Raw genomic sequence first — 115,343 nt, 5'->3', positions numbered from 1 at the left:
GCTGTGCCTATCGATTTCCTGAATCTGTATCGGGGCCAGACGGCGATATAGTCCGTCTATATCAGATTCCTGGGATGGGCGCCCATGAACCACTTGCCAGGCAGTTTGAATGGAATTTTGTTGTAGCATCTGGCGAATATGTTCTTTCTTCTCAGTACCCATTGGAATACGGGTTTGCTCTTCACTGACCGTAACTCCAGCCTCAGCAAAAATTTGCATAAACGCTTGTAAAGGGGCGCGGGAGCCAAAATCTACTAAGGTTCCGGCCCAGTCGAGGATAGCAGCTTTAAGTTGCAGTGGTTCCATGGATTATCTCCTTTTTGGTAATTGATAAGGGAGTTGAGCGGTAAAATATCTATCGACTAAGTACCTTTGAGCAGATCTTTAGCCAGTGATCCAAAGGAGCTACGGCTAAACCAGGCACTTTTCCTGAATCATCCCACTCGCGCAGACGTAGAGCATCCTCGGCGAATGGGGTATTAAGAAAATTATCTTTTTCTTTATCTGTCATTCTTTTTCCTTGTTTTTTTAGGGTTTTGTGGCTTGCTGCGGATAGCCGTGTCTCATAAATGTTATCTGTACTCATTAAAAATCTTTTAGCTTGAACATGTAGGGCGATAGGCTTTGTGACTGTATTGGGAAAACCCCACCTTTCGAGTAAATCTGCACCTATTAGGTCATGTGCACTGTAGCCTTCAGTATCCGTCCCGGGTATTTTTTCCTTTATAGCGTGGAGATGGCCGATATCATGAAGAAACGCTGCAACAGTCATTTCACCGGAGATACCAGAGTGTTCCGCCAGGGTGGCACACTGGGTAGCATGCTGTAGCTGCGTGCATTTTTCTCCAAGTGTTAAATTCCCGTACTGCAAAAATAACTGTTTAATTTTATCGACAACATTAGCTCTCATCGATTAAGCACTCATCTAGAGGGATCTTGTCCAAAATACCTTTCACCACCCGTTCCATTAATGCTGGTCCGGTTGTCATACCTTTTCCTCCAATACCGGTTATTAAATGAATATTTTCTGTTGCGGATTTTAGGAGTACGCCTTGGCTACTTTCCTGGCTGTAATAGCCATTCCAAATCCTGGCAACATTTAAATAGGGTAGATTAAGGATACGCTTGGCTTCGGCTAACATCAGTGAGTTGATTTCCTGACATATTTCATAGTCCAAACTGCCTGAGTCCTGGGCAGTGAAGTACTCATGAGAATCGCCAATGATGATGCTGCCATCGGCAGATTGTCGAAACAGAAGGTGGATACCAAATTTTCCATAGCTTGGATCAATATGAGGCTTCGGTAGATTTTTATAATTAGGGCAACTTTTAAATGCTTCATAGCGGCGTATTGTCAGACCTGTAAGCAGGTTCCCTGGTATTTTGACTCCCTTGATTTTTTGGGTGCGCAACATCTGCAATTTACTAAGCTGTAGTTGTTCTGTTTGTAATAAGTGCGGAAATAAATGACTAAGTTGGTGGCCACAACAAATCATTACCTGTTCTGAAATAAAAGACTCACCTGTTGAGCAGCGAAGCTGGACCCCATTTTTGACTTCCTCTACGGCTATTACCGGAGTTGCCTTCTTAAAATGTAAATTTTTCGTGTCTTCAAGTAGTTTCCAAAAATACTTCATTAGCAGGGAGCTTTCGGCACTCATTTCCTGTGGATAGTAGAGGCCACCATGGCAGTAACTCTGCTTTAGTAAATTAATTTTCTTGTGACACTGCGTCGAGGTAAGAAGCTTGGAAACGTAGTTAGTCTCACGATTAATCTCATGCATTTCCTCTAGTAGATTGGCCTCTTCTAAAGAAGAAGCCACGTAGAGAGAGCCATTCTGCCAGAGTGCGTCCGGCATTATTGTCGCCAACTCGCCATAAAGTTCCAGCGATCGTCGCCCCAGATTTCGCCATAGTTTTAGATTCATACCAGATGGTACTACTTGGCCAAAATTGCGTACCGTGGCTCCGTGAGGCTTAGTGCTGGCTTCAATTAACAGTACTTTTTTTCCGGATTTGAGTGCATGGTAAGCAGCAAAACTGCCTAATATCCCGGCACCGACAATGGCAATATCAAATTTCATAACTGCTCTATAGCCTTTTTTACACTGGAGAAGTAATAAGCCTCAACCGTGAAGAAGAATTACGGTGCAAGCGGCGAAAGAAAAGAAGTGAGAGCAGCATTAACAAAATACATGCAAAACCAGTAGCATAGGAAAGTTGCTGAGTAAACTGTAACCAGTTTAGGTTTGGTTGCGCGAAAGTCTTATAGAGCATGACACTAATGCTGCCGATATAACCCGCACTATCTGCCAGATAAATCACAAATCCTGCGTTACCTAGGCTCTTGGTGCAGGCGACCAGACGTTCAAATAATAAACAGTTAAATGGAACATAGCCTATATAGAGCCCGATATTGATCCCAATCATCCAGGCAGCCCCGGATACAATATCTAACTCAAATGCGAGAGTTGAAGTTATGCAGATTGCTCCCCCAGCCGTGACTAATAGCTGGTTTAGCTGCAATGCGCGATAGTTGTTACGTACAAAAATAAGTAGCGCCAGGGATGCTAAAACTATCAATGCCACGGGTAGAGTGCTGGTAAGGAAGATCTGGGGTGCTTGACCATGACCCAAAGCTTGCCAAAGCTCTGCAGCGAAATTATCAGAGAAGTCACGAAATGCCGTTAGGAATACATAAGCGATGATTAAAGCCAACAATCCCAGATTCGTTTCGTTGACGAAAGTCCAACGCATTTCATTCGTCATTGGTACTCTTTGTTTTCGTGCACGGATGTCTGCTTGGTTGGGTTGGGGAATTCTACTGAGTGTAAATGTCGATAGAATCAGTGCAGGTAGAAATAATAAGCCCACGGTTGCAGGCATCCAGATTTCCGGCACTTTCCATTCCAGCATTAGATATGCGGCTACTGCTTTTACGGCTCCTGAAGAGACGATTAAGCTAACACATAAAATGGTGCCTAGTGCTTCAGTAAGACGACGCCCCTCTAAATAGCTGAATACTAGTCCCCACACCATTCCAAGTGGGAGACCATTAAAAAAAAGCATGACAACATTATAAGGAGTGGGGATCAATGCGAATGCTATCAAGGCCAGATGACTGAAAAGAATTAGAATTACCAGCATTCTTCCCCGCTGCAATGGCCGTAACTCTGAGACAACCTTAATCCCGATAATTTTTGAAAACGCATAACCCAGTACTTGGGAAATTATAAGTGCGGTTTTAAAGTCTAGAGTGAATTCCCAGCCGGAAATGTTGGCGTAAGATGCTGCTGCAAAGGGCTTGCGGAAAGCATACATACAAAAATAAGTGAAGAATGCAGCAACTCCGGAAAAGAGTAGCAAGAAAAGCTCACTGTTGAAATCTTCACTGGAATCAGATTCCTGTTTTTTACCGGTTTTTTCCATTTTATCGATAGCTGCCATTTGGTCTAGACCAGATTTTAGGTGCTTATGATTGCGTTTTTGTGACAGTCTTTTTTTAAGTTCAATAACCATTCCAGATGGTAAAAATTTTTCATTTATATATTCGCAGGGAATATTCACACACCTGTTATACAAACGTCATAGCGGCAATTTAGGATTCTGGTCTAGTCCAGATTTATGTTGATGATCGAGCAAGTTAATTTGTGTCGATAAAAATTTGCCAATCATTTTTTGATTGATACAGGGGAAGTAAAATGATTTATGTCAAATTATTGCCTGCAACGATTGCTCTGCTGGTGGGACAAGTAAATTACGCTCATGCACAAGAAAGTAGTAAGCAGAGTGTCCAGGATGATAGCGAAATAGAAGAGATTGTTGTGCTTGGACGAATGTTTGAGACAGAGTTACGTTCCCTGGAGTTACAGAGGGAATCCAACCGGATTGTTAATGTGGTATCGGCAGATGGTATAGGAAAGTTACCGGATCGTAACGCCGCAGAGGCAGTTCAAAGAGTCGCAGGCGTATCTATCGAGCGTGACCAGGGGGAAGGACGGTTTGTGGCTGTGCGTGGCCTCCCGTCCCAATGGAGTTCTTCTAGCCTTAATGGTCATCGTTTGCCATCTGCAGAAGAGGAAACTACCAGCAGGGCTACGGCGTTTGATTTCTTTCCATCGGAGCTGATTGAACGTATTGAGGTCTCTAAGTCTGTTACCGCGGATCAGGAAGGTGACTCTATTGGCGGCAATGTTAATTTTGTGACTCGTACAGCCCCTGAAGAACGCACTTTGGATATATCCCTATCTGGTGGCTATGCGGATAAAGCCGACGGTGATATTAAATCCATGAGCATTCTTTATGGGGATAGAAGTGAAGGTGGTAAATGGGGATTTTTGGCCAATGTAACTGGTTGGAGCAGGGATTGGGCAACAGATAACTACGAGCCCCGCCGTAAAGGGGAGGGAATATATCGATTGGAACTGCGGGATTATACCGGAACCAGAGATACCCTGGGGTTAAACCTTGCTACTGAATACCGATTGGAAGAAGGAGGTAAGATTTTTGCTCGTGGTTTGTATGGGACATTAGAAGATGAGGAGACACATTACAAGTACAGGTTGCGGTTCGATAAAGATAGAATGGAACTTCAGCATATCCACAATACTTTGATAACACGTATGCAAGGTGTTGAAGTTGGTGGAGAGCACTTTTTTGGTGATGATAAGCAGCTGAATTGGAATTTAGCCAGCTATGATAATGAATTCCGCTATGGGAATACACCCAATAAAGATGATCGCTCTTATTTTGTAATGCGTTTTGATCAAACGGAAGTAGGTTATGTTGGTCTGGATGATGATGGGCTGGCTTACAACCAAATCGATGGTGGTACTGACCCAGCAGAAAATATACCCACTCACCTCCCGGATGGTTTTGTAATGGACCCAAGCCAGTCCAGCCTATCTTGGGTTGAACTATATAAAGTGTATGTCAACGAAAAGGATAAAGTGGTAGCCACTTTTGACTTTTCTTCCCAGTTTTCCAGTGAGCTGGAGTTAAAGTTCGGTATGAAATATCGGGACAAGGAACGGGTGTCTGAATTCTCCGATGCATTTTACAGTTGGGATGAGGAAAACTATGGGCCTGCCCCAGCTCTCTCTGACTTTACCTTGTCTGATCAGCCTGGCAGAAATGATTTCCTATCAGAGTTGGATATCAACTATGACTCCCAATTCTCTCAGGTTGCTTCAATGTCTCAATTGGAGAATTTTTGGAACCAAAACCGGGATAAATTCATTTTGATTCCCGAAGAATCAGCTCTAGTTGAAAATGGAGGGGCTCTTGGGCGAAATTTTGAGCTAACAGAGAGGCACCTATCGGCTTATGGTATGGGTAATTATGAGCTTTCAGATAGAGCCATTCTTGTAATGGGTTTACGACTCACTCAGACCCAAACGAAGGTGGAAAGCCAGGTATTTGTTAACGATGAAGCTAATAACGGCTATTTGGTGCCGTTTAATGGTGATAAAGAGTATTTATCCATTCTACCATCGGCACATCTAAAATATGCGCTCACAGAGGATAGCAATATCAGGCTCGCGCTGACCAGAACCTTTGCCAGGCCGGACTTTGGTGACCTGAATCCGGGAGGGTACTATGCCGAGCACGATAATGAGTTTATAGGAGGTAATCCAGATCTTGATCCTACTTACTCTTGGAATCTGGATTTGATGTATGAGTACTACTTTGATGACTCGGGGATTTTATCTGCTGGTTTATTTTATAAAGATATTACAGATCCAATTTTTAAAGATGTAAAAGAAGGTGAATACAATGGGGTGTCAGGAGTCGATATTTATAGTCCGGAAAATGGTGAAGATGCGTGGCTGAGGGGATTGGAATTTAATCTGGTGCGAAAAATGGATTTCCTTCCCGGATTTCTTTCAAATATTGGGTTATCGACAAATTTAACTATGATGGATTCAGAAATGCGTATTCCGGGCCGTGATGGTGTAGTGCCGATTTCCCGTCAAGCTGATTTATTACATAATCTCTCTATCTATTATGATGATGGTACCTTCTCCATTCGCCTAGCTCAAAACCATAAGGGGGAGTATATTGAAGAGCATGGTAGCAATAAAAATGAAGACCAGTACTACGGTGCTTACACAAGCCTGGATATGAGTGCAAATTATACGATTGGGGACAATTTAGTTATTTTTGCTGAGGCCTTAAACCTTACGAATGAACCTTTAACTTATTATATTGGTAATAAAGATAGGCCAAAGCAAGTTGAGTATTATGGGGTTCGTGGTCAACTGGGCTTTCGTTATAGTTTTTTTTAGCTGATCTTTTATCTTGCACAGGAGAAACATCTCGGTTGTCGTCGAGTTGCTTCTCCCAAAAGCAGTTAAACACCAATTGTAAGCGGGTCGCCGCGTCTGAGTAATGTTTCAATGTCAACACCCTTTGGTAGACTGCCAGTGCTATGAGCTCCTCTAGTTTCCAGTCTTGATTGAATAAATGCATCACTAATCGATTCGTTGCCTGACTGTAAAAGTAGATGAACCTGCATTGCAATCGCCATTTGATCAATAATACTGCGTGCTCTGTATTCAAATTGATCCAAATCAGCAAGCTCTTTTTTTAGTGAATCTATAGCTTTATCGAAGCGGATATCCATACCAATGCTTGTTGCCATCTCATCCAGCCAGTGATTTACGACATTGGGTGTTTTTGTGATGGCACGCAGCACATCAAGAGCCTGGATATTACCGGAACCCTCCCATATGGCATTAATTGGAGCATCGCGGTAGAGTCGTGCAGTGATAAAACTTTCAATAACACCATTTCCACCGAGGCATTCCATCGCCTCATAGGCATGATGCGGGCTGCGCTTACAAATCCAATACTTACCCACAGCTGCTCCCAGTCTTAGAAGCATTTGTTCGTGTTCTTGATCTTCATGATCCATAGCTCGGGCCATGCGCATGGTCAAGGCCACTGACCCTTCAACTTCTAATTGCAGGTCTGCCAGGACATTTTGCATTAGGGCTTGATCAATTAGCTTTTTTCCAAAGGCTTCTCTATGGGATGCATGGTATATCGCTTGCAATACGGCTTGGCGTTGGCCCCCAGAGGAACCGACCATACAATCAAAACGAGTTATCGCGACCATCTTGATAATTGCATTGACTCCCCGACCTTCTTCACCCAAGAGCCATCCTAAGGCACCTCGCATCTCCACTTCGGAAGAGGCATTGGATACATTACCAGATTTCACTTTGAGCCTTTGGATTTCTAATGGGTTTTTACTTCCATCCGGACGCCATCGGGGAACCAAAAAACAAGAAAGACCGCCCGGTGCCTGAGCCAGAATTAGAAAACCGTCACACATAGGAGCAGACATAAACCATTTATGCCCAAGTAGCTCATAAGTTCCATCATCCATGGGGATTGCACCGGTTGTGTTGGCACGTACATCTGACCCACCTTGTTTCTCTGTCATACCCATACCGATAGTTAGAGAGTGTTTTTCATAGTAGGGGCGATTACTGCCATCGTAGCCCCGGCTAAGAATTTTAGGGATCCACTCCTTGGCGATTGATGGGTTTAATTTTATCGAAGGAAGAGAGGCAAAAGTCATCGTGATTGGGCACCCATGACCCGCCTCAAGTTGACAATGCAGATAGTTCTTTGCCGCTCGAGCAACATTGGCACCGCTACAAGGATGACTCCAGGGGGAGCTGTGTAGTCCTTCTGATAAGGCAAGCTGCATAAGTTGATGGTAAGAAGGATGATAACGAACTAAGTCTATACGGTTTCCGATTCGGTCATGACTTTCAAATATGGGTTTAAACTCATTGGCAGCATAACCCCGTTCAATCATTTCTGGTCTTCCACAAACCTCGCCATAGCGTTGTAGATCATTTTCGGCCCAATGTCCGCCATTAAGGTGTACCGAATCGAGTAGAGCCTGATCGCCGGCATACAGATTGTGCCCTGAGAGAGGGGAAGTCTGATTCTTTACCGTATGAGTGGTTGCATGGGCAGAGGGGTGAAGGTGATCGCTCATGATCAGGGCCTCAATGGTTAACATAGTTATATGTTCTTTGATTCATCTACTTGTACCAAAACACCAAACAGGTACCAAGAGACATGGTGATAGCGTACCAATACAAAATCATAAAGTAGTCCCACCCTGATTACTATTTGCGCACTCATTAAATCTATTACGCACTATAAAAATATTTAATAAGTATAATTTATAGGGTTTCTTTGGATAGGTTATCCAAAATAATATTACTTTCATGAAACAGAGTGTATTTATTATTTTAGTATGATTGATTAGCTAAATTTTAATTTTTGTTGCTACTTGGCTTTTTGTGCCGTTTATAGGTTTTTAACTTTTATAGGTATGCTTTTTTTCATGCTAATATTTAAAATAAATCCATTAATTTTGTGGGTTAGTGCAAATTTATTACTATTTTTTAAACGCTTTATTTTTTTTAAGTTTAGACAAAAGGATGTTTCTAGTTGGTTACTTAATAATCATCTTTAATACCTTTGTATGAAAAAATGACATTTGTAATAATCGCTGGCACACTTAAGATTGAATTTTTGTTATCTGTATCACTTACTGTTGCAGTGTGTTGGTTGATCGAATAGATTTAGCTCTCAATATCGAGAATGTGGATAGAAAATAATAAAAAAGTAAGAAGTCATTAGATAAAATCTTAAAGAGATTGCATATTGGGGGAACCCAGATGAATTTGCATAAGGAATATGCACGCCTCAAAGTTGTTTCGCAGGATCATGTTTGTAAGGGTCCCGCTGTTACCTTCTTAACCTCATCAGTCAACTTGCAGAGTTCAATTTTTGCAGGGCATATTGAAGAGGAGTTTAAAACCAGATGCTCCATTGTTCAGCGAGTCCCATCTTTTTCACTTGATGGAGTTAAGGCTGATTATCTCTTGCTCGACTGTGTTGGGCTCTTTAAAGCGGATCTTGATCAGTTATTACGTGATATTCATGCTTCTACTAACTCGCCTGGCATTATTCTCTTAAATGTTGACGACCCTAATGAGTTTGACTTTGTCTTACACTGGGAGAAGGTCCTAGGATTGATGCCGGCAAAATGTGAGCCCGGGGTTATTATGGAGCGATTAGGTAAGATATTCCTGGGGGAATATTGGTTCCCTAGAGATGTTCTGCATAACTTTTTAAGGCAGCATAGACGTCCTAAAAGATGGATGGATTCTAGCGCAAACCTTACACAAAGAGAAAGACAGATATTGGAGCTTATTTGTGAGTGTAGAACCAATGCAGATATTGCGGAGGTACTATGTGTCAGTGAGCATACCGTTAAAAGTCACCTATACAAGGTTTATAAAAAGATTGGTTGCAAAAACAGATTGGAGGCAAGTAGTTGGGCGAGTCAAAATCTGTGAAATTAAAAATTCTATTTTTTTCTATTTGGTTTATTTCTAGTACAGTTATTTCCCAGGAGTCAGAGTTTGCTCAGAGCGAAGAGTCAATCCTTACCGGTTTGGTGATTGATAACACAGTAAGCGGCATAGGGCATGAGTTCGCACGCTCTTTATCGTTGTATATTACATCCAACTTGACTGACTTTGATTATAACCTGACTGTGTATGAAAGGCCTTCTGCGCGGTGGGGTAGTGTTGTGTGGGTAAATTATGAAAATAAGCAGGTGTTCAAGACTGTTATTTACCCAGGTAGAAGACGTTTTGGGCAGATAGTTGAGCAAGCTGTTGCTCAAATCAATAATAATGTACGACAGCAAAGGCTGCAGCAGTTATTTTCACAAAACTTGGACTTGGCCGGGGAGGAATTATAGTGAGGTTCTATGTTTTATTGGTTTTATCTTTCTTTTCTGTCTCTGCCTATTCGACAGAGCTTATTTACACTCCAGTAAATCCATCCTTCGGAGGTAATCCATTAAATGGTAATTATTTGTTAAATAATGCCAGCGCTCAAAATAGTAAAAAAGATCCTAAAGCTGGTAAGTCACCATACTCTGATTCATCTTCACTTGACAGGTTTACGGATACACTAGAATCCAGATTGTTGTCTCAGTTGCTCACAGATGTTGGAGATGGAAATGATGGTACTCTCGTAACCGATGACTTTATCGTTAACATACTTGATGTAGATGGTACCCTAACTATAACTATTACAGATGCTGTCACAGGAGAGCTTTCTGAGATCGTAGTCGTTGGCCTAAATCCTGGTAACTGATTTAATTGGTCAATAGATTGTTTGTTCTTTAGGGTGGTGGTGATGGTGGTTAGAATAATAGTTATATTTTTGTTTTTTATTTTAAGTGGTTGTAGTTTCTTTCAAAATGCAGGAGAGGCGTTGTTTGGCCCAGGGCATCAAAAAGCCACTTTGACGGATCGAATGAGTACTTATGCAGATCTTTTGAATTTGCCCTTACCGAGGGGGAAGATCGTAGTAGCGGTTTATGGATTTAGTGATCAAACTGGCCAGTACAGGCCAGCACCGTCTAGCTCTTTTTCTACTGCAGTAACACAAGGCGCTGCCTCTATGCTCGTACAAGTACTCAACGAGTCAGGTTGGTTTGTTACTCTTGAGCGTGAAGGGCTACAAAACCTGCTTACTGAAAGAAAAATCATACGAGCAGCAATCAAAGAGCATGAAACTCCCCAACCCTTTGAGCTCCCCTCCCTGATGTCAGCAAATATAATGTTGGAGGGCGGTATAGTCGCTTATGATACCAATATCAAAACCGGCGGAGCCGGTGCGCGTTATTTTGGTATTGGACTTTCTGAGCAATATCGAGTAGACGAAGTGACCGTGAATTTGCGTGCGGTCGATGTTAGAACTGGAAGAGTTTTAAATAGCGTTTTAACCAGTAAGAAAATTCTATCAAGGCAGATTCAGGGAGACGTTTATACATTTGTTGAGTATAAACGTTTGTTAGAGATTGAGGCTGGAATGACGACCAATGATCCGGCTCAACTTTGTGTGCTTTCTGCGATTGAATCTGCAGTTATTCATCTTATTGCCAATGGTGTGACGAATAATATTTGGGCAATGCAGGATGTCAATGAATTCCCTGCATCGGTACTGAGTGAATATGCGGATGCAACTGTGAAAATTCTTTAGAATAATTTTTTTATTAAATATTCTGACTAATTTCTTTGTCTTGCAATGGTTGCTGGCTGCTCACATTCCTGTGTGGGCGGTTTTTCTTGTTGAATCTTTGTGTAAGTTTATGTAATTTAGTAAATCTACTTGTCGTTATCTTACATCTTCGTATTAAATCAACTTTCTAGAAAGGCTTTCATACAAAAGTCTTAAATATTTATTGTTTTCCTGCCCCAAAAAATATTCTTTTTTCTGATTTATTGTTTTCGCTTAAATTCCTATAGTGGTCCTCGATGAGCGGAATTGCTCTCGCTTTAATTAACCTTTAGGAGAATTTTGGTGGGCGTTATCAAAGTGAGCCTATGTGGTTTATTTTTACTCCTTACCTGTATTAACTCTGTCTGGGCTGGTGACTTAGATGATCATGATGAGCTGTTTTCTGGTCAGGGAAAGCTGGATCTCATGTTGCAACGGGATGAGTCTATTACTGGTCAGTTAGCTGAGGTCGTTCAGACAGGGGAATACAATTTTGCAGAAGTTTCTCAGTTTGGGCAGTTCAACCAAGTTTTTTTGGTTCAGGATGGCTATTCGAATGAAGCAGCAATTCAGCAGGCTGGGGAATATAACTATGCGGCAATTTCTCAGTCTGGAGCTTATAACCAAGCTACCGCTATACAAAATGGTTTAGATAATATTGCTCTAATAAATCAAGTGGGCAATGGAAACTCAGCCAACATCATCCAAAACGGAGATGGGCTCTTTGGATTTGTCGCGCAGTTCGGTGACAACCATGCGGTGCAGGTCGTTCAGCACGATTAAAGCACTGCTTTCTTTTTGTTTGTATTTGTTTACTTAGTCTGATGGAGAAACATAAATGAAAAAGCTTTCACTTGCTGCTGCGATTGCAATGCTTGTTGGTGCTGGTCACGCAATGGCCGATGCTAATTATGGTGATCAACTGCAGGTTGGAAATGACAACGCTGCTGATATCTATCAAATGGGCGAGTCCACCAATAATGCGGCTTATCAGTGGCAGGAAGGTAATGACAACCGTGCTTACGCAAGTCAATCCACCGCCGATGCGAACTATATCGACCAGACTCAGGTAGGTAACCGTAACTACTCTGAAACCACGCAATTCGATCAAAATAGCTCCCAAGCGTATTCTTATCAGCAGGGAGAGGGTAACTGGGGAGTTGTTCATCAGTGGGGCGGTAATGGCAATGCAGCTTATGCTACTCAAATGGGTAGTGAAAATACTATGCATCTAGATCAGTACCGCTCAGATGGTGGTGAGGCTAATTACAATACCCTTGATGCGGTTCAGGAGGGTAATGACAATATGGCTGCCCTGCAGCAGGACGGAGATAATAACCTGTTTGTCAGCACTCAGTCTGGTGATGGAAACAGCGTTTGGAGCAGCACCTGGATGAGCTCTGATGAAGGCTTCGTAGGAGGCCAAGTTGGTGAAGGTAACGTCGGTTTTGTTTATCAAGGCGGTGTTGAAAATACTTCTAACTTGGTGCAGTCAGGTGACTTCAACTATCTGAATATGTCCCAGGATGGGGCCAATAACTTCAATACTATTGCTCAGAATGGCACTGGTAACTCTAGTGTTACTGGTCAGTATGGTAATGCCAACACCATGACCGTTACGCAGAATGACCTCAACAATATTGGCGATATGTACCAATACGGCAATGATAATGCTGCAATTCTGCAACAAACGGGTGATCATAACGAAGCTGAATTCTCTCAGTTTGGGGATCTCAATACAGCTAATATTGATCAGCTGGGAAGTGCCAACTTCACTTATGGCCATAGCGAAGGTATGGCCAACACAGTTGATGTTGACCAGAGCGGTGAGCTGAACTTGGCTGAGATCCATCAGGACATGGGTGAGTTTAACCTGATGGTTGTATCTCAGGATGGCTTTGAGCACGGTGCTCACCTGGGACAGTCTGGTAGCGAGAACACTACCTATGTAACTCAGGCTGGCAATTTCAATATGGCCAGTGTGCACCAGGTCGGCAACAGCAATATGGCTACAGTTTCTCAAAACTAATACGCCTATAATGACTATTGTCTAAACCCTCCTCGTTTCGGGGAGGGTTTTTTATTAGCGGCGTTTAAAAGAATCCGATTGCTTGGGCTAACTTTCTAAACGCTTTTCTGTCCACTCAAATTAAGCGTGAGTTCCATAAGGCCATTCCATGGGGACTGGTGAGTGTTGCCACCTTTGATCGCCGAATCCACGGCTCTGGCTTTTAAAAGGAGAGCCTCCAGTATATTTGGCGTTAGACGGTTTAAGGCATTTTGTACAAGTGGTTGGCGTTTTTGGATGCGAACTAAACGTGCTAGTTGCTGGCCCTGATTGAGTTTCTCCATTAGTTCCAGTAATGAGCGCATCTCTCTTGTTAGGGCCCAGAGCACCACAGGTGGCTCAATACCTTCCGAGCGTAAGCCTTGTAGCGTTTTGATCGCTTTCTCGGCTTCTCCTGCCAAAGCTCTGTCAATTAAATCGAAAACACTGTATCGCGCAGAGCTGGTTACACTTTGCTCTAACAGTTCGACCGTTATTGTCCCGTCACTATTTAAAAGTTTGAGCTTTTCGATTTCTTGGCTTGCTGCGAGCAGATTACCCTCTACTCTTTCGGCGAGAATACGTATAGCTTCTTTCTCAGCAGATAACCCTGCGGCATTGATCCTTTGGTTGATCCAGTGTGGCATTTCCTGGGCGCTAACAGGCCAAATTTGTACGAGAGCACCATGCTGCTCAAGTGTTTTAACCCATTTGCTATTGAGTTGTGATTTGTCCAGCTTGGGCAAAACCAGCAGTAGTATCAAATCCTGACTGGCGAGAGCGGCAAATTCCTGTAAGGCTTTACTGCCTTTATCCCCTGGTTTTCCACTGGGGGCGCGTACCTCGATAAGCTTCCTCTCTGCAAAAAGAGACATATTTCCGGCTGAGGCAAGTAATAAACCCCAGTCGAAATTATGCTCTGCATGTAGAAGTTCCCGCTCAGCGAAACCATTCTGCCTCGCTGCCGCACGTATTTGGTCGCAAGATTCCTGAATCAGGAGTGGTTCATCGCCTGAGATAATATAAACCGGCGCAAGCCCTTTCCGTAGTTGCTGGGGAAGCTGTTGGGGATTAATACGCATGACAGAACTACCTAGTAGCTCTTATCTTGTAAGGGGGCATTGACATCGATACGGCGCAAACGGTTGATCATTCGGCTAATCAACTCGCGGCGCATTTCCGCGCGTAAGAGGCGTTCCTCTTCTCCCTTGCTGACTATTTCTGAGACGTTCCACTCCAATGATCTATAGACATCGGCCTGAGCTTTATTTAGCAGTACTTCGCCACTGTGTGTACGCACGCTATAAATCGCGCTGGTAATCAACTCGTACTCAGAAGCCCGCCCTTCAGAATCCACGGCGACAGTTAATTTTCGTTCTATTTCTTTATGAATGGTGAGTAGGTAGTCCGCTTCAATAGGGGATGGAGCAACAGGGACCCCGCCGTTTTCCAGAAGACGGCTAATTTCATCGGCAATATCACTACGAGGGTTCTCACTCGATATGTAAATAGTACTGCCTGGAGGAAAGTTTTTTGGCGCTCCCCGCAGGTGCCAACCGCAACTGGCGGTGGCCACAAGGGTAACTAGCAGGACGATACGACGTGCAAATGTTTTCATAAACTACCTGGCTTTAGTGCCAGCAAATAAAGGGTTTGCAGATATGGGCCGGGAGCATAATGCTCCCGGCTATTGGTTGGATATAACTGCGCAGTAATTTTTACTTCGCGACAATATTTACCAGTTTGCCTGGCACAACGATGACTTTGCGTACGGTGGCATCGCCAATAAATTTCTGGACGTTTTCGTCGGCTAGGGCGAGTTTTTCCAAGCCCTCTTTGTCCGCATCAGCAGGTGCATCCAGCTTTGCACGTACTTTGCCATTGACTTGAACGACCAAAGTAATTGAGGTACGCACCAGAGCCTTTTCATCTACTACTGGCCAGGGAGCATCAATTAAGGTGTTGTTATTGCCCAGGATTTGCCACAGTTGGTGGCAAATATGCGGAGTTACCGGAGCCAGTAGTAAGACAGCTGCCTGTAGAGCCTCTCTCTCCACTGCCAGCCCCTGCTCATTACTGCGATCCGCCAGTTTACCAACCTCATTGAGAAGCTCCATCACTGCGGCAATAGCCGTGTTGAAGGTTTGACGGCGCCCGTAGTCGTCGCCAACCTTCTGAATCGTCTCGTGGGTTTTTCGGCGTAATTGTTGTTGCTGGTCGCTCAAAGACTGTTGGTCAATCTGAGCGCTGCTAGTGCTTACAGCAACATGTGCTTGTACAGTTTTCCAGAGCTTTCGCAGGAAGCGGCTGGCTCCCTCCACGCCGGCATCGTGCCACTCCAAAGTTTGCTCGGGCGGAGCTGCAAACATTGTGAACAGGCGTACAGTATCGGCACCGTATTCTTTAACAGCAGCATGGGGATCGATGCCATTGTTTTTTGACTTGGACATCTTCACAACGCCATCGGCAATTACTTCTTCACCTGTTGCGCGCTCAACTGCCTTGATGGGTTTTCCTTTCTCATCCCGCTCGACATCAACATCGGCGGGGTTGATCCAGGTTTTATGGCCGTTTTCTTCCTTGTAGAAGGATTCAGCCAACACCATGCCCTGGCACAAAAGCTGCTTGAAGGGTTCATCGCTGTTGACCAAGCCCTCATCCCGCATCAATTTGTGGAAAAAGCGCGCGTAGAGAAGGTGCAGGATGGCGTGCTCAATACCACCTACATATTGGTCGACAGGTAGCCAGTAGTTGGCGCGATCGGGGTCGAGCATGCCCTCTTCGAAGTCTGGGCAGGTATAGCGAGCGTAGTACCAGCTGGACTCCATAAAAGTGTCAAAAGTGTCGGTCTCACGCTCGACCGGCGTACCATTGAGTTCGTCTTTGCGCCACTCGGGATCGGCTTTAATGGGGGACTGAACACCGTCCAGCTCCACATCTTCCGGCAGTAAAATAGGGAGTTTCTCGGCGGGCACCGGGATTTCTCCACCATCTGCGAGGTTGAACATGGGGATAGGGGCGCCCCAGTAGCGCTGGCGGGATACACCCCAATCGCGCAGGCGATAATTGGTGGTCACACGGCCTTTGTCTGCTGCTATTAAAACTTCGGAAATCGCGGTAAAGGCACCATCAAAATCCAGACCATCAAAATTGCCGGAGTTCACCAGTTTGCCTTTTTCGGTGAAGGCTTCTTTGTTGAGATCGATTTCCTGGCCATCGGCGGGCGCTATGACTTGAGTCAAAGGCAACTGATACTTGTGTGCGAACTCCCAGTCGCGTTGATCGTGGGCGGGTACTGCCATCACCGCGCCAGAGCCATAATCCATCAGTACATAGTTAGCTACCCAGACGGAGACTTCCTCCCCGCTGATGGGGTGAATAGCCTTGAGACCGGTGTCCATGCCTCTCTTGTCCATTGTGGCCATATCGGCTTCAGACAGAGACTGCTTTTTGCACTCAGAGATAAATGTTTTTAGCTCGGGGTTAGTCTCTGCTAACTCCAGAGCGATTGGGTGTTCAGCGGCGAGGGATACATAGGTGACGCCCATCAGGGTGTCTGGGCGGGTGGTGTAAACATCGAAGTGATCCATACCAGCCACAGTGGTGGGCAGGCTAAAGCTCAGCTCCACACCTCGGCTCTTGCCGATCCAGTTGCGCTGCATGGTGCGCACCTGCTCAGGCCACTCCGGCAGCTTATCCAGGTCCTTGAGCAGCTCTTCTGCGTAGTCAGTGATCTTGATAAACCACTGGGCCAGCTCACGCCTCTCCACGGTAGTGCCGCAGCGCCAACATGCACCATCTTCAACCTGCTCGTTGGCGAGCACGGTCTGGTCATTGGGGCACCAGTTCACCGCGGAATTTTTCTTGTAGACCAGGCCCTTTTCATAGAGGCGGGTGAAGAACCACTGCTCCCAGCGATAATAGGATGGCTGGCAGGTGGCTAGCTCGCGGGACCAGTCGAAGCCAAATCCGAGAGCTTTCAATTGCCCCTTCATATAATCAATATTGGCGTAGGTCCATTTTGCTGGCGCGGTTTTATTCTGGATCGCAGCATTTTCAGCCGGTAAGCCGAAGGCATCCCAGCCCATGGGGTGCAGGACATTCTTACCCTGCATACGCTGATAGCGGGAAATAACATCGGTAATGGTGTAATTGCGCACATGGCCCATGTGCAGCTTGCCGCTGGGGTAGGGGAACATGGATAGGCAGTAGAACTTTTCCCTGCCGGTATCTTCCTTTACCTCAAAGCTTTTCTCTGCCTCCCAGAATTCCTGGGCGGAAGCTTCGACTGCGGAGGGGTTGTACTGCTCTTCCATTGATTGGGGACCTATACTCTGTGATCAAATTTTGCGGGGAAACTTTTCAGTGTTTTAGTGGAAGCAGCTCTGGATCGACAAGCAAAAGGATTGATTGCGATCAAGGACGGCCCCCAGAGCATCTTTTAGGATGCGTAAACGCGAGATTATAGGAGGGATACCGTGACGAAGGAACCGAAGTTACCGCCGAAGGACGATCTGGCCGATGAGTTTCGTGAAGACCTGGAGGATTTGATTGAGGGAGAGCTGGCAGTTGAGGACCTGACCGCAAATAAGGTCGCTTTTCTTCGCGCCTGGTTAAAAGATGATCTGCATCGAGCCGGGGATTATATGCGCGGTCTGGGAGGGGAGCTGATTACTCTGGAAGAGCGCGGGGGTGACTGGTTGCTGAACGCGGCGGACCCTACGGAAACGGCTTGGCCCAATCTTATGCGCTGTATCCGTGAGGGCAAACCCTGGGCCCTTGCGGGTGAGATAGTGGGGGCCGACGAGGAACTTCAATGTCTGGGGTGTGGTTATCTCGCTCAGCCGCCGGAGAATAGTCAAATTACACCCTGTCACCGCTGTGGCTATGGTTGCTTCAGGCAAATAGAAGGCGGCCTTGAGTATTGATTGAGCTGTATAAAATAGCGGTCAATTTGTTGATGCCACCACTGGCGCCAATGCTGGGGCTGCTGGCGGCATTCTTGATACGCTTTTTTCCTGAAGGCTCTTTGCTGGAGAAATTGTCCCTGCCATTGGCGATTCTCTCATTTTGTCTGCTCTGGCTTAGTGCTACTCCGGCTTTTTCAAGCTGGATCGGTAAGCGCTTGGGCGTTGTAGCAGATTTACCTGGTACAGAGTCTGCTCCCAGGGCTGTGGTGATCCTCGGAGGCGGTGTTTATAGGGATAATCAGCAAGGCTATGAGTACCTATCTGCGTCCAGTTTGGAGAGGGTGATCTGGGTAGCAAAGCATGTCCCAAGGAATATGCCAATCCTGGTGTCCGGCGGCCGTATTTCACCGGATGAGCATGTCTCTGAGGCAGAGTTGATGGCGAAAATGTTGGATGAGATGTCCCGCCCGGTGAGTTGGCGCGAAGCTTGCAGTCGAACTACCGCAGAGAACGCGGTAAATAGCGCGGAGATATTGCGCAATTCAGGTGTGGGAACTATTGTGCTCGCCACTCACTGGTGGCACATGCCCAGGGCTGCGGCAGTTTTTACCCGCGCAGGCCTAAAGGTACAGCCTTTATCAGTGGGCAGTGCTTCTGAGTTAGAGTCAAGGGAAAAGGGTGGGGTCTTAAATTGGGTTCCCAGTGCTGAGGCGCTGCTGCGGACTCAGGCCTATTGGCGGGAACTATTGGCACAAGCCTGGTATCAATATCGACCACTGCCGCAGGCCAAAAAGTGCTGAGGAACTTTTGTGATGCGGTGCTCTCAGATACTTATCAGGCATGAGGGAATAGGCGTCGGCGAGGGATTGCATCTGTTTTTTGAAAGCTGGTTGTACTAGGTAAATGGACGACTGGCGCCACAGATCTCACCCGCTAATTACTACTTACATTGGAGTAGCGACTGTGGATAACAACCATAACAATAAACGAGATAACCTTATGATGAAGGGCATCCCGGTTTCCTTCACTCCCATCCAATTGCACAACCGACTCAACCGAGCTGTTTGGATCGGCTTCAAGCGTGTGGACCAGGATGGCCGAATTCTATTTTTCCTGTGTGGCGGTGCTGAGAGCGGGGCCCATTTGAATAAAAATTTCGAGACATTTGCGGGGCAAATTGTCCGTGAGTTCGGTTTAGATCCTGCAGAAGTGGAATTCATCGAGCTGCGGGTAAATGCAGAGGAGTCCCAATGGTATCGCTGGCACGCGCACTGGGTTGGCTCAGCCCCTATGGGTAGTCACGGGGATTTAGTCACCAGTGAATCCAGTCGGCGTTATTTAATGCAGGCCCTGGAGAGTAGCGTGGTCGCTGCTTAAGCAGCATAGCCTGATCCAGCCAATAAAAGTGCCCAGGAATCAGACACTTACCTTATTACTAGCATTGTCTTTAGCTAGCAGGTCGGCTAGTGCTTGTTCCAGGGTAGGAAACTGAAAACTGTAGCCGCTGTTTAAGGCGGCTCGGGGCTCCACTCTTTCGCTGGCAAGGAGTAGCTCTTCTGCCATCTCCCCGAACAGGGTTTTCAGCAGCCAGGCTGGAGAGCGGAAAAAGCAGGGGCGGTGTAGCTGTTTTGCCAATAAGCGGCTGAAGCTGTTATTGGTAACTGCTTCTGGAGCACTGGCGTTAAAAGGGGTGCATAGGCGTTGGTCTATAGCGTGAAGTATCAATCCGACTTCGTCGTCTTCGTGAATCCAGCTCATCCAGTGTTCGCCAGAACCCATTGGTCCACCAAGTCCCAGACGAAATGCCGGTAGCATTTTGGGAAGTGCTCCCCCTCGGTTGGAGAGCACAATAGCGGTGCGTATGACTCCGACGCACATTCCGGCCCTTTGTAGTGGCAGTGTGGCCGCTTCCCAGTCACGGCACAGTTGTGCGGAAAACCCTCCGCCAGCAGGGCTGTCCTCCTTGAGCAGTTCGCCGCCACGGTCTCCGTAGTATCCAATAGCAGATCCTGAGAGAAAGTAATTGGGGCGTTCTCTTTGGGCGAGTGTCCAGCGTACTAGCCGTTCGGTGGTATTTAGGCGTGAGTGGCGAATTTCGGCACGGCGTTTCTCGGTCCAGCGAGAGGAAATGGGTTCCCCTGCCAGATTGACAACAACATCTACCCGCTCTTGCACCTCTTCAGGAGCGCTGGCGGCATTGACAGACTCTCCGCAGAGTTGGTGTATCTTATCCGGATGGCGACTAAGTACTGTAAGTGTGTCGCCACGAGCGAGCCAGCGTTGGCAAAAGAGTCTACCGATCAAACCGGTGCCACCACTGATTAAGCAATGCATAGACTGCCCATCCCCGCCATAATTTCACAGGTAAATTGCATGCAGCATAGCAGTCATCTGCACATGCGGGGTGTCTCGGCGGCGCACTTTAGAGTGATCAGTGGCAGGTCATTACTATTCGGTCACTCCCCCGGTCATTGGCTTGGCAGCGCTGTTCTTTCGCTTGCGATTGAGAATTACAGCTAGCGCCAACATTGGTAGTGCCAGGGCAAATACTGAGAAAATTCCGGCAAGCATAAATGGTGTTGAGCCGCGCATCGCACGTATGTCACCGCTCATATTGGCTTGCTCAAATTGTGGCAGCTGCTCAATGATAAGTCCGCGGGGATCGACAATCGCGGTTACACCGGTATTGGTGCCGCGGACTAAATAGCGACCGGTTTCCAGTGCGCGCATTTGCGCCATTTGCATATGCTGCAACGGCCCTATGGATTCACCGAACCAGGCATCATTACTGATGGTCAGGAGTACCTGGGAGGTGAGAGCGCTATCCGCCACTAGGCGAGGGTAGACAATTTCATAGCAGATTAGTGGAGCCCAACGTGCTCCTGCAGCATTCAGTGGCCCCTGTTGGTCGGGTCCGGAGCGAATAAAGGAGGTGGGTAAATTGAAGAATTCAATAGTGCCTCGAATCAGCTCCTCCAGTGGGACATACTCACCAAAAGGTACCAGGTGACGCTTATGGTAAACACTGGGGCTGCGGCCAAAGACCGCTGCGGAGTTGTGGACTTTGCGAGAGTTATCCACAGGGCTGTGGGTGTCGTAGAGAATTCCGCTGATAAGATCAATGCCGGTTTTCTCTGCATTGCGTTGCAGAGCCTGCATTAGGTTTGGGGCCTGGCCGTAAAGCATGGGTAGCGCTGCTTCAGGCCAGATTATAACGTCGACATCACGCTCGCTCAGGGTGCGGGTACCCTCCTGATAGCGGCTAATAGTCTCGCCGCGAAACTCCGGCAGCCACTTTTTTTCCTGGGGAATATTAGCCTGTACCAGTCCAACGGTTATGATGCCTCCCTCTGCCTGAGTCCACTGAATATTGGCGAGGGCAGCACCGAGGGGCCAGGGTACGATTGCTGCGCCAATCAGTACAATATGGGCTGGTCGCTTGAGAGGGGACAAGCGGCCACTGGCAGCCAGTGCGATGACCACACCGGAGAGGGCCAGAAAAAGCCCGATCCCGTAGACACTCACCACCGGAGCCCAACCAGATAGCCAGGTCTCCAAGTGGGCATAGCCGGCGAACAGCCAGGGAAAGCCAGTGAACATCCAGCTGCGGAACCACTCACTGATAAACCAGAGTGCGGCAAAGGCGAGGGCGAAGCTAAATTTGTTGGCGGTAAAGCGACCGAGGAAATAGAACGGTGCTGCAAGCAGCGCCGCCATCAGCGCGACGAAGCTGGCGGTGAGTGCGAATCCCAGCGGCGGCGAAGAATTGCCAAAATTGGTAATTGAGACATAGACCCAAGAGCCACCAGTGGCGTAAAGGCCTAGCCCATAACAGAAGGCTAGCCAGAAGCTGGTGTGCCCACGTAGCGGCTTGCCGCGAGAGGCAAACAGGAATAGCCCGGCAAAAAGCGCCAGAGAGAGTAGGCCGCACAACCAATAGTTGAAAGGGGCCAGGGAGAGCGTCATTAGCCCGCCGGCAGCTGCACCAGCGGCAGGTAAAAGTAATCTTCGCATAGACTCGCTTAATCGGTAGCCGCCGTTGCGGCTGCATCCTACCCGAGAAAATCTTGGCTAGAGCCCCAGAGGGGGCTCAACTCAATCTTCATCGGGTGGTTTACGCATATGGGCCACGCGCAGCAGGTGGATTTGCCGGCTGTCCGCGTAGAGCACCCGGAAGAGGAAGTCTCCCAGGCGGGTGACTTCATCGCGACCGGGCAAATGGCCGAAAGACTGCATAATCAGACCACCAACTGTGTCGAATTCTTCATCGCTGAATTCGGATTTAAAAAATTCATTGAACTCTTCGATCGGCGTGAGGGCCTTGACTATGTAGTCATTTTCTCCCACCCGGCGGATAAAGCTATCTGCCTCTTCCTCATCGGTTTCGTCTTCGATCTCACCGACAATTTCTTCGAGGATGTCCTCAATGGTCACTACGCCGGAAACGCCGCCATATTCGTCGATAACGATGGCCATGTGGTAGCGGTTTTCACGGAACTCTCGCAGGAGAATGTTGAGGCGCTTACTTTCAGGGATGATATTGGCTGGGCGAATAATATCTTCGAGTTGAAATTCGCCGACGCCCTTGAGGAGCAGGGGGAGTAGGTCTTTGGCTAGCAGTATTCCGCGGATATCGTCGATACTCTCGCCGACGACAGGAAAGCGTGAATGGCCTGACTCGATAATCTTGGGGAGAAACGTTTCCGGCTTGTCCTGTAGCCCTACAACCACCATCTGCGAGCGAGGGATCATTATCTCCCGAACCTGCTGGTTGGATACGTCCAGGGCGCCCTCGATGATGGACAGGGCCTCGGCGTCAACCAGCTGATTTTCAGCGGCGTCTTTGATGATGTCTAATAGTTCATCGCGGGACTTGGGTTCGGCAGAAAATGCACCAAACAATCTTTCCAGCCAGTTCTTTTCACTCGACCTGGCTTTGCTGGAAGAGTGACTACTTGGGGGCTCGTCAGTGGTCATGGAAGTGGCCATGCTCCGAATATCTCTCGTCTATTTCAATCAGTAATCGTTAGTGGGTAGATTCATTTCAACCCTCGTTATCCCGCCTCATCGAGAGGGGTGTAGGGGTCCGCAAAGCCGAGATGGGTCATTAGGCCAGTCTCTAGCCTTTCCATGATTTCCGCATCGCTATCTTTGATATGGTCATAACCCAGAAGGTGCAGTGTGCCATGGACTAGCATATGTGCCCAGTGCGCCTCAGTCGTTTTGTTCTGTTGCTCCGCTTCCTTCTCCACAACGGGAGCACAAATTACCAAGTCTCCCAATAGTGGGAGGTCCAGCTCTGCGGGAAAGTCTGCTTGGAAGGACAGGACATTGGTCGGCTTATCTTTGCCGCGATATTGCGCGTTGAGCGCTTGGCTCTCCTCTTCGTCGACGATTCGAACTGCCAGTTCGGCCTCATCTTTTCGGCCGGACAGAGCGTTAATGACCCAGGTGCGGATCTTTTCATCGGAGGGTAGGTTTGTACAGCGGCTAGCCCGCTGCACATCAAGGGTTAAATCAATCATAACTCTGTGGAGGAACCTCAGGCGGCATTCTCGTCGGCTTTGTTGCTGACACTGGCATCCCGCTCAGCCTCGTGGATATCGTAGGCTTCGACAATGCGCTGTACGAGAGGGTGGCGGACAACATCCTTAGCGCCGAAATGGGTGAAGCTGATGCCGTTGACCTTGCCCAGGACTTCCACCGCGTGACGCAGCCCCGAGGCCTGTCCTCGTGGCAGGTCCACCTGGCTAGGGTCTCCGGTAATCACTGCAGTAGAGCCGAAACCGATCCGGGTCAGGAACATTTTCATCTGCTCGCGGGTGGTGTTTTGGCTTTCATCGAGAATGACAAAGGCGTTGTTGAGGGTGCGCCCACGCATATAGGCCAGGGGGGCTACCTCGATCACATTGCGCTCAATGAGTTTGCCCACTGTTTCAAAACCGAGCATTTCATAGAGTGCGTCGTACAGCGGTCGTAGGTAGGGGTCAACCTTCTGACTCAGGTCACCGGGGAGAAAGCCGAGCTTTTCGCCTGCTTCTACCGCCGGGCGCACTAGTAAGATGCGCTCCACTTGGTCTTTGAGCAGGGCCTCGACCGCACAGGCTACTGCGAGGTAGGTCTTGCCGGTACCCGCTGGGCCAATACCGAAATTGATATCGTTACTCTGAACCGCATGTACATACTTGCGCTGATTCAAACCTCGGGGACGCACAGAGCATTTCTTAGTACGAATCAATACCACCTGGTCTGCTTCAGTGGATTCGCTCTTCTCTCCCTTGTGGAGAAGCTCCTCTACACCGGCTTGTTGCAGGGCTAAGTGGATCTCATCGGGGGTCAGTTGATCCCGAGAGTCAGTCTCCTTGTACAGGAAGCTAAGTAATTCACAGGCAGCCTTGGCTTTTTTAGCTTCACCGTAAACGGCGAACTGATTGCCGCGGTTGCGGATCTCAATATCCAGTCGCTGTTCTATTTGGCGCAGATGTTGGTCGAACTGACCGCAGAGGTTGGCGAGACGGCGAGCATCGTTGGGCTCGAGGGTAATACTTTGAGCGAGGGTTTGCGTTTCCAAACTGGTTTCCGGCACCTTAATCTAGAGGGTTCATAGCTAGGGTATACCCATTTTCCCCAGATAGGAAAGCTTTGGGTGCTACCAATAGGTTCTAACTTTACCCGATTTTAATTACAGCTTGTAATTTCAGAGGTGTTATTAGGAAATTTGGGTGGCAAGGGGTGGTTTTAAAGCACGCCTTGCCAGGAGGGAAGGGCGGTTACAATGCCTCAGATCAGAATAAGTCCTCTTCCAGTTCCGAGGTGAGTAAAGTGCCGCGTAGGGAGTTTGGCAGGGCTTCCTCAATCAGCACATCTGCAAATTTGCCGATCAGGGCCAGGTCATCGGCGCGGAAATTAACCACCCGGTTGTTCTCAGTGCGTCCTTGCAGCTGGCCTGGATCCTTCTTGGAAACTCCGGTCACCAAAACCCGCTCAGTATTACCTACCATGTGCCGGGCAATTGCCTGGGCCTGCTGGTTGATACGGTTTTGCAAAAGCTGCAGGCGCTCTTTTTTGACGTCTTCCGGGGTGTCGTCGGGGAGATCCGCTGCCGGAGTACCTGGGCGCGGGGAATAAATAAAGCTGAAAGATATATCAAAGCCCACTTCCTGAATCAGGTTCATGGTAGCTTCGAAATCTCTGTCGGTTTCACCGGGGAAGCCCACGATAAAGTCCGAAGACAGGCAGATGTCCGGGCGTATTTTCTTCAGGCGGCGAATCTTGGACTTGTATTCCAGCGCGGTGTGTCCACGTTTCATGGCCATTAAAATGCGGTCGGAGCCACTTTGCACTGGCAGATGCAGGTGGCTGACCAGTTCAGGCACCTGTGCATAGACGTCGATCAAAGCATCGGAGAACTCTACCGGATGCGATGTGGTGTAGCGGATGCGGTCGATGCCATCAATTGCCGCTACATAGGTGATCAGCTCGGCGAAGTCCACTTCCTGTCCGTCGACCCCGGCGGCGCGGTAAGCATTGACGTTCTGGCCAAGTAGGTTCACTTCCCTGACACCCTGCTCTGCTAAGTGTGCAACTTCTTCCAGTACATCGGCGACTGGGCGGCTTACTTCCTCGCCGCGAGTGTAGGGCACTACACAGAATGTGCAGTACTTGGAGCAACCTTCCATAATGGAGACAAAAGCCGTGGCTCCGTCGGCTTCAGGTTGTGGCAATCGGTCGAACTTCTCGATCTCCGGGAAGCTGATATCTACAACGACCACGCCATTCTTCTGCTCTTTGGTTTCCATCATTTCTGGAAGGCGGTGCAGAGTTTGCGGGCCGAAGATCAGATCTACATAGGGCGCGCGCTTGGCGATAGCCTCGCCCTCCTGGCTGGCTACACAGCCTCCGACGCCGATAACCAACTCGGGATTCTTTTCCTTGAGGCGCCTCCAGCGACCCAGCTGGTGGAACAGTTTTTCCTGAGCCTTCTCGCGAATGGAACAGGTATTGACCAGGAGAACGTCCGCCTCTTCGGGATCGTCAGTGGGTACCATAGCGTGAGACTCGCCGAGTAGATCGCGCATCCTGGCGGAATCGTACTCATTCATTTGGCAGCCGTGGGTTTTGATGTATAGCTTTTTCGCCGGTGTATCGGACATATCGTGCCTGATTAAAAACTGGTCAATTAAACGGGTGGGGCATTATAGCGACAGGACCCGGCACTGCATAGATGGCTATATTAGCGGTTGAGAACCTGTGCTATTCTTGCGCGCTTTTTCGGGCTTTGCCCGCTTTCTGAACAACTTCGAGCTTCGGGGTATTCCCCATCCTGAGAGACTTATGGCCAACCCGATATATAAAGTGATTTTCCACAACCAGAGCCAGGTGTATGAACTCTATGCCCGGGCGATTTATCAGAGCGATATGTACGGCTTTATTGAAGTCGAGGAATTTGTTTTCGGGGAGAAGGCCCAGCTGGTAGTGGACCCCAGTGAAGAAAAGCTAAAAACCGAGTTTGCCTCGGTAACCCGTTCCTATATCCCGATGCACAGTATTGTGCGTATCGATGAGGTGGAAAAAGAGGGGACAGGCAAAATTGTCGAAGTTAAAGGCGATAAAGTTGCAAAGTTTCCCTTTGCGCCGCCCATTCGTCATCCCCAAGACACCGAATAACCCTCTCCTCTTTACCGAATCAGCTGGCCTTGGGCCAGGCTGATTCGGGCGCCTAAAGCCCTCGCAGTCTAGCGGGTTTCACTGCAATATAAGCTTCAATAAAGGTCCTCTGGACTGTCATCAAATCGCTGCAAAGTGACTGCGCAGGCGATCATTGGCCTTAATGGTATTTGATCGATATCCAATAAGCGTTCGCCTGTTCGCGGCTTGCAAACTATTGACCGATAAATTCCACTGCATGGCATAGGTTGGCGCTCGGCAGGCAGGTTATCAGTCTTTACGCGAGTTGATTACTGGTCAAAGGTTGGAGCCTTGCTATGGGCAATCGCTACCATGCGCTGTGGATATCTGATGTCCATTTGGGCAGTAGAGACAGTGAGCCTCATCGGTTGGCGGATTTCTTGGCACAGAATCGTGCCGATAAGGTGTACCTGGTAGGGGATATTTTCGATATGTATGCCCTCTCTAAAGGGAAGGGCACCTGGTGTCAGGCATCCTCCATGTTGTTAGGGATGCTTTCGGAGTTAAGCAGTCTTACTCCGGAGGTTATTTATATTCCCGGAAATCACGACGCCCCCATGCGCAGCTGGGCGGGTAAACGTTTGGGCAATATTCGTATCGAGCGCGATTGGATTCACACAGCTGCCAGCGGTAAACGCTACTGGGTAACCCACGGCGATCAATTTGAACATAATATCAAAATTAATCCGTTCAGTTACCACATTGGGGATCGCAGTTACTATCTTATGCTGCGATTTAACCGCTGGATTAATTATTGGCGCAGCCGTTTCAACAAGCCCTGGTGGTCTCTGGCCAGCCAAGTAAAGAACCGTGTGAGTGCAGCCAGGCAAATGATGACCGATTTCGAAAATGTTGCTGTGGGTGAGGCTCAGGCCAAGGGGATGGATGGGATTATCTGTGGGCATATTCATCGCCCGGCGCTGCGCAATAAGAACAGAGGTGGGCGTACGGTTACTTACGCAAACTGCGGTGATTGGGTTGACTCGATGAGTGCCGTGGTAGAACAACAAGATGGCAGCCTGGAACTGCTTCATTGGTACCGGGCCCCAAAAATAGCCAGCATAATGACAGAGGTGGTGGCCGCATGATTCAGCTTGAAACACTGTTACAAAAAAATGCCTGGTACAGCGCAGCGCCGCAAAAGCCCACACGAAAATTGGTCTCCGCTACCCTTAAAAAAATTTGTTGTGAGGAACAGATTGTAGAATTTGGGCGGCGTTACCCTCACTTGGGAGGGTTGGATTTTATTCGCCAATTATTTAGTGACCTCAACTTCCGCTATGAGTTAAATCCTTCGGAATTGGAGCGGGTGCCAGTGACTGGGCCCTTGATTATTGTGGCTAATCATCCCCTGGGCAGCCTGGATGGCCTGGCATTAATCGATATGGTTGCCAGAGTGCGCAAGGATGTGCGTGCAATTGCCAGTCATCTTTTATGGAATATTCACCCATTGCGTCCATATTTTTTGCCGGTAGATAACTTTAACGGACGTACCCGCCGTGCCGATGTGCAAGGGATTTATGATTATCTCGGCCTGGGTGGGGCGGTAATTATTTTTCCCGCCGGTGAGGTTTCACGCCTAAGCCCCCAGGGGGTGCGCGATGGGCGCTGGAACCCTGGGTTTGTCCGCTTTGCTGAGAAGGCCAATGCACCGATCTTACCTGTGCAAGTGCTCGGCAGAAATTCCTGGTGGTTCTACGGCCTGTCGATGCTGAATAAACCACTTTCAACCCTTTGGCTTATTCGAGAAATGTTTAAGCAGGCCAGCCGTGGTATTGATATCCGTATTGGCCGCCCCTTGGAAGCGGAGCACTTCCGCAGTTGGCCGCTAACTCCCCGTGCCCAGGCGGCTCTCTGGCGCAAACATGTTTATAAATTGCATCGTTCTCCCGCGCCTCTGGGGCCGGAACTTATTGCCGCTGCTGAGTCTCGGGGGGAGGTGAAAAAAATAATCGAGAGCTGTGAAGCTCTGACCTCCCAGGGGAACTTCTCCGTGCGACTCTATCGACAGCGGCCGGATTGCCCAGTTATGCGTGAGCTGGCGCGTACGCGTGAAGTGGCTTTCCGGGCAGTGGGTGAGGGAACAGGGCAGAGTCGGGATTGGGATGCATTTGATGCGCACTATGACCACTTGCTACTGTGGGACCATCATTGCCAGCAGATAGTGGGCGCCTACCGTATAGCGGGCACCGAGAGCTTGGCAGAGAATGAAATCTACAGCAGCACCCTGTTCAATTATCCCTCCCCACCGCGATATTGCCTGCCGGGTTCGGCAGAACTTGGTCGCAGTTTCTTACTGCCTGAATACTGGAGGGGCAAAGGGCTGGATTTGCTATGGAGTGCTATCGGCCAGTGGGTCTTGCGCAATAAAGTACGCTATTTATTTGGCCCTGTTTCTATGCCGGGAACATTTTCGGTGCGGGCAAAGTCGGCAATTGTAAGATATTTTTCCCATTATTTTGCTCCGCAAAACCCACTGGGCGATGCGCGTCTGCCTTTCCTGCAAGCCGGTGCACCTCTGCCAGATCTCTCTGGGGATTCAATTGCGGATATGCGCCAGTTAAAACTGGTGTTGCGTGAAGAGGGGGTGGTTTTACCGCCACTTTTCAAAAAGTATGCTGCATTAACCAAGCCGGGTGGCACTAGTTTTCACGCCTTCAATGTTGATCCAGACTTTTGTGATTCCGTTGATGGGCTTGTGGTGGTCGATTTAGATTTAGCCGATGAGAAGTTCGCACGACGCTATCTCTCAAGCGAAAACGCTGCTTGAATCAAAAGGGCAGTTTTTAATGCCGCCCTTTTGATTCTCTGCCAAACCATTTCAGAAGGTTATCCTGCCTTTCGCTGTTGCTCCAGCTTCTGGCGCACACTGGCTAGTTTCACGCACAGTACAAACACCGACATGGCGGTGTCGAGTTCTTCCAGGGGGGGGAAACTCGGTGCTATGCGGATATTGCTGTCCTCAGGATCTTTGCCATAGGGGAAGGTGGCACCTGCAGGGGTGAGTTTTACACCGGCCTCTGCTGCCAACTTGACTACGGCCTTGGCACAGCCTTTGCGGGTATTGAAGGAGACAAAATACCCTCCTTGAGGTTTTTCCCATTGGCCCAGATCCATTTCAGCCAGACCGTTGTGCAGGTGTTCCAGCACACAGTCAAATTTGGGCTTAAGGATATTGGCATGCTTGCGCATGTGTTCCTTCAGGGTGGTGAATTCGGTAAAGAAGCGTGAGTGGCGCAGCTGATTCACTTTATCTGGGCCAATAGTCATGGTCTGCATCTGTTGCTGCAAGGATTGCAGGTTGGCACTACTGGCACTGACAAATGCGACACCGGCTCCGGCATGGGAGACTTTAGAGGTGGAGGCAAATTGAAGCACTGAGTCCACAGTGTCATTTTCCAGAGTGGCAGCACGAATGCTGGCGAGACTGACATAGTGTCCAAGGTCGTGTACAGCATAGGCGTTATCCCAGAATATTCGAAAGCCTGGATTGGCGATTTGGCCGAGCTGAGCCAGGCGCTCTACGGTTTCATCACTGTAAGTGATACCACTGGGATTGGAGTACTTGGGCACGCACCAGATACCGATAATTTCATTGTCCTCACGAATATACTTTTCTACAAGGTCCATATTAGGTCCTTGATCATTCATGGGGATGCTGACCATACCGATCCCCAGTTGTGCACAAATACTGAAGTGCCGATCATATCCGGGCACAGGGCAGAGGAATTTGGGGGCTTTCAATTCTCGCCAGGGGGTATTGCCGGCAAAGCCGAACAGGTAGCCGGTTAGCACTGCGTGATACATCAGGGTTAGGGAGCTGTTGCCTGCGGCGATAACCTCTTCTGTGGGTACTTGAAGCATATCCGCACCAAGTTCACGGGCACTAGTGAGCCCGATTAAACCGCCGTAATTGCGGGTGTCAGTGCCTCCTGCGGCGCGGTAATCGTTACACAGGATTCCGTCCAGCTTGTCGGATAAATTCAACTGTTCTGTGGAGGGTTTGCCACGGGTGATATCCAGATTTAGCTCGTGTTGACGGATGCGCTCATAGTGGGAGCTCAGCTCTTTTTCCCACTCGGCTAACTGGTCAAAACTGGCGGATTCGATTTGCACGTGAAGTCCCCTGGCTGGTCATTAGAGTTGGCGAGCTTAGCAGTATGAGCTGGGCTTAGTCAGCCCCATGTTACGATTTTTGAAGGTTACTTTTTAGGGTGCATTGGCTTATAAGTGCGCTTTATCTTTTTTCTTCGGTATTTTTATTGGTTGGCGAGGGAGTGAAAATCCTGCGCGTATTCTCTTAGTGTTTTACTGAGATGTCGGCGTTGTTCAAGGCTGGTACTCGTTAATATTTTTTTGGCCAGTTCTTGCGCCTGCTGTTGGCGCTGTTCCTGATTCTGGCGATATTCTGGCGACCAGAGTTGTTCTGGGTTGAGCAGTAGGCTGCGGATTTTTTCCAGGTATCCCTCCGGTTTGTTACGCAATAATTCGAAGGTTTTGGATTGCCAGAGTCTTCGTTGCTCGATGCGCTGTAGAGGGTTGTACTCCATTTTGGATACCCAGGCGGTAATCATTTTTTTTTGCTCTTCGGTAAGGGCGCCGAGCCAGCGAATGCTTTCTCTCCGGATAATTTTGTCGCGCTTATGTTGTACTTTTTCCGGAGAACGTTGCCATTTTTCCAATCTCTTTTGCTCTTTTCTCCACATATTGCCTTGTAGTTCATTAATCTGTTGTTCACTCAACTGCGCTGCCAAAGGCAGCATCAGGTTGTAAGCATTTTCACTGGCGGCTGCTAAAAACTGATAGACCTGCTTATCGATAGGTTGCAAGTTGGGCTTTTCCAGTGCTCCCTCATCGACCCTTTTTGCTAGGTTATTCAAAAAGTCGGCGTAGCGAGGGAGTTGGGTCTGTCGGTGCCAGCGAAAAAAGCTGTTGAGTGCGCCCTGCAGCTCACCTTTTTGGGTGCGGTCCAGTTCTACATATTTTTGGGCTTTCCAGCGAATCCAGTAATCCACATTGTTGTAGGCAAATTGGATGCTGGAGCAACTGTTAATAAATAGTAATAGGATTAGGAGCGTTATAACTCGCCAGAAATGGTGTATTGGCGTGCCACCCGCTTTTGTCATCGATTTTTCCTGTAGGCATTGCCCGATTGATGTCGGGGAATTATTAGAAAGCATAGATGATTAGGGTATAAGCGTCTTGTGGCGTGAAATCTCCTGTTTCTCTCGTGTAGGCCTGCTTTGGGAAGCTTTATACGCTTATCGGGAATGAGTTGAAAATGGTTTGATAAAAGAAGTGACAATGACCTCCCCAGCTATTAAAACAGCCGCTCTTTATGTGCTACCTGCACATAAACTGATAGTTGGATTCCTCCAAAAAGTTTGCTGGGAGTCCGGTTTCGGGGGGAGGGGTAGCCTGAGTGAATGATGGAATGACTACGACGATTATGGAGGCCGAAGCCCGAGAGGCTCCGGCAAGAATTGCTGAACAGCTACAAACGAATGCGAAAGTGATGGAGCGCCTGGGGGAGCGTTTGCAAGCTCATGCTCCGCGCTTTGTCATGATTGTTGGGCGGGGTTCTTCTGACCATGCTGGTGTTTTTGCCAAGTATCTGATCGAAATAGAAACAGGGACGCCCACCTTTGCTGCGGCGCCTTCAGTTTCCAGTGTGTATGGACGCCGATTGAAATTGGAAGGGGCATTGGTGCTGGTGATCTCTCAGTCGGGGCGCAGTCCGGATATTCTGGCTCAGGCGAAGATGGCCAGGGAGTGCGGCGCCTATACGGTAGCTTTGGTGAATGATGAGCAGGCGCCAATCAAGGATATTGTCGATTTACTGATTCCCTTGAAGGCGGGGCCGGAAAAAGCGGTGGCAGCAACCAAAAGTTACCTGGCCACGCTTTCGGCAATTTTGCAGTTGGTGGCTTGCTGGAGTGGTGACAAGGCGTTGCGCCTGGCCTTGGAAAAACTACCTGAAACTTTAGAAGCTGCTGTTCGCGCAGAGATACAATTGAGACCTGAGGATCTGGCTTCGGTGCAGAATCTGGTGGTGCTCGGACGCGGTCCCGGTTATGCCATAACCCGCGAGCTGGCGCTGAAATTAAAAGAAGTGTGCAATATCCATGCGGAGTCTTTTTCCAGTGCAGAATTTTTGCATGGGCCGGTAACTCTTGTTGAGGACAAGCTGACCGTGGTAAATGTCCCTATTGAGGATGAGTCATTCAAGGCGCATAGTGAGCAAATTGATGACATAGTGCAAAGAGGGGCAAGCCTGATCAATCTGCATGTGCCGAGTAAAGGAGTACATCCCCGCATCGCCCCCCTTGCTTTGCTGCAGCGCTTTTATATCGATGTTGCCCATGTTGCAGTAAACCGCGGTATTAATCCTGATGAGCCGGCAGGCCTAAAAAAGGTCACTCAGACCGTATAATAATCTGCCAGAAATTTCGGTGTAAATAATATTCAGTGTTAAGGAGAGGTTGTGGCTTTCGCCCTGGTCGCAGAGAAGCTTTTTGATGGTGAACGGATCTTGGAGGACGTGTCACTGATTATCGACGATGATGGTCGCATTGCCTCCGTTGGAAAATCCCCGCAGTCCTCAGCGACATATTTACAGGGCCTATTGGCGCCGGGGTTGGTGGATGTGCAGGTGAATGGTGGTGGTGGTGTACTGTTTAACCAAGAGCCCAATGTTGCAGGACTACGTACAATGGGCGAGGCTCATGCCCGGTTCGGCACTACAGCTTTTCTCCCCACGCTGATTACCGACCGTCTCGATATTATGCAGGAAGCTGCGAATGCGGTTAGTGCTGCGCTGCATCAGCAAGTACCCGGTGTGATCGGTATCCACTTTGAAGGACCACATCTTAGCGTGCCGAAAAAGGGGACTCATGAGCAGTCATTTATTCGTCCTCTTAGCGATGAGGAGTGGGAAATTTATGCGCGAGAGGATCTGGGTATCAAGGTTGTTACCCTGGCGCCGGAAACAGTGCCCATGGAGGATATCAGTCGATTGTCTTCTATGGGGGTGCGGGTGTGTTTGGGGCATTCTAATGCCGATGGGAAAACCGTGCGTTCGGCATTGCAGGCTGGCGCAGTGGGTTTTACACATTTGTACAATGCCATGTCGCCGTTGCATTCTCGCGAGCCGGGTATGGTGGGATCCGCTCTTGTTAGCGACGAAGCCTGGTGCGGAATTATTGCTGATGGTCATCATGTCAGTGCCGAGGCTATTACTCTGGCGCTCAAGGTTAAGCCGCGTGGAAAGCTGCTTCTTGTGACTGATGCCATGTCCCTGGTGGGGAGTGATGCGCTGAGCTTTCCGTTATTTGATCGGGTGGTAACTAGAGAGGGGGATAAGCTCACTTCAAGTACCGGAGAGTTGGCCGGTTCGCATCTGGATATGATGGGGGCAGTGCGTAATATCAGCGACTGGTGTGGCTTGGATATCTGTGAATCCTTGCGAATGGCAAGCCTCTATCCTTGCCAGTTTCTGGGTTCGCAGGGCGGAAGTATTGCTCCTGGAACCAAAGCGAATTTTATTTTGCTCGACCGTAGTTTTAATGTGCAAAAAACCTGGATCGGTGGGCGTCAGGTTTATGGTGAGTAGTGTGCCTGCCTCTCAATCAAGTTTGAGGGTTGTAGGCTTTCTCAACTACCGGACCGCTGGATTCTCGCACGATTAGACTCGGCGTAAAACTGCGGTAATTGCTATCTGACTTTACGCCGTTTAGTTGTTCTTTTTCCTGTCCTCCACGGCGATGAATATGCTCCAATAACAGTTCTGCAGCGCGACGGGCAATATCTTCGTTCGGTTGGTGAGCGGTGGTGAGCTTCGGCCAGGTCTGGCGTGAAAAGGGGCTGTCTTCGAAGCCAGCGATAGAAAGTTGTTGGGGCACCTCAATGTTTAACATGCGCGCGGCAAAAAGTGCTCCTGCAGCCATTTCATCATTACCGGCAAAGATGGCCGTGGGAGGGGTGACTGAGTGTAATAAGGCGGTCGCCCCGGCTACGCCGGAGTCAAAGGAATATTCGCCCTCTATGACCTGCTCTTCAGTAAAAGGTAAGCCAGCTTTTTGCAGGGCCTTTTTGTAGCCCGCTAGTCGGCTGAGGGTGGATAAGTGTTCGGCGCCACCGCCAAGGTAGGCAATTTGTCTGTGCCCCAGCTGCAATAAATGTTGGGTAATTGTGAAAGCGGCGGTTTCGTCATCAATTGCAATGCAGTTTTCCTCTCCCTGGCCGCAACCTTCAGAGGAAATTATCCGTACAAACTCCACATCCAGTGACTTCAAAGTATCGATAACTTCCCGGGTCTCGGAGAAAGGGGGAGTGAGTACCAGTCCGGCAACCCGGCTTTGCTCTATTAGTTTGCGCAACTCTTCATGGATGGTTTCTCTTCGGCCACTGCCAGGATGGATAAGCAGTTCGTAGCCCCGTTCGCGGCAGGCTTCGAGGATGCCGTTTTGCATGTCGATCACATAGTAGGCATTGGGGTTGTCGTAAATAAGGGCAATGGAATAGGAATGGGTACCTGCCAGATTGCGTGCGGCCAGGTTGGGACGGTAGTTTAGGGCTTGTACCGCCTGCATGACCCGCTCGCGGGTGCTGGGGCGCACAGAGGGTTCATTGTTGATGACCCGGGAAACTGTCTTTATTGATACGCCTGCGCGTGCGGCAACGTCGTTAATGGTGACTTTCATCGGCACCGATTCCTCTAGCAAAACCTGCCCTGGGGAGGCCTTAGCCTCAAGCTCATCTCATCTTCTTTGTTCGGACCATCCGAAGTAAAAAGGATCACTCGGTACTGACAGTTTGGCAGCAGCTAGTAATCCCGGTTAATGGCGGTAGTGGGCATGAGCAAAATATACTGATCTGACATCTTTTTGTAATTTTCTTACATTATTACCTTTTGGTACTAAAAATATATTTCCCGTATATCTTGCTATTGTGGCGTTTAATTCTCTTTATTGGAGGATTTCGCATCGTTTCACTTGGCCTTCCCAGGCTAATGGCTTGGTTCTTATGTCGACTATAGGTTGGCTCTTGATCTTTTTTGTAGTTTTACTACATAATGCGCTTCATCAAGCTTGCAGGGCCTTATTTTGCTAGTGCCATTTGAGGTTTGTGAGCTTTCTACTCCATCTGGAGGGGGGAGGTTTTGATCTCACTGGCCCATTAGTATCCGATGGAGTTAGTGGGCTCCGGTAAAAATTAGGCCTGGTAAGAAAGTGCATTTCTTGAGGTTTGGTAGGGGTATTGATCAAGCCTATTAGTTTTTCCTGAAAAAAAAGTGCACTTTTTTTGCTGGGTGGGCGATGGAATTCTCCAGCTTGTTCATCGCCTGCCGGGTGATAGGGCTTCGTCCGCACTACAACCCAGTCAGGCGGCGGGATTTTACTTGCCGAAAGGCCTTTTCAGGGATGAAAACTCAATGGTGGCTGTGCCGCCACCGCAATAAGGCATCGATGTCAGCTCAAGCGTGCATCGAGCAGAATTAATACGGAAGAGTCATGGTTCACAGCAAGGTTCAGGCAGTTACCGAGCGAATTATCCAGCGCAGTGAGGAAACCCGCGCTCAGTATTTAGCTCAGGTGGAGAAGGCGCACATTGAAGGGCGTGCCACTGCGCACCTGTCCTGTGGCAATCTGGCCCATGCTATTGCAGCCTCTCCAGAAAAGGACAAACAGCTTATTGTTTCCGGGCGTGGCCCCAATCTGGGGATTGTTACCGCTTATAACGATATGCTCTCAGCGCACCAGCCCTATGGGCTTTATCCGCCACGCTTGAAAGAGGCGGCGGCGCGTCACGGTGCCACTGCGCAAGTAGCCGGTGGGGTACCGGCGATGTGCGATGGGGTGACGCAGGGGCGGCCAGGTATGGAGCTGAGTCTCTTTTCCCGCGATGTCATTGCCATGTCCACAGCCATCGCCCTTTCCCACGATGTCTTTGAAGGCGCTATGTTCCTCGGTATCTGCGACAAGATAGTGCCGGGACTGGTAATCGGTGCCCTCGCTTTTGGACATCTACCCTCAATTTTTGTACCGGCGGGCCCAATGCCCACTGGGCTTTCTAATGCGGAAAAAGTACGAGTTCGCCAGCTCTATGCTGAGGGCAAGGTTGGTCGTGCCGAATTGTTGGAGGCGGAGAGCGCTTCTTACCACAGTGCTGGCACCTGTACTTTTTACGGCACCGCTAACAGCAACCAGATGTTGGTGGAAATTATGGGCCTGCAGTTGCCAGGCAGTTCATTTGTCAATCCTGGCACTGGCCTGCGCGATGCACTTAATGAAGCGGCGGTGGCACAGTTAGCAAAAATTACTGAGCCCAGCCAGCACACACCCATCGCGAAAATCCTCACAGAAAAAACATTTGTTAACGGTATTGTGGGACTGCTCGCCACAGGTGGTTCCACCAACCATACGCTGCATTTAATAGCGATGGCGCGAGCTGCCGGTATCCAGATCACGTGGCAGGATATGGCCGACCTCTCTGAAGTGGTGCCTCTGTTGTGCCATGTCTACCCGAACGGTACAGCCGATATCAATCACTTTGCGGCAGCTGGCGGTATGCAACTCCTGATGAGTGAGTTGCTTGAGGCTGGCCTGTTACATGGTGATGTATGCACGGTGCTGGGTGATAGTGGTCTTGAGTCCTATTGCCAAGACCCCTTCCTCAACGAGTCTGGTGATGGTGTAGTTTGGCGGCCAACGGCGAAAGAGAGCGGCGACACTACAGTGATTCGCCCTGTTAGCGATCCTTTCTCCCATCACGGCGGCTTACAGCTACTGGAGGGCAACCTCGGTCGTAGTGTGATCAAAGTTTCCGCGATTAAACCAGAGCATCTCAAGGTGAAAGCGCCGGCGATTGTGCTGCATAACCAGGATGAATTGCTGGAGCGTTTCAAAGCTGGCGAGCTGGAACGGGATTTTGTTGCGGTAGTGCGTTTTCAGGGACCACAAGCAAACGGTATGCCTGAACTGCATAAGCTGACTCCAACCCTGGGTGTACTGCAAGATCGAGGCTTCAAAGTGGCCCTGGTCACCGATGGGCGGATGTCCGGTGCTTCCGGCAAGGTGCCGGCGGCTATTCATATGTCTCCTGAGGCCGTCGAAGGCGGCCCCATTGCCAAGGTGCGCGATGGTGACATAGTGGAGCTAGATGCCGAAGCTGGCGTGTTGCGGGTCTTGGTGGATGAAACGGAATTACATGCGCGCGAACTCGCTCAGTGCGATTTATCTAATAGCGCCCGCGGTATGGGCCGGGAACTCTTTGCCAATATGCGCGCTATCGCCAGTGGTGCCGAGAGTGGTGCCAGTATCCTTTATTAATATGTGTCGCTCAAAAGAAACGGCGCAGTAGAAAACGATTTCAGAGCAAAATTTATGTCTAACCCATTTGATATGGTGTTATTTGGTGGTGGTGGTGATCTTGCCCTGCGCAAGTTGATTCCAGCACTGTATCGCGCTTACCGAGAGGGCAGCTTAGCAGAGGGCTGCCGAATTCTTCCTGTTTGTCGCCACCAGCAAGACGCCGATCAATATCTAAATGTGGCACTTCAGGCCCTACAGCAGCATTTGCGCGATGGTGAATATTGCAATTCCATCTGGACTGGTTTTAGCCAGTTATTACGCCCTGTGGCCCTGGATATTTCTGTACCGGATCAACAGTGGACGCACTTATCGGACATCCTCGAATCAGATCCCGAGCGAGTACGAATTTTTTATTTGGCGATTCCCCCTGGTGTTTTTGGCCCCTGCTGTGAAAACCTTTCATCCAAAGGCTTAATTAGTAAAAATTCCCGGGTGGTGGTAGAAAAACCTCTCGGTTATAACGCGCAGACTTCCGACGAAATCAATAGCAAAATTGCGAGTTACTTTCCGGAAAATAGTATTTTCCGCATCGATCATTACCTGGGTAAGGAAACCGTTCAAAACTTGCTGGCCTTGCGTTTTAGTAATGTATTGTTCGAGCACCTTTGGGATGCAAAAACTATTGACCATATACAGATTAGTATTTCTGAAACTGTCGGCCTTGAAGGCCGCGCGGGTTTTTATGATGAAACCGGTGCGCTGCGGGATATGGTGCAAAATCATCTTTTACAACTTTTGTGCCTGATCGCTATGGATTCTCCGAATTCCATGACCGCGAAAAATGTTCGAGCGGAAAAAATCAAGGTATTGGAGGCGTTGCGCCCACTAAAGGGCGGTTTGGTAGATAAAAACGTTGTGCGTGGCCAGTATGTTGCTGGAGAAATTAATGGTCAAAAGGTGCCGGGGTATCTGGATGATCTGGAAGGTGGCGCTAGTGCCACGGAAACCTTTGTCGCTTTGCGTGCATATATCGATAGCTGGCGTTGGGCGGGAGTACCTTTTTACCTGCGTACAGGCAAGCGTATGGAAAAACGCTGTGCGGAAATTGTGGTGCAGTACAAAAAAGTTTCCCACCTAGTCTATGACGAGAGTGCCGGCAATGTTGTCCCCAATCGTTTGGTTATCCGCTTGCAGCCGGAAGAGAGCATCCGGCTGATTTTGATGGCCAAGAAAATGGATAGCCTGACCACTGAGCTACAGCCGGCGGAATTGAATTTAACGCTTTCAGACACTTATGACAGCTTCCGCAGTGATGCCTATAAGCGGTTGATGCTCGATGCCGCTGCCAATAACTCGGCCCTGTTTATTCACCGCGATGAAGTGGCGGCAGCCTGGGCCTGGGTGGACCCTATTATTGAACACTGGCGTGAAACCGAAAATCAGCCCAAGCCCTATCCTGCGGGTAGCTGGGGACCAGAAGAAGCTAACGAACTGCTAGCGCGTGATGGTCGCCAATGGTTTAACGCCTACTAATGATTTTGTGGATTACCTATTTTTAAGGTAATCCATGACGATGGATGGAAGTATTCATGGCAGAAGAGAAATTCTTTACCGATCGTGAACGCCTGGTACAGGCACTGGCCTACGACTGTGCCTGCGAACTGCAGCAAGGCATTAAAGAGTCTGGTCAAGCCACTTTTCTTGTCTCGGGAGGCAGTACTCCGGAACCGGTTTATCGCGAACTTTCCAAGCGTCCACTGCCCTGGGCGCAGATTACGGCGGCGCTGGTGGATGAACGCTGGGTAGCAAAATCCCACACTGGCAGCAACCAGGCATTTATTGAAAACAGCCTACTGCAAAATAATGCCGCCGAGGCCACTTTGCTGGGTATGAAAAACACTCATAGTAGTGCTGTAGAGGGTGAAGCTGATTGTGAGCGCGCCTATGACGAGCTGCCGCGCCCCTTTGATGTGTGCATTCTGGGAATGGGTAACGACGGCCACACCGCTTCTTTATTTCCCCATGCGCAAGGGCTTGCAGAAGCACTAAATCCAGATTCGGAGAAATTGTGTAGCGCCATTACCGCGCAACAGAGTGCCGTAACCGGTACCAATACCGAACGTATGACGCTGACCCTAAATGCCATTTTACAGGCAAAAAATATCAAGCTACTGATTACCGGTGAGGAAAAACTCAAGGTTTATCGTGAAGCCCTGCTCGGTAGTGATGAAATGGAAATGCCGGTGCGCAGTATTCTCAAGCAGGGACTGAAGCCGGTCACTGTGTATTGGGCGCCTTAACGAACGATTTGGAATTGATTGATGCAGAAAAATATCGCCGACATTTTGCAGTCTGCTGGCGTTGTCCCAGTGTTGGTTATCGAGCGGGCTGAAGATGCGTTGCCCCTGGCTGAGGCCTTGCTCAAAGGTGGCTTGAATGTTCTTGAGGTGACCCTGCGTACAGAAGCGGCCTTGGCTGCAGTAGAGCAAATTGCCAAACACCTACCCGAGGCTCATGTGGGTACCGGCACAGTGCTAAATGGCGATGACCTGCGCCGTTCTGTCGATGCAGGAGCGCGCTTTATGGTAAGCCCTGGTGCTACAGAAAAACTATTGGCATCAGCGGAAAAAAGTGATGTGCCTCTATTACCCGGTGCCGCCAGTGCCTCTGAAGTAATGAGCCTGTATGAGCGGGGTTACCGTTATCAGAAATTTTTCCCTGCCGAGGCCGCCGGTGGTGTGGCCATGCTGAAGTCCCTTGCCGGTCCATTAGCGGAAGTAAAATTTTGCCCAACGGGTGGTGTGAGCCCCAACAACGCGGCGGATTACCTGGCACTTAACAACGTGGTTTGTGTGGGAGGTTCCTGGATGGCCTCAAGTGCCTTGGTACAGGAGAAAAATTGGGCCGAGATTACCCGTCTTTCGCAACAGGCTGCAGCACTGGAATCTTAATCTGTTAATTGCCTGTGTCGTTCCCGAATTGTTCGGGTAGTACTTTAGTGACTGATGCAAGTGCGCTACACCATCAGGCAAATCGTCATAAAAGTTCGCTAGAGTGCATTCATAAATGGATGCAATAGGGGATAACCAGAAGCTAAAAAAAAGGTAAAGCCAGATGAAAATTAAAGTCGCCATCAATGGTTACGGCCGTATCGGTCGCAACGTCACCCGTGCCATCTACGAGTCCGGTTACCGCGATCGTATCCAGTTGGTTGCGATTAATGACTTGGCTCCGGTTGCCTCCAATGCGCATTTGACGCGTTTTGATACTATTCACGGCCGCTTTGCCACCGAAGTAAAAGTGGACGGCAATGCGTTGATTATCGGCTCTGATAGAGTTCAGGTCTATCAGGAGCGCGATCCGGCTAAACTGCCTTGGGGAAAGCTGGGGGTGGATCTGGTATTGGAATGTACCGGCCGCTTTACTGACAAGGCTTCTGCTTCTGCCCATATCGAAGCCGGTGCTGCAGCGGTGCTGATTTCCGCTCCTTCAAAAGATGCAGATCTCACCGTAGTTTACGGCGTGAATAATAGTAACCTGACCTCGGAGCATCGCGTAGTTTCCAATGCTTCCTGCACCACCAATTGCCTGGCACCGGTGGCACAGGCGCTGCACCGTACGCTGGGAATTGAGCGGGGCTTTATGACCACGGTGCATGCCTATACCAACGACCAAAACACTCAGGATGCGGTACATGCGGATATTTATCGGGCACGTGCTGCGGCCGACAATATGATTCCCACCAAGACTGGGGCGGCGGCGGCCGTGGGTCTGGTATTACCGGAATTAAAGGGGCGCTTGGATGGAATGGCGGTTCGGGTGCCGGTAAGTAACGTCTCTCTGGTGGACTGTCAGTTTATTGCGAGCCGCGATACTACGGTTGAAGAGGTAAACCGTATTATGCAGAGCGCCGCAGAAGCCAGTGGTGGTGTTTTGAGCTATTGCGACCAGCCTTTGGTTTCTGTGGATTTTAATCACACCACCGCTTCCAGCCACTTCGATGCCAATCACACGCGGGTGAATGGAAATCTGGTGAAGGTGATGGCCTGGTATGACAATGAATGGGGCTTCTCCCACCGTATGTTGGATACCAGCTTGGCCATGGCAGCAGCTTTACAGTTGGATCTGCCGGTGGCGGAATCTGCCTGAGTATATTCTTATGATAGGTTGCCCCTAAATTAGAAAACCCTTGTGGGAAAGCCTGTGAATTCGTCTTGTACTCTAGTGGGCCGGCTAAATTTACTTTTGCAGTGCTAGCCGGTCGTAGAGATTTTCTTTCAAACAAATATCTAACGGGACCATATGATTCGCCATACAAAAATCGTCGCCACTCTGGGACCCGGTACCGATAAGCCGCGTGTGATCGATGAAATGATTCGTGCCGGCGTGAATGTTGTGCGTTTAAATTTCTCCCATGGTAGTGTCGATGACCATCGCCGTCGGGTGCGGGAAGTGCGAGATGCTGCTGAGGCCCAGGGGAAAACTGTCGCAGTACTGGGCGACTTACAGGGCCCCAAAATTCGAATTGCCCGTTTTACAGCCGGCAGCGTGGCGCTTGAGAACAATGATGAGTTCACACTGGATCTCGACTGCCCTCCGGAAGGGGGCGATGAGCATCGTGTGGGGGTCGACTACCCCAGTCTGATCAGCGATTGCCATTCCGGTAATATTCTCCTACTCGACGATGGCAAGATTCGCCTGGAGGTGACGGGCACAACTGCCAGCAAACTGTATTGCCGTGTGCTACAGGGCGGTAAACTCTCCAATAACAAGGGCATTAACCTGCTTGGCGGTGGCTTGTCCGCGCCAGCTTTAACTGAAAAAGATTACCGCGATATTGAACTGGCTGCCGAGTTGGAAGTGGATTTCCTCGCAGTGAGTTTCCCCCGCTGTGCCGAGGACCTGGAGACCGCGCGCAAGGCCATGCAGGCTGCTGGTAGCCAGGCCGCTATTGTGGCCAAGATTGAGCGCGCCGAAGCCGTTGCCGACGATACACAGATGGATGCCCTGATACTTGCTTCTGATGCGATTATGGTGGCACGTGGCGACCTAGGAGTAGAGATTGGCGATCCCGCTCTGGTGGGTGTGCAAAAGAAACTGATCAACCGTGCCAATGCGCTTAATCGTGGCGTAATCACCGCGACGCAAATGATGGAGTCCATGATTACCAGCCCAACGCCTACCCGCGCGGAAGTGATGGACGTGGCTAATGCTGTGCTGGATGGTACCGATGCGGTGATGCTTTCTGCAGAGACCGCTGCAGGAGATTACCCGGTCTCTGCAGTGGAATCCATGAGTGAGGTGATTGTGGGGGCAGAGCAGTATCTCGGCAGTGTGCCTTACTCGCCAGAGGAACATGGTGCTTCGGATCGTATTGATACCGTGATCGCCCAGGCCGCTATTGATGTGGCTGCCCGAGTGGAGAATCTCTGCGCAGTGGCTGCGTTGACAGAGTCTGGCCGAACCCCGCGTATGATGTCCCGCGCCAATACCCGCCTGCCGATTTACGCTATGACAAGGCACCCCAATGTTGCACGTCAGCTGGTACTCTTGCGCGGAGTAGAGCCCATCAGTTACGACCCAACCACGGTGCCTCTGGGGCACCTTACCGAGTCAATTATCGAAGTGCTGGGCGCGCGCATAGACCTGCAAAAAGGCCAGCGGGTATTGATCACCCAAGGTGAGCGCCTCAATGTCGGTGGTCATACCAACTCGATGCGTATTAAAGAAATCGAATAAATCTTTATGGTGTAAGTCATTACTAACGATTTGGGAGTTGAAATTAGTAATGGCTTTCACCTGAAAAGAAAAATTGTCGATAAACTTTTCATTTCTCCATTCTCAGCTGCTCACTTTTTCACCCAGCTCTAAATTCTTTCCAATCTTTTCTTCTCTCCTGGTTTGTGATGTTGTTCACGTTGCGCCTGATCCTGGAGTGGTTCTATAGATCCAACTAGTAGCTACTAGTTAAAGCAGTGAAGAGGGATGGCAGCACAAATAACTTTTTTAATGAGTTATTGCCGGTTAAATTCGAATTTGATTTTTCTTTTAGATCTTTGCAGTAAATTATCTGTTGTTAGGATGATTGCCTTTATATTTATTACGCTTAATTCAAAATATTTTCAGTAATTTATTTGTCTGCAGCGCTACACTCGTTGTCGTACTCGTGTAATACCGTTTATCTATCCCCCTCGACCTATTTGCGGTAATCTGCCCAGATAGGTCGCAATTTCAGGTATCCCTTACCGGTAGCTTTGGCCTCATCCCATCCAGGTGCCGGTAAATTGGAGCTATTGGCAAGTAGTTTTCCATAAGCTTTCGGGATCATGAGGTTTACTATTTAAGATTTCACAAATTGCGAACATCCTAATCCAAAAGATTTTGGGCTGTGACAAGTACTAGTCGTGTTATTACTTGCAGAGTGAACAATTTTTATTGGAATAGAGGCCGGCCATGTGCGCCGGGTTGTAAATAGATGTGAAGATAAATCGGGATGATTTATTGGATCTGGCAAAGATAAAAGAAGCTGGCGTAGAGCGGGCTTACGGCGTTTGAAGGATTATCCATGCAGCTAAGTGTCGAGAATAGGCAAGGCATTCGTTATATGGTGAGAGTTGGCTGGGCGTACCAGATGGGTATTCCCCTGCAGGTGGATGCCACCCAGCTCTTATCTATGTTCGATAACGCCGCCATTCAGGAGATCTATGAATACTTTTTCGGCTTGAATGGGATTTCCTGCAATACGCTGAGTGTCAGTATCCAGTCCAGTCAGTCGGGTACGATATTTCTTGGCCCCTTAAGTGAAACTCCGGGACATTTAACCAGCCGGGAAAAAGAAATCTACCTGGCCCTGGTACAAAACCGCCTGATTATTGAGGAAGCCCCATTTGCCGCTACCGAGCTGGTCGACAAGCAGGCGCAACTGCTCAGCAAAATCCGTATAGGGTTTCAGCAGATTATTGCTCAAGAGCGGGCTGAGGCTGCGTTGATTCAGCAGCGCCATGAACAGCGCTCGGGTCTAAAGAAGGTAGGTGCTTATATTAATCGAGGCGCTACGGGCCTGGGCAACGCTGCCTGGGGGCTGGCCGTTTGGGCTAAAGACGTGCTTGAAGTGGCTGCACTAATCCATCCTGTACGTCAGTCCTTTGAGCAAAATAAAGCGGTTGTCAATTACCTGCTCCATGATAAAAGTCTTGTAGAGTCTCAACGGGAATATTTATCGGCTGTTCAGCGAGAAGCGGTAGATGTACTCGGCTTCGACCCCTCTAAAATCACCAAGCAGCAATTTGATCTGGCCCTTGAGGTGGCTGAACTGATTTATGACGATCCGGCGCTACGCGATATCATCATCCGTTTTGCCAAGGATTACGCCAGTGCCCAGCACAGTTTAGAAATCACCGAAATGGCCGGTGGTGGAGCTTTTGAGATTATTCTCACCATCGTGTTGGCTGCGGCTACAGGGGGTATTGGTGCGGTAGCGGCTATGGCGAAAAATACGCGCCTGCTAACAGCCTTCCGTGGCATCGGCGACCTGATGATGGATTTTGCCAAGCTGAAAAAGCAGCGCAATTTGCTCTCCAAAAAACGCGGTGGCAATGCCAAGGGCAATGGAGCCAGCTTCTCCGATTTAAGCTCTTCAGAGGCTTCAGTGCCGTCATCTTCCAGCGGCCCCTCGTCAAGCAGTTCCTCCTCAAGCAGCACTTCCTCTAGTGGTAGCTCTAGTACTAGCAATAGCTCTTCTAGCGGTTCCAGCAATGGCAATCAAAGTAGCCAGGGTGCTGGTTCCGGCTCCAACACAGAGGGCGGGAGTCAAGCAGGTGGCAACTCCGCCTCCAACGAACCTGATAGAGCCAACAGTGAAACAGGCACAAACCAGAATGGTGGTACTTCCCAGTGCAATGCGAATGCCTGTGAGGGCGGAGAGCCTATCAACCTAAAAACCGGTGAGGAGCGTCTCACTCTGGTGGATACGGTATTAGATGGGCCTCTGCCACTCACTGTAGCGCGTACTTACCGCAGCAGTAACCCCAAAGACTTTGGTATGGGGCACGGCTGGACCCATACCCTGGGGGAAAAGCTGATATGGCGCCCCGGTAAAGCGGTGCAATTCCACGATGCCGAGGGCCGAGTGATTAACCTGCCGGCACCAGGAGATAGCGGTCGCAGCCACAACGTGGTGGAGCAGTTATCGCTTACTCGCGTTAATGATGAACATTGGATAGTTACCCCCTATGGTGCCCCCAATGGAGTGCAGAGGCACTTTAAAGCTATCGGGGATAAGGGGACTCTTAAGCTTGCAGAAATTCGCGATGGTTACGGCAACTTCTACCTGTTCCACTATATCGATGAGCGTTTAATCTGCATCGAGAGCAGTCTCGGTGAAGCCCTGCATATCAGTCCTCCGGAAGGGCAGGCAAAAAGTTTACATATTGGTGAACTGAAAAAAGAAACCCGCGATGGTCGTATTAAAGTTCTCGCAAAATATGAGTACAACAATGAAGGCGACCTGATCAAGGCCACCGATGCTGATGGCCACAGCGAGCAGTATCAGTACCGCCAGCATGTTATTAAGCAACGTACCCTAAAAACCGGCTACCGCTTCCACTTCGAATGGGATGCCGAAGGTCCCTCGGCCCGCTGTGTACGCCAGTGGGGCGATCCTATCGATGGACAGGCCACTTACAATTACCAGTTTGATTGGGATGATGACGGCAAGGGTGTCACCGTAACTGATACCCGCGGCGGTAAAGAGCGTTATCGCTTCAATGAGCGCGCCCTGCCCATTTATCATCGCGACCCTGAAGGTGCCGAGACCCTTTACAGTTACAACGACCTGGGCCAGATCACTAAGGTACAGCTGCCAAGCGACGATGGCAGCCTGCGTGAAGAGATTTATCAATACGACGATCAGGGACGTCTGGTACAGAAAACCGATGCCGCCGGCAATAAGCACCGCATTGAATACAATAGCGAAGGCCTGCCCGCAAAAGTTATTGACCCTGCTGGGAATAAGTGGCAACGCGAGTACAACAAAAAAGGTCAGATCGCTGCCACCAAAGATCCTCTCGGCAACAGTACCCAGTATGGCTATAACCCCGTTGGTCTGATCGGCAGTGTTACCGACCCACTGGGAAATACCACTCGCTACTTGTGGAATCCTGAAGGTAAACTCGCCGCGGTCAAAGACCCCATGGGCCGCGCCCAGCACTACCACTACGACAGCGCTCGTCGCCTGGAAGAAGTACAACACGCCCCTGGCCAAGTCACTCGCTACGAATACGATGCCCAAGATCGCATCCATGCGGTAATCACCCCAGATGGTGCTCGCACCCAATACAGCTACAACCCCCAGGGGTTACTGGCCGAAGTTACCGACTCCGAAGGTCGCAGCACCTGCTACGCCTACGACGGCCTCAGTCAGGTTAAGACCCGCACCAACCCGGACGGCAGCCGCCTTGAATATCACTACGACGGGGAGCGCAACTTAGTTGGCCTCACTAACGAGAACGGAGAGCGCTACCAGCTTAAATACGATCTCAACGAACGCCTGATTGAAGAGGTCGGCTTTGATGGCCGCGTGACCCGCTATGCCTATAATCGCGCTGGCCATTTAATCAGCTCCAGAGCCGTAACCGACACTGATACTGGTAAGGGTATCGACACTATCTTCGAGCGCGACCCCTTCGGCCGCCTTTTAGAAGAAGTCACTCCAGACGGTATTACCAACTTCCGCTACAACCGCAGCGGTCAGTTAATCGAAGCGGAAAATGCCCACCGTAAATTGCGTTGGGAGTGCGACGCCAATGGGCGTGTTGTGGCCGACTGGCAGGGCAAAGACAAACTGAGTCACCAATACGATGCTGTCGGTAATCGTATTGCCACAACATTACCCGATGGTGAAGTTCTGAACTTCGCTTTCAATCCCGCTGGCCAATTCCAAAGCCTGCACCGCCGCCCTGTCGGTGGTGACGCCGCTCAACTGATCACCAGCATCAGCCACGATGAACAGGGCAGGGAAAGCCAGCGCCAGCACGGTAATGGGCTGGAAAGCCAGAGAGATTACGATCCTCAGGGTCGCTTGCAAAAACTGCGCCTGGGCAAGGCAAACGGTCCGGTATCAGATCCGACTCAGCAAAATTCCATCCTGGAGCGCAGCTACCAGTACAACAAAGCTGGCCAGATCGCGCAAATTGAGGACAGCCTGCGCGGCACCCGCAGCTACCACTACGACGCCCTCGATCGGCTGACCCAGGTAGACGGCCCCAACCCCGAATACTTTGTGCACGACCCCGCGCACAATATTCTGGCCGCCGCCAACTCGAAAGACGAAGCCAAGCAGCAAGCCAGTGCCACCCAGGTCAAAGGCAACCGTTTAGCCTTCCGTGGTGATACCCACTACCGCTACGATATCCACGGCAATCGTATTGCCGAGCTACGCGGTAAAGGACAAAAACTGCAAACCCGCTACCACTACAACAGTCGCCAGCAGCTGGTACGTGTAGAAAAGCTCAAGGTAGAAAAGGGCGCAGAGCAATTCCAGCAGGTTATTCACTACCAATACGACCCCTTGGGGCGTCGTATCGGTAAAGCGAGTGAAAGCGAGCAAACCGATTTTCTCTGGGATGGCGACGTACTCCTGCAGGAAAATAAAGTCGATACCCAGACCCAGCAGGATCTCAATACCCGTACCTACTACTTTGAACCGGGTACATTTAAACCTGTTGGATTAAAAGAAAACAAACACGAGAAAGAGCAGGTTTATCACTACCATCTGGATCACCTGGGAACTCCAGATACCCTCACTAATCAGGATGGTGAAGTGGTATGGAGTGTTGCCTACAAGAGCTATGGCAATATTGCTCTGGTCCATGAAAATCAGATAGAGCAGCCGATTCGTTTCCAGGGCCAGTACTTTGATGAAGAGACTGGCCTGCATTACAACCGGTTTAGATACTATGATCCTCAGGTTGGGGAGTTTACTCAGCAGGATCCGATAGGGCTCCATGGTGGAGTAAATAACTATCAATATGTCCTTAATCCAATTAGGTGGATTGATCCATATGGTTTAAAAAGTAAAGATTGTCCACCCGAGAAAGATCATCAACTAGTTATTGGTGCTTACTCAAGTTCTTTAACTGGACATGCAGTTGTGGCTGTAATTGATCCAAGTGGAAATGAAATTTTAGCTGGTTTATCTATGGAGAATTATACTGGGCCTAAAGATTTATTTAATGCTTTGAAGGGATCGCCAGGATATATTCATTCTGGTACTTTGGCTGAAATATCTGCAAGAAATCCAGATTTTGCGACATTATCTACTCCAATTACAAGAGAGCAGGCTGATAAGGCACTTGAGAAAATTTATGAATATGCGGATAAAACAGAGTCAGGAGAATTTAAATACAATCTACTTAATCGACAGTGTGCAATTTTTGCTTGTGAGGTTAGTGAGGCTGCAGGAGTGACTCCTCCTGATGCAGGTAAGATAGTTCGTAGGCCGAAAAAACTACACTCCTCAATTAAAAAGCTAGTTAGTTCAAGTGAGAAGAATGATGGATAAAGCTTATGGATCTGACTTTCATGTTGAAATTTATTCTGAAGGCTGTTTGTGGTTGAAAAAGCCTACAGATGTTAATGAGGTTGTGTGCACAATAAGTAGTAAAGAAATTCAGTTGTCAGGGGGGAAGGGAGTGCTTCCAATGAAAAATATAAGGAAAATCCTTGCCAAAGAACGACCGGGTGGGAAGGCTGAATTTCGAGTTTATATGAAGGAAAATAAAACCTGGAATGAAAATATGAAAAAAAAACATCCTGTTCGATGGCGGCTAGGTTTGATAACTAAAAGTAAACCTAAAGAAATTATGCTTGGGGTGGCTAAAGCTGTAAAAGATAAAGATATTTTAATTGATTTTTTTCGTGAGGCTGGTATTTGTGTCGAGTCAGTTTCATAATTTTTCTTATTATGATCAGTATTCGGGCAGTATTTAGAATAAATGGGGTCAGAGTAAACTATTGTCGTTTAATTAACCTTTAAGCAGTTTTCTGATCACTGGCTAAGAATACGATGCTCAGGATTGCATCCATGCGGTAATCACCCCAGATGGTACTCGCGCCCAATACAGTTACAACTCCCAGGGGTTACTGGTCGAAGTTACCGACTCCGAAGGTCGCAGTACCAGCTACGCCTACGACGGCCTCAGCCAGGTTAAGACGCGCACCAACCCAGACGGCAGCCGCTTGGAATACCACTATGACGGCGAGCGTAATTTAGTCGGCCTAACCAATGAAAACGGTGAGCGCTACCAGCTTAAATACGACCTCAATCAGCGCCTGATTGAAGAAGTCGGCTTCGACGGTCGCGTGACCCGCTATGCCTACAACCGCGCCGGCCATCTGATCAGCTCCAGAGCCATAACCGACACTGATACTGGTAAGGGTATCGAGACCATCTTCGAGCGCGACCCCTTCGGTCGTTTGTTAGAAGAATTGACCCCGGATGGAATTACCAACTTCCGCTACAACCGCAGTGGGCAATTAATTGAGGCGGAAAATACCCACCGCAAACTGCGCTGGGAGTGCGATGCCAATGGGCGTGTTGTTGCCGATTGGCAGGGCAAAGACAAACTGAGCCACCAATACGATGCCGTCGGTAATCGTATTGCCACAACATTACCCGATGGTGAAGTACTGGACTTCGCCTTCAACCCCGCCGGCCACTGGGCAGCGAAACCGATCATCTGATCACCAGCATCAGTCACGATGAACAGGGCAGGGAAAGCCAGCGTCAGCTCGGCAATGGGCTGGAAAGCCAGAGAGACTACGATCTTCAGGGCCGTCTGTAAAAAACTGCGACTGGGCAAGGCCAATAGTCCGGTATCAGATCCGACTCAGTCAGACTCCATCCTGAAGCGTAGCTAGCAATACAACAAAGCAGGCCAGATCGCCAAAAGAGAAGACAACCTGCATGAGAACCTGCAATTGTAACTACTGCACCCTAGAGTGCCCCTCACTGAGGGCCTTGGTTTCAAGCAAAACTATAATACCTACTGTGGCTTCGATTACACAGGTCAGGATAAATTCCTATCAGCCGTAATACCGCTGTAATGTAGAGGATAAAGTAAATTGCATTACTATTGGACTTAATGAGATCTGTCAGTATGGATATGATTTCAATGAATGCTGGAGCGCAAAAGTCAACTCTAGTGGATTCGATGCCTATCATATCCACAATTGCTCTGATCGCTTAATAAGTTAAACTCATTGATGGATGCAGATACTGCTGGCAGGAGTAATGATTCTTCCATCAAGGGCGATCTTTTTTATCAATCATCTAAATAAATTACTTTGATTGGCGCTTATATTTTTATATACATTAGTACCGTGCCAGTCATCTAATTTTGGTGGGTTTTAAAAATGTAATAAGTGCTTTGTGTTTTTCAAGTGTCTTAGAATTGCAGAATACTTTCTGATGGGTTTGCTGGTTAAAGCTAATTCATTTATACAGAAGTACATGCCATTACATACAATATATTTTTACTGATTTATAAAGTTTTAAATTGTTTAATTTTAGTATTAAAAAACTGCATAGAGTTTACCATGAGCAATAGAGCTAAAATGTCAAAGCCATCTTCCCGGCCAAAGATCCATAAGGAAGGGGTTTCAGAAAAGTTGATCGGGCGTTTTGATAAAGATTTACTAGGTTTCAGTAGGCATCATATTGTTGATATACAAGGAATGGGCGAGTTTTTCGATATTGGGCGCATGATAATCAAAAATCCAGCTTTTGATGGATCTAAAGTTGATTCTTTGCAGCGTTGTGTGGCCTCAGGAGGACCACTAAGCAATGCATCTAGATCTGCCCCAATTGGATTGTCAACCCAGCAGTCATTGAGAGATTGCTTTATGTGGTCGCCTATTAATTTATTTAGCGGTCCAAGTGCTAGGTTTAGAAGTGATGACCCTGAAAGTGGCTATGAACAGGTTAGGCCACTAAGTATGTCAAAAATTCGGTGGGAAGTTTTAACGGATATTCAGGCTTTTTTGGATCTATTTCCAAGAAGGCAAGGGCGAATTGATGGTGATATATTGAACTCTCAATTGGTAGTTCAATATATGGAGTTACTGGATAAGTTGGTAGGCTTAACAAAGACAGGTGAAGGTAGGATTCATATCTTTAATTATTCTGACTGGAAGCTGACAGGGACAAGGCGGGAAAATAGCTTTGGTTATCGATTAAAGAAGTCAGTTTACTAGTGCTTGGTTGATGTTAACCTTATCCTCAGTTGCGCTTGGTTGATGAGTACAATTTTCTGATACTATGAAGGTTTTACTGTGGTCTAAATTAGATAAAAAATATTTTTCCAAGTTTTTGGGTAGATTAGAGGTCTGAAGATTAAGTTCCCAAGTGAAAATGGTTGGTTGGAGTGTGGATGTTTATCGTTTATATAGCATTCACACAGGAATTAGGTGCCCATCTAGGAATATGGTCCCTATGGTCGGTTACATATGGTAATTGCTTCAGGTTTTTCCTGAATCTTATGCACCTGTACCCCTTAGAGGCACCAGCTAATGTTAAGGGTTCCAAAGACAAGGGCGCGATTTTATCTACGAAAATCTGTGTCAATTCAAGGGTCTAAAAAAATCCCTGATCGTATCGAGCAGCTTAAGCTGGTTTTCTGAGATTATTGGTCCCACTATGAATAATCTTGCCTAGCCTGTAAATACACATCTACTTAATCTAATATAAATCTAAACAAACCAAGCGTATATAAGATAGCTAGCTATTCCATACGTAGCTAATAGGCTAATGCTCATAAAAAGACCTCGCAAGCCAGTTTTTCCTGCCAGATAGGCGACTGAATGACCCAACCTGCCCACAGCAAAACCTATAATCCAGATAGCAGTGACTGTTAATGGCGGAGAAATTAATACAAAAGGAATCGCGAGCACAGTGAAGATGCAAGTGTTTTCAGTTAGGTTTCTGTGTGCATTATGATTTCGCTTAAGCTCACTAATTGCTAATCCAGATGTTACTTCCCTGTTATTGCCGCTTTCTTGCCATTCCTCTGGTGTGGAGTACATTTTGAATTTCACTCTAGTGATCTCCGTCGATGTCATTAACAGGCTGTGGTTTCCTGTCAATATCAGAGCCGAAATAATTATTATGTGTAAGTGTGATACAGAAGGCAGGCTGACTTTGGTCGATCCTATATCCGCAAGGGGTAAGTTAATAAAGGTTGAAATAATGAATAAGGCAAATGGATAGATGGTAACTAATTTTATTGCTTTTCTTTGCTTTTGATCGAGTTCCATTCTTTATTTTTCCTAGATTATTAATCTCTGTTGTTATCAGATTGATTGGCTTGTATCGAGTGCGTCAGGGGGCTTAGGTCATGTTTGAAATTTCTGTAAGGGAGGGAAGTTATAGTAGCTAACAACTATTTTTCAAAAAGAATTTTCGGATATTGACTCATCGTAAGGCAATGTTTTTAAGGTGTGGAAAGCATTTTTTAATATTTTTTCACCAGAAATGATTACCTGTGAAACTATTTTTCCTGTCTTTATTGTGTTTCTGGTGTGGAGTCTTCATTTGAAGTAGTCCTTGAATTTAATTCTTTTTATGCCATTTGGTTGAACTTGCCGCCTCATTAAAGAAACCAATGTCATTATTACTATTTTGAGAGTTGGTACTATTGACAGTAGTTGTCTTCAGCATGGAAGGTGAGCGGGCTGTCTGGGGTTATCAATTTAATAAAATAATTAAGGTTCAGGTTATGAGAAAAGCTAATCTTTCAACTTCAATAAAAACTGCATTATCTTTGTGTTTGCTAATATCACCTGCTATCAGTTTTGCTGAAAGTGATTCTTCACTTGAGCGTGCTAATGACAACGCTAAATTTAAACGTTGTGGCACTAATCACCCCTCTATTCAGGAGGCTGCTTTGAAAGAGCAGCATTTTACTGCGCTGCGCGGACAGTCTCGTAGTATAAGCAGTGGAACTCATACGCTACGTCCAGCGGGTTCTGTAACTATTGATGTATATTTCCATGTTATTACTGATAACGCCAATAATGGGTCGCTACCCAGCAATGTAATTAATGCGCAAATGGCAGTACTTAATGATGCTTATGCGAGTACACCATTTACCTTTAATCTGGTTTCAACTTCAGTAACGGCTAATAATTCTTGGTATAACGTTGGATATGGTTCCTCCGCAGAGCGCGCTATGAAAAGTTCATTGCGTGTTGGTGATGCGGGAGACCTGAATATCTATGTGGCTGATATCGGCGGTGGTCTACTTGGGTGGGCAACTTTCCCAAGCAGCTATTCTTCAGATCCGCTGGATGACGGGGTAGTTATTTTAACCGGTTCTGTGCCTGGTGGCGATGCAGCGCCTTACAACGAGGGCGATACTCTTACTCATGAGGTTGGTCACTGGTTAGGTTTGTATCATACCTTCCAGGGCGGCTGTGGTGGAAATGGTGATTATGTTTCCGATACTCCTGCCGAGAGGTCGCCGGCTTACGGGTGTCCAGTAGGTAGGGATTCCTGTACTAGGGGGCGGAACGCAGCCGGTCTTGATCCGATTACAAATTTTATGGATTACACTGACGATAGCTGTATGTACGAATTCACAGAGGGGCAGGCTACTCGCGCAGATGAGCAAAGCAGTACCTACCGCGGTCTATAATAATATTTTCGGGGGGATTATTCCCCCCGATACACTGATAATTATGAAAAGTATCCGATTTTTTATCCTATTTACTTTGATATCTATAAATACGGCTAATGTAACTGCCCAGAGGCTCGCTGTGCCAGACTATGTGGCTTGTAATAGGAACCAGCTGACTTCCTGGCAGGGAGAGGTGACAAAATTAGTGCGGACAGGAAACAGCATTAAAGTATGGATTTCCACTGATTACGACACCAAAGAATCATTAGAATTGACGATGCCTAGCTGGAAAGCACTTCTCGGTCAGTTCCGTTTACAAGGGAAAGAGTTTCTGGAGAGTGACTGGGGAAAGGTTACTGATCCACAAGCAGGACTTAGGCCTGGGATTCGAGCAGTAATTTGGTTGTGCGAGAATAAGGCCTATCCCACTGTGATCAATTGGCAGCCTCGGCCAGAGTAGGTGCCTGCATTCTTACTTTATGTGTAATCAAGATTTAACTAAATTTTTAGTGCCACCCTAATTAAGTCAAAGAAATCTTCTCTAATGGTTGGTGATTTTTAAATTAAAGGTTACAAGTCGTGGAAAAGTAACCCCTCAATAAGTTTCGGAAGCCTGCTCCTATATTGAGAGGCGTTTGTTGGGGGGAATATTTAAGAGGATTCTATTGCTGGAGCTCTCATCAATTAATTGATTTCTTTCTTCGTGCAGAATTTTCTGCATTTATATTTGCGCTAAGATCTACATCTACCTTGTAAATGTATTCTCGATTGGGTTGCTGGAGCTAACTGAGTAGTCCTCAAGTTCAACCCCTTGCTTGAATATAAAAATGAACATGTGGCTATTACTATCTGTATACTTCCTTCTGAGAAAAAAGAAGGATGTGAGCATCGCTTGGGCTAAAACACTGTGTTGAGGTCGTTAGATAGACTCCAGTTTTAGCAGGCTGCCCTTGGTGTTTCCTGCTGGGAGTTCCTTTTATAAATTTATCTGTAATTTTTTAAAAGACTCATTTTTTTGGTATTCCCTGATCTAGAAATCCAGAATCGACACCGAACCAAAAGCTTCCATCTTTATTGTTAAAATACATATATCGAATGTTGCCTCCGCTGGGTACAGTCGTTTGACTGACAAACTTTTGTGCTTCTGTATCAAAAGCAAAGATGATGTTAGGAATATCACCGGTGTCTGCTACCCATAGCCGGCCTTTGTTATCCATTGCGGTTCCGTAAGGGCGAGGGTTTTCAGTGGGGAGCTTCCACTCTTTGAATTCTTTTGTACTGGGCGTATATCTGCCAAGATAGCCCTCTGGATAGTCCACATACCAGATATTGTTAGATGTATCGATTTCCAGCCTGCGAGGCCGAGCGTTTGGTCGGGGAATTGAGATTTCGTTTACCACCATGGTTTTAGGGTCTACCCAAGCTAGTTTATTTGTACCAAATAAAGCAACCCAGGGGCGATCTTGGGAGTCTACCTTGATTCCATAAGGGCGTGCGTTGGCAGTTTGTGGTGTAGCTACTTTCACCTCTCCATTATTTACATCCAAAATGCCTATGCGATTGCTCTGTTGGGCTGTAAACCAAATATTGCCCTCACGGTTGAATACCAGTGTATGTGGATCATTTACACCTTTAGGCATTGGGTATTGAGTGATTTTACCGGTCTCTGCATCCATACGCCCAATATGAGCATTGCGGTTGCCCGCATACCAAACCATGCCCTGCTTATCTACTATCAAGTTGTGAGGGTGGGTTCCTTCAGGGACCTCGAATTTTTTAAACGTCTGATCAGACGGAGAAAATCGACCGACGTAGTTTCCGGCCTGTCCACAGAACCAAACTTGCTGCCTGTTATCCACATGGGGGTCTCTGGGCAGTCCCTGCCAGGGGACCTTCCATTCGTTTAATTTGAGTCCGTCTGGCAGTTTATTTTCTTGTGCCGCAGTATTTAATGACGTCGATAAGAAATATATGACGCAGATAGTGAGTTTTAGTGACAGCGCAGGAAGTTTTGGGGAGATGTTCATTTGCCAATTCCAGTGATTAAGCCGTCAAGGAGAATTTATACGTATATGCCGTAGTATGGGAAAATGGGTGATCTGAGTCCTGGTCAAAGCATAGGTGATAATTGATGCTTATTGAAAATGGTTTACAGGGTCAATGTTTCGCCGAAGAGTGATTGCAAACTGCTATGTAGCGATTAAGAATCTCATTGGGGCACTTGATCATATTTACGAGAGAGACACTGAAGTCTCAGAACTCTATTTGTGTAAGTTCTAACTGACCCAGTGGGGTTTAAATGAGAAGAGCCTTGTCTTTACTACAAGGCAGAATTAATAGCCGGTTTGGTGGTGATTGGCAGTCATCTTAAGCTCAATTTACACGCCAGCGTTGTATAGCGTATATTGCTGTCCTCAGTGTAGGAGTCCCGCTATGTTACAACGCCTCCGTCGACCGGAAATTCTGCTGTTGATCCTTGCAGCCTCAATGCCACTTTCTTTTTCTGTCTGGAATACCCTCCTTAATAACTTTGTGATAGCCAAAGCTTCATTTACTGGGGCTGATATTGGCTTGCTACAAAGTGTGCGGGAAATCCCAGGTTTCCTTGCCTTTACAGTGATCTTTGTTTTGCTGCTTATTCGTGAGCAGCGGTTGGCGCTTCTCTCACTTGTAGCAACCGGGATTGGTGTGATGCTGACCGGTTTTTTTCCATCTCTCACAGGTTTATTACTCACGACATTATTGATGTCGATCGGTTTTCACTTCTATGAAACCCTGCAAACCTCTCTGGCTTTGCAGTGGTTTCCAAAGAAGACTTCGGCAATCTGGATGGGTCGAATGGCTGCAGCTGGCTCTTTTGCCGCATTATTGGCCTATGGGCTAGTTTGGGGCTTGATGGATTTTGGCGGGTTGGACTATTCCTGGGTTTACCTGATTGGAGGAGGGAGCACAGTTATTATTGCCCTGGTGGCCTGGATACTTTTTCCTCAATTTCCCCAGCCCCATAGCCAGAGAAAGCAGTTGGTTGTACGCAAACGTTATTGGCTTTACTACGCTCTGACAATGATGAGCGGTGCACGTCGGCAGATCTTTATTGTTTTTGCTGGTTTTTTGATGGTTGAGAAGTTTGGTTATAGCGTAGGAGAAGTTGCTGCACTTTATACCGTAAACCACCTGTTGAATTTATATATTGCCCCGAAAATTGGCCAGTTTATTGTTCGCTTTGGTGAGCGCCGAATCCTCACTCTGGAATATATTGGTTTAGCACTAGTCTTTGCTGGTTATGCATTGGTGGAGAGCGCGATGATGGCAGCTGCGCTTTATATTATCGATCATCTGTTTTTCTCTATGGCCATTGCCATCAAGACCTATTTCCAAAAGATCGTGGATGAACGTGACATCGCAGCCTCTGCAGGTGTCAGCTTTACCATTAATCATATCGCGGCGGTTATTATCCCCGTTTTGTTTGGTTTGCTATGGCTCACCTCTCCAGCGATGGTTTTCTTTGCTGGATCTTTGATGGCTTTGGTTTCTTTGGGATTGGCTCAGCTGGTACCGGAACACCCCGGACCAGGCAATGAAGCGCGCTTAGGGCAGGGTGTTGCTGCCACATAGTGGCTCTATTATTTTTTAAGTTTGGATTCTTTGATCGTTATTATGGGTTGTATATGCATCAAATCCTCCTACTCATAGTGCTTGCACTTCCGCTATATGCTTTTGCGTCGCCGGAACAGATTCCTGTGGGTGAGTACCGTATTGAATATGAGATCAAAGGATCTGGTAAGGCTATCCTGTTTTTAGAAGCGGGGGGCTCGGCTGGCATGTCTGACTGGAATCCAATCTATGATAGGTTAGCAGAGCATGCACGAGTTATACGTTACTCGCGTGTTGGCAATGGTAATTCTACAGCCATCAAGAAACATTTTAGCTCTGAGGATTATGCTCAAGGGGCCAAGGCCTTATTGGAGGCTTTGGGGGTTAAAGAGAAAATTACTTATATTGCGCACTCCTATGGCGCTCATGTAGCCCGAACGTTTGCCGCACAGTACCCTGAAAGAATGGCAGCGTTGATGCTGATAGAGCCTTCTTCTGAGCATGATGTGGATATTATGCGATCTCTGAATTTGGAATTGGCCGAAGAGCAAATTGCTCAGGTAAAACTGGATGATATGAAGAACGGCATGTCGAATCAGTACCTGGATTTTTGGTCTAAACGCCCTTTACCTGACTATCCTCAAATCCCAGATATACCCGTCACAGTAATTGCTTCAATTAAAAAGTATGACAATCCTCCTCTTCTTTTCTTTACTGATGAGGCCCGGGATAGATGGGGGGAGTTACATTCAAATTGGGCCCATGCATTTCCACAGGGGCGGGTTGTTTTGACTGAGAAGAGCTATCACTATCCTCAAAATGATGAGCCAGAAATGGTGGTGAAAGAGATTTTGGCACTCACGTTAAAGGCTTATCCACAAGAATGAAAGTAAAGAAGCTACGCTTTAGGCTATCTACTTTTCACGATGAAATGTTCTTTTTTTAAGGTGAGCTGAGCTATCTACCTCATTTAAATCTGTAGCATGAGGCACCTTGGTTTTAGGACGTATATTATGTTAAAAAAAATAATTCTAGCATTTTCTATTGTGGCGGCCTCAGCGAGCACTACCTATGCAGATAGCATTGATGTAGTGCCCGATAACTTATCTGATGAAGAAAAGTTATACGGTCTTTCTTTGTTTTGGAAAGAGGTCAGTTACAATTTTGCTTTCTTCGATCAGGTTCCAGATCTTGACTTTGATGCGAAGTATCGCGAATTTATTCCTCGAGTTTTAGCTACAGAAAACAGCTATGAATACTATCGTGAGTTAAGTCGCTTTAACGCATTGCTTGAGGATGGTCACACCAATGTTTATTTCCCCAAAGATATGCCTGCTAAGTATGTCGGATGGCCGGCTATTCGCCTAAAGGAAGCTGATCAACAGCCGGTGATAATCGGGGTGGAGAGGAGCTTAGCACCTGAAATTCCTTTGGGGTCAACCATTGTTACTGTAGATGGCCAGGGTGTGCAGAAATACATGAAGGAACAGGTGATGCCTTATATCGCCAGCTCTACCAAACACGTTTTATGGGGTATAGCTGTGCGAGATCTGTTGGACGGCGTTCCGGGTTCCAAAGTTGAGCTCACTATAGAAACCCCTAAAGGTGAAATTAAGAAAGTACAGGTTGAGCGGGATGCGCGTGGGAGGAAGATTGATTACACCTCTATTGCACAACCTCAGTCGAATGGTGAGCCATTTGAGCTTAAGTGGCTTGATGATGATATAGCCTATGTAGCTTTAAATACTTTTGGGAAACAGGCGGTTGTTGAGCAGTTTAAATCTCATTATGAAGATATTGCCAAATCAAAAGGGTTGATAATAGATTTACGCTTTAATGGTGGCGGCAATACCAGTCACGCAGGAGAGATTATCTCTTATCTGGCTGACCGAGATTTACCAGGTTCTGTCTGGAAGACTCCCAAGCATATCGCAGCCTATAAAGCTTGGGGTGCTTTCGCTGACCAGTTTGAGGAGATGGAAAAATATCGCCCTTATGGGGAGGGGAATGCTTGGGAAGTCGGTGGGGACCCTTCAGAAAAGCTTAAGGCTAAATTGGATAATAATCACATAGTGCCTACTTATGTGCTAATTGGAAGAAATACGGCATCGGCAGCGGAAGACTTCTTGATTTATGCTGACCCACTTGAGCACTTTACCATTGTTGGTGAGCCAACAAATGGTAGCACTGGTCAGCCAATATTTTTCGATCTTCCTGGAGGTGGTTCTTTTAGGGTTTGTACCAAGCGGGATACCTATCCAGATGGGCGTGAATTTGTTGGCTATGGAGTTAAACCGGATATTTTAGTTGAGCGTACAGTGAATGATGTCCGTAGCGGTACGGATATTGTACTCACTAGAGCGGTCAGTGAGCTGAAAGCTAAGTTAAACCTGTAGGTAGAGCTGCAGTCCTGTCGGCAACTTGTGATATGGGAAATTAATAACAAGTTGTCGGCCTATGCTTATATAACTTGGTAGCACCTTATCATTAGCGTGCCTGGAAGTTATTCGTCAGTGGGGTTGCAATATTTATCTAATCGCGTCACTGGGTCCTTTCGTATCTCCGCAATGACTTTCTTTCAAACAAGTTGTTGCGGCCTGCTTGAAAGTCTTCCTTATAATCCACTAAATTTGGTTTTTGGCATTTACAGCAGGCTTTGTTTGCCTGTTGGCCCGCTTACCTGTTTAATGCTGACTTTGGTTTCCGGCGACTACAGGAAAGCGCTTGTCATCGTTTATAAGCCAATTAAGTGGTACGTTAGGGTATCTCTGAAAATTAAGTAACTATAAAAGTAGCTAGGAGTTGTACTTATGGCACAGATCAAAGCTTTGGATAAAAAGGCACACGCCAACCTGAAACTCACCCAGGACATCACTTTTGACCATGTGAGCAGCAATCATATTTTGCCGCTGGTGGTTCAGGAAATTGTTCAGGCGGCCCAGAGCTATCCGATCCTGTTCGTAAAAGACCAGAATGCTGAGCAGTTTAAAGTGGTTGCCCTTACAGGCCTGCGTCCCGGTGAAAACCTGTTCTCTGGCGCTGAGGGCTGGAATGGCAGCTACATTCCTCTGCAGGTTCGCACCTACCCATTCGTGCTGGTGAAGAACCCAGAGAACACTGATCAGGCGGTACTGTGTATCGATGAAGACTCCAGTATGTTGAGTGAGTCCGCAGGTGAGGCTCTGTTTGACGGTGAGGGCGAGCAGACTGACTACCTGAAAAACCGCGCTCAGGCGGTGGTAGAAACTGCCCAGCGCGTATCTGTTACCGAGTCGTTTATCGAATTCCTGGTATCCAAAGACCTGCTGACCCAGAAGAAGCTGACTCTGCGTATTACCGAAGAAGATAAGCCCTACGATCTGACTGGTTTTTACGTGATTGACGAAGAGAAGCTGAACAAGCTGTCCGATGAAGACTTCCTGGAACTGCGCAAGCGTGGCGCTCTGCCGGCGATCTACGCTTCCATGATGTCCTCCATGCAGGTTCAGAATCTGATTCGCAAGAAGCGCCTGAACTAATCCTGTATGGCCCGGCAATTGCAGTTGCCGGGCTGCCTGCGCGTATCAGTATTACGAGATGTAGTTATCAGCAGTCATTATCCCTCCTTGATCCCGCCTTGCACTCGTACCACTATTAGCCCCTCTGACGTTTAAGTTCGCGAATAATAAAATGAAATACCTAGCGCGGCTCTCTCTCCGCTACTGGTTTGCCTGGTTGGCGTTATTTTACGGAGCCTGGCTGTTTCTCGTTATGCAGGGCGATAACTTGGCCCTGGCACTGGAGCATTGGTCTATGGCGCTTGCAATGGCGCTCGGCAGCTATGCCGCCGGTTCCACGCCCATGGGCGGAGGCACGGTGGGCTTCCCCGTGTTGGTGCTCTTATTTGATATGCCTGCCAGTCTCGGCCGCGACTTCAGTTTTGCGGTGCAGTCGATCGGTATGGTTAGTGCCAGCCTGTTTATTCTTTGTCGGCAGCAGCCGTTAGCCTGGTCGATGCTGCGCGGCGCCTTACTCGGTTCTTTATTGGCCATCCCCGCGGGCATATTGCTGTTTGCGCCGATGATTTCTGAGCTGTGGGTGAAGCTCTCTTTCGCGGTGCTTTGGGGTAGCTTTGGGATATTTCATTTGTATCGGCTCGCCGAGATCACCGACTGTGAGCACAAGGGTGATCCGCAGTGCCCAACGGATTTTCGTGTAGGTCTTCTGCTTGGGGCTTTTGCAGGCTTCTGTGTGGTCTCGGTAACCGGGGTTGGTGTGGATATGCTGGTGTACGCGGCTTTGGTGCTGCTGAGCCGTGTGGACCTGAAGGTAGCGATTCCCACCTCGGTAGTGATTATGGCCTTCTGCTCTGTACTCGGTGTGCTGGTGAAGTCGCTGGCCGGCGACTGGCAGCCAGGGGTTTTTGGTAACTGGCTGGCAGCGGCGCCGGTGGTGGCCTTGGGGGCGCCCCTTGGTGTTTTTGTTGTGAGCTTGCTGGGGCGCAAACCTACCCTGCTAATTGTGGCTCTACTGTGTGTTGTACAGCTTGTGTGGACCTGTGCGTCGGAACGGCAAGCCCTAAGCGGCCTGGGAGGACCTCTAGTGCTATTGGCGTTATTGCTGTGCTTACTGGGATTCGAGTGGCTGCGGGTATTGGGGTTGCGCCGAGCGTTCAACCGTGGAACGGCCACAGTAATAGGATCTGGTTCAGAGGCTAAGGCAGTTGCCGTAGAGGAGAGTTTGATACCGGGGGTTAAATAAGGGTACTTGGCGAATGCTGGCGCGCGACTGCGTGCCGGCGGCAAAGACTAGATGTTTTGCGATAAAAAATATCAGCTGTAGCTGGTAACTGTAAAGTAGCCTGGCTTTGAGTGCTGCCCTGATTCGGGCCTGCGGGATAAATTCTGGAAGATGGCTGGGGCGGAAGGATTCGAACCTTCGCATGACGGGATCAAAACCCGCTGCCTTACCGCTTGGCTACGCCCCAGTTTCAAGGTTCACAAAGAATAGTCTCTGTGATTTGAAATGGTAGCAAGGGGGAGACTCGAACTCCCGACCTCAGCATTATGAGTGCTGCGCTCTAACCGGCTGAGCTACCTTGCCATTTCTTTTGTTGTCTCGGCTGTCCCGAGGGCGCGCATTATTAATCGATGGGCTGGGTGTGTCAACACTTTTTTGTATTCTTTTCAGTTAGTTAGCGATTTTTTTCATCTGGAGCCGCAGAGCCCTTGGCGCGATGCCCGGAACGGATAGCGGCGAGGGCGGAACCCAACACCACCGCAGCGGCACCACTCCAGCTGATCCAGTTAAGCGGCTCCACCGCGATGTAATCGGGCCAGATACTGCTCACCAGGGTGCTGAACAGCAGCGTGATTACTGGTACCAGTGACAGAGTGGCACTGACACTGGAGGCTTCCCAGTGCGCCAGGGCCTTGCTAAAGGCGCCATAGGCGATCAGTGTGTTGGCGGTAAGAAATGCAAGTAGCAGCCAGTCCAGCCAGCCCAGATGGGTGACATCCAGTGGATCTGCCATGGGTAGGAAGCACAGGGTGCCAGCAATATAAATCAATACCAGCAAGTCCTGGGGTGTGGCGCGGCTGAGGATTTTCTTCTGGAAAAAGCCATATACCGCCCAGGATACCGCGGCGATCAGGATCAATCCGAGCCCCAGCAGGTAATCACTATCGGCGCCGCTCCCCAGCTCAGCGAGACGCTGGTTGAAAAATAACAGTAGCCCCATCACCACTAGGGCCACACCGGCCCACTGTCTCGGAGAAAAGCGTTCATTAAGCCACAGAACACTGGAGATCAGCAGTAGTAGCGGGGCTAGCTGGATCACGATCTGTGCCGCACCAGGGGTGATGTGATTTAGACCGCTGGCATAGGTGAGGTAATTCAACAGCAGCCCGGCCACGGCGAGTAGGGTGAACAGCAGCAGGCTGCGGCTGAACAGTGCCTTTAATTTCAATTGCCGTGCACGCCCGTAGTAGAGTCCCGCCAACAACGCCGCGCCAGCAAAACGATACCAGGTGGCGGTCTCAGGGCTGATGTGTTCCAAAAGGCCTTTGAGGGCGATGGGCAGGGCTGCCCACATAAAGACGGTGGTCAATGCCAAAGGCAGGCCGACTTTCCAGTTTGATTGCGCCATGGATCTTACGCCGCAGAGACAGCCTCCCCGGGGTGGGGAGGCGAAGGATAGATAGCAGGGGGATTAGACGTTGAAGCGGAAGTGAATTACGTCACCATCAGCGACAACATAATCTTTACCCTCCAGGCGCCACTTGCCTGCGTCTTTGGCCCCAGCCTCGCCATTGTGATCGACAAAGTCACTGTAGCTAATCACTTCGGCGCGGATAAAGCCTTTCTCAAAGTCCGTATGGATCTTGCCGGCGGCATTGGGTGCGGTGGCTCCCAGCGGGATGGTCCAGGCGCGCACTTCCTTCACGCCGGCGGTAAAGTAGGTGTGCAGGCCAAGCAGTTGGTAACCGGCGCGGATTACCCGGTTCAAGCCCGGCTCTTCCATACCCAGTTCTTCCAGGAATTCTTGCTTCTCATCGTCGTCCAGTTCGGCAATTTCCGCTTCAAGCTTGTTGCAGATGGGTACCAGTACAGCGTTCTCTTCAGCGGCGATGGCGGCAACGGCGTCCAGGTGCGGATTATTTTCGAAGCCGTCTTCGTGCACGTTGGCAATGTACATGGTGGGCTTCACCGTGAGCAGGCTCAGTTCACGCAGGTCCGTCAGTTCATCTTCGGACAGGCCAAAGGAGCGTAGCGGCTTGGCTTCGTTCAGGTGTGGCAGGATTTTTTCCAGCAGCGCTTTCATCTTGATGGCGTGCTTGTCCTGCCCCTTGGCGGCGCGGGTAAAACGTTGCAGAGCTTTCTCTACGGTGTCCAGGTCGGCGAGGGCCAGCTCGGTGTTGATCACCTCGATGTCGGATACCGGGTGTACCTGGTTGGCAACGTGGATAACGTTGTCGTCTTCGAAACAACGCACGACATGGGCGATGGCGTCGGTTTCGCGGATGTTGGCGAGGAATTTGTTGCCCAGACCTTCGCCTTTAGAGGCACCTGCAACGAGCCCAGCGATATCGGTGAATTCCATGGTGGTTGGAATCACTTTCTGGGGCTTGACGATCTCCGCTAACTTGTCGAGGCGGGGATCCGGTACAGGCACTACGCCGGCATTGGGCTCAATGGTGCAGAAGGGGAAGTTCTCTGCGTCGATTCCCGCCTTGGTCAATGCATTGAAGAGGGTGGATTTGCCCACGTTAGGCAGGCCGACAATACCGCAAGTAAAACCCATGGTGATATTTTTCCGTTTGCCTGAGGCGCGTAGCGCGCGCTCTGCTAATTGCGTTTGAAGTCCGGTAGTGATTACGCTGGCGGGAGTCTGGGCGGGCTGGGTAGCGCGGCCTCCGAATGATCCGGGCCAGCCGGGAAAATACCGGCAATTTGGCGCAGCACACTATCGAGATTTCCGGGGCAAAAGGCAAGCCGCCCGGTGGGATCTATTTGGCGGTGTGCAGCGTTTTCATGGCTGCGCCCCAGTCGCCGCTGGCGGCGGTGGGCAGCACGTCGATCGAGTGATCGATGGCGTTAGCCAGAGTTTCCTGTTCCGCCCTGGGGGCGCGCTGAAGGACAAAGCGCGCCACCTCGCTGGCGCTACCGGGGTGGCCGATGCCGAGTCGCAGGCGCATAAAGTCCCGGTTGTTGCCCAGAGCGGCAATAATATCCCGCAAGCCATTGTGTCCGCCGTGACCGCCGCCAGCTTTCAGGCGCGCGATACCGGGGGCCAGGTCCAGCTCATCGTGAGCGACCAATATGGCTTCCGGGGGAATTTTGAAGAAGTTCGCCAGCGGGCCTACAGCCTGGCCACTGCGATTCATATAGGTGGTGGGAATCAGCAATCGGACTTCCCGGTTGCCGATTCGCACACGGCCGGTGAGGCCGTGGTATTTGCTGTCGGAGCTGAGCTGAGTGCCGTGGCGGCGTGCCAGTTCGACAACAAAGTCGGCACCGGCGTTATGTCTTGTCCGGTCGTATTCCGGCCCGGGGTTGCCCAGGCCGACAATCAACTGGATCGGAGTATCCGGTGCCGCAGCCAAGGTGATTACTCTTCGCCTTCGCCAGCTTCTTCGGCTTCAGCTTCAACAGCGCCGCGAGGCTTGTGAATAGAAGCTACAACCAGGTTGTGGTCTTCGCCGTGGCTCAGATCCGCAGACTCAACACCTTCCGGCAGTTTCAGGTCGGAGATGTGCAGGATGCCATCCAGTTCCAGGTCCGCCAGGTCCACTTCGATGAACTCGGGCAGTTTACCGGCAGGAGCATTGACTTCCAGCTCGGTCAGGGTGTGAGAAACGATGCCGCCGGCCTTAACGCCTTTACAGGTTTCTTCGTTGAGGAAGTGCAGGGGCACTTTCACATGTACTTTGGTGCTGGCGGAAACGCGCTGGAAGTCAATGTGCAGAAGCAGCTGCTTTGCAGGGTGACGTTGCAGATCGCGCAGAATAACTTTCTCTTCTTTGCCGTCGACGTCGATGGTCAGCATGGAGGAGAAGAAAGCTTCGTTTTCCAGGGCCTTGAACAGGTCCTTTTGCAGCAGGGATACGGACTGCGGCTCAACTTCGCCACCGTAAACGATGCCGGGTACACGGCCTTCCAGGCGACGCAGGCGGCGGCTCGCACCTTTCCCTTCATCGCTGCGGGCAATGGCGTTCAGTTTGATATCAGACATGGGTAAAACCTCGGGTTGTCTGTCCAGAGAGACCTGCGACCGGACCGCTCTGGCGTTAGTGTAAATTGGGCGCTTGCCCAGAAGTAATAGCCCGGCAGTGCCGGGCGGGCGCGTATTCTACGGGAATCAGTCCCAAACGCAAAGTGCCCCGCTGCTGCGGGGCACTTTTCTATTTGCCGATAAGGAGTCCTTAGCGGAACATCGCAGAGAGGGATTCCTCATTGCTGATACGGCGCATGGACTCGGCCAGCATGGCAGATAAGGTCAGCTGGCGAATTTTTGGAGCCTTTTCCATTTTGTCACCCAGCGGGATGGAGTCGGTAACCACCAGCTCATCCAGAACGGAGTTGTTCAGGTTGCTGATGGCATTGCCGGAAAGTACTGGGTGGGTACAGTAGGCGACAACTTTCTCGGCGCCGTGCTCTTTCAGGGCGTTGGCGGCGTTGCACAAAGTGCCAGCGGTGTCGACCATATCGTCTACCAGCAGGCAGGTGCGGCCACTAACTTCACCGATGATGTTCATCACTTCGGCAACGTTGGCGGCGGGGCGGCGTTTGTCGATGATGGCTAGGTCGCAGTCGAGGCTCTTGGCCACGGCGCGGGCACGAACAACACCGCCAATATCGGGGGATACCACAACCAGGTTCTGGTACTTCTGGCGCTCGATATCGTCGAGCAACACGGAAGAGCCGTAAACGTTATCCACAGGCACATCGAAGAAGCCCTGAATCTGCTCGGCGTGCAGATCGACAGTCAGTACGCGGTCGATACCCACGCTCACCATCATATCGGCAACCACTTTTGCGGAAATTGGTACACGCTGGGAGCGCACGCGACGGTCCTGGCGGGCGTAGCCGAAGTAGGGAACCACTGCGGTAACGCGGCCGGCTGAGGCGCGGCGCAGGGCGTCAACCAGTAGGATTAGCTCCATCAGGTTTCGATTGGTGGGCTGGCAGGTGGATTGCACTACGAAAACGTCGCGACCGCGTACGTTGTCGGTAATTTCAACTGCAATCTCGCCGTCGGAGAAGCGCTTGACCGTGGCTTCGCCCAGGGGGATCGCCATATGGTCGACAATTTTCTGCGCCAGTTCCGGGTTTGCGTTGCCGGTGAAGACCATTAAGTCAGCCACTGCGAGTTCCTTTAATTCTGTCTTGAAGTGAGTTGAAGTGTAGATGCCGGCATAATTTGCTAGCAGTTAGGATGCGATAGCACCACTTTTTATAGGGGGCGATAGAGCGGATAGCGAAGCTGTTAAATGTGCTGGCCGTGGCTCCTGGTCACCCAGGTGGTTGCTTTGATATTCGGAAAGCCTCCGGGTCGACGGCAGGGAGTTGCATGCAAAACTGCCTTCGACATTATTCTTTAGAATTCGGGGATAGGCTTTTTGTAGCCCGCTACGAGTGGCCTCGGCCGGTTGGGTCAGTGTCGACTGAAACATGTCGGAACCGGTTTTTGCTGGTGCCACTGTATAAAAGGAAAATGGCTGGGGCGGAAGGATTCGAACCTTCGCATGACGGGATCAAAACCCGCTGCCTTACCGCTTGGCTACGCCCCAGTATCTTTCCTCAATTGCTTGAGGTTAATTTCGCGAGCTGCTGATGTGTCGGTGAAATCTGTACACCGGCCGCAACAAAACCCTGCCATTTTCGCGGTAGCCTGGCAAGTGCCGATCGGGCTGCTTGCTCAGTTTCGAAGGCGGCAAAAACGCAACCTCCGGTGCCGGTGAGTTGTGCTGGCGCAAATTGCTGCAGCCACTCTCGGGCATCGCGAACTTCTGGGTAGAGACTCTCAACAAGTTCCTGGCAGTCGTTACCGAAAAATGCTTCCAGTTTTTTACTGCTGAGTGGCGTTTCATTGAGCTGCCCCTCGCGAAGGGCCGCTAATGTAATTGCGTCGGAATCTCTTGTCAAACGGGAATCGGAAAAAATTTTTGCGGTACTCACCTGGCAACCGGGAGCAAGGACTAAATAGTGGCGTTTTTCTGTGCAAAGTGGTGTGAGTTTTTCTCCAACACCTTCGGCCCAGGCGGTGTGCCCTCGCACAAATACTGGAATATCTGCGCCGAGTTGCCGGCCGAGCTCGGCGAGGGTATCGATGGATAGATGGCATTGCCACAGATAGTTGAGGCCGAGCAGAGTGGTGGCTGCGTCGCTACTGCCGCCGCCGATACCGCCACCGTGTGGCAACTTTTTACTCAGGCGGATATCAGCACCGGGAAGCGATTTATTCTGCCACTGTACATTTTTGCGTAGCAACAGAGCTGCGCGGTAAACCAGGTTGTCCTGCTCAGGGACATCCAAAGTGCCCGCATCTACACGGATAACACTGTCGTCCCGCAGGGAGAACTCAAGACTGTCGCCGTAATCGAGTATTTGAAAGAGGGTTTGTAGTTCGTGGTAACCGTCGGGGCGACGGCCGAGTATACGCAGAACCAGGTTGAGTTTTGCGGGGGCGGGTAAGGTCAGCATGCGGGAATGTTGGGCCGGTTAATTCTGTTGGGCGCATCATACCCGCATGCCGGGGCTTCGGCATTTAAAAAGCCCAGTCCTTAATTACCAGAGTGACTTGTACCGGCCCGGCGGCACCGTTGGTCTGGGCTTTAATACGTGTGGGAAGTAGGTAAGGGCCGTTTTGGCGATAATCGCTGAACCGCAACGACCAGCCGGATTGTTGCAGGCTCTGTAGCTCGCCCTGGCCGTTGTGTTTTTCAGCGCCTCTTGGCCCGGGCGCGGGAAGACCGCGTACCCAGTAGAACATTTCCCTTGCGGGCAGTGGCCAGCCCAGAGTTTGCTGAGTGAGTTGGGCGGCATCGCGGGCGACTACCGGCGCTTCATTGCCGCGCACCAGGCTGACACCGCCAGCGGAACCGGAAATTATCGTGGTACCAGCACCCAAGGGGCCGCTTAAGTGAATACGAAAATTTTGCGGGCCACTCTGTTGCCAGGTCAAATTGGCACTGCCGTTATCTGCCGGAGAGCGCACGCCGAGTTTTCCTTTGATAGTCCACTGTTTGAGCTGGGCTACCGAGGTGGGAGCTGCAGTTTCGCCGGGGGGCTCCTGAGCAACGGGCTCTTTGGTCTTTTGGCCAGCACAGGCGGAAATTAGCAAAGTCAGTGCTGTTGCCAGGAGAAAATAAAACTTACGGGTAGCGGCGTCAGTTGTCGGATACATGTTGTTCCAGTGTTTCTTTGATTTGCAGTCGTTTCATCGCAGCCGGAATAATTTTGCTCTCTGGATTGGCGGCCAGCCCATCGTTCCAGACTTTGAGGGCCGCTTCGCGATCCCCCTGGACCCAGAGCACCTCACCCAAGTGGGCAGAGATTTCGTGATCCGGCAGTTTTTCCAGGGCTTTGCGCAAATATTTTTCCGCGTCGCGATAATTCCCCAGACGGTACTGCACCCAGCCCATACTGTCGATAATGGCTGGATCCTCCGGTTCCAGCTCCAGAGCCCGGCTGATAAGTTGCAGGGCTTCCTGGCGGCGGGTCTCATCGTCGATCAGTTTGTAGCCCAGTGCATTTAATACCGTGGCGTTATCCGGGTCGCGTTCCAGTAGTGTACGCAGGTCCTTCTCAAACGCTGCGGCATTGCCCAGCTGGTCGTTGAGCAGGGCGCGGCTATACATCAGGCGGCCGCTGTTATTCAGTTTAGAAATGGCCTGGTCTGCCACTTGTAGGGCCATCTGTGGCTCACCATTCCTGCGCAGCAGTTCGACCTCCATCAGGAAAAAATGTTCTACCTGTCCGGGGTGCCGCTCTCGCAACTTGGCAAACCACAGGCTGTTCTCACGGTGTTTACCGCTGGCTGCGAGTAGCTTGGTGCCCTTGGTGATGGCTTCCACGTAATCGTTGCCGGGCTGCACTTGTTGGAAGTGAGCGGCGGCAGTGTCGTTGTTCCCCCGCTTCTGCGCGAGGCCGCCCAGGTAAAAGTGTGCCGCTGATTCGTGTTGTTTTAGTTCCAGTAGACGGTCGAGCAGGGGTTTGGCTTCACCGAGCTGGTTGGTTTCATAGTGAATCAACGCCAGGGATAAAATCAGGTTGCCGTCCTCTGGACGCTGTTTAACTAATTCGGCGAATTGTTGGCGAGCAAGATTGAGGTCTTCGCGAATAAGCAGGCGCGCGTATTGTAGGCGCAGGCGGGTTTCCTCTGGATAAATTTTGACTAAATTTTCCAATAATTGAATGGCTTCGTTGCGCCTATCCAAGTCCACCAAAAGATGGCTTTGTAGCAGCGGTGCATCGATTTGTTCGGGGTGTTGTTCCTGAATGTGGCGTACCAGTGCGAGGGCGCGCCTGTACTGCTTCGCATCACGCAATACCATGGCATAGGCCATAACGACTTCATCGTTATTGGGGTAAACCTCAGCCAGCCGGGCAAATTCAGCACGAAGTTGTTTATCGAGTTGTTGATGGCCGATGGCGGTGGCGGCGAGAGATTGCATCGGTGCTTTGCCGCCGAGAGCGAGCGCTCTCTCAGCGTGTTTCATGGCCTCTAAAAACTCTCCAGACAAGGTGAGCTCTGCGGTCAGTGCCAGCTGGGCATCCGCATTGTCCGGCTCCAGCTCAGCCCACAACTGTGCCGAACGCAGTGCGGCCTGACGCGCATTGAGAAAGCGTGCGATGCGGGTTGCACGCGCTGCCACGCCTGCATCTTTAGTAACTTCAGCCTGGTGGTAGTAGTTGGCCAGGGCCACATCGTACTGTTCGCGTATACCGGCGACTTCGGCTACCAGCAGTGTGTAAAACGTATCTATGGGGAAGCTGCGCGCTGCATCCTCCCCGGCAGCGGCCGTCCCTTCATCGCGGTGCTGTTCCCGAGCTGAAGGCTCGGTTTCCTCATTGGTTGTCGTTTCAGGCGGCATTTGGGCGCAGGCACTCAGTAGGTAGACGAGGGATAGGCAGAGCGCACCGAGTGATAGAGTTTGGTTTTTGAGGAGGGGGAGCGGACGACGGGGTGGAAGCATAGATCGTATCCATACATGGCTGCTACTGGGATGCAGTGTCAGAGTGGCGTGTTTTAAACGTTTATCGCCATATAATTCTAGCCGTGAATCCGCTTCTGGAGCGCGGGCCCTGGGCCGGTTATTCAAATCAGCGCATAATTAAACCGCCTCATCAGCTTGCAAGCAAAGCGGTGGCCCGTGAAAATGCGCCCCGAATGCGGATGACGCGCCTCTAGATTTAGCCAACGGAATTCTATGCCAATTGTTACCCTGGGGATCAACCACGACAGTGCGCCAATCGAGGTGCGCGAACGGGTCGCTTTTGCGCCCGAGGTGATGTCCGGTGCCCTGGGGGATGCGCGCAAGGCGCTCGACTGCCGGGAACTCGCCATTCTTTCCACCTGTAATCGCACCGAAATCTACGGCAATGTGGAGGCGGAGCCGCTGCTGCAGTGGCTGGCCGAGTATCATCAGGTACCGCTGGAGCAGCTGCGAGGTTGCAGCTATATCCACAGTGGTGAGGCGGCGGTGCGCCATATGATGCGCGTCGCCTGTGGGCTCGATTCACTGGTCCTTGGAGAGCCGCAAATTCTTGGCCAGATCAAGTCCGCCTATGCGGTGGCGCGGGAGTCTGGCAGTGTCGGCAGCGAATTGCACCGGGTTTTCCAACGGGTATTTACCGTGGCGAAAAAGGTGCGCACAGAGACGGCGATTGGTGAAAACCCCGTCTCTGTTGCCTATGCGGCAGTATCCTTGGCTTCGCGTATTTTTACCGACCTGAAGCAACAAACTGCGCTGCTGATCGGTGCCGGTGAGACGGTGGAACTGGTGGCGCGCCACCTGTTAGATCAGGGCATTAAGCAGCTGATTGTGGCTAATCGGACTCTGAGTCGCGCGCAGTCTTTGGCGGAAAATTTTGGTGCTGAAGCAATACTGTTGGCAGATATTCCCGAGCACTTGTCCCGCGCCGATATCGTGATCAGCTCCACCGCCAGTCAGCTACCGATTTTAGGTAAGGGGGCGGTGGAATCCGCGCTGCGCAAGCGCCGTCACAGCCCCATGTTTATGGTGGATATCGCGGTGCCACGGGATATTGAAACCGAGGTCGGCGAACTGGACGATGTCTACCTGTACAGTGTTGACGATCTGCGCGGCGTGATCGATGAGGGGATGCGCTCCCGCGAACGCGCTGCCGAGGCCGCCGGGGAAATTGTAGATAGCGCTGCGGCAGAATTTACCAAAGAGGGGCGTGCTCTCGGAGCTGTGGACACGATTCGCAGCTACCGCCAGCGCGCACAGCAGATAAGTGGCACCGAACTTGAGCGGGTACTGCTGCAGCTTGATAAGGGCGATGATCCCAGGCGCCTGCTGGAGCAGCTGGCCCGTTCACTGACCAACAAATTGATCCATGCTCCCACGATCAGCCTGAAAAAAGCGACTGCGGATGGCGATCTGGAGCGGCTGCGTATCGCTCGCGAAGTGGTGGGGCTCGATGACCTCGCCGATACCGAATTAGAGAAAAAACAGAAATGAAAGAATCCCTATTGAACAAGCTGGAGAATCTGCAGGAGCGCCACGAAGAAGTTTCCGCGCTGCTTGGTGACGCCAGCATAATTTCCGATCAGGATCAGTTCCGCGAGCTATCGCGGGAGTACTCCGAGCTGGAAGAAGTGGTCAAGTGCTACGGCCGCTACAAGCAGCTGCAGGAGGATATGGCGGCGGCGCGGGAAATGCTCGACGAGAGCGACCCGGAAATGCGCGAAATGGCCCAGGAGGAGTTGCGCGAGGCCGAGGTTCAGGTTGAACCCATGGAGCGTGAGCTGCAGACCCTACTGCTGCCGCGCGACCCCAATGACCGCAAGAACGTCTTCCTGGAAATTCGCGCCGGTACCGGCGGCGATGAGGCGGCGATTTTTTCTGGCGATCTGTTCCGCATGTACTCCCGTTATGCGGAAAAACAGGGCTGGCGCATCGAGATTGTCAGTGAGAATGCTGGGGAACACGGTGGCTACAAAGAGATTATCACCCGTGTGGCCGGTGAGGATGTATACGCCAAACTGAAATTTGAATCCGGTGCACACCGTGTGCAGCGGGTGCCTGAAACCGAGTCTCAGGGACGTATACACACCTCCGCCTGTACCGTGGCGGTGATGCCGGAGCCGGACGAGCGCGACGCGATCGAGATCAATAAGGCCGATCTGCGGGTGGATACCTACCGCGCCTCTGGTGCAGGCGGTCAGCACGTCAACAAAACCGACTCTGCCGTGCGCCTGACCCACCTCCCTAGTGGCATCGTCGTGGAGTGTCAGGATGAACGCTCCCAGCACAAGAACAAAGCCAAGGCGATGGCGCTGCTGCAGGCCAAACTTTCCAGTGAACAGGAAGCAGCCGCCGCGCGGGAAATTTCTGACGCGCGTCGCAGCCTGGTGGGCAGCGGCGATCGTTCCGAGCGTATTCGTACCTACAACTATCCTCAGGGCCGGGTGACCGACCACCGTATTGGACTGACCTTGTACAAGCTTGATGAAGTGATGCAGGGTGCCCTGGAAGAGGTGATTGAGCCGCTGCGTACCGAACACCAGGCGGATCAGCTGGCGGCGATGGGACAATAGTTGACGTTTTGTTTGCCGCTATTGGGTAGCACTTTCCTATGAGCAGTGTGAAGGATAATCTCGCCCGCAGTATTGAACTTATCGACAGCGAGTCAGCGCGACTCGACGTAGAGGTCCTGTTGGCACATGTTCTCGGTCGTGAGCGCAGCTGGCTGTATACCTGGCCGGAGTACGAGCTGAGCACGAGTGAGCAGAGTGAGTTCGATGGACTGCTGACGCGCCGTAAAGAGGGTGAACCTGTGGCTCACCTGACCGGTGAGCGGGAGTTTTGGTCTCTCACCTTGAGGGTCGATGCCTCTACATTAATTCCCCGTCCGGATACTGAACTGCTGGTGGAAGCCGCGCTGGAACTCTGCCCTCAAGAGAAATTGCGCGCACTCGACCTGGGTACTGGTAGCGGGGCAATTGCCCTGGCATTGGCCTCAGAAAAACCGGGATGGCAGATTGTTGCGGCGGAGAAGTCTCCCTCCGCCCTGGCGTTAGCGGAGGATAACCGCAGGCGCCTCGGTTTCACCAATGTGCAGATCCTGGAAAGTGATTGGTTTACCCAGCTTCTGCCACAGCAATTTGGCCTGATCGTCAGTAACCCCCCCTATATCGATGCAGCGGACCCTCATCTGGCCCAGGGCGATGTGCGTTTCGAGCCACACTCTGCGCTGGTGGCTGAGCGCCATGGGCTGGCGGATATTGAAGAAATCGCCAATCGCGCGGGAAGATTTCTGCAAGACGGCGGCTGGCTGATGGTAGAACATGGATGGCAGCAGGCAGAATCCGTACGGGAAATTTTTATTGCTGCCGGTTACAGAGCGGTAGAGAGTCGCAAAGACTATTCCGGCTGGGAGCGCATAACCCTGGGGCGCAAAAACTAGTCGGGTGGTTATTGCTAGGAATTTAAAGGGAGGGAACTCATGCACGACCACGTTCACCATCGCAATGGAAATGGCGCCCTCCGCCCGTTAATTATCGCTCTGATTCTGACGCTTAGTTTTTCAATTGTGGAGGCCATCGGTGGATGGCTGTCGGGCTCCCTGGCGCTACTCGGGGATGCCGCCCACATGCTCACGGATACTTTTGCCCTGGCACTGGGTGCTATTGCTGCGGTGCTGGCAAAAAAGCCCGCAGACCGTGAATTGTCGTTTGGCTGGGGGCGTGCGGAAGTATTGGCAGCAGTGACAAATGGCCTGATTATGTTGCTGATTGTTGTGGGAATCTCCTTTATGGCGATCAACCGCCTGCGCAGCCCCCAGCCGGTGCACGGCAGTACGGTGATGTTGATAGCTGCAGCGGGCCTGTTGATCAATATTCTGGCGGCTTGGGTACTGCTGCGCGGCGAGCGCACGCTCAATATTCGCGGCGCATTGCTTCATGTGATGGGGGATATGCTCGGCTCGGTAGCCGCCCTGGCTTCGGGTGCGGTGATTTACTTTACTGGCTGGGTGCCGATTGATCCGCTGTTATCGCTGTTGATCTGTTTTCTGATTTTGATTTCTTGTGTGCGTCTGCTGCGTGATGCGGTGGATGTGCTAATGGAGCGTGTTCCTCGGGAATTGAGCCTGCCAGTTGTGGGGGAAGCCCTGGCCGCGGAGGTAGGTGTGCGCTCAGTACACGACCTGCATATTTGGCGTCTGGATTCCAGCACCATCTCTCTGTCGGCACACATTGTGGTGGATGATTTAAGTGCTTGGCCCGCGGTGTTGGAGCGCTTGAGGAGGACCCTGACCAAGCGCTTTGATATCGAGCATATCACTTTGCAACCGGAGCCCCTGGAGCAGCCCAGCCCTAGGATTATCGATAAAGTGAGTGGCCCGCAGTAGCGGGCTAGTCCTCGTCCGCTTGGAGGTCCGCGGCGCTATTGTCGGATACTCTTGTTTTTTGGGCATCTGGAGATTGGGGTTTTTGTGCCGCCGTCTCTTCTGGGATGACTTCTTCGGGCGGGCTGATTTGTTCCTGCGGAGCCTGGATACCGATGTGGTAGGCGGCGAAGCCAGGTTGCACCACCTGATCCAGCGCCATGCCGAGAATACGGCCGTTGTGCTGCGAGCGAATTTCTGTGCGCACATTGGTGATGGGATTGGTCACTGTGCCCAGTAGATCTCCCTTGCGCACAAACTCTCCCAACTGAACCTCACTAAAAATAATGCCGCCAGTGGAAGCCCGCTGCCAGGTGGAGTTGTAGTACACGGGCTCGGGATCACCCCATAGGCGGAACTTGCTCACCATACCCAGTTGGTTAAGCAGGGTGCGAATCCCTTTCACACTGTGGCTAACGGAGCGCTCGTCCAGCACCATCGGCGCGCCGGCTTCCAGGGTTACGGTGGGGATACCCGCATCCACCGCGGCGCGACGCAGGGTACCTTTGGCCCCGGCGCTGTGGAGTACCACAGTGGAGCCAAAACCCTTGGTCATTTTCACGATTCTGGGGTTGGTGAGGTCGCCGCGTAACTGCGGCAGGTTGGTGCGGTAAAAAGAGCCTGTGTGCAGGTCTACCACTGCATTGCAGCGGCTGATGACTTCGTGGAAAAAGGAGTTGGCAATCCGTGAGGCTGAAGAGCCATTAGGGTCTCCGGGGAAGTGCCTGTTCAGGTCGCGGCGGTCGGTGAGGTAGCGTGAGCTGCGGTGGAAGCCCTGCAGATTAACGATAGGCACGCCGATTACCGCGCCACTTAACTGTTCAGCATCGAGGTCGTACATGACCCTGCGCACCGTTTCTACGCCGTTTAATTCATCTCCATGGACCGCTGCGGTCAGGCAGAGTACCGGTCCCGGTTTGGCACCGTTGACAACCAGGACGGCGGTGGGGCTGTAGACACCTTCGAAGTGTTGACTGGGAGACCAGGCCAGGCGGGTGGAGGTTGCTGGGGCTACCTCGGCACCGAGCAAACGCAGGGGTTTGGCCTTTTCCACTTCTATAGAAATATTACCGGTAGGGGATGATTCTGGCTGAGTGGATGTATCTACTGTAGGCCTGGTTTGCGGCTCTTTATTTGAAGGCGGTGCTTCCAGTTCATTGATGGGCTGGTCTAACTGCAGATTTTCCGCCTGGGGCAGTGATTTCTGAGAGGGGGCTTCCCCATTGGCCTGCGTATCAATAATTGGTTCCGTGGCGCCAGTGGGTGGGCCCAGCTCGGTAATCACCGGCTGGTCCAATTGCAAGTTTTCCGCCTTTGAGATGACGCCTTCCTGCTCTTTTTCCTGTGCCTTCACGCTGGGTTTTTCTTGTTCGCCGATGGTGGCACTCATTGCCCAGGCCTGGGCTGAGGCCAAAATCAGGGCAAGGCTCAACAGGCGCCGAGGCCCGTTGGGAAAAAGGCGCGGGATCATTGGGTAACTCCGATTAACTGCTTGTGCGGGCGGTGCCGGTTATTGTTGTTGCCCGGCACGCTTGGGGACTTGGAGCGCCAGTATAGTCAAAGCGTTCCCTGGGAATGTGAACCAACCTGTATTCCCCAGGTTTTGGCAATGGCTTTGCGGCTGGTTCGTCGCAGTCGAAGCGCTAATAGGATTGAGGCGGTGCCCAGGCCGATACAGACACCAGTCCAGTAGCCATAAACGCCCCAGAAGTTTTCACCCAGCCAATAGGCGCTGGAGAGCCCTACCAGCCAGTAAGAGAACAGCTGTATATACATGGGAACGCGGGTGTCTTTGTAACCTCGCAGTGCTCCCCAGGCCATGGCTTGAGCGGCGTCTACCAATTGGTAGGCGGCACAGAGCAGTAGTAGGTTGCTTGCCACTGCAATAATTTCCGCATTGTTGGTATAAGCCTGTACAAACAGGTGGCGAAAGGTGATCAGTAGTACACCTGTTCCGAGGGCATACACGACGCCACTACCAATCCCCACTTTACCGGCAAACAGTGCCCGCTTGGGGCGCTTCTGGCCGAGTAAGTGTGCCGTACGGATGCTCAGGGCCTGGGCTAGCGCCAGGGCTACCAGGTAAAAAATTGAGCCGATACTCATGCCGATTTGATGCGCTGCCACTATGGCTGCGCCATAGGGAGCGAGCAGAATCGTCAAGCTGGCAAAAAATGTGACCTCACTGGCGGCGCCGACACATACCGGCAGTCCTACAGCCAAAAGATGTTTCAAAATGGGCCAGTTGGGCCTGGGTGGTATCAGCTTTAGCTTGAGTTGGTGGTATACAGGATCTGTGGCGGCATGCCAAAACAGGGCGATAGCAATCAGGGTGCTTACCGCTGCGGTTGCCCAGCCACAGCCGGCACCGCCCATAGCTGGTATAGGGCCGGCGCCAAATACAAAGAGAATGTCCAGGGGGATATTGAGCAGGGCGGCGGCCAGATAAATACGCATGACTGGGCGCACCTGTCCCATACCCTCACAATAGCCGCGCAGTGCGGTTCCGAGGGCAAAGGGTAGGGTGCCTACCGTGAGTGCCAGGATATAACCCTGTAAAACCTGTCGAACAGGCTCCTCGGTTTTGATCCACTGGCTCCACACAGGCACGGCGAGCAGGGCAAGTAGCACTAATATGCCGCCGATCAAGCCAATCCAGAGAGCTTGGTTTAACTGGGCAGCACAACCTTCCTCATCGCGACTTCCGCGCAAGTGGGCAACAACCGGGGATACTGCAGCGAGCAGGCCGATCAGGGTAACTGCGCATACAGCCCAAATACTTGAGCCCAGCGCCAAGCCGGCCAGGTCTACCTCCCCGGCGTTACCGGCGACAATGGTATCCACAACGCCCATGCTCACCACTGCCAAGTTACTGACTACTAAGGGGCCCCCCAGTGTGGTGAGGTGGGAGAGTTCGGTGGAGATGGCGCGTCGGTAAATCTTGAGCAAGGGAAAAACCAAGTTTATTAAGGCAGAGCCTGTCGATGATTTTGGTATATCAGCCAAGTTCAGCCGGGGCTGGGCAGAAAATGTTATTGAGGCAGTCGGTTGTGCCAAATGATCTTTAAAGCAGAGCGGGGGAGCTGGATGGGAGCTGACAGCAAGAATTTCCCGTCGCCATAAAGGCGGAATATTCTACGGCTAAATCATGTTTTCTCCCAGCGGCTACAGAGGAATTTCCTGCAATAATCTGGCGACTTTGTGCGGTGTGAGAAAGATACAACCGTGGCTGACGGCAACTTCTCGGTAGTGCCAGCCGGGAATCTTTTGCGCGCGCTCACCGCTTACATTGGCTGGGGGGTAGTAGGGCTTGGTGCAGCGAATAAAAGTACAGCTCGGTCCTTGCTCGGGTGGGAGTTTCATTTGGATGGGATCCAAATAAGTTTTCACGGGGTGAGGGGTCATACGCCGGCGCAGCCAATTTTGAACATCCTGCTTCTTAATCCCCATTTGCGCCGGATCTATCGGTAAAAAACAGCGGGTGCCGTGAATTTCTTTTGCCTCTGCCAGGCGTTGTGTGAGGATATCTTGCGGTAGTTGTTCGGCAAAAGCGTGATCGGGATTGGGAATGGCACCATCCAGGTAAACGAGATGGCGAATGCGCTCGGGAAGTGCGTCAGCGGTGCCGGCGGCCGCCATGCCCCCAAAGCTGTGCCCCACTAAAATCACCCGGTTTAATTCCTCAAATTCGATTACGTTCACCAGGTCTTGGATAAAGGTATCCATACCTATTGTGGGTGAAAGTAAATGATGTCTCTCTCCCAGGCCTGTCTGGGTGGGGGTGAATACCCGGTGTCCGTTGGCAGTCAGCAGCCTGGCTACGGGGCCCCAGCACCATCCCCCGAGAAATAGGCCATGAACCAGTACGTAGGTATTCACTATGCATTTACTCCATTCCGCGATTCGGAAGAACAAGCTTAGTTGGAGGCAGTGTAAGAGATGCCTGGGCCGCTCGACTAAAGTGAACACATATACTGAAAAGAGAGTGAAAAGGATGGTTCTGTTATGAATACCCTGGGTCGTTGGTATGGCTGCTTTGTGCACTGGGTGCAGAAAATCGACTGGCTCGGGCCTCTGGCACTACGGATTTATTTGGCGCCGATTTTTATTTTGGCGGGCCTCAATAAAATGGGGGATATCAATAGTGTGGCCGCTTGGTTTGGTAACCCCGACTGGGGTCTTGGCCTGCCGGCACCACTGTTTATGGCTTGGGCAGCGGCATTGACGGAGTTTTTTGGCGGTATTGCCATCCTACTGGGGTTTGCCACTAGGTTGGTGGCGATCCCCTTAATGTTTGTGATGGCAGTGGCGGCGTTTACCGCACACTGGGAGAATGGGTGGTCAGCCCTGCCTGATAAAACTCTGGTTGCTCCTTGGGAGTGGCGCGAGGACCTGATTGATGAAGCCATCACTCGCAAAGAGAAGGCTATAGAACTCCTAAAAGAGCACGGCAACTATGAGTGGTTATCCGAGAAGGGTAGTTTTACTGTTCTGAAGAACGGCATAGAGTTTTCTGCGACCTACTTCATTATGCTGTTGGCACTGTTATGTAGTGGGGCGGGGCGCTTCTTTAGTATTGATTATTGGCTGTGCCGCCACTGTAGTGGGCGAGAATCCACCTAGAGTGGTGGTATACTCGCCGATTATTTGAACATTTGAGCGAGTATTTCACTTGATAGGAAAGTTGTTCCGCCGTTCCTCCTCCTCTGAGGAGAAGACTCCCCACCAGGGAGACGAGCACTCCCAGCAGCGTAAAAGTGGCCAGAATCCCTCTAAAAAGCCTCGTGGAGGCCAAAAAGCCGAGGGAAAATCTGGCCAGAGCGAGGGAGGTTCGCGCCGGAGCGGCGGCAAAAGTTCCCAGAGGGGACGTCAGCGTTCTCGCTCTCCTAAGCCGGAGGCCCCGGCAACGCCCTGGTCCTTGGGTGATTTCAAGGTTCCAGAGCAAGAGGGTAAGGTCCGCTTCCATGACCTGGGCCTGCCGCCGGAGTTAATGCGCGGTATTCACGACCTGGGTTTCCAGTACTGCTCGCCAATCCAGGGCCATTCTCTACCTCACACCCTGAATGGCCACGACCTGGTGGGCAAGGCCCAGACAGGCACTGGCAAGACCGCAGCTTTCCTAATTACCGTTATTGATGATCTGTTGCGTCATCCCTTTGATGGTGAGCGTTACGCCGGTGAAGCCCGCGCCCTGATCATCGCTCCCACTCGTGAGTTGGTAATGCAGATCGCCGATGATGCCAAGGCGTTGTGCAAATACACCGACTTGGAAATCCATACCCTGGTGGGGGGGATGGATTACGATAAGCAACAGCGCAATCTGAATGAGCGATTAGTGGATATTCTAGTGGCGACACCGGGGCGCCTATTGGATTTTGTCGGCAACCGCGATTGCTTCCTGGATCAAGTGGAAGTGCTGGTGATCGACGAGGCCGACCGCATGCTGGATATGGGCTTTATTCCCCAGGTTCGTAGGATTGTACGCCAGACACCTCGCAAGACTCATCGCCAAACCATGTTTTTCTCTGCCACCTTCACCCCCGAAGTTGATGACTTAGTGGAGCAATGGACCGAAGAGCCGGTAGTGGTAGAAATCGAACCTGAACGAGTGGCCACCGATTCCGTCGAGCAGCATGTCTATCTGGCCGCTAGTGAGGAGAAGTACGCACTCCTCTACAATATTTTGCAGCGAGATGAGGTGGACAGCCTGATTGTCTTCGCCAACCGCCGCGACCAGTGTCGCCGCTTGCATGAACACCTGCTCGCCCACGGCATTTCCGCCGGTCTACTCTCCGGCGAAGTGGCACAGAACAAGCGTGTACGCACTCTCGACGACTTCAAGTCGGGTAAAACCAAGGTGTTGGTAGCCACGGATGTGGCCGGGCGCGGTATTCATATCGACGGCATTAGTCATGTGGTGAACTTCACGCTTCCCGAAGAGCCTGAGGATTACGTTCATCGCATCGGCCGTACCGGTCGTGCTGGCAAGACTGGAACATCGATCAGCTTTGCCTGTGAAGATGATGCTATGCGTCTGGAGCCGATCGAGCAGTTACTGGGGCAGAAGCTCAAATGTGAAGTCCCACCGGAAGAGCTACTACAGGAACCCCCGAGAGTCGAAGTGCGTCGCAGTGGTGGTGATAGGGACCATCGTGGAGGGCACGGTAACCGTCGCGGTGGTGGCCGGGGGCGTTCTCGCCATTGACTCCATCTAAGCTAATAGGCCGCTAAAGGCCTATTGGCGTTTCTAGTAATTGGAAACATACCTTATCTACTTAATAAGTAATGAGTGCATCAGTTTTTGCCTTTTTCCCTCTTCTGAGCTCCCTTTTCTCTCCTTGAACTACACTGGTAAAGATTTTTCCTGTTGTTGGGATCTTCACTCCGTGGGCTGCCCCATTTGTTCAGGTGTTTGACACAGCCTTGAATTCGGATGTTTTTTACCTGTGTAAAATCAAAAAGTATTCGAATGCGAACTCTCTTTCTACATATCGGTTTTCATAAAACTGGCTCTAGTGCACTGCAGCTTGCCCTAAAACAATCCACCAAATTATTAAGTTCAAAAGGTATAGAGTTTCTTTCCTTGGGGAAAAAGGGGAGTTCCTCTCGTACTGTCGATTTTCAGAAAAAAAATGGTCGAATGTCCTATCGTCTGAACCGGCGGCTTAGTGACTTACTGGCATCAAGCCGCGGTGATAATGTCGTTGTGTCTGCGGAGCACCTGTGTTTCCTGCATACGTTTGAAGATATTGACAGTCTCTACAAGGAGTGTCGAAGATTTTTTGATCGCTGCCAAGTCGTTGTTTATTTGCGACGGCAGGATTTACAGGCATTCTCATTTAAAAGGCAGGCTGCACGGGCGGCAGCACCTGATGTCAGTCCCTCCAGCTTGTTATTTGGGCACTGTGAAGGCGCTTTCCCACATCTCAGTACTGACTTAATGATGTATTTTGACTATTTTTCAAAGTTAAAAATATGGGCTGCAGCTTTTGGGGAAGCAGCCCTGAATGTGCGGGATTTCTCTGCTGAGTTCTTGCGTGAAGGCGATGTAGTTAGTGATTTTTGCTCATTGCTTAGTGATCATTTTCTCAAGAAATCCTCCGGTTTGGCATTTAGTGATGACTTTTCTGGGTATACCGAAAAGTGAAGTAACTACTTAACCCTGCAAGACTTGTCAGATTGGCTTCCACAGATATTGGCTGTTGGTGTGAGAGGTTTTCGGGAGATGCGGGATCGTTTGCAGAGCAGTAATGTTAAGAAGAGAAAATTGCTTTGTGAGCCGGAGGACGCAGTGAAATGCTTATCTCTTTTGGCTAATTATGAGCTGGCTAGTCCTTCCCTGTTTAGTTTTTTGCGTGGCTGATTCTTTAGGGGTATTTCTCTGTGTTTGGGTTTTTTTGTTTGATTTTTGTCATGGAGTTAGATAGCTGGAGTAAGGGGTTTATGTCATTCCGTGAAAGTTTACTGGTTTTAGTAGTTGAGTGCTGTGCGTTATAAGTTGTAGGTTTAGAGTTGTGCATTCCTATTTTTTTATGGCTGGTCAGGCCTCAAATCTAATGGTGTAGAGGGTAATCGCCTCTGGGTTTTTTAGGTTTTGCGTAAAGCGCGTTATTACTCTAAATTTAATATTTATAGGGTTTTTAATTTAGAGGAATATGGCAGGTGCGCTGTCTGCGGGTTGCTGAAGAATGTGCCTGGGGTGGTGCGAAAAAATAATTAATTGTTTGATTTTTTAGGTGGGATTTTGTGACTTGGCGGATTGCAGTTCCTATTTTTTTGGTTTAAATCTTGCCATAGGTTCCCAAAATTTTAGGTCGATATAGGTTTTACTGAGGTGCGGCTTGCGGAGTAGGGCTATAAAAGTCGATATGGAGTGTGGGGCACATTGATGGGGGTGGTGAGCTTTTTTGCCCCTTCCTAGCATTGAAAGGTAAATGATTGCTCATATTGTCTGGTTATTTTCTATATGTTTGATTTTAATTTATCAGTTCTTAGTCAGCTTCTCATGGGGTGAAGGTGGTTGGTGTAGAGGGGGCGTATTGAATTAATTGGCTTAGCTTAAGCTGCCTGATTTATCCTTTTTTTGTGGGTGGTGTTGTTTGGCAGGCTTTGTCAATCTTTATGTTGCTGAGTTGTATTTTAGATGCTGCTTGTGCAAACTATACGGAGTATTATTATTTGTTGGTGTATGTTACCTATGGTAAATCCTTTTTGGCGATTTGTCGCTGCCCGCAGGACCGTGTTTCGCAAATCTTCCTATCTTCGCAGGACCGGGTGGCTTGAGTCTTTCAAGCGAGGTTACCCTTGTGATGCTGAAGGTAATCCGCTGCCTTGGATGAATTATCCAGTTATACGCTTTCTCGAGGAGCGCTTAAATAAAAGTATGGATCTATTTGAGTATGGGAGCGGTTTTTCTACGCGGTTTTATGCGGAGCAAGTGGCTTCAGTAAAGAGTGTGGAAGATAATTCCAAGTGGTTTGAAATAATAACTAAAGAACTGCCGGCGAATGCTGAAGTACTCTTGCAGGCGGCCGATGATGATGGCGACTACTGTCGCTCTATTCATAAGTTTAAAAACCACTTTCAGGTGGTAATTGTGGATGGTCGAGATCGTATCAACTGTTTCAAGCAGGGTATTTTACGATTGGCAAGTGATGGAGTCATTCTTTTGGATGATTCGGCTCGTAGTAAATATGCCCCCGCTATAGAGCTTGGTAAGGCCGCCGGGTTTAAATTTCTGCACTTTGAAGGAATGAAGCCTGCATCAACAGGCTCGCACCGGACGACTTTATTTTATCGCTCCGAGAATTGCTTAGGATTATAAACCTTCTTGATAGTGTGTTATCCATTCCAGCATTAACTTTCAGTTTCATATAGAAAATACTCTTCTGTGAATAGTATTAGAGGTTTCGGTTTTGTGAATATTAGTTTGCTGGAATGGTTGATGCTCAGTTGGGTTGTGTTGCAGAGTGAGTTTCTGTTCCGGGATCTCCCTCCCTGCGCAGTCGCTCTACCCAGAGTGCGGTACCCCCTGCTACTGCCGCAGGCATAACAAAGATATTCAAAATGGGCACCATCTTGGCCAGCATTACGCTTCCACCAAAGGCGAGGCTGGTTAGTTTGCGCCTGCGTAGTACGCTCTTTAGTTCGTCAAAAGGACGCTGGTGGTTATCGAGAGGGTAGTCAACGTATTGTATTGCCATACACCAGGCACCCCAAACTGCAGCTAATACGGCAGGGATAATTATGGTCCAGCTGGTTACTGTGGATATCAGAAAAATGATCAGTCCCCAGAAAATAAAATAACCTAACTTGCGCAGTTCCCGTCCCAGTGTGCGCCATACCATCTGTATCATTGGTTCTGCAGGAGGTGCTTTACCGGTGAGAAGTTCTTCAACTTTCTCGGCCAGTAGGCCATTAAAAGGGGCCGCAATAATATTGGTGATTATCCCAAACAAATAGCCATAGGCGAGGAAAAATAAAAACAGCACCAAAATTGCAATGATCCAGGCGAGCCAACGAAAAACGCTGGCGGTCCAGGCGGCACCTTTGGCCATCACGGCTTCCCACCAGGACATATTGGTAGTGTCCACTGGGGTGTGTGACAGCAGGCTGCTGATAAACTCACTGAGACCACCGAGTTGGGTAATCATGATGCCGCTGATCACGATAAATAACACTAGGTTGATCAGCAGGGGAACCAGGATAAAGGGGCGTAGTTCATGCTTGGTTAATAGGCGGGCGCCGCGCATTAGCGCGTCAATACCATGGACTGGATTTGAAGTCATAAAGTTACCTCTCGCAAGTGCGCGGCGGCCAATCAGTGTTTAGCACCGGCGGCTTTTAGTATTTCTATGTACTCGCTGCTCTGGCGGTGTTCACTAATGCGGGTTAATAAGGTTTTTCCATCCGGATCCATACTGTTGAGGTCGTGACCTTCGGCGAGAAATAGTTGTACAAAAGTGGCAAAACTCTCCGCTTTCATACTGCGGTAGGCGCGTTCAAGTAAATGGAAATCCCGGTTGGTATTTTTTGGTGCTTCCCCCACTAGGAAACCGGCAATTCGCTCCTCGTCAAATACTTCACCGAGGACTTTTTGTTTGTCTTTTTTTAGGCTCAAAATCTTTTCCTTAGTTCTGTGAAAGAAGCCAGGTAGATTGAACCTGGCCGCAGGTTAAAAAGGTTTAAAGGAGAGCGTCGAGCTTATCCTTGAGGATCTTGTTGATCATCTGTGGATTCGCCTGACCCTTCGAGGCTTTCATGATTTGGCCGACAAAATAGCCCATCATCTTGGGCCGCTTGGATTCGTCGGCTTTGCAGTAGTTATCTACTTGTGCGCTGCTGGCAGCAATAACTGCCTCTACCATCTCTTCAATGGCACCGGTATCAGATACCTGCTTGAGACCACGCTTTTCGATAACTTCATCCGCACTACCCTCTCCCTGTGCCATAGCTTCAAAAACCTGTTTGGCAATCTTGCTGGAGATGGTGTTGTCTTTGATACGCATGATTAAGCCGGCGAGTTGCTGGGCGCTAACCGGGGAATCCTGTATAGAGATTTCCTGACGGTTCAGCAGTGCGGCTAACTCACCGGTAATCCAGTTAGCGGTGAGTTTTGGTTCTCCGCAGGATTTGCATACTGTTTCAAAGTAGTCGGCGCTGGCGCGCTCCTGAGTGAGTTGGTCAGCGTCGTAGGCAGATAAGCCGTACTCTGACTGGAAGCGCTCGGCTTTGGCATCGGGCAGCTCAGGAAGTAGTTCACGCAGTTGCTCGACATAGTTATCGGTGAGCACTACGGGTAGTAGGTCTGGGCAGGGAAAATAGCGATAGTCATTGGCAACTTCTTTACTGCGCATGGAGCGGGTTTCATTTTTATCCGCGTCGTACAGTCGGGTTTCCTGCACTATGTTGCCACCATCTTCGAGAATATCGATCTGACGCTCGGCTTCAACTTTGATAGCTCGCTCAACAAAGCGGAAGGAGTTGATGTTTTTAAGCTCGGTGCGAGTGCCCAGCTTTTCCTCTCCCTTTAATCGCACAGAGACGTTGGCATCACAGCGGAGAGAGCCTTGAGACATATCTCCATCGGAGATGCCCAAATAGGTGACGATACTGTGGATTTTTTTCAGGTAGGCAACCGCTTCGGCGGCGCTGCGCATATCGGGTTCTGAGACAATTTCTATCAGAGGTGTGCCCGCGCGGTTTAAATCGATACCAGACATGCCGTGGAAGTCTTCATGCAAGGATTTGCCCGCATCTTCTTCTAGATGGGCGTGGTGCAAGCGTACTTTTTTACTACTGCCATCCTCTAGATGAATTTCAACTTCGCCAGCCCCAACGATAGGTTGTTCCAACTGGGTTGTCTGGTAGCCTTTGGGGAGATCTGGGTAAAAATAGTTTTTACGCTCAAAAACAGAGCGTTTACCAATGTCCGCATTCATCGCCAGGCCAAACATAATCGCGTAGCGAAAGGCTTCTTCATTAGGGACAGGCAGGGTACCGGGCATGGCCAAGTCTACGGCGCAGGCCTGGCTATTCGGTGCCGCACCGAAACGGGTACTAGCGCCAGAAAAAAGTTTGGATTGGGTGGATAACTGCACGTGAATTTCCAGCCCGATAACGATTTCCCATTCCACAGTCGATCTCCTTATACGGCGCTGGCTTGGTGCCAGTCGGTAACCTGTTGGTATTGATGCGCAACATTGAGCATGCGGGATTCGTCCAGATAGTTACCGGTAATCTGAAGCCCTACAGGCAAATTGTTTACCAATCCACAGGGGATAGACATGCCTGGTAGGCCCGCCAAATTGGTCGCGATGGTATAGATATCTTCCAGGTACATGGCTACCGGATCAGCCCCCTTGGCTCCCAACTCAAACGCTGGGGAGGGTGTGGTGGGCCCCATAATTACGTCGACTTTTTCAAAGGCCTGTACAAAATCCTGCTTGATCAGTCGGCGCACCTGCTGGGCCTTATTGTAATAAGCATCGTAATAGCCAGCGGATAGCGCGTAGGAGCCAACCAGAATGCGGTGCTGGACTTCTTCGCCAAAGCCCTCACCGCGGGAGCGCATATATAAATCTCGCAAATCTTTGGGGTTTTCACAGCGATGGCCATAGCGCACCCCATCGAAGCGGGATAGGTTGGCGGAGGCCTCGGCTGGGGCTATGACGTAGTAAGCGGGAATAGCCAACTCAGTATGTGGCAGATTGATATCCACCAGCTCGGCCCCGAGTTTTTCAAACTCCTTAAGGGCATCTTGTACGCGGGCGGCTGTTTCAGCATTCAAGCCTTCCCCAAAGTATTCTTTAGGGACTCCGATTTTGAGGCCGGCGATAGAGTCGCTCAGTCCCGCGGTGAAGTCTTCATGCGGACGGTTTAGGCTGGTGGAATCTTTTTGGTCGTGGCTGACCATAGCAGACAACAGATAAGCGGCATCCTCAGCATTGCGCGCAATAGGGCCTGCCTGATCCAAGCTGGAAGCATAGGCGACAATACCCCAGCGGGATACACGGCCGTATGTAGGTTTAAGGCCGGTGGTATTGGTCAACGCGGCGGGTTGCCGAATGGAGCCGCCGGTATCTGTGGCCGTGGCTCCAGGCACTAGTAGCGCCGCTACTGCTGCAGCGGAACCTCCGGATGAGCCGCCCGGTACACAACGGGTATTCCAGGGGTTTTTTACTGGGCCGTAATAGCTGCTTTCGTTGGAGGAGCCCATGGCGAACTCATCCATATTGGTTTTGCCCAGAGTTACGGTGCCGGCGCCGTTTAGGTTTTCCACTATGGTGGCATCGTAAGGCGGAATAAAATTGTCCAACATCTTTGAAGCACAACTGGTGCGTACGCCATTGGTGCAGATGATGTCTTTATGGGCAACTGGCACTCCGCACAGGGCGGGTGCTTCGCCTTTGGCAATACGTTGATCGGCGGCTTCGGCCTGCGATAGGGCGAGTTCTTCAGTTACGGTAATAAAGCTGTTATAGCTGCTGTCTAGTTGTTGGATTCGTGCAAGTAGATGGCGAGTTAACTCCACACTGGAGAATGCCTTACTCTGCAGGCCGCGGATCATCTCGGCGATAGTAAGCTGGTGCATGTTATTCCCTTAAAGGCTTTGGGCGGGCTCAGGGCGAAATCGAATAATTGGGTACTTGCCTGGGGGCCTGTTCAGTCGATGACTTTGGGGACTAGATAAAGCCCTTCTTCAGATTGCGGGGCCAAGTTCAGGAAACTCTGGTGCTGGTCAGTCTCTGTTACCTTGTCGGCTCGCAGGGTCTGCACTTCATCAAGTGGGTGCGCCATAGGTGCGACCCCATCGGTGTTGACGACCTGTAACTGGTCCACCAGTTGAAGAATATCGCCGAGGCGGCCGCTGACTTCCTCAATGGTTTCTTCGGATATGGCGATGCGAGCGAGTTCCGCCAGCTTCTCTACGGTTTGCGTATCCACAGCCATGGCAATAGAGCTCCTCCGGCTTCAGTTGCGAATCTGGGTTGCTCCGTATAAGGACGGGGCAGGGTCGGCAAATTTAGCACAATAGGCCGCTATTCTCACCGGCTCAGCTGTAGGGGGTATTCTGCAATCGATTAGCCGGGCTTCAGCCTTGCCCTGAACCGGTGCCGTTGTTAGAGTTTGCCCAATCCTGCCGGGCGCTCAGAGACTCCGGCGTATTGCGTAAATTCCGATTCGAAATGCGGCTCGGAACTCAGAATTATTTGCGCGGACTAACTAGGATTTGTATCCATAAAATAAGCCGCGCCCGCAGTGCCCGATCTGGGGGCTGACAATTAGTACAAGGTAATCGAATTCCATGTTTAAACGTTTGCGGGGCATGTTCTCCAGTGACCTCTCCATTGACCTGGGAACCGCCAATACGCTGATTTACGTTCGCGATCGCGGCGTAGTACTCGACGAGCCCTCTGTCGTCGCAATCCGTCACTACAATGGCCAGAAAATCGTTGAGGCAGTTGGAGTGGAAGCCAAACGTATGCTCGGCCGCACCCCCGGTAATATCACAGCGATTCGCCCACTGAAGGACGGGGTGATTGCCGATTTCCAAGTGACTGAAAAAATGTTGCAGCACTTTATCAAGAAAGTGCATGAAAACAGCTGGATGCGCCCAAGTCCCCGTGTGCTGGTATGCGTACCCTGTCAGTCCACCGAAGTGGAGCGTCGTGCAATTCGCGAATCTGCTTTGGGTGCCGGTGCCCGCGAAGTATCTCTGATTGAAGAGCCGATGGCGGCGGCGATTGGTGCTGGCCTGAACGTGGAGGAGGCCAGCGGTTCAATGGTGGTGGATATCGGTGGTGGTACGACTGAGATTGCCATTATCTCCCTCAATGGCGTGGTCTACTCCGACTCTGTGCGTATCGGTGGCGACCGCTTTGATGAAGCCATCGTCAACTATGTACGCCGCAACTACGGTAGCGTAATCGGTGATGCCACTGCTGAGCGTATTAAAGAAGAAATAGGCTGTGCGTACGCGGGCAGTGAAGTTCGTGAGATCGATGTACGCGGCCGCAACTTGGCGGAAGGGGTGCCCCGTAGTTTTACCCTGAATTCCGATGAAATTCTTGAGGCCTTACAAGAGCCGCTAACTGGTATTGTACAAGCGGTGAAAAGTGCCCTTGAGCAATCTCCCCCCGAGCTGGCTTCGGATATCGCTGAGCGCGGCATGGTATTAACCGGCGGTGGAGCCTTGCTGCGGGACCTGGATCGCCTGCTGATGGAAGAGTCAGGTCTGCCAGTGATCGTTGCTGATGACCCCCTTACCTGTGTTGCCCGCGGTGGCGGCAAGGCCCTGGATATGTTGGATCGCAGCCGTTTGTATCTGATGTCCAACTGAGTGGGTTGAAGCTGGCGGGTTTTCCTAACAATTAGTGAGGTAGCCCTGCCGGCAGTTAGTTTCACGTTTCAGTGACATCCGATATATTGTGAGATCAATAATCATTGACCTGTACAAAGGTGGCTGCCCTTGAAACCGCTTTTTACCCGCGGCCCCTCCCCTGAGTTCCGCCTTCTATTATTGGTGCCGCTAGCAATCGCCTTGATTGTTGCAGACCACTACACCAATTGGTTCCAGTCTACTCGCGAGCGTCTTTCTGGTGTTACAGCGCCTCTTTACTGGATCACTGGTGCTCCAGAGCGTGTTGGCGATTGGGCTGGAGAGCAGTTTCGCTCTCGCGAGGAGCTGCTTGAAGAAAATGACCGTCTCAAGCGTCAAGTATTGCTGTTGGAGCAGCGCAGCCAATTATTGGCTGCGGTCAAGGCGGAAAATACGCGTTTGAAGGAGCTGATGAATTCGGCAGAAATGGTTGATGACCGGGTGCTGGTGGCCCAGGTTATCGGTGTCTCACCGGACCCCCTTGAGCATGTGCTGTTGATCGATAAAGGGCGCGATCATGGTATTGATGTGGGCACACCGGTGATGGATGCGAGTGGTTTGCTCGGGCAGGTGATTGAGGCTGGGGATGCGTTCAGCCGGATTCTCCTGATCACTGATTCCAGCCACGCAATTCCTGTCCAAGTGTTACGCAACAGTATGCGTGCCGTCGTTGAGGGCACCGGTGACCTCTATCGCCTCAAGCTCAGGCATCTTGCGAATACCAGCGATATCCGCGAGGGTGATCTGCTACTCAGTTCCGGTCTCGGTGGACGTTTTCCCGCAGGCTACCCGGTGGGCGAGGTTATGTCGATCTCCCGAGACCCCGGTCAACCATTTGCCGAGGCGGAAGTGCTCCCGCGCGGGCGTATGAGTCGCAGCCGCTTTGTTTTGGCGGTAATCGGGAGTGGGGGGCAGGGCCTTGCAAGCGAATAATCGCTGGTTTATCACGCTCACGCTCTTTCTCTCGATGTTACTTGTGGTTATGCCCTTACCACAGCAGTGGCTGTGGTTCCGCCCCGCGTTTCCGGCGCTATTGGTTATTTTCTGGGTTACTCGTATGCCTCAGGCCTTGGGCGTTGGTTTTGCCTGGCTGGTGGGTATCCTGGAAGATCTGATCAGCGGAGCCAGTCTCGGTACCCATGCATTGGCTCTGGCAGTTTTGGCCTATTTCAGCCTGTTAACCTACCAGCGTACCAGGGCCTTTAATCCAGCTCAGCAGCTTCTATGGGTGTTCGTTTTGGTGGGTATCCACCAGGTTGTGGGTAACTGGGTACATGGTTTGGAGGGAAAAACCGTTCCCGGCCTGACTTTCTTATGGCCGGCACTCACCACGGCCCTGCTATGGCCTTGGGTTGCTCCGCTATTGCATCGTCTCTGCAGTCGGCTGCAGGTTCGTTGAGCGTCTCGTCAGTCTGTAAATCAATGTAAAATTCTGATCATTTTTCGATCAGTATCGCTATAATCAGCCGCTGGCCCACAGGGAATATGTAGTACAGTGACAAATATCACCTCTTCGAATCGCCTTCTTCTTGCTTCGGGGTCGCCACGTCGAGCCGAATTGCTGGAGCAAATAGGCGTTGTGTTTTCCCAATGCCCGCCCTCGGTGCCTGAGCAGAAAGAAGCTTCAGAGACTCCCCAAGAATATATTCAGCGCTTGGCGCAGGAAAAATCTGTGGCCGGGTTATTGGCGACACCAGAACAGGCCGGGCTCTGGGCCCTGGGGGCCGATACAGTCGTACTTTGTGGTGAGCGTCTCCTGGAGAAACCGCGGGATTTTACTGACTTTGAGTCCATGATGTCGGCCCTATCGGGCAGAGAGCATTCTGTGCTGACTGCGATTTGTCTTCGCAGTCAGCACAGGCAATTCAGCTGTCTGGTGGAAACCCGGGTGCGCTTTCGCCAATTATCAGTCCAGAGTATTCAAGACTACTGGCACACCGGTGAGCCCGCCGATAAAGCTGGAGGATACGGTATTCAGGGAATGGGAGCCGCGTTAGTGGAGTCTATCAGCGGCAGTTATAGCAATGTGGTTGGCCTGCCCTTGGAGGCGTTAGTTCCGATGCTGGAACAGGCCGGGATTTCTTACTGGCAGGAGGCCAAGTCTTGAGTGAAGAATTGCTGATCAATGTTGCCCCAACAGAGACCCGAGTGGCACTGGTAGAAAATGGTGTGCTACAGGAAGTCTACCTGGAGCGCAGTGCACGTCGGGGCATTGTTGGCAATATCTATAAGGGCAAGGTGATTCGGGTATTGCCGGGGATGCAGGCGGCTTTTGTGGATATTGGCCTGGAGCGAGCCGGGTTTATCCATGCCTCTGATATCGCCCCCCTGGATGATGATGGGATGGAGTCCAGGGATGCTGAAGTTGCAGATATTCGCGCTCTTGTGCGGGAGGGGCAGCCCCTGGTCGTTCAGGTAGTAAAAGATCCTATTAGCAGTAAAGGCGCGAGACTGACCACCCACTTGTCAGTATCTGCCCGCTATCTCGTCTACATGCCGCAAACCCGTCATATCGGGATCTCCAATCGTATCGAGGATGAGGGAGAGCGCGAGCGCTTGCGTCAGCTTGTGGAGGCCGCCTCGTCACGTCTCGCCGAAGATGGCCTTTCCGCTGATGGAGGCTTTATTTTGCGCACCGTGGCTGAGGGTGTCAGCGAGGAGGAGTTGCTACGGGATATCCCCTTTCTTTACAAACTTTGGGGGGAGTTGGAGCAGCGCATCAAGGAGCGGGTAGTGCCCTCCGTAATTTACGAGGATTTGCCGCTATTTATGCGTGCCCTACGTGATCTTGCGCGCCCTTATACCGAGAAGATTCGTATAGACTCCCGCGAGGCGCATGGTCGCGCGGCAGAATTTGCAGGCAAGTATGCACCAGAAATAGCTGGGCGACTCGAGCACTATCCCGGTGAGCGTCCCCTGTTTGACCTGTATGGGGTTGAGGAGGAAATTCGCCGCGCCCTACAGCATAAGGTGACGCTAAAGTCCGGGGGGTATTTAATTGTCGAGCAAACCGAGGCGATGAGTACTATTGACGTCAATACCGGCGCATTTGTAGGTCACCGCAACCTGGAAGAGACTATCTTCAAGACGAATTTGGAGGCGGCAACGGCAATCGCCCGCCAGCTGCGCCTGCGCAACCTGGGGGGAATCATCATTATCGATTTTATCGATATGAAAGATCCTGAGCACCAACGTCAGGTATTGCGCACCCTGGAGAAGGCCCTCGAGCGGGATCACGCTAAGTCGAGTATTACCGGGGTTTCCGAACTCGGTTTGGTAGAGATGACCCGCAAACGTACGCGGGAATCTCTTGGGCAAATCCTGTGCGAGCCCTGCCCTGTGTGCGAGGGGCGCGGCACTTTAAAGAGTGCGGAAACAGTTTGCTTTGAGATCTTCCGGGAAATTATCCGTGAGGCGCGCGCCTACGATAGTGAAAAAATCATGGTTTTGGCCAGTCAGGTGGTAATCGATCTGCTGCTGGATGAAGAGTCGGCGAATGTCGCCGATCTGGAGGAATTTATTCGCAGGCCCATACAGTTCCAAGTAGAGCCCATTTACAATCAGGAGCAGTACGACATTGTTCTTGTGTAAATCATTATTAGCCTCCTCGCAGTTTTTCGATGCTGGTCGTTGCGATGCCTGTGACAGCACCGTGGAAGAGTGGGGGTGATGATGATCTTATTGCGCTGGCTTGCGCGAAAGTTTTGGCTGTTATCGGTAAGCTTGGTGATTGCCCTGGCAATCCTTGTTCAAACCGGGCGCCTGCTATCGCCTCAAGTTGAGGAATATCGCCCGCAGATCAGCCGCTGGCTCAGCGGTCAGCTGGGGGTTCCGGTACAGATGGACCGTATCTCCCTGCGCTGGGAAGCACTGCAAGTCTCATTACAGCTCGACGGCCTGCGCCTTGGGCAGAAGGGCGAGTTGCGTATGGGGCACGGCCTGTTCCAACTGGATTTGCTCGCCAGCCTATGGAATCGTGAGCTGGTGTGGAAAGACCTGCAAATGCACGCCTTTACGGCTGGACTCAGCCGAGATGAGCAGGGCGAGTGGCGTCTGGACGGCTTCCCCGATATCTCCCTAAAGCCTGACGGCAGGGTTGTGTCCAATCCCAAGGCAGCGGACCCGGCACGACTTTTCCAGTTGAGCCCCAAGGTCTGGATTAGCGATGCGGCAATCACTGTCAGGCTGCCTGATGAGCAGGTTGCCGAGCTCAACTTGCCACAAATTTCTCTGGAAAACCGAGGTGATTTTCATCGTCTTACGGCCCGCGCTTTTATCTCCCGCGAAGGCGAAGAGCAGGCTAGCAACACTGAGACTCTCCGCCTGGTGCTGGAGGGGCGTGGTAACCCGCGCAATAAAAAACAATTTTCACTGCGAGGTTATATGCAGCTCAATGAGCTGCTGTTGGACCAGGATATTGTGTCACTACTCCATCAGTTGACCCCTCTACCCGACCGATTTCATTGGAGTGGGCGTAAGTGGGCGGATGGACGCCTGTGGCTGCATAGCGATGCGAGCAGTGGTTATCGGTTGGTCGGACGAGTAGACCTTGCTCAGGTATCAAACTTGGATCAGCCAGAAGAGGCGCCGAAGAAAAGCAGTCAGGGCAAAAGTCAGCATGAAAGTAGTGATCTGGTACAAAACAGAGATCACATAATGGCACCTTTACGGGCGCTTTCTGGAGATATTTCTGGTCGCTGGCTGCCCGGTGAACATTGGCGTTTGGCTTTACAGGATACCCAAATCGATTGGCAGGGCTTGCAGATGCCGCCGCTAAACCTGCAGGTTAGTAACGACCTTCAGGGAGTAGCACTGTCCGCAGATGTGATCGATTTAGCGGGATGGAGCGATATTCTCACTCGGCTGGATGTTTTGCAGGGTGCTGCAGGCGAGTGGTTGACGTCCCTGAAGCCTTCTGGCCAGTTGCGACGCGTGCAGCTGCGCAAAGAAGCGCAAGGTGCGGTGAGCCTGAGTGCCAATTTGCACAATATCAGCACGCAGGCATTCCGCGGTGCGCCATCAGTGGCCGGCTTGAGTGGCTACATGGAGTTTGCCGGTAACGATGGCCGGGTGGAATTGGATGGCTCGAACTTGCAAGCAGGGTTTCCAAATCTTTACTCCGAGGCATTCTCTTTTGAGCAAGCCAGCGGTACTTTGGCCTGGAGCCTTAGTAAGGATTCGAATGAAATCAATGTCTTCTCTGGCCCTTTGCTATTAGATGGAAATCTGGGCGAAGTTCGCGGGCAGTTTTTGTTGTCCCTGCCTTTCCATCCTCAGAGTCGTCCAACGGATTTACTCCTGTCGCTTTCTCTGCGTGATGCGGATGTTGGCGTTCAAGAGAAGCTGGTGCCGACAAATGTCAGTGAAGACTTGCGCAGTTGGTTGAATGAGGGGCTGGGCAACGGAAATCCTGGTCGGGTTGAGACTGCCGCATTTATTTACCGTGGCAGCAGTTATCGCAAAAATGGCAAGGATGAGTCACTACGTGCGCTGGGGGCTCACAATAAGCGTCAAACAGTACAGTTGGCTGCAGACTTTTCTGGCGCCAATCTTAAGTATGCCGACGAATGGCCTAAGGTTCAGTCTGTTGATGGCCTACTCAGGCTGGATGATGGCAATGTTTCTGTCAGTGCAGACAAGGCCCGTGTTTGGGGAGTGGATGCGAATAAAGTTTTAGTGGAAGTAACCCCACAAAAAGATAAAGGCTCACGTCTGGATGTGACCGCCCAGCTTCAGGGGCCGGCTGCTGATGGTTTGCGCTTGTTGCGCGAATCCCCTTTGCGCAAACAGCTCGGCAATGCTTTTGATGAGTGGTTGTTGTCGGGAGATATTCGCGGGCAGCTGAACCTCACTCAGCCCCTGGGTGGTGCTTCAGTATCACCAGCTCAAAGAGTTGAATTGCAGTTGAGTCGTGGTGATTTACAGCTGCAAAATCTGCGCTTGCATGCTGAGGCTCTGGCTGGTGATGTCATTTTTGACAGCGATACAGGACTCGAAGGTACTGAGCTGAAAGGTCAGCTCTGGGGGCGGCCAATAAATGCGAGCATACGTCATATAGGTGATACCGATGCGCGCGATACGCAGGTGGTCGTGGATGGCAGTGCCAGTACTGAGTCGATCTACAGCTGGAGCCAGCGTCCCGAGCTGAGATGGCTTGAAGGTACCATGGGTTACCAGGCACTTATTACCATCCCAGCAAAATCTAAAGAGGCCCCCTACGCTGCAGTTTTCGAGCTGACCTCAAATCTTGCTGGTGTGGCGGTAAACCTTCCGGAGCCCCTGGCTAAGCCCTCTGAAAGTAAAACGAATTTTGTATTGCGTGCCCCCATTGGTGATCAGGGCAGCTTATTTCACCTGAATTACGGTGAGCACCTGCAAGGGCAGTTTTGGCTGGTGGACGGAGCTCTTGAGCGAGCGGCTATTGCGCTCAATGCCGAGGCGAAATTACCAGAAGAAAGAGGGGTGAGTATCCTTGGCGACATTTCCAATGTTGATTTACCCCGCTGGGAAAAGCTATTGGGCGTTTACCGAGATGACTCATCGGTTGTCGAAGAGTCATCCGCTCAGCCCGAACAAGCACCATCACTGATTCATAAGGTGCAAGCAAGCAACCTGGATGGCCTGACTGCACTTCCCCAAAGTGGACAGACAACTGACAATGTTTCCAGTCCACTGCCGATTAGTCTTGACCTAAGCACAGATAGCCTGCAATTGGGAACAGTGGCTATTGAGCATATTCATGTCACAGGCGGAGGAGTGGGTTCAAAGTGGCAGTTAGATTTTGATAGTGAAATGGCGGCGGGAAGACTTTCGGGAACGCTCGGTGGGCAAAAACCTCTGCGTTTAAAGTTGGCGCATTTACGCCTTCCTGCTCCTGAAGAAAGGCAGACTATTTCCGGCGCTACATTGGCTGAGCAGCCCTTTGCGGAAGAGTTGTTGGACCCCTGGGCAGATTTTAATTTTCAGACGCTGCCAGCCCTGGATTTCAGCACGGAAAGTCTGCGAGTGGGGGGTGAGGAGCTCGGGCGCTGGTCTTTTGAAGTTCGGCCATCCGAAGACCGCCTGGTTCTAAGCGATATTCGCGGTAGTGTCCGCGGGTTCCATCTGCAGGGACGTGGTGGTGGTGAAAAAGCCTTGGGAGCGCAATTGATGTGGATGCGCGATGCGGAGGGCAATAATTCCTCTCAATTTATTGGGCGCCTGGCAGCAGATGATCTCGCTGATATTCAGCGTGAGATGGGGCATGAACCGCTTATTGAAAGTAAGTCTGCGACCTTTGATACAGCCTTGCGCTGGGATGGGTCTCCGGCCATGGCCAAGGGTAGTTTGCTCTCCGGAGATTTGAAAATAGATATTCGTGATGGCCGCTTCCTTCGTTCCACCGGTACTGCTGGCTCAACGGTCTTGCGGTTGTTATCGCTGTTTAATTTCGATACCTGGGCGCGCCGCTTGCGCTTGGATTTCTCCGACCTTTATAAGAGTGGTATGGCTTTCGACCGGGTGCGTGGAGAGGTCGTGTTCGAAGGGGATGGGCAGTTGTTGATTGCAGTGCCTATTCAGGTTGAGGGGCCAACCAGTGAGCTGCAGATGGCGGGAAGGGTCAATTTATTGCGGGAAGATTTGGATTTGACCCTGGTGGCGACTTTGCCGGTAAGTAACAACCTAGCCCTGGTTGCCGCTCTTGCTGGGGGATTGCCGGCTGCGGCAGGGGTTTATCTCATTAGTAAAGCGTTTAAAAAGCAGGTGAAGAAGATGGCCAGTGTGAGTTATCGCATCAGCGGTGACTGGGCTGACCCTCAAATGCGTTTCGAGAGACTCTTTGATGGAGATGGTGCAGAGCGTCAGGGGGCCGCCTCTGAGGCTGCTGGGAAACAGGCAAAACCGGATCAGGGAATCAGTCGTGCACCAACGCCTCCTTTGGCGAATGAAGCGGGCTCTTAGCCTGCTTATTGGGAGGATACACTTCCAGAAAGAGCTCAACTGCATGTGCATCTAGTTCTCTATCCTATTAGGTAGGTATAACTGAGTGAGGACAGGAGTTTGCAAGATGGTGAGGTCCCCGGCCTTATGGCCCCTGTTGGTGTTTGCCCTGATTCTATCGGCCTGCTCTGAGGCTGATGACCAAAGAATCCAGAATATGACAGTGGCGGAAGCCAAATCACGTATAGCCGAAGGCCAAGGGCTAGAGCAGATCCCCAAGTCGGTATGGAAGCAGCTACTCCCCGAGGACCGTTACAAGGTTCTCTGGCAGGGAGATACGGAGCGGGCTTTTAGTGGCAAATTGTTATACAACGAAAAAGAAGGTGTTTATGTCACCGCAGGCTGCCGTCTGCCGGTTTTTAGTTCAAAGCACAAGTTTAAATCGGGTACTGGTTGGCCCAGCTTTTGGGATGTGGCCTTTCCGCAGAATATCGTATTAAAGGATGATTTCAGTTGGGGGCTCAGGCGTACAGAGGTATTGTCCAAATGCGGAGAGCACCTGGGGCATGTGTTTAAGGATGGTCCACCACCGACAAACCTACGGTATTGCTTGAACTCGCTGGCCTTAGATTTTGAGCCGGCCGGGGATGTCAAACAATAATCGCTAGATCTCATACTGTCTTTGTCTGATTTTTGGTTTGAGCGAGACTCTTTTGTAGTTTTAATTGATGCAATTTGGCTTTGGTATAAGTCAATGGAGTTTATGGGCGGAGCAGGGCCGCCCGTGTGACATGCGGTGGGTGAATGAGAACTACTGTGATGCCTGAATAAAGAAATCACGCAGGTAGCGGAACAGCTTGCGCTGATTGCTGGGTGGTTTGCTGTTTTTGATCTCACGCAGGGAGTCGCGTACCAACTGCCGTAAATGCTGGTGGTCTACCTGGGGGTACTGGTCAAAAAAGGTACCTTGGGCACTATTACCTTCTTCGAGTAGGCGTCTGCGCCAGTCTTCGGCCATTTTATCGAAGCGCAGGTGCTGCTGGTCTCGCTCTTTAAATTTATTCAGCACGGCTTCTATCGCTTCGTGATCTGCACTGCGCATCAGCTTGCCAATATACTGCATTTGGCGACGGCGAGCCTCGTTGGACTTGATTCGCCCCAAGGTGTCTATTGCCTCGCGCATATCCTCATCAATGGGCACCTCGGCGAGCTGGGCTTTAGATAGTTCGGTTAATTGCTTCCCCAGGGCCTGCAGCTCGTGCATCTCCTGTTTTACCTGCGTCTTGCTCTTGGGCAGGTCTTCATCATCGTATTCGTACATCTTCAGTTCCGTATAAAAGTTCCGGATTGTACCGGCTCTGTTTGAGCGGGGAGTGTATTGCCTTTCAGCCAAAATACCAGGTGGCGAGGCCAAGGAAGGACATGAACCCCACCACATCGGTGACGGTTGTCAGTGCGACACTACCGGCTAATGCCGGATCGATTTTTATTGCCCGCAATACAACCGGTAAGATTGCTCCTGCCATCGCTGCCACAATCAAATTGATTACCATGGCCGCAACAATAATGACCGCAATGGTAATGTCGTCAAACCAGAGTGCAGCGATTAGCCCCATCACCAGAGACCAAAGCAGGGCATTAAGGCATGCAGAGCCGAGCTCCCGCGAGAGTAGCCAACTGAGGTTACTTTTGCCAATCTGGCCCAGAGCCATGCCCCTGATCACCACGGTGAGTGTCTGGCTGCCGGCCACCCCCCCCATACTTGCGACAATCGGCATCAATACCGCCAGGGCAACGACTTTTTCCAGCGTATTCTGGAACAGACTGATTACCCATGAGGCCAGAAGGGCTGTGAGCAGATTAATACCGAGCCAGAGGGCGCGCCTGCGCGCAGTGCGCCTTACCGGAGCAAAGGTGTCCTCTTCTTCATCGAGGCCCGCCATACTCATCAGTGAGTGGTCAGCGTCTTCGCGAATAACATCGACGATATCGTCGATTGTAATTCGACCCAGTAGGCGGTTGTGCTCATCCACTACTGGTGCGGTGATCCAGTCATACTTTTCAAACAGCCGGGCCACCTCTGTATCGCGCATATCGGCGGGAATTGGCTCCACATCAGTATTGACGACCTCGCGTACCGTGACAGAGGGGTCTGTGGTGAGAAGCTTTGAAAGCGGTAGCAGCCCGATATATTGGCCACGTCGATTGACTACAAATAAGCTATCGGTGGATTCCGGCAACTGCTCATGGCGGCGCAGGTAGCGCAGCACCACATCCAGGCTTAAGTTGGGGCGCACCGAGATAGTATCGGTGTCCATTAAGCCGCCAGCGGTATTCTCATCGTAAGCGAGTACGCTTTCCACCCTCAGGCGGTCGGTTTCGCTCATTGCTGAGAGGACTTCAGAGACGACACGTTCGGGGAGCTGCTGAAGGATATCGGCGATATCGTCCGCATCCAGCCCCTCCATAATCTCCACCATCTCCTCGGTATCCATGGTATCGAGGATTTGACTGCGCACTTCATCGGTGAGCTCTTGCAGTACCTCACCTTCGACATCCCGATCGATCAGGTTCCACAGAACCTGGCGAATACGCGGGGGGGAGCTTTCCAAAAGCTGCGCAATACTCTGCGGGGTCAGGGTTTTGAGCATGCGCCGGACTTCCTGCCCGGTGCCACTATCGAGGGCGGCGAACAACTCGCTGAGTTGGTTTTGCGCGCGGAACTTGATTTCGGCTTGGGGTGGGCTGGACACGATAAATCCTTACTGCTCAGCGGTGTTTAGGGAGTAGAGACCATAAGAAAGTCGCGGCGTTATTACGCCATGGCGGACTCTATCCAGAGCCGCTCGCCTTTGCAAATTACTCGGCTTCTCCAAAGCGCTCTGAGACGAGAGTGCTGATAGCTCCGAGTGCGTCACTCTCATCACGGCCCTCAACCTCCAGCTCCAACTCTGTACCCTGCCCGGCGGCAAGTAGCATAAGCGCCATAACGCTCTTGCCATCCACCGATCTATCGCCACAGTGCACTTTGATGTTGGAAGAAAAGCGGGCAGAGGTTTGGGCAAACTTACTGGCTGCGCGAGCGTGCAGCCCGAGCTTGTTAATGATGGTGAGGCGCTGTTTTTGCATAGGTAGCGGATTTGTATGGACTATCTCTGTTGTTCGCGGTGACGGACTTGAATATTGCCAAATTTGTGGAGAAAAGTGCGCGCCAGTTGTTCAACCATATAAACTGAGCGATGTCTCCCTCCGGTGCAGCCAATGGAGATGCAGGTGTAGCTGCGATTGCTCTCCTGGAAAGAGGGTAGCCAGCTCTCAAGGAAACCGGTGATATCTGCTTCCATCTTGTTAGTTTTGGGGTGGGAGCGTAAAAATTCGGCTACTTCATGGTCCAATCCGGTTTTTTTCCTAAGATTGGGCTCCCAGTAGGGGTTTGGTAAGCAGCGCAAGTCGAACATCAGGTCGGCATCCACTGGCACCCCATATTTAAAGCCGAAAGACTGGAAAAGTATTGCCATCCCTTCCGAATGTCCGCCCACTACGCGGCTTCTAATCAGCTCCCGTAACTCGTGCAAACCGAGGCTACTGGTATCTATCACCATATCCGCCATGGCTGAGACGGGTGTTAGCAGCTCTCTTTCTTGTTTCAAGGCTTCGAGTAAGTGGGTGCAATCATTGCTCAGGGGGTGTTTGCGGCGGGTCTCGCTGAAACGTTGTACCAGTACAGGTTCGCGGGCGTCCAGGTAGATTACATCACACTCTACGCCGGTACTGCGCAGGGCTTCAATAACTCGGGGGGCCTGTTTGATATCCTGCCAGAGATTGCGAGCGTCTATTCCCAGAGCAAGGGGGGTGTCCCCTTTAGGCGTTTGCTGCTCAGCCCGCTTGATGAGTTCGGGTAGCAGGCTAATCGGCAGATTGTCGATGCAGTTAAAGCCCGCATCTTCGAGTAGTTGAAGTGCGGAGCTTTTACCAGAGCCGGAGCGGCCGCTGATGATAATCAAGCGCATGGGGACCCCCTCTTTTTAGCTCTTTATACCATTTAATCGTTAATTAAATGGTGTTTATATTCCTGGCGGTAATTTATAAATCGTGACTCCGGAATCGGATTACCAGGATATGAGCGCAAAGCTAGAATCAGGCTGCTGCGGCTGAGTCTATAGCTAGGGCGTAGAGTGCGTCGCTCGTGTCAGCCTGCCTCAACTTGTCCCGGACCTGGCTGTTAGAGAAGAGCGCAGCGATTTCTGCCAGTGTATCGAGATGTTGTTGTTCCGAATCTTCAGGGACCAGCAAGACAAAGAGCAGATCGACAAGCTGTCGGTCGATAGCGTCGAAATCTATGGCGGGTTCTGTAGTGCAGAGCACGCCAATGGGGTGCTCACATCCAGGAAGACGGCAGTGGGGGATAGCCACACCTTCGCCAATTCCTGTGGAGCCTAGACGCTCGCGCGCAATCAGTTGGTTGAATATGGTGTCAGAGTCATGCTGTGGATATTGTTCGGCTACAGCCTGGGCAATATTGAGCAGCAATTTTTTTTTGCTGCTCCCCGCCAGATGGCAAAGGCTGAGGCGGGGAGAGAGTAAAGCTTCCAGTGTCATAGTTCAGCGGTGGTTCTGCAACTTCTCTTTGTGTTTTTTCAGTTGGCGGTCCAGTTTGTCTGTAAGCGAATCAATGGCCGCATACATGTCCTTGTCTTCCGAACCCGCGCAAAGATCGTGACCATTGATATGTACTCGGGCTTCGGCTTTCTGGATCAGCTTGTCTATGGATAGGATGACTTGCGCGTTGGTTATATTGTCATAATGCCTTGAGAGCTTTTCCAGCTTGTTCTCACAGTAGCTGCGCATTGGCGAGGTAACGTCGACGTGGTGACCACTAATATTGATCTGCATGGATTTCTCCTTACCAGGTGCATCACATTACGGCGAGCCTCCTTTCGGGTCGCAACCCTACTAGGAAGTGGCCCAGAATGGAAGGATACACTCAAAGTTTGGAGTTCGGTTGCGAAGGTGTAGTAATTGGTGCCAGGTTATGACTTGGCCTACCTCATGAGTCGAAACCCAAGCGGCCCCTTCAGACCAAGCGTTTTCGCTCGCTGGAGGAGGGAATTCCCATTGACTCGCGGTATTTCGCCACAGTGCGGCGGGCTACTTTAATACCCTGTTTATCGAGCTCTAGGGTAATTTTGTTATCTGAGAGCGGCTTGCGCGGGGTCTCTGCGTCAATCAGCTTGCGGATCAGTGCGCGGATAGCGGTTGAAGAGGCATCCTCACCGGAGTCTGTGCTGACGTGGCTCGAAAAGAAATACTTGAGCTCAAACACGCCGCGAGGCGTGAGCATGTATTTCTGGGTGGTCACCCTGGATATGGTCGATTCATGCATGCCAATAGATTCGGCAACATCTGCCAGCACCATAGGTCGCATGGCTTCCGGGCCTTCCTCAAAAAAACCTTGCTGCTTTTCGACAATACAGTTGGCTACTTTCAGTAAAGTCTCGTGGCGACTCTGCAGGCTTTTCATAAACCAGCGTGCTTCTTGCAGGTGATCCCGCAAAAAATTGTTATCTCTGGAGTTGTCGGCACGCTTAACCAGGGAGGCGTAGTGGTCATTGATGCGGATCTTTGGGGTGATCTCTGCATTCAATTCTACATGCCAGCGAAGGGTTTTGCGGGAAACGACAATATCTGGAATTACATAGTCTGGTTCTTGCCCACCATAGCTCTCTCCCGGACTGGGGTTTAAGGTCTGGATTAGGCGAATGGCCTCGCCTAGCTGGGCTTCAGTGAGTCGTGTGCGTCGACTCAACTGGCGAAAATCCCTTTTGCCAAGTAAGTCCAAGTGTTTTTCAATAATGTTTTGCGCTTGGCTTAGCCAAGGGGTATTTGGGGGCAACTGCTGTAGTTGTAATTGCAGGCATTCTTTGAGATCCCGAGCCCCGCAGCCGGCGGGATCAAACTGCTGAATAGCCTTCAGAACCGCGAGCACCTCATCTTCATCGATCGATAAAGAGGTGGCGACATCCTGCACAGAAGTGCCAAGGAGGCCGCTGGGGGCTATGCCATCAATTAAGTTTTCACCGATCCACTTATCCTGCTCAGATAAGGGGGTCAAGTTCAGCTGCCAGCGTAGATGATCCTGAAGGCCGATCGAGGTGGAGTTACGCTCATAGCTGGAGGAATCTAACTCGTGGCTGCCGCTGTTATTGGTGTAGATGTCATCCCAGCGCGAGTCGACGGGCAGCTCATCAGGAATTGCCTGGTCCCAGTCCCCCTCGGCCAGTTCGCGCTCTTCTACCGGCTTTGTTGTGTTTTCCGGTGTTTGCTCAGGCTGTGGTTGATTTTCATCCACCTTTACGGATTGCTCTTCGCTATCCGCTTCCAGCATCGGGTTGTTGTCCAGTGCTGCCTGGACCTCTTGCTGCAGATCGAGTGTGGAGAGTTGCAGTAGGCGAATTGCTTGCTGCAACTGGGGGGTCATGGTCAGCTGTGTGCCGAGCTTGAGCTGGAGAGACTGCTTCATAGTGGAGCGCCGCAGGCCGATAAGACAGGGTGTCGATCAAATTGTCCTAAGATGGCGCAGACTACCCCTCTCTTCAATCTATTACAAGCAATAAGCGTGCCGGTCCTGGCATGATAGCTGGTGCTATGTTTCCAGAATTATGATTATTCCCGTCTTAAGTGAAGAATTTAAGGACAGAAATTGGTGGTTAGCCTCAAATAGTGAATTCGTGTCCCAAATAAACTTCGCGCACCTGTTGGTTGGCGAGAACCTCATCCGGCGTGCCTGCAGCGATGATATGACCTTCACTGACAATGTAAGAGGTCTCACAGATATCCAGCGTTTCGCGAACATTATGGTCTGTGATTAGTACGCCAATATCGCGATCACGCAGGTGGCGGATGATCTCCTTGATATCGTTCACCGATATGGGGTCTACTCCAGCAAAGGGCTCGTCCAACAGGACGAAGCCGGGGTTGGTGGCCAGAGCGCGGGCAATCTCAACTCGGCGTCGTTCTCCACCAGAGAGGGCCATACCCAGGCTTTGCGCGATATGGGTTATATTAAATTCCTCAAGTAGTGCTTGGGCCTGTTGTTGCCGCTCGTCTCTTGAGAGGTCCTTGCGGGTTTCAAGGATTGCTAAGATATTGTCTTTTACCGTCAAGCGGCGAAATACAGAGGCTTCTTGGGGGAGATAACCGATACCTTTGCGTGCGCGTCCGTGCATGGATAGCCGGGTTATATCCTCATCGTCGATCATCACCCTGCCAGCGTCGGCCTGCACCAGCCCGGCAATCATATAAAAGCAGGTTGTTTTGCCGGCACCGTTGGGGCCGAGGAGGCCGACGACCTGTCCACTGGAAACACTGACAGTGACATCCTGGACGACTTTTCTTTTTTTATACTGTTTCGCGAGGTGTAACGCTTTGAGCGTTGGCATAGTGTGTACCGAATCTATCCATGCCGCGGGCTAAGTGATGCCCGCCGGTGCAATAATATTTGTTACTTATACAGGGGTGGTAGCTGGGGAGTTACTGACCTTGATTATCATTGGCGTCTTGAGAGCTCTCTTTCTTCTCGGGCTTCCAGGTCATCTCTACACGCCCTTTCCCTGTTTGGCCCTTGGCACTCATTTGCTCGGTAGTGAGATCGTAGTCAATTTTTTCCGCTGTCAGTGTGTTGCCTTCCCGGTCAACATGGGCTTTACCAGTTAGTTGCAACTCCTCAGAGCCCACTCGGTATACAATGCGTTGGGCTCGGGCTTTTACGGGGTTCTCACCCTGGAGGATCTTTTGCTGAAAATGTGCGGGTTTACCCACGGCCACTACACGGCTAATTTCCTTTTCTGGAGTGAAGTAAACCTCAACGCGGTCCGCCTGTATTTTTAAAGATCCCTGAGTTATAACAACATTATTACTATATACCACTAGGTTATTATTTAGACCTGCATTCATTGCATCAGAGCTTATATTGATCCGCTGCTGGCGGTCCTCAGGCAGTGCAAAAGCCGATGAGGCTGTGAGCAGGAGCGCTGCGATGGTGGTGACTTTTAACAGATGGCGGTAATTAGTCAGTGTCATAGATGCTCTTTACATCGGATAGGATTTCCATCCGGTCTTCATTCAAGTAAGCGCGCATGCCTTTGCCGGTGGTGCGGTTTGGGCCAGAGCTTATAGTAACAACTTTGTCTGTCTCGGCGAATTCCTTCGCGGGCAGGATCGTAATACTGGACGTTTCCAATTTGATGCCACCAGGGATGGGTAGTTCATCAATTTCTACATCGCCACTCAGGACTATTCGTTCACCACGATTGTGTGCCACCCCTTCTCGAGACTCGGTACGCCATTTAGGCTGGTCATCTTGGTAAAAAACCATGCGAGGTTCGGTCAGGTCTGCCCGGTCACGACGTTTAAACTGGTAGTAGGTTATCTGGTCTGCGTCCACGCGATAGGCTAGATTTCCTTCCTCATTAAAGTGGCGTGTCTTGGCGTTTCGGATGATCAGTTCTGCCGCTTTGTCATGCTGCTGGGGGGTAGGGCGGATTCCCAGCAGCTGATCTGGCGGGCTCTCCGAAAGCCATAGGCCAGCGCTGATTAGCGACACTACTAATAGCAGCGGTAGCCAGGTACGCATTATTGCTCACCAATATAGGGGGCAAGTGCAGAGTCAAATGTTCCCTGGGCCTGCATAATTCGGTCACAGGCTTCGCGTACAGCGCCTTCACCACCGCGGGTTCGGGTTATCCACAGGGCGCGCTCTCTGACTGGAGGGGCTGCATTGGGAGGGGCTATTGGGCAGCCGACACGGGTCATAACCAGAAGGTCAGGATAGTCGTCGCCAATATAGGCGATATCTTCTAAGCGGCATGGCTCGTCGGCTAAGAGCTCCTGCAGTGCTATAAATTTGTCCTCGCGCCCTTGGATCAGTTTAGTGATGCCAAGATCGTGAGCGCGGCGTTCCACTACTGAGCTGCGTCGCCCTGTAATAATGGCTACGCGAACCCCGGAATTTTGCAGCATTTTAATGCCGTGCCCATCGAGTGTATTGAAGGTCTTCAGCTCATTGCCGTTATTGTCGAAATAGAGCTTGCCATCGGTGAGGACGCCATCTACATCCAATACCAACCAGCGTACTTTCTGCAATACTGCGTTTATTTCTTCTTCTGAAACCACCAGAGTTGTCCTTGTTTACTGTTTTTTAGAGCACTAATGGGCCCTGCAAATTGTTTGATTATCTCAGATTACGCCGGCGCGCAGTATATCGTGCATATGTAATACACCGATCGGGTGGTGGGCTTCATCCTCCACAACCAGCGCGGTGATCTTGTAATCTTCCATAATGCGTAGTGCCTCTGCAGCCAGGGTCTCGGCGGATACCGTTTTGGGGCGGCGACTCATCACCTGTTCCATAGTGGCTTTATCTAATTCAATTTTGTGATCGATTACGCGGCGCAAGTCCCCGTCGGTGAACACGCCAAGCAGTTCTCCTTTTACGTCGACGATAGTGGTCATACCAAACCCTTTACTGGTCATTTCCAGTAGGGCCTTAGATAGCAAAGTATCGGGTTGGACCTGAGGTAGTTCTTCCCCTGCGTGCATAACATCTTCGACTTTCAGTAGCAGGCGTCGGCCAAGTGCTCCACCAGGATGAGAGAAAGCGAAGTCTTCAGCCGTAAAGCCTCTCGCCTCCAGTAGGGCCACGGCCAGAGCATCACCCATAACCAAGGTGACAGTGGTTGATGAGGTTGGTGCCAGATTTAAGGGGCATGCTTCAGTTTGCACTGAAATATCCAGGTTTACCTCTGCCGCCTGCGCCAAGGGAGAATCTGTCTTGCCAGTCATGCTGACCATGGGGATGCTCAGGCGCTTCAACAGTGGCAGTAGGGTGAGTACTTCAGCGGAAGAGCCTGAATTGGAGATGGCTATCACCAAGTCGTCTCGAGTGATCATTCCCAGGTCGCCATGACTCGCTTCCCCTGGATGAACGAAAAAACTTGGGGTGCCAGTACTGGCAAGGGTAGCCGCTATTTTACGCCCGATATGCCCTGACTTACCCATGCCAGTTACGATGGTACGTCCGGGGCACTGTAGGATCATCTCGCAGGCGCGCTGGAAGTCGCCGTTGATCCGGTGTTCCAGTGCGGCAACAGCTTCCGTTTCCATTCGCACGGTGCGCTGCCCGGCCTGCAATATCAAATCCTGGGTCATTGGGTGCCTCTGAATAACTGACTTCTAATTTAATAGTTTCTAATTTTATAAGGTAAAAAAGTGATGACTTATCTTCGTCCGGTTTAATGGTGAGCCCTTTGAGCGTTAGGGGGCAGACTTTATCTCTTATGTTTGACGCAGTTGTCCCTGCGATTGTCGTGCTAATCTATATACGAACACCCAACAGGCATGTAGGAAAACCGCTCGCCTGCCGGAGTGTCAAATGACACGCTCGTACACTGCCACACCACCGGGCGCGGTCATGGTATAGTCTGCCGCCGCTGCTGTCAGCTATGTCACTCAGCGGATGAGCGACAATTTCCCATTTACTGGGACTGATTGCCAGCAGCTTCGTCATGGCACTTATTTACGCTGTGTGCGTCCAAGGAATGATTTGCTAATTGGAGAGTATTTGTGAATACATCATTTTGGATTGGTCGGTACGGTTTTTCCCGGTGGCTAAGATTTGTACTTTGCGCAGTATTGGTGTCTGCTGTGGTCCCCGCTGCGAATGCCGATCAAAACCCCTATGTAATGATTGAAGGGGTTTCCCAAAAACTGTTGAGTGTGATTCGCTCAAATGCCCAATATGCCAACTCTGATCCGCAGAGATATTACAGCGCTATTGAAGGGGTCCTGACGCCGGTTGTGGATTTTGATTTTATCGCGCGCGGTGTTATGGGGCGTTATGCCAAACAGGCGACTGCATCCCAGCGCTCCCGTTTTTCCAGTGCTTTTCGTCGAGATTTGGTGGCAACATTTGCTCGGGGTGTAGCAAATTTTGGCGACCTCGATGTGAAAGTGGTCAACCCGGGAACTTTGCCCAGTGGGAACCGGGTTAATGTTTTGCAGGAAGTGCGCAGCAAAGAGGGTATTACCAAAGTTTCTTATACTCTGGTGCGTAACCGCGCTGGAGAGTGGAAGCTGATTAACGTTATCTTAAATGGCGTTAATTTGGGTAAAACTTTCCGCAGTCAGTTTTCTCAATCTATGCAGTCTTATGGGGATATCGACAAGGTAATCTCCAACTGGTCCGCAGGACAGGATGTTGCCGATAAAGTGAGCTAGTCGGCGAACTTCAGGGTGCGCAGCTGCGCACCCTCCATGATTCAAGTACACTTGCGTGATGTTTTTTAACTAACGCAAATCCCACCTATGCAACCAGATGAAATCAAAACCCTCATTGAGGGTCATATCCCCGAGAGTAATGTCGACGTCGCCTTTGAAGGTAGCCACCTGATGGTGACTGTGGTGAGCAGCGCCTTTGAAGGCCTAAGCCGCTTGAAAAAGCAACAGCTGGTTTATGCGGCGCTAAATGACAAAATTGCCGACGGCACTTTGCACGCCGTGCAAATGCAGACCCTTACTCCAGAAGAAGCCAGTCGATAACCTGTCGCCTGTATTCAGGCGACTCCCGAAATACGAGACCGAATGGATAAGTTAATAATAGAGGGTGGTAGCCCAGTTTCCGGCACCCTGCGAATTTCTGGTGCGAAGAATTCCGCTCTGCCAATTTTGGCTGCAGCACTTTTGGCCGATGGTCCGGTACATATTCATAATCTGCCACACCTTAATGACATCACCACGATGATCACCCTGCTGCGTTGTATGGGGTGTGATGTCACAATTGATGAGAAGCTGGGTGTTGAAATAGACCCCCGTTCGGTCAACGATCTGACGGCGCCCTACGAGCTGGTGAAAACCATGCGCGCTTCTATTTTGGTTTTGGGCCCGCTACTGGCCCGCCACGGTGTAGCCAATGTCTCGTTCCCTGGCGGCTGTGCGATCGGCAGTCGTCCGGTGGATATCCACCTGAAAGGGCTGGAGGCGATGGGTGCAGAAATAACCATTGACGGTGGTTTTATCCGGGCCCGTTCTAATGGCCGCCTTAAAGGCGCCAATATCGTTATGGAGAAGGTTACTGTCGGTGGTACAGAAAACCTGCTGATGGCGGCAGTTTTGGCAGAGGGCACCACGGTATTGCACAATGCCGCGCGCGAACCTGAGATCGTCGACCTGGCAGAATTCCTAATTGCCATGGGGGCACAGATAGAGGGTGTTGGCACTGACACTATGCGCATCCACGGCGTCCCCAAGTTGACCCCTTGCACCTTTACCGTTATGCCGGATCGCATCGAGACTGGCACTTTTCTTGCCGCTGCGGCAGCAGCTCGTGGCAAGGTTCGGCTTCTGCATACCCGTGCGGACATCCTCGATGCGGTATTAGTGAAGTTTGAGGAGGCTGGCGCACACCTGAGCTGTGGTGATGATTGGATTGAGCTGGATATGAAGGGCAACCGCCCTAAGGCGGTGAGTTTCCGTACCGCACCTTACCCAGCTTTCCCCACCGATATGCAGTCGCAGTTTACCGCTATGAATGCCGTAGCTGAGGGTAAAGGGGCTGTGGTGGAGACTATTTTTGAGAATCGGCTGATCCAGGTTCATGAGTTGAACCGTATGGGTGCTGATATCACCCTTGAGGGTAATACGGCTTTCGTCACAGGTGTCGAAAAGCTTAAAGGAGCACCCGTGATGGCCTCGGATTTACGCGCTTCGGCAAGTTTGGTGATTGCAGGTATGGTTGCTGAAGGCACTACTACAGTCGACCGTATCTACCATATAGACCGGGGTTATGAGTGTATTGAGGAAAAATTACAGCAACTGGGGGCGAGTATTCGCCGAGTACCTGGTTAGCAAGTTGAGGCGGCCGCCCCTTTGGTCGGGGCGGCTCTCGTAAAAGAGCCGGCTTAATAATGACTATGCAAATCACCATCGCCTTGACCAAGGGGCGTATCCTGCAAGAAACCTTACCTCTGCTCGCAGCGGCGGGCCTGGAACCACTTGAAGACCTAGGGAAAAGCCGCAAGCTGATTTTCCCCACCAACTGCGAGGGGGTGCGCCTGCTTCTCTTGCGTGGTGTCGATGTTCCCACGTATGTGCAGCATGGCGCTGCGGATATAGGGGTTGCTGGTAAAGATACTCTGCTGGAACATCATGCCGATGGTATTTATGAACCTCTTGATCTCGGTATTGCGCGCTGCCGACTGATGACCGCAGGGGTGAAGGGGGCCGCTCTACCGAAGGGGCGGATAAAAGTGGCAACAAAATTTGTTGAGAGCGCCAAGCGACATTATGCCGCTCAAGGGCGGCAGGCGGACATTATCAAGCTGTATGGCGCAATGGAGTTGGCTCCATTGATGGATCTTGCCGATGAAATTGTAGATATAGTCGATAGTGGTAATACCTTAAAAGCCAATGGCCTTGAAGCTCGTGAAATGATTGCGCATATCAGTAGCCGCTTGATTGTCAATAAGGCCGCCATGAAGATGAAGTATCAGCCAATCAGTGAGCTGATTGAAAAATTGTCGACAGCTGTCGCGCAGAACTAGAAGATTTTTAGACGTTATGACTCGCAAGTTTATTGGTCGGCTAAGTGCCACTGACACAGATTTTGATGGGCAATTAAAGCAGTTGCTCGCTTGGGAGGCGGTGGCCAATAAACAGGTCGAGGAGACAGTTGCAGAAATTCTGCAGCAGGTGCGCAGTCGAGGGGATGCTGCGGTTATTGAATATACCAACCGTTTTGATCGCCGTAATCTTACTGGAGCAGAAGACTTTTGTTTAACTTCACAAGCGCTGACTGAGGCTCTTGCCCGTATTGGAGTCGAGGAGCGTGAGGCCCTTGAAGTCTCCGCCCGGCGCGTACGTGAATACCATGAACACCAAAAGCAGAGCTCCTGGCGCTATACCGAGGCAGACGGCACAGTACTGGGGCAGCAGATTACTCCAATGGAGCGTGTTGGCATTTATGTACCTGGGGGTAAAGCCAGTTACCCTTCCTCGGTATTAATGAATGCTATTCCGGCAAAGGTTGCTGGCGTGGATTCAGTGGTTATGGTGGTTCCGGCTCCCGAGGGAGAGATCAGTGATTTGGTTCTGGCCGCGGCAGCGATTGCCGAAGTGGATCAAGTGTTCACTATTGGTGGTGCACAGGCGGTGGCCGCACTGGCTTATGGCACCGAAACGATTGCCTCGGTAGATAAAATCGTTGGCCCCGGTAATATCTTTGTGGCTAGTGCCAAGCGCGAGGTCTTTGGCCATGTGGCAATAGACATGATCGCCGGGCCCTCGGAAATACTTGTTATTTGTGATGGGGCCACCGATCCAGATTGGATCGCGATGGATCTGCTGTCCCAGGCCGAACACGATGAGCAGGCGCAGGCGATTCTGCTATGCCCTGATGCAGAATTTCTCGATGCGGTGGAGTCATCCCTTGAGCGGCAGCTGGCAGAGTTGCCTCGCGCAACAATAGCAGCCAAGTCACTAATGGATCGCGGTGCTCTGATTCTGGTGGACTCTCTTGAGCAGGCAATAAAAATCTCTAATCGTATTGCTCCCGAACATCTGGAAGTTTCTGTGGCTGATCCTGAATCTTTGTTGCCGCAAATTCGCCATGCCGGTGCGATTTTCCTGGGCCGCTATACTGCAGAAGCTCTGGGGGACTATTGCGCGGGGCCCAACCATGTGCTGCCTACCAGTGGTACCGCGAGATTCTCCTCACCCCTGGGTGTTTACGATTTTCAGAAACGCAGTTCGATTATTTATTGTTCCCCACAAGGTGCCGATCAGCTTGGTCGTGTAGCTGCCACCCTCGCTTGTGGTGAAGGGTTGGAAGCCCATGCTCGCTCTGCCGCCTTTCGGATCAAGAAATAAACGAATACCTTATCGCGGTAACTGGCACCAGTAAGGTACATCATGCGTAAATTACTTCTGTGTTTAGCTGCTCTTAGCCTGGTTGGTTGTGCGACGACTGATGAATATAGCGTTGAAAAATATTCAGGGTTTGAGCAGAGCCTTCCCGCCCTATCCCTATTCGCCAAGATGCCTGGTGAGGATTTTGAACGGCGCTGTAACGACTATTCCGAAAGTTCTCTGCTCAAATATTGTCAGTATGGTGTAGTGGACTACACGGAATTATTGGGGCAGCTGGAAGCCTCCACAGCCTTTAGTTCTGTGCACTCTGGTAACGACGATATTCCTTACCAATTACTGGTAACTTCTGCCGGTTATTCTGAGGAGGGGATAGAGGATATCGGTGAGGCGGTTATAGCCGGTGCCACTTTGATGTTGGCTCCTATGCGTACCACGCAGGATATCCATATCGATGCAATCCTGACTTGGCACGGCCTTCCCTTGAAACGCTACCAATTAGAGTTTCCGTTCACAACAACAATAAGTCTGTTTACTTCTCCGCTCACCGCAAAGCGGGATTTGGCCAAAGTGGTAGCAGGGGAGCTGATAGCTTTACTGCAGGAAGATAGGGTTATGGCTCCGGAGTATCTCTATCAATCCATTGGAGCGAGTGACTACCACTCGGCTCTGAATTTACCGGAGTCTGTTGGTGAGTATGTGAGCAACCCTCTTGTGCTTGCAAGCCACCCGTTATTTGGGGCTCAAACGCGCTACGTGCACCGTCAGTTTCAGTTCGATTCTGTAGATGTCTTTGTCTACCCAATCCCCAATTGGGAGTGGGGAGATTTGAAGCAGACGCAGGTTGAGGAGCTGGATAGGGTTCGCCAGGAACTTGAGCTGGTGGAGAGGGAGGCTCAGTGGCAGGCGTTGGATCTCAGCGAGGAGGCTTCAGAAATATGGCGCGTGCAGGGGCAGGACATGCCAGTGACCAGGCTTTCCGGTTATTTCCTCGCCGCAGATGGGGAGCGCTTTGATACCCATACCTATTTATTTGTACGCAAGGATAAATTTATTAAGGTGCGAGCTTCTTTTTCCGGAGAGGGGAGAAGCAGGGAGGAGGTAGAGACTTTTGCTAGGGGGCTAATTGCCCAGGCGAATGTACCCAGTGAATCCCGATTTATGGCTAAT

At 50.6% G+C, this 115,343-nt stretch carries 100 protein-coding genes and 3 tRNA genes (2 of these 103 running past the window's edge); 52 read left to right on the top strand and 51 right to left on the bottom strand.

What is annotated here, in order from left to right; all coding sequences use genetic code 11:
• The 4 genes in view from phnX to ACJJIO_RS05215 are tightly spaced (at most 49 nt apart) and all read right to left on the bottom strand, a layout consistent with a single transcriptional unit that may run on beyond the window.
• Positions 1 to 306: the start of a phosphonoacetaldehyde hydrolase gene (gene phnX, locus ACJJIO_RS05230; RefSeq protein ID WP_444910341.1), read on the bottom strand. Its footprint begins 504 nt before the window's first position; only the first 306 of its 810 coding nucleotides appear in the window; the start codon lies at positions 304 to 306; the stop codon falls past the left edge of the window.
• 49 nt (positions 307 to 355) lie between these two features.
• The gene (locus ACJJIO_RS05225) at positions 356 to 910 is read right to left on the bottom strand and encodes an HD domain-containing protein (RefSeq protein WP_252083088.1); all 555 of its coding nucleotides are present in this window, start codon (positions 908 to 910) and stop codon (positions 356 to 358) included.
• Positions 900 to 2,084, bottom strand: coding sequence for a TIGR03364 family FAD-dependent oxidoreductase (locus ACJJIO_RS05220; protein ID WP_444910340.1), 1,185 nt, complete (start codon positions 2,082 to 2,084; stop codon positions 900 to 902). Before ACJJIO_RS05220 ends, ACJJIO_RS05225 begins: the two co-directional genes overlap by 11 nt.
• 19 nt (positions 2,085 to 2,103) lie before the next feature.
• The gene (locus tag ACJJIO_RS05215; RefSeq protein WP_444910339.1) at positions 2,104 to 3,567 is read right to left on the bottom strand and encodes a DUF5690 family protein; all 1,464 of its coding nucleotides are present in this window, start codon (positions 3,565 to 3,567) and stop codon (positions 2,104 to 2,106) included.
• A 134-nt stretch (positions 3,568 to 3,701) separates the two neighbouring features.
• On the opposite strand from ACJJIO_RS05215, the gene ACJJIO_RS05210 reads away from it, so the two are divergent.
• Complete coding sequence (locus ACJJIO_RS05210; RefSeq protein ID WP_444910338.1) at positions 3,702 to 6,287, top strand: TonB-dependent receptor; 2,586 nt, start codon at positions 3,702 to 3,704, stop codon at positions 6,285 to 6,287.
• A gap of 65 nt (positions 6,288 to 6,352) precedes the next feature.
• Here the strand turns inward: ACJJIO_RS05210 and ACJJIO_RS05205 are convergent, their stop codons facing one another.
• Positions 6,353 to 8,041: an acyl-CoA dehydrogenase family protein gene (locus ACJJIO_RS05205; protein ID WP_444910337.1), complete on the bottom strand. Its 1,689-nt coding sequence runs from the start codon at positions 8,039 to 8,041 to the stop codon at positions 6,353 to 6,355.
• 667 nt (positions 8,042 to 8,708) lie between these two features.
• On the opposite strand from ACJJIO_RS05205, the gene ACJJIO_RS05200 reads away from it, so the two are divergent.
• The 6 genes from ACJJIO_RS05200 to ACJJIO_RS05175 all read left to right on the top strand — a co-directional run bounded on the left by ACJJIO_RS05200 (position 8,709) and on the right by ACJJIO_RS05175 (position 13,141).
• Positions 8,709 to 9,392 (top strand): response regulator transcription factor, encoded by a 684-nt coding sequence (locus tag ACJJIO_RS05200; protein WP_252083083.1) that lies wholly within the window; start codon positions 8,709 to 8,711, stop codon positions 9,390 to 9,392.
• On the top strand, positions 9,389 to 9,802 hold the full coding sequence (locus tag ACJJIO_RS05195; RefSeq protein ID WP_444910336.1) for a CsgE family curli-type amyloid fiber assembly protein: 414 nt from the start codon (positions 9,389 to 9,391) through the stop codon (positions 9,800 to 9,802). Before ACJJIO_RS05200 ends, ACJJIO_RS05195 begins: the two co-directional genes overlap by 4 nt.
• Positions 9,802 to 10,203 carry a curli assembly protein CsgF gene (locus tag ACJJIO_RS05190; protein WP_252083081.1) on the top strand — a complete coding sequence of 134 codons (402 nt, stop codon included), beginning with the start codon at positions 9,802 to 9,804 and terminating at the stop codon, positions 10,201 to 10,203. The genes ACJJIO_RS05195 and ACJJIO_RS05190 overlap by 1 nt, the downstream gene beginning before the upstream one ends.
• Positions 10,204 to 10,245: 42 nt before the next feature.
• On the top strand, positions 10,246 to 11,094 hold the full coding sequence (locus ACJJIO_RS05185) for a CsgG/HfaB family protein (RefSeq protein WP_444910335.1): 849 nt from the start codon (positions 10,246 to 10,248) through the stop codon (positions 11,092 to 11,094).
• Between the two features lie 321 nt (positions 11,095 to 11,415).
• On the top strand, positions 11,416 to 11,895 hold the full coding sequence (locus ACJJIO_RS05180) for a hypothetical protein (RefSeq protein WP_252083079.1): 480 nt from the start codon (positions 11,416 to 11,418) through the stop codon (positions 11,893 to 11,895).
• A 55-nt stretch (positions 11,896 to 11,950) separates the two neighbouring features.
• A complete protein-coding gene (locus ACJJIO_RS05175; protein WP_444910334.1) occupies positions 11,951 to 13,141 on the top strand; it encodes a hypothetical protein in 1,191 nt (396 codons plus the stop codon).
• A gap of 95 nt (positions 13,142 to 13,236) precedes the next feature.
• Here ACJJIO_RS05175 and holA read toward each other — a convergent pair whose 3' ends face one another.
• From holA to leuS, 3 genes are all read right to left on the bottom strand, one after another.
• The gene (holA, locus tag ACJJIO_RS05170) at positions 13,237 to 14,241 is read right to left on the bottom strand and encodes a DNA polymerase III subunit delta (protein WP_444910333.1); all 1,005 of its coding nucleotides are present in this window, start codon (positions 14,239 to 14,241) and stop codon (positions 13,237 to 13,239) included.
• Positions 14,242 to 14,252: 11 nt separating this feature from the next.
• Entirely contained in the window at positions 14,253 to 14,777 is a 525-nt protein-coding gene (locus tag ACJJIO_RS05165) for an LPS-assembly lipoprotein LptE (RefSeq protein ID WP_444887020.1), read from the bottom strand.
• Positions 14,778 to 14,877: 100 nt separating this feature from the next.
• The gene (gene leuS, locus ACJJIO_RS05160) at positions 14,878 to 17,475 is read right to left on the bottom strand and encodes a leucine--tRNA ligase (protein ID WP_444910332.1); all 2,598 of its coding nucleotides are present in this window, start codon (positions 17,473 to 17,475) and stop codon (positions 14,878 to 14,880) included.
• Between the two features lie 162 nt (positions 17,476 to 17,637).
• Between leuS and ACJJIO_RS05155 the strand changes: the two genes are divergently transcribed.
• From ACJJIO_RS05155 to ACJJIO_RS05145, 3 genes are all read left to right on the top strand, one after another.
• Entirely contained in the window at positions 17,638 to 18,087 is a 450-nt protein-coding gene (locus ACJJIO_RS05155; protein WP_252083074.1) for a zinc ribbon-containing protein, read from the top strand.
• Positions 18,084 to 18,869, top strand: a complete 786-nt coding sequence (locus tag ACJJIO_RS05150; protein WP_444910331.1) for a YdcF family protein — start codon at positions 18,084 to 18,086, stop codon at positions 18,867 to 18,869. The genes ACJJIO_RS05155 and ACJJIO_RS05150 overlap by 4 nt, the downstream gene beginning before the upstream one ends.
• A 163-nt stretch (positions 18,870 to 19,032) precedes the next feature.
• On the top strand, positions 19,033 to 19,446 hold the full coding sequence (locus tag ACJJIO_RS05145) for a hypothetical protein (protein ID WP_252083072.1): 414 nt from the start codon (positions 19,033 to 19,035) through the stop codon (positions 19,444 to 19,446).
• A 39-nt stretch (positions 19,447 to 19,485) separates the two neighbouring features.
• Here the strand turns inward: ACJJIO_RS05145 and ACJJIO_RS05140 are convergent, their stop codons facing one another.
• The 6 genes from ACJJIO_RS05140 to miaB form a co-directional block, all read right to left on the bottom strand.
• Positions 19,486 to 20,403, bottom strand: coding sequence for a TIGR01777 family oxidoreductase (locus ACJJIO_RS05140; RefSeq protein ID WP_444910330.1), 918 nt, complete (start codon positions 20,401 to 20,403; stop codon positions 19,486 to 19,488).
• Between the two features lie 114 nt (positions 20,404 to 20,517).
• Positions 20,518 to 22,083, bottom strand: coding sequence for an apolipoprotein N-acyltransferase (lnt, locus tag ACJJIO_RS05135; protein WP_444910329.1), 1,566 nt, complete (start codon positions 22,081 to 22,083; stop codon positions 20,518 to 20,520).
• Between the two features lie 81 nt (positions 22,084 to 22,164).
• Entirely contained in the window at positions 22,165 to 23,058 is an 894-nt protein-coding gene (locus ACJJIO_RS05130) for a CorC family transporter (protein ID WP_435583622.1), read from the bottom strand.
• 65 nt (positions 23,059 to 23,123) lie between these two features.
• A complete protein-coding gene (gene ybeY / locus ACJJIO_RS05125; protein ID WP_444910328.1) occupies positions 23,124 to 23,594 on the bottom strand; it encodes an rRNA maturation RNase YbeY in 471 nt (156 codons plus the stop codon).
• 17 nt (positions 23,595 to 23,611) lie between these two features.
• Entirely contained in the window at positions 23,612 to 24,640 is a 1,029-nt protein-coding gene (locus tag ACJJIO_RS05120; RefSeq protein ID WP_444910327.1) for a PhoH family protein, read from the bottom strand.
• A gap of 214 nt (positions 24,641 to 24,854) precedes the next feature.
• On the bottom strand, positions 24,855 to 26,222 hold the full coding sequence (miaB, locus tag ACJJIO_RS05115) for a tRNA (N6-isopentenyl adenosine(37)-C2)-methylthiotransferase MiaB (protein ID WP_444883981.1): 1,368 nt from the start codon (positions 26,220 to 26,222) through the stop codon (positions 24,855 to 24,857).
• Positions 26,223 to 26,403: 181 nt separating this feature from the next.
• Between miaB and ACJJIO_RS05110 the strand changes: the two genes are divergently transcribed.
• The 3 genes from ACJJIO_RS05110 (at position 26,404) to olsF (ending at position 29,527) form a co-directional block, all read left to right on the top strand.
• A complete protein-coding gene (locus ACJJIO_RS05110; protein WP_211214910.1) occupies positions 26,404 to 26,736 on the top strand; it encodes a DUF1820 family protein in 333 nt (110 codons plus the stop codon).
• Between the two features lie 317 nt (positions 26,737 to 27,053).
• Positions 27,054 to 27,845 (top strand): UDP-2,3-diacylglucosamine diphosphatase, encoded by a 792-nt coding sequence (locus ACJJIO_RS05105; protein WP_444900017.1) that lies wholly within the window; start codon positions 27,054 to 27,056, stop codon positions 27,843 to 27,845.
• Positions 27,842 to 29,527, top strand: a complete 1,686-nt coding sequence (gene olsF / locus ACJJIO_RS05100) for a bifunctional ornithine lipid synthase OlsF (RefSeq protein WP_444910326.1) — start codon at positions 27,842 to 27,844, stop codon at positions 29,525 to 29,527. Before ACJJIO_RS05105 ends, olsF begins: the two co-directional genes overlap by 4 nt.
• A gap of 59 nt (positions 29,528 to 29,586) precedes the next feature.
• On the opposite strand, the gene ACJJIO_RS05095 is transcribed toward olsF, so the two are convergent.
• Together ACJJIO_RS05095 and ACJJIO_RS05090 are read right to left on the bottom strand one after the other, a co-directional pair.
• Positions 29,587 to 30,873: an aspartate aminotransferase type Ic gene (locus tag ACJJIO_RS05095; RefSeq protein ID WP_252083064.1), complete on the bottom strand. Its 1,287-nt coding sequence runs from the start codon at positions 30,871 to 30,873 to the stop codon at positions 29,587 to 29,589.
• Positions 30,874 to 31,016: 143 nt separating this feature from the next.
• Positions 31,017 to 31,883, bottom strand: a complete 867-nt coding sequence (locus ACJJIO_RS05090; RefSeq protein ID WP_444910325.1) for a DUF6279 family lipoprotein — start codon at positions 31,881 to 31,883, stop codon at positions 31,017 to 31,019.
• A 296-nt stretch (positions 31,884 to 32,179) separates the two neighbouring features.
• Between ACJJIO_RS05090 and nagB-II the strand changes: the two genes are divergently transcribed.
• Together nagB-II and nagA are read left to right on the top strand one after the other, a co-directional pair.
• Positions 32,180 to 33,190, top strand: a complete 1,011-nt coding sequence (gene nagB-II, locus ACJJIO_RS05085) for a glucosamine-6-phosphate deaminase NagB-II (RefSeq protein ID WP_444910324.1) — start codon at positions 32,180 to 32,182, stop codon at positions 33,188 to 33,190.
• A 51-nt stretch (positions 33,191 to 33,241) separates the two neighbouring features.
• Complete coding sequence (gene nagA, locus ACJJIO_RS05080; protein WP_444910323.1) at positions 33,242 to 34,369, top strand: N-acetylglucosamine-6-phosphate deacetylase; 1,128 nt, start codon at positions 33,242 to 33,244, stop codon at positions 34,367 to 34,369.
• Between the two features lie 16 nt (positions 34,370 to 34,385).
• On the opposite strand, the gene ACJJIO_RS05075 is transcribed toward nagA, so the two are convergent.
• Positions 34,386 to 35,459: a LacI family DNA-binding transcriptional regulator gene (locus ACJJIO_RS05075; protein ID WP_444910322.1), complete on the bottom strand. Its 1,074-nt coding sequence runs from the start codon at positions 35,457 to 35,459 to the stop codon at positions 34,386 to 34,388.
• Between the two features lie 810 nt (positions 35,460 to 36,269).
• On the opposite strand from ACJJIO_RS05075, the gene edd reads away from it, so the two are divergent.
• The 10 genes from edd to ACJJIO_RS05025 all read left to right on the top strand — a co-directional run bounded on the left by edd (position 36,270) and on the right by ACJJIO_RS05025 (position 52,322).
• A complete protein-coding gene (gene edd, locus ACJJIO_RS05070) occupies positions 36,270 to 38,087 on the top strand; it encodes a phosphogluconate dehydratase (RefSeq protein WP_444910321.1) in 1,818 nt (605 codons plus the stop codon).
• Positions 38,088 to 38,141: 54 nt separating this feature from the next.
• Positions 38,142 to 39,602, top strand: a complete 1,461-nt coding sequence (zwf, locus tag ACJJIO_RS05065; protein WP_444887006.1) for a glucose-6-phosphate dehydrogenase — start codon at positions 38,142 to 38,144, stop codon at positions 39,600 to 39,602.
• Positions 39,603 to 39,658: 56 nt separating this feature from the next.
• On the top strand, positions 39,659 to 40,369 hold the full coding sequence (gene pgl, locus ACJJIO_RS05060) for a 6-phosphogluconolactonase (RefSeq protein ID WP_444910320.1): 711 nt from the start codon (positions 39,659 to 39,661) through the stop codon (positions 40,367 to 40,369).
• A gap of 21 nt (positions 40,370 to 40,390) precedes the next feature.
• On the top strand, positions 40,391 to 41,020 hold the full coding sequence (locus ACJJIO_RS05055) for a bifunctional 4-hydroxy-2-oxoglutarate aldolase/2-dehydro-3-deoxy-phosphogluconate aldolase (protein WP_444910319.1): 630 nt from the start codon (positions 40,391 to 40,393) through the stop codon (positions 41,018 to 41,020).
• A 163-nt stretch (positions 41,021 to 41,183) separates the two neighbouring features.
• On the top strand, positions 41,184 to 42,218 hold the full coding sequence (gap, locus tag ACJJIO_RS05050) for a type I glyceraldehyde-3-phosphate dehydrogenase (RefSeq protein WP_444910318.1): 1,035 nt from the start codon (positions 41,184 to 41,186) through the stop codon (positions 42,216 to 42,218).
• Between the two features lie 153 nt (positions 42,219 to 42,371).
• On the top strand, positions 42,372 to 43,808 hold the full coding sequence (pyk, locus tag ACJJIO_RS05045; RefSeq protein WP_444910317.1) for a pyruvate kinase: 1,437 nt from the start codon (positions 42,372 to 42,374) through the stop codon (positions 43,806 to 43,808).
• A gap of 826 nt (positions 43,809 to 44,634) precedes the next feature.
• Positions 44,635 to 49,629, top strand: a complete 4,995-nt coding sequence (locus tag ACJJIO_RS05040) for an RHS repeat-associated core domain-containing protein (protein ID WP_444910316.1) — start codon at positions 44,635 to 44,637, stop codon at positions 49,627 to 49,629.
• Positions 49,619 to 50,020 carry a hypothetical protein gene (locus ACJJIO_RS05035; RefSeq protein ID WP_444910315.1) on the top strand — a complete coding sequence of 134 codons (402 nt, stop codon included), beginning with the start codon at positions 49,619 to 49,621 and terminating at the stop codon, positions 50,018 to 50,020. Before ACJJIO_RS05040 ends, ACJJIO_RS05035 begins: the two co-directional genes overlap by 11 nt.
• 127 nt (positions 50,021 to 50,147) lie before the next feature.
• Positions 50,148 to 50,810, top strand: coding sequence for a hypothetical protein (locus tag ACJJIO_RS05030; RefSeq protein WP_507014949.1), 663 nt, complete (start codon positions 50,148 to 50,150; stop codon positions 50,808 to 50,810).
• A gap of 855 nt (positions 50,811 to 51,665) precedes the next feature.
• Positions 51,666 to 52,322 (top strand): hypothetical protein, encoded by a 657-nt coding sequence (locus ACJJIO_RS05025; protein ID WP_444900030.1) that lies wholly within the window; start codon positions 51,666 to 51,668, stop codon positions 52,320 to 52,322.
• A gap of 495 nt (positions 52,323 to 52,817) precedes the next feature.
• Here the strand turns inward: ACJJIO_RS05025 and ACJJIO_RS05020 are convergent, their stop codons facing one another.
• Together ACJJIO_RS05020 and ACJJIO_RS05015 are read right to left on the bottom strand one after the other, a co-directional pair.
• The gene (locus tag ACJJIO_RS05020) at positions 52,818 to 53,381 is read right to left on the bottom strand and encodes an MAPEG family protein (protein WP_444900032.1); all 564 of its coding nucleotides are present in this window, start codon (positions 53,379 to 53,381) and stop codon (positions 52,818 to 52,820) included.
• A 454-nt stretch (positions 53,382 to 53,835) separates the two neighbouring features.
• The gene (locus tag ACJJIO_RS05015) at positions 53,836 to 53,982 is read right to left on the bottom strand and encodes a hypothetical protein (protein WP_252083045.1); all 147 of its coding nucleotides are present in this window, start codon (positions 53,980 to 53,982) and stop codon (positions 53,836 to 53,838) included.
• A gap of 28 nt (positions 53,983 to 54,010) precedes the next feature.
• Here ACJJIO_RS05015 and ACJJIO_RS05010 point away from each other — a divergent pair, with 28 nt between their 5' ends.
• Complete coding sequence (locus ACJJIO_RS05010; protein ID WP_252083044.1) at positions 54,011 to 54,760, top strand: zinc metalloprotease; 750 nt, start codon at positions 54,011 to 54,013, stop codon at positions 54,758 to 54,760.
• 989 nt (positions 54,761 to 55,749) lie between these two features.
• Here ACJJIO_RS05010 and ACJJIO_RS05005 read toward each other — a convergent pair.
• Complete coding sequence (locus ACJJIO_RS05005; RefSeq protein ID WP_444900033.1) at positions 55,750 to 56,769, bottom strand: Vgb family protein; 1,020 nt, start codon at positions 56,767 to 56,769, stop codon at positions 55,750 to 55,752.
• A 406-nt stretch (positions 56,770 to 57,175) separates the two neighbouring features.
• Here ACJJIO_RS05005 and ACJJIO_RS05000 point away from each other — a divergent pair, with 406 nt between their 5' ends.
• The 5 genes from ACJJIO_RS05000 (at position 57,176) to ACJJIO_RS04980 (ending at position 63,076) form a co-directional block, all read left to right on the top strand.
• Complete coding sequence (locus ACJJIO_RS05000) at positions 57,176 to 58,357, top strand: MFS transporter (RefSeq protein WP_444886992.1); 1,182 nt, start codon at positions 57,176 to 57,178, stop codon at positions 58,355 to 58,357.
• Positions 58,357 to 59,223 carry an alpha/beta fold hydrolase gene (locus tag ACJJIO_RS04995; protein ID WP_444910313.1) on the top strand — a complete coding sequence of 289 codons (867 nt, stop codon included), beginning with the start codon at positions 58,357 to 58,359 and terminating at the stop codon, positions 59,221 to 59,223. The genes ACJJIO_RS05000 and ACJJIO_RS04995 overlap by 1 nt, the downstream gene beginning before the upstream one ends.
• A 126-nt stretch (positions 59,224 to 59,349) precedes the next feature.
• A complete protein-coding gene (locus ACJJIO_RS04990) occupies positions 59,350 to 60,732 on the top strand; it encodes a S41 family peptidase (RefSeq protein WP_444900036.1) in 1,383 nt (460 codons plus the stop codon).
• Positions 60,733 to 61,146: 414 nt separating this feature from the next.
• Positions 61,147 to 61,854 (top strand): SapC family protein, encoded by a 708-nt coding sequence (locus ACJJIO_RS04985; protein ID WP_444900037.1) that lies wholly within the window; start codon positions 61,147 to 61,149, stop codon positions 61,852 to 61,854.
• 151 nt (positions 61,855 to 62,005) lie between these two features.
• Positions 62,006 to 63,076 carry a sulfite exporter TauE/SafE family protein gene (locus ACJJIO_RS04980; protein ID WP_444900038.1) on the top strand — a complete coding sequence of 357 codons (1,071 nt, stop codon included), beginning with the start codon at positions 62,006 to 62,008 and terminating at the stop codon, positions 63,074 to 63,076.
• Between the two features lie 151 nt (positions 63,077 to 63,227).
• Here ACJJIO_RS04980 and ACJJIO_RS04975 read toward each other — a convergent pair.
• From ACJJIO_RS04975 to ACJJIO_RS04925, 11 genes are all read right to left on the bottom strand, one after another.
• A tRNA-Gln gene (locus ACJJIO_RS04975) sits at positions 63,228 to 63,302 on the bottom strand.
• Positions 63,303 to 63,341: 39 nt separating this feature from the next.
• A tRNA-Met gene (locus ACJJIO_RS04970) sits at positions 63,342 to 63,418 on the bottom strand.
• Positions 63,419 to 63,509: 91 nt separating this feature from the next.
• Entirely contained in the window at positions 63,510 to 64,463 is a 954-nt protein-coding gene (locus ACJJIO_RS04965; protein WP_252083036.1) for a DMT family transporter, read from the bottom strand.
• Positions 64,464 to 64,526: 63 nt separating this feature from the next.
• On the bottom strand, positions 64,527 to 65,618 hold the full coding sequence (ychF, locus tag ACJJIO_RS04960) for a redox-regulated ATPase YchF (protein WP_252083035.1): 1,092 nt from the start codon (positions 65,616 to 65,618) through the stop codon (positions 64,527 to 64,529).
• Between the two features lie 205 nt (positions 65,619 to 65,823).
• The gene (pth, locus tag ACJJIO_RS04955; protein ID WP_444900039.1) at positions 65,824 to 66,420 is read right to left on the bottom strand and encodes an aminoacyl-tRNA hydrolase; all 597 of its coding nucleotides are present in this window, start codon (positions 66,418 to 66,420) and stop codon (positions 65,824 to 65,826) included.
• 5 nt (positions 66,421 to 66,425) lie between these two features.
• A complete protein-coding gene (locus ACJJIO_RS04950) occupies positions 66,426 to 67,049 on the bottom strand; it encodes a 50S ribosomal protein L25/general stress protein Ctc (protein ID WP_252083033.1) in 624 nt (207 codons plus the stop codon).
• Between the two features lie 190 nt (positions 67,050 to 67,239).
• The gene (locus ACJJIO_RS04945; RefSeq protein ID WP_286037025.1) at positions 67,240 to 68,169 is read right to left on the bottom strand and encodes a ribose-phosphate pyrophosphokinase; all 930 of its coding nucleotides are present in this window, start codon (positions 68,167 to 68,169) and stop codon (positions 67,240 to 67,242) included.
• Between the two features lie 363 nt (positions 68,170 to 68,532).
• Positions 68,533 to 68,607, bottom strand: a tRNA-Gln gene (locus ACJJIO_RS04940).
• Between the two features lie 10 nt (positions 68,608 to 68,617).
• Positions 68,618 to 69,520, bottom strand: a complete 903-nt coding sequence (ispE, locus tag ACJJIO_RS04935) for a 4-(cytidine 5'-diphospho)-2-C-methyl-D-erythritol kinase (protein ID WP_444900040.1) — start codon at positions 69,518 to 69,520, stop codon at positions 68,618 to 68,620.
• A 64-nt stretch (positions 69,521 to 69,584) separates the two neighbouring features.
• A complete protein-coding gene (lolB, locus tag ACJJIO_RS04930; protein WP_444884011.1) occupies positions 69,585 to 70,223 on the bottom strand; it encodes a lipoprotein insertase outer membrane protein LolB in 639 nt (212 codons plus the stop codon).
• On the bottom strand, positions 70,207 to 72,015 hold the full coding sequence (locus tag ACJJIO_RS04925; protein WP_444900041.1) for a tetratricopeptide repeat protein: 1,809 nt from the start codon (positions 72,013 to 72,015) through the stop codon (positions 70,207 to 70,209). The genes lolB and ACJJIO_RS04925 overlap by 17 nt, the downstream gene beginning before the upstream one ends.
• A 234-nt stretch (positions 72,016 to 72,249) precedes the next feature.
• On the opposite strand from ACJJIO_RS04925, the gene hemA reads away from it, so the two are divergent.
• The 4 genes from hemA to ACJJIO_RS04905 are packed head-to-tail and all read left to right on the top strand — an operon-like array spanning position 72,250 to position 76,420.
• The gene (hemA, locus tag ACJJIO_RS04920; protein ID WP_444884013.1) at positions 72,250 to 73,527 is read left to right on the top strand and encodes a glutamyl-tRNA reductase; all 1,278 of its coding nucleotides are present in this window, start codon (positions 72,250 to 72,252) and stop codon (positions 73,525 to 73,527) included.
• Positions 73,524 to 74,606 carry a peptide chain release factor 1 gene (gene prfA, locus ACJJIO_RS04915; RefSeq protein WP_444900042.1) on the top strand — a complete coding sequence of 361 codons (1,083 nt, stop codon included), beginning with the start codon at positions 73,524 to 73,526 and terminating at the stop codon, positions 74,604 to 74,606. The genes hemA and prfA overlap by 4 nt, the downstream gene beginning before the upstream one ends.
• A 38-nt stretch (positions 74,607 to 74,644) precedes the next feature.
• Positions 74,645 to 75,475, top strand: a complete 831-nt coding sequence (prmC, locus tag ACJJIO_RS04910; protein ID WP_444900043.1) for a peptide chain release factor N(5)-glutamine methyltransferase — start codon at positions 74,645 to 74,647, stop codon at positions 75,473 to 75,475.
• A gap of 39 nt (positions 75,476 to 75,514) precedes the next feature.
• Positions 75,515 to 76,420 carry a cation diffusion facilitator family transporter gene (locus ACJJIO_RS04905; protein ID WP_444886984.1) on the top strand — a complete coding sequence of 302 codons (906 nt, stop codon included), beginning with the start codon at positions 75,515 to 75,517 and terminating at the stop codon, positions 76,418 to 76,420.
• Positions 76,421 to 76,424: 4 nt separating this feature from the next.
• On the opposite strand, the gene ACJJIO_RS04900 is transcribed toward ACJJIO_RS04905, so the two are convergent.
• From ACJJIO_RS04900 to ACJJIO_RS04890, 3 genes are all read right to left on the bottom strand, one after another.
• Positions 76,425 to 77,927 carry a succinylglutamate desuccinylase/aspartoacylase family protein gene (locus tag ACJJIO_RS04900; protein ID WP_444910312.1) on the bottom strand — a complete coding sequence of 501 codons (1,503 nt, stop codon included), beginning with the start codon at positions 77,925 to 77,927 and terminating at the stop codon, positions 76,425 to 76,427.
• 86 nt (positions 77,928 to 78,013) lie between these two features.
• A complete protein-coding gene (locus ACJJIO_RS04895; RefSeq protein ID WP_444910311.1) occupies positions 78,014 to 79,405 on the bottom strand; it encodes an MATE family efflux transporter in 1,392 nt (463 codons plus the stop codon).
• Between the two features lie 216 nt (positions 79,406 to 79,621).
• Positions 79,622 to 80,335, bottom strand: coding sequence for an alpha/beta fold hydrolase (locus ACJJIO_RS04890; protein ID WP_444910310.1), 714 nt, complete (start codon positions 80,333 to 80,335; stop codon positions 79,622 to 79,624).
• A gap of 126 nt (positions 80,336 to 80,461) precedes the next feature.
• Between ACJJIO_RS04890 and ACJJIO_RS04885 the strand changes: the two genes are divergently transcribed.
• The 4 genes from ACJJIO_RS04885 (at position 80,462) to ACJJIO_RS04870 (ending at position 85,280) form a co-directional block, all read left to right on the top strand.
• A complete protein-coding gene (locus ACJJIO_RS04885; RefSeq protein ID WP_252083021.1) occupies positions 80,462 to 81,079 on the top strand; it encodes an HvfX family Cu-binding RiPP maturation protein in 618 nt (205 codons plus the stop codon).
• Positions 81,080 to 81,128: 49 nt separating this feature from the next.
• Positions 81,129 to 82,661 carry an ATP-dependent RNA helicase RhlB gene (gene rhlB, locus ACJJIO_RS04880; protein WP_444902967.1) on the top strand — a complete coding sequence of 511 codons (1,533 nt, stop codon included), beginning with the start codon at positions 81,129 to 81,131 and terminating at the stop codon, positions 82,659 to 82,661.
• Between the two features lie 228 nt (positions 82,662 to 82,889).
• Complete coding sequence (locus tag ACJJIO_RS04875) at positions 82,890 to 83,603, top strand: hypothetical protein (protein WP_444910309.1); 714 nt, start codon at positions 82,890 to 82,892, stop codon at positions 83,601 to 83,603.
• Positions 83,604 to 84,839: 1,236 nt separating this feature from the next.
• Entirely contained in the window at positions 84,840 to 85,280 is a 441-nt protein-coding gene (locus ACJJIO_RS04870) for a hypothetical protein (RefSeq protein WP_444910308.1), read from the top strand.
• A gap of 124 nt (positions 85,281 to 85,404) precedes the next feature.
• Here the strand turns inward: ACJJIO_RS04870 and cysZ are convergent, their stop codons facing one another.
• The 5 genes from cysZ to gatC all read right to left on the bottom strand — a co-directional run bounded on the left by cysZ (position 85,405) and on the right by gatC (position 89,908).
• Positions 85,405 to 86,244 (bottom strand): sulfate transporter CysZ, encoded by an 840-nt coding sequence (gene cysZ / locus ACJJIO_RS04865; protein WP_444910307.1) that lies wholly within the window; start codon positions 86,242 to 86,244, stop codon positions 85,405 to 85,407.
• A gap of 32 nt (positions 86,245 to 86,276) precedes the next feature.
• Positions 86,277 to 86,576 (bottom strand): PA4642 family protein, encoded by a 300-nt coding sequence (locus ACJJIO_RS04860; RefSeq protein WP_252083016.1) that lies wholly within the window; start codon positions 86,574 to 86,576, stop codon positions 86,277 to 86,279.
• A 64-nt stretch (positions 86,577 to 86,640) separates the two neighbouring features.
• Positions 86,641 to 88,092, bottom strand: a complete 1,452-nt coding sequence (gatB, locus tag ACJJIO_RS04855; RefSeq protein ID WP_444910306.1) for an Asp-tRNA(Asn)/Glu-tRNA(Gln) amidotransferase subunit GatB — start codon at positions 88,090 to 88,092, stop codon at positions 86,641 to 86,643.
• Between the two features lie 11 nt (positions 88,093 to 88,103).
• The gene (gene gatA, locus ACJJIO_RS04850) at positions 88,104 to 89,549 is read right to left on the bottom strand and encodes an Asp-tRNA(Asn)/Glu-tRNA(Gln) amidotransferase subunit GatA (protein ID WP_444910305.1); all 1,446 of its coding nucleotides are present in this window, start codon (positions 89,547 to 89,549) and stop codon (positions 88,104 to 88,106) included.
• A 71-nt stretch (positions 89,550 to 89,620) separates the two neighbouring features.
• Complete coding sequence (gene gatC, locus ACJJIO_RS04845; RefSeq protein WP_444910304.1) at positions 89,621 to 89,908, bottom strand: Asp-tRNA(Asn)/Glu-tRNA(Gln) amidotransferase subunit GatC; 288 nt, start codon at positions 89,906 to 89,908, stop codon at positions 89,621 to 89,623.
• 355 nt (positions 89,909 to 90,263) lie between these two features.
• Between gatC and ACJJIO_RS04840 the strand changes: the two genes are divergently transcribed.
• From ACJJIO_RS04840 to msrB, 7 genes are all read left to right on the top strand, one after another.
• Positions 90,264 to 91,298 (top strand): rod shape-determining protein, encoded by a 1,035-nt coding sequence (locus ACJJIO_RS04840; protein ID WP_020412569.1) that lies wholly within the window; start codon positions 90,264 to 90,266, stop codon positions 91,296 to 91,298.
• 129 nt (positions 91,299 to 91,427) lie between these two features.
• Positions 91,428 to 92,270: a rod shape-determining protein MreC gene (gene mreC / locus ACJJIO_RS04835; RefSeq protein WP_444884021.1), complete on the top strand. Its 843-nt coding sequence runs from the start codon at positions 91,428 to 91,430 to the stop codon at positions 92,268 to 92,270.
• A complete protein-coding gene (gene mreD / locus ACJJIO_RS04830; RefSeq protein WP_252083011.1) occupies positions 92,257 to 92,736 on the top strand; it encodes a rod shape-determining protein MreD in 480 nt (159 codons plus the stop codon). Before mreC ends, mreD begins: the two co-directional genes overlap by 14 nt.
• Positions 92,737 to 92,832: 96 nt before the next feature.
• Positions 92,833 to 93,444: a Maf family protein gene (locus tag ACJJIO_RS04825; RefSeq protein WP_444884023.1), complete on the top strand. Its 612-nt coding sequence runs from the start codon at positions 92,833 to 92,835 to the stop codon at positions 93,442 to 93,444.
• The gene (gene rng, locus ACJJIO_RS04820) at positions 93,441 to 94,928 is read left to right on the top strand and encodes a ribonuclease G (RefSeq protein ID WP_252083009.1); all 1,488 of its coding nucleotides are present in this window, start codon (positions 93,441 to 93,443) and stop codon (positions 94,926 to 94,928) included. Before ACJJIO_RS04825 ends, rng begins: the two co-directional genes overlap by 4 nt.
• 78 nt (positions 94,929 to 95,006) lie before the next feature.
• On the top strand, positions 95,007 to 99,278 hold the full coding sequence (locus tag ACJJIO_RS04815) for a YhdP family protein (protein ID WP_444910303.1): 4,272 nt from the start codon (positions 95,007 to 95,009) through the stop codon (positions 99,276 to 99,278).
• Between the two features lie 106 nt (positions 99,279 to 99,384).
• Complete coding sequence (msrB, locus tag ACJJIO_RS04810; protein WP_444910302.1) at positions 99,385 to 99,918, top strand: peptide-methionine (R)-S-oxide reductase MsrB; 534 nt, start codon at positions 99,385 to 99,387, stop codon at positions 99,916 to 99,918.
• Between the two features lie 150 nt (positions 99,919 to 100,068).
• On the opposite strand, the gene yjgA is transcribed toward msrB, so the two are convergent.
• The 12 genes from yjgA to ACJJIO_RS04750 all read right to left on the bottom strand — a co-directional run bounded on the left by yjgA (position 100,069) and on the right by ACJJIO_RS04750 (position 109,463).
• Entirely contained in the window at positions 100,069 to 100,578 is a 510-nt protein-coding gene (gene yjgA, locus ACJJIO_RS04805) for a ribosome biogenesis factor YjgA (protein WP_444902961.1), read from the bottom strand.
• A 64-nt stretch (positions 100,579 to 100,642) separates the two neighbouring features.
• Positions 100,643 to 102,010, bottom strand: coding sequence for a magnesium transporter (mgtE, locus tag ACJJIO_RS04800; RefSeq protein ID WP_435583621.1), 1,368 nt, complete (start codon positions 102,008 to 102,010; stop codon positions 100,643 to 100,645).
• A gap of 106 nt (positions 102,011 to 102,116) precedes the next feature.
• Entirely contained in the window at positions 102,117 to 102,386 is a 270-nt protein-coding gene (locus tag ACJJIO_RS04795) for an HPr family phosphocarrier protein (protein WP_252083005.1), read from the bottom strand.
• A 20-nt stretch (positions 102,387 to 102,406) separates the two neighbouring features.
• Positions 102,407 to 103,267 carry an RNase adapter RapZ gene (gene rapZ / locus ACJJIO_RS04790; protein ID WP_444910301.1) on the bottom strand — a complete coding sequence of 287 codons (861 nt, stop codon included), beginning with the start codon at positions 103,265 to 103,267 and terminating at the stop codon, positions 102,407 to 102,409.
• A gap of 127 nt (positions 103,268 to 103,394) precedes the next feature.
• Positions 103,395 to 103,856 carry a PTS IIA-like nitrogen regulatory protein PtsN gene (gene ptsN, locus ACJJIO_RS04785; protein ID WP_444910300.1) on the bottom strand — a complete coding sequence of 154 codons (462 nt, stop codon included), beginning with the start codon at positions 103,854 to 103,856 and terminating at the stop codon, positions 103,395 to 103,397.
• 3 nt (positions 103,857 to 103,859) lie between these two features.
• On the bottom strand, positions 103,860 to 104,150 hold the full coding sequence (gene hpf / locus ACJJIO_RS04780) for a ribosome hibernation-promoting factor, HPF/YfiA family (protein WP_252083002.1): 291 nt from the start codon (positions 104,148 to 104,150) through the stop codon (positions 103,860 to 103,862).
• 181 nt (positions 104,151 to 104,331) lie between these two features.
• A complete protein-coding gene (locus ACJJIO_RS04775; protein ID WP_444910299.1) occupies positions 104,332 to 105,777 on the bottom strand; it encodes an RNA polymerase factor sigma-54 in 1,446 nt (481 codons plus the stop codon).
• A gap of 193 nt (positions 105,778 to 105,970) precedes the next feature.
• Positions 105,971 to 106,696: an LPS export ABC transporter ATP-binding protein gene (lptB, locus tag ACJJIO_RS04770; RefSeq protein WP_444886968.1), complete on the bottom strand. Its 726-nt coding sequence runs from the start codon at positions 106,694 to 106,696 to the stop codon at positions 105,971 to 105,973.
• 91 nt (positions 106,697 to 106,787) lie between these two features.
• The gene (gene lptA, locus ACJJIO_RS04765; protein WP_444886967.1) at positions 106,788 to 107,336 is read right to left on the bottom strand and encodes a lipopolysaccharide transport periplasmic protein LptA; all 549 of its coding nucleotides are present in this window, start codon (positions 107,334 to 107,336) and stop codon (positions 106,788 to 106,790) included.
• Positions 107,323 to 107,889 (bottom strand): LPS export ABC transporter periplasmic protein LptC, encoded by a 567-nt coding sequence (gene lptC / locus ACJJIO_RS04760; protein WP_444910298.1) that lies wholly within the window; start codon positions 107,887 to 107,889, stop codon positions 107,323 to 107,325. Before lptC ends, lptA begins: the two co-directional genes overlap by 14 nt.
• Positions 107,889 to 108,428, bottom strand: coding sequence for a KdsC family phosphatase (locus ACJJIO_RS04755; protein WP_444886965.1), 540 nt, complete (start codon positions 108,426 to 108,428; stop codon positions 107,889 to 107,891). The genes lptC and ACJJIO_RS04755 overlap by 1 nt, the downstream gene beginning before the upstream one ends.
• Before the next feature lie 63 nt (positions 108,429 to 108,491).
• Positions 108,492 to 109,463, bottom strand: a complete 972-nt coding sequence (locus ACJJIO_RS04750) for a KpsF/GutQ family sugar-phosphate isomerase (protein WP_444902958.1) — start codon at positions 109,461 to 109,463, stop codon at positions 108,492 to 108,494.
• A 414-nt stretch (positions 109,464 to 109,877) separates the two neighbouring features.
• Here ACJJIO_RS04750 and ACJJIO_RS04745 point away from each other — a divergent pair, with 414 nt between their 5' ends.
• From ACJJIO_RS04745 to ACJJIO_RS04720, 6 genes are all read left to right on the top strand, one after another.
• Positions 109,878 to 110,531, top strand: a complete 654-nt coding sequence (locus ACJJIO_RS04745) for an MlaC/ttg2D family ABC transporter substrate-binding protein (protein WP_252082995.1) — start codon at positions 109,878 to 109,880, stop codon at positions 110,529 to 110,531.
• 87 nt (positions 110,532 to 110,618) lie between these two features.
• Positions 110,619 to 110,852 (top strand): BolA family protein, encoded by a 234-nt coding sequence (locus ACJJIO_RS04740; RefSeq protein ID WP_444884033.1) that lies wholly within the window; start codon positions 110,619 to 110,621, stop codon positions 110,850 to 110,852.
• Between the two features lie 42 nt (positions 110,853 to 110,894).
• Complete coding sequence (gene murA / locus ACJJIO_RS04735; protein WP_252082993.1) at positions 110,895 to 112,157, top strand: UDP-N-acetylglucosamine 1-carboxyvinyltransferase; 1,263 nt, start codon at positions 110,895 to 110,897, stop codon at positions 112,155 to 112,157.
• Positions 112,158 to 112,216: 59 nt separating this feature from the next.
• Complete coding sequence (gene hisG / locus ACJJIO_RS04730; protein WP_444910297.1) at positions 112,217 to 112,852, top strand: ATP phosphoribosyltransferase; 636 nt, start codon at positions 112,217 to 112,219, stop codon at positions 112,850 to 112,852.
• 16 nt (positions 112,853 to 112,868) lie between these two features.
• Positions 112,869 to 114,176, top strand: coding sequence for a histidinol dehydrogenase (gene hisD / locus ACJJIO_RS04725; protein ID WP_444910296.1), 1,308 nt, complete (start codon positions 112,869 to 112,871; stop codon positions 114,174 to 114,176).
• A gap of 42 nt (positions 114,177 to 114,218) precedes the next feature.
• Positions 114,219 to 115,343, top strand: the 5' portion of a protein-coding gene (locus ACJJIO_RS04720) for a hypothetical protein (RefSeq protein ID WP_444902954.1). The gene runs 39 nt beyond the window's last position; only the first 1,125 of its 1,164 coding nucleotides appear in the window; it begins with the start codon at positions 114,219 to 114,221; its stop codon lies off the right edge, out of view.

It is taken from the genome of Microbulbifer mixtoriginis (SeqCode) (genome assembly GCF_052467235.1).
Note: the sequence above shows the minus strand (reverse complement) of the source record. Positions and strands in the feature narration are given on the sequence as shown.

What these genes read in the sequence shown, in the direction of transcription:
- ACJJIO_RS05225 (WP_252083088.1), bottom strand. Translation starts at nt 910, where the DNA reads ATGAGAGCTAATGTTGTCGATAAAATTAAACAGTTATTTTTGCAGTAC.
- ACJJIO_RS05220 (WP_444910340.1), bottom strand. Translation starts at nt 2,084, where the DNA reads ATGAAATTTGATATTGCCATTGTCGGTGCCGGGATATTAGGCAGTTTT.
- ACJJIO_RS05210 (WP_444910338.1), top strand. Translation starts at nt 3,702, where the DNA reads ATGATTTATGTCAAATTATTGCCTGCAACGATTGCTCTGCTGGTGGGA.
- ACJJIO_RS05205 (WP_444910337.1), bottom strand. Translation starts at nt 8,041, where the DNA reads ATGTTAACCATTGAGGCCCTGATCATGAGCGATCACCTTCACCCCTCT.
- ACJJIO_RS05200 (WP_252083083.1), top strand. Translation starts at nt 8,709, where the DNA reads ATGAATTTGCATAAGGAATATGCACGCCTCAAAGTTGTTTCGCAGGAT.
- ACJJIO_RS05185 (WP_444910335.1), top strand. Translation starts at nt 10,246, where the DNA reads ATGGTGGTTAGAATAATAGTTATATTTTTGTTTTTTATTTTAAGTGGT.
- ACJJIO_RS05175 (WP_444910334.1), top strand. Translation starts at nt 11,951, where the DNA reads ATGAAAAAGCTTTCACTTGCTGCTGCGATTGCAATGCTTGTTGGTGCT.
- holA (WP_444910333.1), bottom strand. Translation starts at nt 14,241, where the DNA reads ATGCGTATTAATCCCCAACAGCTTCCCCAGCAACTACGGAAAGGGCTT.
- ACJJIO_RS05165 (WP_444887020.1), bottom strand. Translation starts at nt 14,777, where the DNA reads ATGAAAACATTTGCACGTCGTATCGTCCTGCTAGTTACCCTTGTGGCC.
- leuS (WP_444910332.1), bottom strand. Translation starts at nt 17,475, where the DNA reads ATGGAAGAGCAGTACAACCCCTCCGCAGTCGAAGCTTCCGCCCAGGAA.
- ACJJIO_RS05140 (WP_444910330.1), bottom strand. Translation starts at nt 20,403, where the DNA reads ATGCATTGCTTAATCAGTGGTGGCACCGGTTTGATCGGTAGACTCTTT.
- lnt (WP_444910329.1), bottom strand. Translation starts at nt 22,083, where the DNA reads ATGCGAAGATTACTTTTACCTGCCGCTGGTGCAGCTGCCGGCGGGCTA.
- ACJJIO_RS05130 (WP_435583622.1), bottom strand. Translation starts at nt 23,058, where the DNA reads ATGGCCACTTCCATGACCACTGACGAGCCCCCAAGTAGTCACTCTTCC.
- ybeY (WP_444910328.1), bottom strand. Translation starts at nt 23,594, where the DNA reads ATGATTGATTTAACCCTTGATGTGCAGCGGGCTAGCCGCTGTACAAAC.
- miaB (WP_444883981.1), bottom strand. Translation starts at nt 26,222, where the DNA reads ATGTCCGATACACCGGCGAAAAAGCTATACATCAAAACCCACGGCTGC.
- ACJJIO_RS05110 (WP_211214910.1), top strand. Translation starts at nt 26,404, where the DNA reads ATGGCCAACCCGATATATAAAGTGATTTTCCACAACCAGAGCCAGGTG.
- ACJJIO_RS05105 (WP_444900017.1), top strand. Translation starts at nt 27,054, where the DNA reads ATGGGCAATCGCTACCATGCGCTGTGGATATCTGATGTCCATTTGGGC.
- olsF (WP_444910326.1), top strand. Translation starts at nt 27,842, where the DNA reads ATGATTCAGCTTGAAACACTGTTACAAAAAAATGCCTGGTACAGCGCA.
- ACJJIO_RS05090 (WP_444910325.1), bottom strand. Translation starts at nt 31,883, where the DNA reads ATGACAAAAGCGGGTGGCACGCCAATACACCATTTCTGGCGAGTTATA.
- ACJJIO_RS05075 (WP_444910322.1), bottom strand. Translation starts at nt 35,459, where the DNA reads ATGAAAGTCACCATTAACGACGTTGCCGCACGCGCAGGCGTATCAATA.
- edd (WP_444910321.1), top strand. Translation starts at nt 36,270, where the DNA reads ATGGTTCACAGCAAGGTTCAGGCAGTTACCGAGCGAATTATCCAGCGC.
- zwf (WP_444887006.1), top strand. Translation starts at nt 38,142, where the DNA reads ATGTCTAACCCATTTGATATGGTGTTATTTGGTGGTGGTGGTGATCTT.
- pgl (WP_444910320.1), top strand. Translation starts at nt 39,659, where the DNA reads ATGGCAGAAGAGAAATTCTTTACCGATCGTGAACGCCTGGTACAGGCA.
- ACJJIO_RS05055 (WP_444910319.1), top strand. Translation starts at nt 40,391, where the DNA reads ATGCAGAAAAATATCGCCGACATTTTGCAGTCTGCTGGCGTTGTCCCA.
- gap (WP_444910318.1), top strand. Translation starts at nt 41,184, where the DNA reads ATGAAAATTAAAGTCGCCATCAATGGTTACGGCCGTATCGGTCGCAAC.
- pyk (WP_444910317.1), top strand. Translation starts at nt 42,372, where the DNA reads ATGATTCGCCATACAAAAATCGTCGCCACTCTGGGACCCGGTACCGAT.
- ACJJIO_RS05040 (WP_444910316.1), top strand. Translation starts at nt 44,635, where the DNA reads ATGCAGCTAAGTGTCGAGAATAGGCAAGGCATTCGTTATATGGTGAGA.
- ACJJIO_RS05035 (WP_444910315.1), top strand. Translation starts at nt 49,619, where the DNA reads ATGATGGATAAAGCTTATGGATCTGACTTTCATGTTGAAATTTATTCT.
- ACJJIO_RS05025 (WP_444900030.1), top strand. Translation starts at nt 51,666, where the DNA reads ATGAGCAATAGAGCTAAAATGTCAAAGCCATCTTCCCGGCCAAAGATC.
- ACJJIO_RS05020 (WP_444900032.1), bottom strand. Translation starts at nt 53,381, where the DNA reads ATGGAACTCGATCAAAAGCAAAGAAAAGCAATAAAATTAGTTACCATC.
- ACJJIO_RS05005 (WP_444900033.1), bottom strand. Translation starts at nt 56,769, where the DNA reads ATGAACATCTCCCCAAAACTTCCTGCGCTGTCACTAAAACTCACTATC.
- ACJJIO_RS05000 (WP_444886992.1), top strand. Translation starts at nt 57,176, where the DNA reads ATGTTACAACGCCTCCGTCGACCGGAAATTCTGCTGTTGATCCTTGCA.
- ACJJIO_RS04990 (WP_444900036.1), top strand. Translation starts at nt 59,350, where the DNA reads ATGTTAAAAAAAATAATTCTAGCATTTTCTATTGTGGCGGCCTCAGCG.
- ACJJIO_RS04985 (WP_444900037.1), top strand. Translation starts at nt 61,147, where the DNA reads ATGGCACAGATCAAAGCTTTGGATAAAAAGGCACACGCCAACCTGAAA.
- ACJJIO_RS04980 (WP_444900038.1), top strand. Translation starts at nt 62,006, where the DNA reads ATGAAATACCTAGCGCGGCTCTCTCTCCGCTACTGGTTTGCCTGGTTG.
- ACJJIO_RS04965 (WP_252083036.1), bottom strand. Translation starts at nt 64,463, where the DNA reads ATGGCGCAATCAAACTGGAAAGTCGGCCTGCCTTTGGCATTGACCACC.
- ychF (WP_252083035.1), bottom strand. Translation starts at nt 65,618, where the DNA reads ATGGGTTTTACTTGCGGTATTGTCGGCCTGCCTAACGTGGGCAAATCC.
- ACJJIO_RS04950 (WP_252083033.1), bottom strand. Translation starts at nt 67,049, where the DNA reads ATGTCTGATATCAAACTGAACGCCATTGCCCGCAGCGATGAAGGGAAA.
- ACJJIO_RS04945 (WP_286037025.1), bottom strand. Translation starts at nt 68,169, where the DNA reads ATGGTCTTCACCGGCAACGCAAACCCGGAACTGGCGCAGAAAATTGTC.
- ispE (WP_444900040.1), bottom strand. Translation starts at nt 69,520, where the DNA reads ATGCTGACCTTACCCGCCCCCGCAAAACTCAACCTGGTTCTGCGTATA.
- lolB (WP_444884011.1), bottom strand. Translation starts at nt 70,223, where the DNA reads ATGTATCCGACAACTGACGCCGCTACCCGTAAGTTTTATTTTCTCCTG.
- ACJJIO_RS04925 (WP_444900041.1), bottom strand. Translation starts at nt 72,015, where the DNA reads ATGCTTCCACCCCGTCGTCCGCTCCCCCTCCTCAAAAACCAAACTCTA.
- hemA (WP_444884013.1), top strand. Translation starts at nt 72,250, where the DNA reads ATGCCAATTGTTACCCTGGGGATCAACCACGACAGTGCGCCAATCGAG.
- prfA (WP_444900042.1), top strand. Translation starts at nt 73,524, where the DNA reads ATGAAAGAATCCCTATTGAACAAGCTGGAGAATCTGCAGGAGCGCCAC.
- prmC (WP_444900043.1), top strand. Translation starts at nt 74,645, where the DNA reads ATGAGCAGTGTGAAGGATAATCTCGCCCGCAGTATTGAACTTATCGAC.
- ACJJIO_RS04905 (WP_444886984.1), top strand. Translation starts at nt 75,515, where the DNA reads ATGCACGACCACGTTCACCATCGCAATGGAAATGGCGCCCTCCGCCCG.
- ACJJIO_RS04900 (WP_444910312.1), bottom strand. Translation starts at nt 77,927, where the DNA reads ATGATCCCGCGCCTTTTTCCCAACGGGCCTCGGCGCCTGTTGAGCCTT.
- ACJJIO_RS04885 (WP_252083021.1), top strand. Translation starts at nt 80,462, where the DNA reads ATGAATACCCTGGGTCGTTGGTATGGCTGCTTTGTGCACTGGGTGCAG.
- ACJJIO_RS04875 (WP_444910309.1), top strand. Translation starts at nt 82,890, where the DNA reads ATGTTTTTTACCTGTGTAAAATCAAAAAGTATTCGAATGCGAACTCTC.
- ACJJIO_RS04870 (WP_444910308.1), top strand. Translation starts at nt 84,840, where the DNA reads ATGGATCTATTTGAGTATGGGAGCGGTTTTTCTACGCGGTTTTATGCG.
- cysZ (WP_444910307.1), bottom strand. Translation starts at nt 86,244, where the DNA reads ATGACTTCAAATCCAGTCCATGGTATTGACGCGCTAATGCGCGGCGCC.
- gatA (WP_444910305.1), bottom strand. Translation starts at nt 89,549, where the DNA reads ATGCACCAGCTTACTATCGCCGAGATGATCCGCGGCCTGCAGAGTAAG.
- gatC (WP_444910304.1), bottom strand. Translation starts at nt 89,908, where the DNA reads ATGGCTGTGGATACGCAAACCGTAGAGAAGCTGGCGGAACTCGCTCGC.
- ACJJIO_RS04840 (WP_020412569.1), top strand. Translation starts at nt 90,264, where the DNA reads ATGTTTAAACGTTTGCGGGGCATGTTCTCCAGTGACCTCTCCATTGAC.
- ACJJIO_RS04815 (WP_444910303.1), top strand. Translation starts at nt 95,007, where the DNA reads ATGATGATCTTATTGCGCTGGCTTGCGCGAAAGTTTTGGCTGTTATCG.
- msrB (WP_444910302.1), top strand. Translation starts at nt 99,385, where the DNA reads ATGGTGAGGTCCCCGGCCTTATGGCCCCTGTTGGTGTTTGCCCTGATT.
- yjgA (WP_444902961.1), bottom strand. Translation starts at nt 100,578, where the DNA reads ATGTACGAATACGATGATGAAGACCTGCCCAAGAGCAAGACGCAGGTA.
- ACJJIO_RS04795 (WP_252083005.1), bottom strand. Translation starts at nt 102,386, where the DNA reads ATGCAAAAACAGCGCCTCACCATCATTAACAAGCTCGGGCTGCACGCT.
- rapZ (WP_444910301.1), bottom strand. Translation starts at nt 103,267, where the DNA reads ATGCGCTTGATTATCATCAGCGGCCGCTCCGGCTCTGGTAAAAGCTCC.
- ptsN (WP_444910300.1), bottom strand. Translation starts at nt 103,856, where the DNA reads ATGACACTGGAAGCTTTACTCTCTCCCCGCCTCAGCCTTTGCCATCTG.
- hpf (WP_252083002.1), bottom strand. Translation starts at nt 104,150, where the DNA reads ATGCAGATCAATATTAGTGGTCACCACGTCGACGTTACCTCGCCAATG.
- ACJJIO_RS04775 (WP_444910299.1), bottom strand. Translation starts at nt 105,777, where the DNA reads ATGAAGCAGTCTCTCCAGCTCAAGCTCGGCACACAGCTGACCATGACC.
- lptB (WP_444886968.1), bottom strand. Translation starts at nt 106,696, where the DNA reads ATGCCAACGCTCAAAGCGTTACACCTCGCGAAACAGTATAAAAAAAGA.
- lptA (WP_444886967.1), bottom strand. Translation starts at nt 107,336, where the DNA reads ATGACACTGACTAATTACCGCCATCTGTTAAAAGTCACCACCATCGCA.
- lptC (WP_444910298.1), bottom strand. Translation starts at nt 107,889, where the DNA reads ATGCGTACCTGGCTACCGCTGCTATTAGTAGTGTCGCTAATCAGCGCT.
- ACJJIO_RS04750 (WP_444902958.1), bottom strand. Translation starts at nt 109,463, where the DNA reads ATGACCCAGGATTTGATATTGCAGGCCGGGCAGCGCACCGTGCGAATG.
- ACJJIO_RS04740 (WP_444884033.1), top strand. Translation starts at nt 110,619, where the DNA reads ATGCAACCAGATGAAATCAAAACCCTCATTGAGGGTCATATCCCCGAG.
- murA (WP_252082993.1), top strand. Translation starts at nt 110,895, where the DNA reads ATGGATAAGTTAATAATAGAGGGTGGTAGCCCAGTTTCCGGCACCCTG.
- hisG (WP_444910297.1), top strand. Translation starts at nt 112,217, where the DNA reads ATGACTATGCAAATCACCATCGCCTTGACCAAGGGGCGTATCCTGCAA.
- hisD (WP_444910296.1), top strand. Translation starts at nt 112,869, where the DNA reads ATGACTCGCAAGTTTATTGGTCGGCTAAGTGCCACTGACACAGATTTT.